The organism is Streptomyces roseofulvus (genome assembly GCF_039534915.1).
Taxonomy (GTDB): Bacteria; Actinomycetota; Actinomycetes; order Streptomycetales; family Streptomycetaceae; genus Streptomyces; species Streptomyces roseofulvus.
Genome location: NZ_BAAAWE010000001.1, coordinates 7,725,295 through 7,838,317, shown reverse-complemented (window position 1 = coordinate 7,838,317; position 113,023 = coordinate 7,725,295). Strand labels below are relative to the sequence as shown.

The following is a 113,023-nucleotide window of genomic DNA, read 5'->3' as shown; positions in this document are numbered from 1 at the left end:
CGGCGGCGAGCGCCGCGGCCAGGGAGACCGCGTCCTCCAGCGCCTGGCAGGCGCCCTGCCCGAGGTGCGGGGTCATCGCGTGGGCCGCGTCGCCCAGCAGCGCGATCCGGCCGACGGCGTACGACGGCAGCGGTGTGCGCAGTTCGTTGACGTCGTGGTGCAGCACGGCGTCGGGGCGGGTCGCGTCCAGCAGGGCGGGGATCGGCTCGTGCCAGCCTCGGAAGCGCCGGCGCAGTTCGGCCAGCGGGTCGGGGAACCGTACCCCGGCGGGGAGATCGAGGACGGCGTGCCACTCGGCCCGCCCGTCCGTGAAGGCGATGTGCCCGAACTCGGCGCCCCGCCCCCAGGTCAGCTCGAAGTCGGTCCGCAGGCCGACCGGCCCCTCGGTGAGGGCGCGCAGCACGGTCGAGCCGCTGTAGACGGGGCCGGGGTGGGCGGGGAAGAGGAGGCCGCGCAGCTTGCTGCCGATGCCGTCGGCGGCCACGACCAGGTCGGCGTCCAGGATCCTGTCCCCACAGTGGACGCGAAGGGGGGCGGGTCCGGGGCCGGGGCCGGGGCCGAGTCCGGGGCGGGGGCCGGGGCCGGGGCCGGGGCCGCCACGGTGGACCGGAGCGGTGTTCGGGTCGGCTGCCGGGGCGATGGTGGGGGCGGCCGTCGGGTTCGGTGTCGGGTCGGATGCCGGGGCGTCTGTCGGGGCGGAGGCCGGAGCGCCTGTCGGGGCGGAAGCCGGAGCGCCTGTCGGGGCGGTGCCCGGGTCGACTGTCGGGACGGAGACCGGGGCGGCCGTCGCGGCGGAGGCGGCGGCGATCTCCGGGCCCGTCACCGACTCGACCTCCGCGCCGATCAGGAGCGCCTCGGCGGGCAGGGCCGCGCGCAGCAGCCGGTGCAGGGTGGACCGGGGGATGCCCATGATCGGCGTACCCACCGCCCGTTCCAGGGCCGCGCCGTCCATACGGGCCAGCCAACTGCCGCGCGGGGTGCGGGTGCCCCCGCTGTACTGCCCCCGCGAGGCTTCCCGCACCGCCGCGCCGACCCCGAGCGCGTCCAGTGCGCGGAGGCCGTTGGCCGCCAACGAGATGCCCGCGCCGGCGTCGTCGAGCACGGGCGCGCGCTCCACGACCGTCACGTCCCACCCGATGCGGCGCAGCCCGATCGCGGCGGCCAGCCCGCCGATGCCCCCGCCGACGACCACTGCCCTGTTCCCCATACCGAACCCTCGACTTTCTACATCTGTAGAAGCAGGAGGCTAACCGAACCTCTACAGGTGTAGAAAGGGGGGTATGGCTTCCGACCGACGCACGCTCCTCGCCGACGCGGCCCTCGACGTACTCGCCGACGAAGGCATCCGCGGCCTCACCCACCGGGCGGTCGACCGGCGGGCGGGCCTGCCGTCCGGCACCACGTCGGCCTACTACCGCACGCGGGCGGCACTGCTCACCGGCCTCGTCACCCGCCTCGTCCAGCGCGACCAGGCCGAACTCCACACCATGGCCGAGGAACTGCCACCGCTGCGCACGGTCGACGAGCTGGTGGACGGCATGGCGCGGCTCGCGCACGCCCGGCTCACGGGCGAGGGGCGCCGCCGCTCACTGGCGCGTTACGCCTGCACCGTCGAGAGCGTGCGCGACCCGGAGCTGCGCGAACTCCTCGTCCCCCGCGAGAACGCCGGCCGCGAGGCCGTCCGGCTGTTTCTCTCCACGCACGGCGCGCCGGACGTGGAGACGCGTACACACACCTTGCTGACCTGCGTCGACGGCCTGGTCTTCGACCGACTTGTCAGCGGCGGCGACGTATCGCGCGAGGCGCTGGAGGGCTTGGTCACGGCGGCGTTGCGCCCGTGACCCGCCGCCGGGACCGAGCGGACGGGATCAGCCGAGACCGCGGTGGGCCGCCCACATCGCCCCGGCGCGACCGGCCGCCTCGGAGACCAGAGCCGCCAGTTCGGGCTTCTCCGGGACCGGGAACGAGACGTACGCGCCCCGGCCGCCGGCCACCGGCCGGCCGTAGGCCTTCACGGCGAGGTGCCCGTCCGGGAGGAGCCGGATGTTGAGGGTGGTGAGGGTGAACTCCTCACCACGCCGGCTGTCCGTCCAACGGAGCACCTCGGGGATCGTGACGTTGATCGCCAGAGCGCTCACTTCGAGGTCGCTGCTCATGCAGGGATGCTCTCACGCGAGCGGGCGGGGACGTGCCCCCGCGGTACCGCTCGTCGCGCGGGGCGCGCGGGCGCGGGGCGCACGGGCGCGCGGGCCCGCGCCGGGCGCGGGGCGCGCGGCTAGGACGGACGCCCGCCGAACTCCCAGTTGTGGACCTCGATGTCGGCGTACCGCCCCGCGGTGAGGACGGCGCGCGCCGCCGCCGGGTCCGGTGCGCGGACCAGCGCCGCCGTGCCCAGCCAGGCGGCACCGTCGTCGGAGAACAGGGAACCGAAGGCGATCAACTCGTCCCGCTCGCGCGGCGGTGTGACGTCGGCCGGCTCTCCAGAGCCCAGGCCGATCACCAGGTACCGGTCGCCGCCGTCCCGGCCGCCCTGGAACTCCCCCATGGTGCGACCGAGCAGGTTGCGCCATCGCCGCAGCAGCACGTCCCGGTAGGCGCCGGCCTGGTAGCCCGGCTCGTCGAACGCGAACGCGCGGGCGGCGGCCGGATCGGGAACCTCGAGGATGTGGACACTGCCGGTCAGCGTCTCGCCGTCGTCGGCGAAGGTCGGACCGCGGGCGATCAGCGCTTCCGCGTACCGGTCCATGTACGTCCAGTGCTCTTCGCGCAGTGCGTAGCGCAGGGGCAGCGATCCCACCCGGTCGCGGTGGTAACAGAAGAACTCCATGACCTCACGATCTCCCGCTCGGGCGCGGTGCGTCGAGCGGCTTTCGCGGGGGGGCGCGTCGTCATGTCCGACGAGAAGCCCCATCCCTCCCGCGACCGGAACCCCAGCCGAATCCACTGCGCCTCTCTCCGGACCGAGGGCCGCCGACAGAGCGTTCACCCTCATTCCATTGCAACGTTCCGACATATGCCGTTGCATCAATCCAGCATCCATTGCAACGATTTTCCCGCCTTCACCTGCAAGTACCCCGGGACAACGCCACACTGACGTTGCCTCAGACCGGAAAGCAACGTAGCTTTTCCCATGTCGGAAACGCCGACCACGACTCCACGGGAGAAGCCACACCATGCAGACCTTCGCCACCACCGCCCCGATCACCACCGTCGTCGACATCCCCGCCGGCCACCTCCGCTTCATCGCCGCCGACCGCGCCGACACCACCGTGGACATCCGCCCCGCGAACGCCGCCAAGAGCCGTGACGTGAAGGCCGCCGAGGACACGACCGCCGCCTTCGCGGACGGCGTCCTGCGGATCACCGCACCCGCAGCCAAGAACCAGCTCTTCGGACAGACCGGTTTCGTCGACGTCACCGTCCAGCTCCCGGCGGGCTCCAGCGTTCAGGCCACGGCCGCGACGGCCGATCTGCGCGGGGCCGGACGCCTCGGGGACGTCACCTTCGAGGCCGCCCAGGGTCCGGCCACCCTGGAGGAGGCCGGAACCGTCCGCGTGTCCCTCCAGGACGGCGACATCACCGTCGGCCGCCTCAACGGCTCCGCCGACCTGACGACCACCCGCGGCGACCTGACCGTCGATCAGGCCGGCACCGGCGTCGTCACCCTCACCACCCAGGCCGGCTCCATCGCCGTCGGCGCGGCCCCCGGCGTCTCCGCCACCCTCGACGCCCACACCACCCTCGGCCGCATCCAGAACTCCCTCCAGAACAGCCAGGGCGCGGACGCCTCCCTCACCATCCGCGCCACGACCGCCCTCGGCGACATCACCGCCCACAGCAAGTGACCCGCACGGCGCCGCCCCTGCCCTGCCCATGCGGGCACGGGAGGGCGGGACGACCAGCGGGTCCGCTATCTTGAACGCGTTCACATTGAACGCGTTCAAGATAGTGGGGGGATGGGGCATGGAGGGTCAACGGGTTCGCAGCGGTCAGACGGCCCTGCTTCTGGGGGCGGCCGTGGCACTGCTGCCGGCGCTGGCCATCGGCCTGCCGAGCGGGTTCGGCGGCCTCTACTTCCTGGCCATACTCCCCGTCGCCCTTCCCTTCTTCCTCCGCCGCACTCCGCACCCCTTCGCCTGGGCGTGTCTCGTCGCCGGAACGACCGTGTCCGTCTGGGCGGTGGTCGGCTTCGTCGTGGGGATGTTCCTGTGCGTTCCGGCCGCCGTGCTGCTGCTGATCGCCGCGTTCCTGGACCCCTCCACGCGGCCGGGCACGTGGGGAGCGCTCGCCGTGCCGGTCGTGCCGGCCGTGTCCGGCCTGCTGCTCTACGGGGTTCCCGGCTTCTGACAGCCGCGGGGCACCGCGACACCGGCGCAAGGGACCCCGCACGGTCTGACGATCGCCGCCGCGACCGAGCGCATTGCGGTGACGTTTCGATCATCCACCCGAATAGACATGAAATGTCCTAGAAGGTGATCGTTTCTGCATGATGCCCTCTCCTTCGTGAACACACGTACCAGACTCGCTCTCGCGAGTGCCGCCATGTCCGCCCTGGCCCTCACCGCACCGACCGCGACGGCGTTCGGCTCCGTCGCGGCCGGGCCGGAGCCCGTGCCCGCGCCGCTCGTCACCGCCGCCAACGCGGTGCCCGGCAAGTACATCGTCACCCTCGACCGCACGGTCGACGCGGCCAAGGCCGCCGAGCGGCTGAACCTCAAGCCGACGTTCGTCTACGAGAAGGCCATCAACGGATTCGCCGTGCCGCTGACGGCCACGCAGCTGGACATCGTCCGCAAGACGCCCGGGGTGACGTCCGTCGAGGAGGACGCGGTGACGGCCGCGCCGCCGCGCCCGACCGCCCCGGCCGGCGCCCGCAGCCCGGCCGCCTCGTGGGGCCTGGACCGGATCAACCAGGAGAACCTGCCGCTCGACGACGACTTCACCGCCGAGGGCAGCGGCGCCGGCGTCACGGCGTACATCCTCGACACCGGCATCGACTACGCCCACGCCGAGTTCGGCGGCCGCGCCACCTTCGGCTTCGACGCGATGGGCGACGGCGGTGCCGGGCAGGACTGCAACGGGCACGGCACCCACGTGGCCGGCACGGTCGCCGGAAGCACGTACGGCGTCGCCCGGAAGGCCAACCTGGTGAGCGTCCGGGTCCTGGGCTGCGACGGCCGGGGCTCGTACTCGGGGATGATCGCCGGTTTCGACTGGGTCGCCCGGAACGCCCGCCAGCCCGCCGTCCTCAACGGCTCCCTCGGCGGCGACAGGTCCACGGCCCTGAACAACGCCGCCACGGCCCTCCGCACGGCCGGCGTGCTCCCCGTCATCGCGGCCGGCAACAGCGCGAAGGACGCCTGCACCGTCTCGCCCGCCTCGGCGGACGGCACGGTCACCGTCGCGGCCTCCAACGCCTGGGACGAGGAGACGTCCTTCTCCAACTGGGGCCGGTGCGTGGAGATCTACGCCCCCGGCCAGGACATCGTGTCGGCGAAGCTGGGCGGCGGCTCCGTCGCCCTGAACGGTACGTCGATGGCCGCGCCGCACGTCGCCGGTGTCGCCGCGCTCTACAAGTCCGCGCACCCGACGGCCTCCCCGGCCGAGGTCGCCGCGTGGCTCGACGAGCAGTCGTCCAAGGACCTCCTGACGAACATCAGCCCGGGCTCCCCCAACAAGCTGCTCTACACCGGCGGCCTGTAGCCCACGGCGTCACCCCAGGGCCCAGGCCGACGGCGGCCTGGGCCCGCACCGTCATGTCCGCGGACGCCGTACGGGGCCTGCGCCCTGCGGAACACGCGCCGGACGAAGGGCGCGGCTACCCGCCCAGCTCCTCGACCAGCGCGTCCGCCTCGTTCCGGGTGAAGTCGCCGGAGATCTGGATCTCGTTTCCGGGGATGTCGGACGGTTTCACGTCCCGGTGGACGAGCCCGGCGGCGTGGATGCCGACGAGCGCCTCGGCCGTGCCGGCGGCGATCCACGGCGGCGCCTCCGCGGGGAGGGGGCCCTGGGAGACGACGAGGTCCCTGAGGGAGGGGGCGGGGATGTACTCGGTCGCGATCCAGGGCACCCGGGCCTCGGCATCGGCCGCCACGATGCCGGCGGTGAAGGGCCCCTGGACCCGCTGGGCGAGCGCCGCCTCGCGGGCGAAGCGGCGCCGGTCCTCGGGGGCGACGATCCCGTCGTCGGAGGTGAGCAGCGTCTTCACCGCGACCGTCCGGCCGCCGCGCGAGCGGGCCAGGCAGACCCGGCCCATGCCCCCGCCGGCCGGCTCGGCGAGCACCGTGTACGGCCCGATCTGCTCCCCCGGCCGCACGCTCCCCGTCCACCCCTCCTGCATGACCACTCCCCTATGACCGACCCGATCACTCCCGCGATCCCCGGGAGCAGGCTAGGTGTCGCGGCGACAACTGGTCCAGGGAGTAACCGAGTTGACGGGGAAGAGCTGGTGCCCTGTGCCGCCCGTGGGCACCGGGCGGTCAGGAGACTCCCGGGCCCGCGCCCGGGTGACGGCGCCCCCAGGGCGCGGCAAATGCGTTGCCGTACCGCCGCGTTGCTCGCATGCTTCCCGCGTGAGCACTCACCACGACACCGCCGAGACCGCCGTCACCCTGCCCGTCCACGTACGCGATCTCCTGCCGGCAGACCTGCCGGCGTGCGCCTGGTCGGGCTCGTCCACCCACGTGCGGCACGTCGGGCACGAGTTGACGCGCGCCGCCGCCGGCGAGGTGGACTACCTCGCCGTCTGCACGCCGGCGGACCTGCCCGTGGCGATCGGCGGCGTCGACTACCGGGCCTCGGAGGGGGCCGGCACACTGTGGCAGCTCGCCGTGATGCCGGCGCTGCAGTCCTGCGGGCTGGGGACCCTGCTCGTGCGCGCCGCCGAGCAGCGGATCCGGGACCGCGGGCTGCGGCGTGCCGAGCTGGCGGTGGAGGAGGACAATCCCAGGGCGCGGGCCTTGTACGAGCGCCTGGGCTACCGCGCCTACGGCCGCGCGCCGGACGCCTGGGACGAGGAGGCGGCCGACGGGTCGATCCGGCGCCACGAGACGATGTGCGTTCTGCTGCGCAAGAGCCTCTGAGCCGCGGTGGCCACGGTTCGCCCCTCCGTCATCATGCGGGCGCACGCCGCTTCACGGCGTCCCGCCCTCGCGTGCGGTCCATCTCGCGCCATTCCGGCCGGAGTCCCGCCAGATTGGTGGCGAGGAAGTACGCGGTGCCGCACGCGAGCAAGATCGGAACGAGTCCCGCGGCGGCCACCGCCGCCCCCGCGACCAGCCCGCCGAGGGGGATGCCGGCCCAGGACAGCGAGTCGCCGAGGGCGTTGACCCGACCCAGCATCCGGCGCGGCACCCGCTCGACGAGGACGGCGCCGAGCACGGGGTTGACGAAGCCGGCGCCGAATCCGCCGACCGCGAAGACGGCCAGTACCGCACCGAGCGGGGCGTCGGCGGCGAGGATCAGGAAGCGGGGCGCTCCCACCAGCAGGAATCCGGCGAGGACGACCAGCCGCCGTCGCAGCCGGTGCGCGACCGCGGCGGCGATGAGGCTCCCGCCGACCGCCGCGGCCCCCATGACGCTGCCCGCCAGGCCGATGGCGGTCGGCCCGTGGCCGGACTCCCTGGCCCAGACGGGCACGAGCACCGAGGCGAACGCGGCGTCGAGGAAGTTGGTGACGCCGAGCATGACGATGACGGTGAGCAACAGCGGATCGCCCCGCAGGAAGGCGAGGCCCTCGCCGAACCGACGCCAGTAGCCGGACCTCTCGGCCGGTGCCGCCGCCGGGTCCTCCGCGGCCCGACCCGTGCCTCGGGGCAGCGCGAGTCCGACGAGCACCGAACCGAGGGCGAAGCAGCCGGCGTTGACGGCGAGCCCGGTGAGGGGGCCGAGCAGCGTCACCAGGGCTCCACCGGCGGCCAGGCCGACGGTGGAGGCGAGCCGCTCGACCACGCCGGAGAGACCGGTGGCCCGCTCCAGCGGCACCCGCCCGTGCTCGGCCGCCTCCGGGACCATCACCTCCTTGGCCAGGTCCCCCGGTCCTCGGGCCGCGCCGATGACGGCGACCAGGACCAGGAGGAGGGGAAAGGTGAGGAGGTCGAGGACGTGCAGGAGCGGGACCGCCGCGGCGGCGGTCGCGCTTGCCAGGTCGGTGGTCCAGGAGACGGCTCGTGGGCCGATCCGGTCCACCAGCGGCCCGGTGAACGCCTTGACCACCACATAGGGCGCCATCTCGCAGAAGGCGACCAGTCCGGTCCGGGTGGCGCTGCCGGTCGTGACGAGGACGAACCAGGGCAGTGCCACGACGGAGATCCGCGTGCCGGTCAGCGAGACTGCCATGGCGGCCAGTACGCCGACCAGCGGCCGTAAGGACCTCTTCGCGAGCGGGTCGCCGGTCACGACGTCGGGGGCACGTCGAGTTCAGGCAGGATGTGGGTCATCACAGCGACCCGTTCGGCTCCCTCGGGGGCGCTCGCCGCCGTTTCCGGTGCGTCGCGCCGGTAGCGGCCGATGACCTCCGCCAACTCCCGGTACAGCGCGCCGGTTTCCTCGGGCGTGAGACGCAGCGCCCAGTCGCTCAGATCGAAGGCGTGACGCCAGGCGCGGGGCATGGTCTGGAGTCCGTTCAGCGCCTGCTGCGTCCGCAGGGTGTAGAGGGCGGCGACGGACTGCTGGTAGGCCAGCGCCGCTTCGGGCTCCTGCTCGGCCGCCTCCGGATCGCTGAACCAGATCGTTCGGTGCACCGAACGCCACCACCGCTCCCGCGCGTTGCCACGCTCGGTGTCCTCCTCGACGAAGCCGGCCGCGCCGAGCTGCCGCAGATGGTAGCTGGCCGTACCGGAGTTCACGCCCAAGCGCTCCGCGAGTCGGGTGGCCGTCGAAGGGCCGTGCTTCCGCAGCAGCCCGACGAGCTGCACGCGTACCGGGTGCGCCAGGGCGCGCAGCCCCTTGGCGTCCAGGACGACCGCGTCCGGGTCGGCCGCGTCCGGGTCGACGACGTTCGGGTCGGCGACGGTCGAGCCGATCGATGTGCTCTCTTCATCTCCCATACAGACCAAGGTAGTTGGCGGAGACTTCTTCGCAAAGACTTCTTCGCGAAGAAGTCTTTGCGGTTGCTTCGGGGCTATCTCCCGACCTCCGCGCGCGTCGCGGCCGTGCCTCGGAAGGTGCGTCGGTACGCGAGGGGTGAGACGCCGATCGCGGCGTGCAGGTGCTCGCGGAGGGAGGTGCCGGTGGCGAAGCCGACCTGGCCGGCGATGTCGTCCACGGGGAGGTCCGTCGTCTCCAGGAGGTGCCGGGCGCGGTAGACGCGTTGCTGGATCAGCCAGCGGCCGGGGCTGGTCCCGACCTCCTCGTTGAACCGGCGGGCGAAGGTGCGCAGGCTCATCCGGGCGTGTCCGGCGAGTTCCGTCAGCGTCAGGGGTTCGTGCAGGTTCTCCAGCGCCCACTGGCGGGTGGCCGAGGTGTCGTGCGCGGCGACCGGGGGCACCGGGTGCTCGATGTACTGGGCCTGGCCGCCGTCCCGCCACGGCGGTACGACGCAGGCCCGGGCCACGTGGTTGGCGACGGCGGCGCCGTGGTCCCGGCGTACGAGGTGGAGGCAGACGTCGACGCCGGAGGCGGCGCCCGCCGAGGTGAGCACGTCCCCGTCGTCCACGAAGAGCACGTCCGGGTCCAGGGCCACCTCCGGGTACCAGGAGCGGAAGACGTCGGCGACGGCCCAGTGGGTGGTGGCGGGCCGGCCGTCGAGGAGTCCGGCGGCCGCCAGGACGAACGCGCCCGTGCATATCGACACGATCCGCGTCCCGGGCCGTACCGCCGCGAGCGCCTCACCCACCTGCGGCGGCAGCTCGCGCGAGAGCCGGGAGATGTCGAAGGGCGGCAGCAGCACCGTGTCCGCCGCCGCGAGCGCCTCGGGCCCGTGACCCACGGTGACCGAGAAGTCCGCGTTCGTCGCGACGGGGCCGCCGTCGACGGAGCAGGTCAGGACTTCGTACCGGTCCTGGAGGGCGCCGAAGACCCGGCTCGGGATGCCGAGTTCGAAGGGGTACACCCCGTCCAGGGCGAGCACGACGACACGATGAGGAGGACGCATGGCACGATCCCGTCGGAAGATGGCATTCATGCCATGGTACGGCCCCCAGGTCCACGGCGAGGCTGGTGCCCATGACGAACACCATGCCGAACACCGCGGCGAGCACCGCACCGGACGCCCCCACCATGCGCGCCATCAGCCAGGACACCCACGGCACTCCCGACGTACTCAAGGAGGTCACCCTCCCCCGCCCCGCGCCGGGCCCGAGCGAGATCCTCGTCGCCGTCCGCGCCGCCGGGGTGAACCCGACCGACTGGAAGCACCGCGCCGGCGGCGTCTTCCTCGACCGGATGCCGCTGGTCCTCGGCTGGGACGTGTCCGGTGTCGTCGAGGCCGTCGGCTTCGGCGTCACCCTGTTCAAGCCGGGCGACGAGGTCTTCGGGATGCTGCCCTACCCGCACGGCGTCGGCTCCCACGCCGAGTACGTGACGGGCCCCGCCCGCTCCTTCGCCCGCAAGCCCGCCGACGTCGACCACGTCCAGGCGGGGGCGCTGCCGCTCGCCGCGCTCACCGCGTACCAGGCGATCGTCGACACGGCGGGGGTCGGCCCCGGCCGGCGCGTGCTGATCCACGCGGCGGCGGGCGGGGTCGGCCACCTCGCCGTGCAGATCGCGAAGGCGCGGGGCGCACACGTCATCGGCACCGCCAGCGCCGCCAAGCACGACTTCGTGCGCTCCCTCGGCGCGGACGAGGTCGTCGACTACCGCACCACCGACTTCCGCGACGTCGTCCGGGACGTCGACATGGTGCTCGATCCCCTGTCGGGCGACACCCGGTCCCGTTCGCTCGACGTCCTGCGGCCGGGCGGGCTCCTCGTGTCGCTCCTGCCGGGCACGGACCCGGAGGAGGCAGCGAAGGCCGCCGCGCGCGGGGTCCGCGTCGAGACGCTTCTGGTGGAGGCGGACCACGCGGGCATGAACGCCGTCGCCGACCTGGTCGCCTCGGGCGCCCTCCGCGCTCACGTGGAGGCCGTCTTCCCGCTGGCGGACGCGGCCAAGGCGCACGCGCTCGGCGAGACGGGCCGGACGACCGGCAAGCTCGTGCTCACCGTTCCGTAGTCGGTCGCCGTGCGGGGGGGGGGCGGCCGATCGTCGCCCCGAGGCCGATCTTCCGTTCCGGTGGCGGGGCCGTGCGTGTCCCGCCACCGTGCGGACCGCCCCTGCCGGCGTTCGGACCCCGCCGCCGGCAGGGATCAGGCCCCGTCGGCGGTGTGCGGGGAGAGCGGCCGTTCGAAGAAGGTCTCCAGGACCACCGTGGCCTGTGTGCCGCTGACCCCCTCGATCGCATAGATCCGGCGCAGCACGTCCTGCAGCTGCTCGGTGGTCGCGGTCCTGACCTTGACCAGCACCGAGGCACTGCCGGCGATGACGTGCGCCTCCACGATCTCGGGGAGCGCGGCGAAGTCCTGCGCCGAATCGCCCATCCAGGACGTCGAGTCGACCATCACGTAGGCCAGGACGGCGCTGCCGACGGCGGCCGGGTCCACCTCGACCGTGGTGCGCCGGATGACGCCGCGCTCGCGCAGCTTCCGCACCCGCTCGTGGGCGGCCCCGGCCGACAGACCGACGGCCTGGCCCAGTGCGGCGTAGGACTGGGTGGCGTCCTGCTGGAGCCGGGCCAGCAGCGCCCGGTCGATGTGATCCACGACTCTCCTTCGGCACCTTCTTGTCGGGACCATATCTCATCCTGCAGTCTGCCTCCCAGGCCGATTTTCCTTCGGCACATGACGGATTCCCAGAGGAGTGGATCCTGTGAGCGGCGAGCGCCCCGGGCTGTACGAGATGCTGGACGACCGGTTCCGGACCGGGCGGTGCATGAACGGCGACGAGGGGCTGGAGGTCCTGTACACCGGCTGCCGCTGGGCCGAGGGGCCGGTCTACGTGCCGGCCTGGCGTCAGGTGGTGTGGAGCGACATCCCCAACGACCGGATGCTGCGGTGGGACGAGGAGACCGGCGCGGTCTCCGTCTTCCGCCGCTCCGCCGGGCACACCAACGGCAACACCCTCGACCGCGAGGGCCGACTGATCACCTGCGAGCAGGGCAACCGCCGGGTGACCCGGACCGAGCACGACGGCACCGTCACCGTGCTGGCCGACCGCTGGGAGGGCAAGCGCCTCAACAGCCCGAACGACGCGACCGTGAGGTCCGACGGCTCCATATGGTTCTCCGACCCGGACTTCGGCATCACCAGCGACTACGAGGGGTACCGCGCGGAGAGCGAGATCGGCTCCAACAACGTGTACCGGATCGATCCGGCCACCGGGGAGGTGCGGCTGGTCGCGGACTGCTTCGAGGCGCCGAACGGGCTGGTCTTCTCGCCCGACGAGCGGCAGTTGTACGTCTCCGACACCCGCGCGGGCCGCATCCGGGTCTTCGACGTACGGGACGACGGCACCCTGTCGGACGGCGAGGTCTTCGCCGAGGCCGGGGCCCGCGAGCAGGCCCGCTTCGACAACCTCCGCTTCGACGAGGACGGCCGGCTCTGGGTCGCCGCGATGCGCGACGGCGTGCACTGCTACGACCCCGACGGCACCCTGATCGGGCGGCTCGACATTCCCGAGGCAGTCGCCAACATCTCCTGGGGCGGCGCCAAGCGCAACCGTCTGTTCATCGCGGCGGAGACGAGCCTGTACTCGGTCGTCATGGCGGTCACGGGCACGCACCCGACGGGACCGGGTCGGCGGCCCTGGCTGTAGGGCCTCGGGATCGGGGAGCTGCGAGCCAGGGCGGAGGGCGAGCCGCGAGCCCGGGTGGGGCCCGGGCGCTCAGCCCGCCAGACGTTCCGCCAGCAGCAGGGCGCCGATGGCGATCATCATGGCTCCGCTGACGCGGGTGACGGCCCGGGCGGCCGAGGGGCGGGAGCTGAGGACCGTGCGCGCCAGGACGGCGACGGCGAGGTAGACGACGGCGCAGGCGGTCAGGTGCACGGTGCTGAGCAGCCCGGTCTGCGCGGCCACCGGCCAGCCGGTCACGGGGTCGATGAACTGCGGGAACAGCGAGAAGTACAGCAGCAGCGCCTTGGGGTTGAGGCCGCTGGTCCCCGCCCCCTTGAGCAGGACGCGCAGCGGCGAGGCGCCCGCCCCCTCCCCGGTCGCCGCGGGCGCCGCGGCCGGCTGCCGCAGGAGGCCCCAGCCGAGCCACAGCAGGTATCCGGCGCCCGCGACGGTCAGGGCGGTGAGGGCGGCCGGGGAGCTTGCCACGATCACGGCGAGGCCGGCGACGGCCACCAGCGCGTACGCCGCGTGGCCGGTGAGGAGACCGGCGACCGCCGGGACGACCGAGCGGTCACGCAGGCCGGCGGAGATCGCGTACGCCCAGTCCGCGCCCGGAGTGACCACCAGGAGCAGGTCCACCGCCAGGAAGGCCGCCAGCGTCGTCGTGTCCATCGTTCGTTTGTTCCCTCTCGCACTTCTTGTTCCCGGAGGGAAGGGTAGGCGCGATTCGCCCGAAGATGTTTGCGTCTTTACCCCTTGATCGCGGCGTTCGAGGGAGAATCTTCTCCATGGACGCCCTTGACCGGAAGATTCTGACCGAACTGCAGCTCGACGGCCGACTGACCATCACCGAACTGGCGGCTCGCGTGCAGCTCAGCGTCTCGCCCTGCCACCGCCGACTGCGCGACCTCGAACGCGAGGGAGCGATCCGCGGCTACCGCGCCGTGGTCGACCCCGCCGCCGTCGGCCTGAACTTCGAGGCCCTGGTCTTCGTCACCCTGCGCTGGGAGACGCCCGACACCGTCACGGCCTTCGAGGAGGCCGTGGCGGCCGTCCCGCACGTCCTGCAGGCGCAGCGCCTCTTCGGCGAACCCGACTACCTGCTCCGGGTCGCCACCACCGACCTGACCGCGTTCCAGCAGCTCTACGACGAGCGCCTCGCGCGCCTGCCCGGCGTCCAGCGCCTGACGTCCACGCTGGTCATGAAGAACGTCATCGCCGACCGCCCGCTGCCCGAGAGCTGACCGCCGCTCGGAGGCCGGGCGAAGGTCACGGCGCGAAGGGTTCCGGAAAAGGATCGAGAAAGACCGGGCGGCGATGTCGAGAATCCGGTTGCTGCTCCGTCCCCGGTGCGAACGCGGCCAGAATGGGCCGCACGAGCACCGAGGAGAACCACGATGGCCAAGTACCTGCTGCTGAAGCACTACCGAGGCGCCCCGGCCCCCGTCAACGACGTGCCGATGGACCAGTGGAGCCCGGAGGAGATCTCGGCCCACATGCAGTACATGCATGACTTCGCCGCCCGGCTGGAGAAGACCGGCGAGTTCGTCGACGGTCAGGCCCTCGCCCCCGAGGGGGCCTGGGTCCGCTACGACGGCGAGGGACGCCCGCCGGTCACCGACGGGCCGTTCGCGGAGACCAAGGACCTCATCGCCGGCTGGATGATCATCGACGTGGACGACTACGAGCGCGCCGTCGAACTGGCCGGGGAGCTGTCGGCCGCCCCGGGCGCGGGCGGCAAGCCGATCCACGAGTGGCTGGAGGTGCGCCCCTTCCTGGCCGCGCCCACCACCATCACGGAGTGACGTCACCCATGGACGAGGCGCTGCTCCGGAGCCTCATCCCGAGCGTCCTCACCGTCCTCGTCCGCCGCGGAGCCGACTTCGCGGCGGCCGAGGACGCCGTGCAGGACGCCCTGGTCGAGGCGCTCAGGGCCGGTGCGGCCGGCTCCTCCCCGAGCCTCCTCGACGGGGCGGGCGAAGCCTCGTCCGCCCCGACCGGAAACCCGGGCGGGGCGGACCCGCTGCGGGACCCGAAGGGCTGGCTGATCACGGTCGCCTGGCGCAAGTTCCTCGACGCGACACGCGCCGACGCCGCCCGCCGGCGTCGTGAGGACCGCGTCGAGGAGGAGCCGGCGCCGGGGTCGGTGCCCGACGTCGACGACACGCTCCAGCTGTACTTCCTGTGCGCCCATCCGTCGCTGACACCGGCGTCGGCGGTGGCGCTCACTCTGCGCGCCGTGGGTGGGCTGACCACTCGCCAGATCGCCCAGGCCTACCTGGTCCCTGAGGCGACGATGGCGCAGCGGATCAGCCGGGCCAAGCGCACCGTCTCCGGGGTGCGCCTGGACCGGCCGGGCGACGTGGCCACCGTGCTGCGCGTCCTCTATCTGGTCTTCAACGAAGGCTACTCGGGGGACATCGACCTCTCCGCGGAGGCCATCCGGCTCACCCGACAGCTCGCGGTCCGCATCGACCACCCCGAGGTGGCCGGCCTGCTCGCCCTCATGCTGCTCCACCACGCCCGGCGCGCCGCCCGCACCGCGCCGGACGGCAGCCTGGTGCCGCTCGCCGCGCAGGACCGCGGCCGCTGGGACACGGCGCTCATCGCCGAGGGCGTCGGGATCCTGCAGGCGGCGCTCGCCCAGGACCGGCTGGGCGAGTTCCAGGCCCAGGCCGCCATCGCGGCGCTGCACGCCGACGCGCCCACGGCCGAGGAGACCGACTGGGTGCAGATCGTCGAGTGGTACGACGAGCTCGCCCTCCTCACGGACAACCCGGTCGTCCGGCTCAACCGCGCGGTCGCCGTGGGCGAGGCCGACGGACCGCGCGCCGGCCTGGCGGCGCTCGCGGCGCTGGACCCGTCACTGCCCCGCCACGCCGCGGTGGCCGCGTACCTCCACGAACGCGACGGCGACCTGACGACGGCGGCGCGCCTGTACGCCGAGGCCGCGCACCGGGCCCCGAACCTCGCGGAACGCGACCACCTGACCCGTCAGGCGGCCCGGCTCAACGCCCGCCGAGAGCCCTGAGGGGGGCGCCGGAGACGTCCGGCGCCCCGAAGGGCCTCCGCGCCAACGCCCTTACAGCCTCGGGCTGTTGATGCGGTCTATACGCGTAGACGGATCGTGCCCCATCATGGTCGCGCTCTGCCCGGCACCACCGCGCACCGGCCGCACATCCGCGGCCGGTGTCTCCGGCATGCCCTGACACCCCGGGGTCTGCCGTCCGACTTCTCTGGAGGATGTCTTGTCCGTCAGAAAGCAGCTCCGCACGGCCCTCTGCGGCCTCGCGCTCACCGGGCTCGTGGTCACCGCCGCGCCCGCCATCGCCGTCGCGACGCCCGCCGCGACCGGTGCGGCGAAGGTGTCCCCCGTAGCCGCCGCCGAGGACGCGGCGGCCCGTGCGCTGGCCCGCTCGTTCGCCGACTCCGCCTGGCGCGCCGAGGCGGGCAGCGCCGTCGCGGGCGGCGCGGAGACGGGCCTCGGGGCGCTGGCCGAAACCTCCCGTACCAGGGCGGCGGCGTCGCTCGCCACCGTCGTCGCCGCCGCGGACCGCGCCGTCGTCGCGGCGAAGGGCCTGCCCGCCGGCACGGGCGGGCTGCTCACCGTGACCCTGGCCGGGGCGCGGGGCTCCGGGCGGGCCCCGCTGGTGGCCGTCGAACCGTCCGACGACGAGATCACCGCGGTCACCGCCTACGACACCCGGGGCCGGGCGCACACGCTGGACGCCTCCCGGATGCCCGACGTCCCGGTGTACGTCGTCGGCGTGGACGGGGAGAAGGCGGTTGAGGCAGGTACGCGGGTCCTGGAGCGGGAGCTGGCCGCCGCCGGCGTCACGACGGCCGCGGCGAACGCGACGGCCGCGACAGCCCCTGCGGCGTCTACGGCCCCGACGGCGCCGACGACCTCGACGGCCTCGACGACCTCGACGACCTCGACGGCGAGCAGCACCGGCTTCTGGACCTCCCGCATCACCTCCGTGCGCCTCGCCGACGACAAGGAGACGTGGATCAAGGGCGATGCCGAGATCTTCAGCATCGTCAGCGGCTTCGGACTCGACGGGAAGGTCCGCGTCGACACGGTGACCCACCCGTACCTCGACGACGCGGGGACCACGTACCACCCGAACCAGATCCTGGTGAACTGGTCGCTCTACAAGTACAACCTGGCCGACGCCGTGATGATGGAGGACGACGGCGACACCGACTACTCGGCACTGGCCAAGGCCATCGCCGCCGCCCTGCTGACGATCGCGGACCTCGGGGCCTACATCCCGCTGGTCGACCCGGTCGTGGACGCGCTCCCGTCCTCCTTCTGGACCGACGACGCCGACTTCGTGGACGCCTGGTACACGCTCGCCCGCGAGATGACGGGCACCCGCGACGGCGCCGGCGCCAACGGCCGGTTCACGTTCGACCGGTACTGGGTCTCCGCCCTCTGACGACCGCCGGGCGCAGGAGGGCACTGGCGACCGGACCGACTGTCAGTCCCTCCTGACACCCTGTACGCATGACCGCGACCGGCGACCCGCTCGCCTCCCGCCCTCGCGCCCGCCTCCTCGACCTCATCGGCGCCATCGAACCCTGGGACGACCTGGAGCGCGCCCACCTGGCGACCGCCACGGAGTGGATCGCCAGGGGGGCGCCGCTCTACCGGGTGCGCCCGCCGGACGTGCCCCCGACGCATCTGGTCTGCTACTTCGTGGTCCACGACGTCGTTCGCGGAGAGCTGCTGCTCACCGCGCACCGCAAGGCGGGCCTGTGGCTGCCCGCCGGCGGGCACGTCGAGCCGGACGAGGACCCGTGGGACACGGTGGTCCGCGAATGCCGGGAGGAACTGTCCCTCCAGGCCACGGCCTCGTCGCTCACCGGCGCGCACCCGCTCTTCCTCACCGTCGCCCCCACCCGGGAGCGTCACCCCCACACGGACGTCTCGCTCTGGTACGTCCTCGACGCGGACGCCGACGCCGTCACCACGTACGACCGGGGCGAGTTCGAGGCGATCAGATGGCTGACGAAGGAGCAGGTGCTCCAGGAACCCATCGACAGGCTCGACCCGCACATGCACCGCTTCGCCCGCAAACTCCAGCACGCCGAGGCCGGATGAACTGGACACGGGAACGTACACGGAACCGAACACGCAGCAGGCAGCCGCCCGAACTTCGCCTCTCAGGCGATCACGACGGCGGGGCCGCCGTGGGCGGGTGGGGTGCGCCGGCGGGGTCGGGGAGGGGCCGGCGCCAGTCGCCTGTCGTTCTGTGGAGGATCCGGCGGGCCAGGGTGCGTACCTCGGTCCACGTCCGGTCGGTGACCAGGGACTCGGCCCAGAGACCGGCGCGGCGGTCGGGGGTGAGGGCGGCCAGGTGGCGGCCGAGTTCCTGGAGGTCGCGGGTGTCCTCGGAGGCGAGGACTGCGCGCTCCGCGAGGCCCGCGGAGATCCGGCAGACCAGTTCCACTTCCTCGACGACGGACGCGGTGTCCAGGTCCCGGTCGCCCAGCCAGGCGCGCTGGTCCTGGGAGTCGGCGGCGAGAAGGGCCATCCAGCGCAGCGTCCACGTGCGCAGGCGTTCGTCGTTGAGGCGGTTCATGCCTGCACGATCTCATCGGGCGGGAACGGGCCCCGTGTCGCCCCTCAGCAACGGATGTCGGTGGCCGGCCGTTCTCCCGTCACCAGGAAGCGGGTGACGGTGCGGTCGCCGCACGCGTTGCCCGCTCCGCCGGCGCTCACCAGGTAGACGCCGTGGCCGCCCCGGTCGACCGAGACCATCCGGGCACGGTCTCCGAGCGCCTTTCGCATCCTCAGGCCGGAGGAGTGCGGGGTGGACGGGTCCCGCAGGTTCTGGATCATGAGGATGTTCGACGGGCCCTCGTCGGTGAGCCGGACCGGCTTCTCCACCGCGCCGCCCTTCCAGAAGGCGCAGGGCGTGATGTTGACGGGCATGCCGCCGGTCAGCGGGTGCCGGACCCGGTCGGCCGCGACCGCGCGGGAGTACGCCGGTACGGAACGGGGCCAGTCGACGTCGTTGCAGATCACGCCGACGGTGACCGCCGCGGCCTCGTCCGGCATCGCGCCGGACAGCTCCGGGGGCAGCACGGGCACGCCCCGCGGGTCCAGGGCCTGGGCGGCGAGCCGCGCGAAGCCGCGGAAGGCGCCGTCGGAGTAGAGCGCGACCTGGAGCGCCTGCCGGAACGCCGCTCCGGTGAGCGGCGCGCCGGGTACGGCGGTGGCGCGGGGCGCCCGGTCGAGCCGCGCCGCGAGATCGAGGACCAGAGCCCGTACGGCCTCCGGGGTGTCGGCGAGCCGCAGGCCCTCCGCCGCGCGGTCCGGGTGGGAGGCCCAGGCGGCGAAGTCCGGGAAGCGGTCCTCGGCGCCCTTCGCCATGTCCGCGAGCCAGCCGTACGCGACCCGGCGCGGGTCCGGGTCGGCGCTGCTGTCCAGGACCCACCGGTCGGTCCGGCCGGAGTGCTCCTGCGCGTACCGGGCGGCGACATAGGTCCCGTACGAGGTGGCCCACGCCGACAGCTTCTCCTCGCCGAGCGCCAGCCGCAGCAGCTCCATGTCCCGCACCTGGTTGGCGGTGGTGAGGCCGCGCAGCATCGGTCCGCCGTCGCGGGCGCAGGCGTCGGCGATCCGTCGCGCCCGCTCGACGTTGGCGCCGATCGACCCATCGTCGCCCGGCCAGGACCGCAGGGTCACCATCCACCGGTCCTGCTCCGCGAGCCCGCACCGCGCCTTCGTCGAACCACCGACCCCGCGCGGGTCGAAGGCGACCAGGTCGTACGCCCCTCCGGTCTCCTTCGCGAGCGCGGCCCCCTTCTGCGCGAGCCGCTGCACCCCGGAGCTCCCGGGCCCGCCCGGAATCACGAGCAGGGTGCCGCGCCGGGCCTCCGGGCGGGTGCTCGCGAGGCGGGAGACGGCGAGTTCGATGCGGGGGCCGTTGGGGTCGGCGTGGTCGAGCGGCACGGAGAGGCCGGCGCACCGCTGCCCCTCGACCGGCTTCACCGCGGCGGGACACTCGCCCCACTGGAGCCGGCCGCCGGTGGCGTTCCCGGTCGCGGCGGCGGGGCCGGCGGAGGCGACGAGGGCGGCGGAGGCGAGGGCGGCGAGGGAGAGGGAGAAGGCGAACACGGAGGGGGTGGCGGAGGGGGCAAGGGGGTTACGGACGCGGCGTGTTGTCATGGCCTCCACCCTGCCGCCCCGTGCCCCCCACGCCCCATCAGGCCACCGGGCCTCTCGGGGTGGGGCCAACCCCCGCTCCGGACCGTCCTGTTGACCCCCCGGCCGCGGGGCCTCCTGACCGCACACCGCCGGACGCGGGGTGTCAGGGAAAGTACAGGGCCGCCTTCTCCAGCACATGGCCCGTGAACATCCCGCCCCAGACGACCCTGCCCCGGTACATCGAGGTCCGGACCGCGTCCGGGCCCGTCTGGACCGTGACGGGGCGGCTGACGACGGTCGTGTCGATGGTCCGCGCGTCCTCCGCGGCCCAGTGGGCCGCAGCGGGGTCGACGGACGCGCTCACGAGCGCCGGCAGCACCAGCGTCACGTTGCGGGCGCCCGGTATGCCGCCGCGCAGGCCCTTCGCCCTGCTCATGGCCCAGACGGTGAACTCCTCCAGGGTGGCGACGTCGACCCGTGGGACGGCCGCGGCGAGGACGAACAGCTCGGACCTGGTCCCGAACCACCGCGCCTTGCGGTCCGCGCGCTGCGCGGCCACCACCGGGCGGCCGTTCCACTCCGGCGACGTCACCGCGCAGCCGTCGGCCGTCAGACGCCCGGCGAGCCCCGCCAGGTACGTACCCGCCGCATCGGCGGTCGCGTCAGATGCATGCTGAGTCATGACAGCAGATCCTCCAACACCCCACGGAGCGCGGGGAAGAGCGGCGCCACACGAACGGCCGCCCCTCGGCAGACGTCATCCGCCGCTCGCCCTCCGTTCAGAGGGCTTCCCCCACCGGTCCGCGTCCGCGAGCCGTCCGGCGCGGGTGGCCGGCCCCGAGAAGCGGAGGTGGCCGTCGGCGATCGCGGCGTGCTGGAGCAGTCTGCGGTCGCCGCGATAGCTCGTCGACGCCACCCATGGCGCGGCCGGCCCCTGCTTGGGCAGCCGGTCGAGGGCCTGCCGCACATAGCCGGCACCGAAGTCGAGCATGGGGCGGGTGGCCAGGCCGGGTTCGCTCACGGGCCGGGCGGTGTCGTGACCGTACCGGTCCATGTGGGCGAGCAGCCGGCAGACGTACTCGCACACCAGCCCGATCTTGAGGGTCCAGGAGGCGTTGGTGTAGCCGATGGCGACGTTGAGGTTCGGGATGCCGGACAGCATGGTGCCCCGGTAGAGGAGCGAGTCGGCGGGTGAGACGTCCGTCCCGTCCACGGTGAGGCGCATGCCGCCGAGGAGCTGGAGGGTGAGTCCGGTGGCGGTGACGATGATGTCCGCGGGGAGTTCCCGGCCGGACCGGAGCAGGATCCCGTCCTCGGTGAAGGTGCTGATCCGGTCGGTCACGACGGAGGCCGTACCGGCGCTGATGGCCTTGAAGAGGTCGCCGTCGGGAACGGCGCACAGGCGCTGGTCCCAGGGGTCGTACGGCGGGTTGAAGTGCTCGTCGACCGGGAAGCCGGCGGGCAGCAGCCGGGCGTTCGCCGCGCGGATCAGCTTCCGGGTGGCGGCCGGGAAGCGCCGTGCGAAGCGCCAGACCAGCTGTTGCCTGGCGAGGTTCTTGCGGCGCGCCACGGCGTGTCCGCGCCGGTCCCCCAGGACGCGGCGGAGGAACCGGGCGGCCTTGTCCTCCTTCGAGACGGGCACGACGTACGTGGGCGTCCGCTGCAGCATCGTGATGTGCGCCGCCGCGCCGGCCATCGCGGGGACGAGGGTGACGGCGGTGGCCCCGCTGCCGATGACGACCACGCGCTTGCCGCGGTGGTCGAGGTCCTCGGGCCAGTGCTGCGGATGGACGATCTGCCCGTGGAAACGGTCGCGCCCCTCGAAGGGCGGGGTATGGCCCTCGTCGTACCGGTAGTAGCCCGTGGCGCAGAAGATCCACCCGGCGGTGAGCTCGATCCGCTCGCTCGCGCCGGTCGCCGGATCGGTGCGCTCGACCCGTACCGTCCAGCGCGCCGCCTCGGAGGACCAGTCGGCGGCGACGACCCGGTGGTGATAGCGGATGTGCGGGTCGAGGCCGTTCTCGGTGGCGGTCTCGCGTACGTAGGACAGGACGCGGCAGGCGGTGGCGATGGACTCCCGGTCACGCCACGGCCTGAACTCGTACCCGAAGGTGTAGAGGTCGGAGTCCGATCGGACGCCGGGGTACCGGAACAGATCCCAGGTCCCGCCGGAGGCACCGCGCCCCTCCAGGATCGCGAACGACCTTCCCGGATGCGAGACCTTCAGATACCGCCCCGCGCCGATCCCGGAGATCCCGGCACCGACGATCAGGACGTCCAGATGCTCCACGTGCGGCGGCGGGTACGAGGTCATAGGGAAGAGGATGCGGCACGCCGGATTCCGCCTCGACGGCGGAGTGCCGCTCACGCGGGCGCGGGGTGCGTCGGGTCCGGGGTTGCCGAGGCACGGGCTACCGCTGGCTACGGCTCCGGCCGACGTCGTTCGTATCTCCGGCCGGCCATTGAGCACTGCTTCGCCCGCCCGAAGACCTGAGAGATCCTGCGCGGCTGCCGGCCGAGGGGGGACGGCGTGCATCAGGCCATGCGCGGCGACGCCCGCCTGCGCGACCTCGCGTGGGGCTATCGGTGAGCATCCCCCCTGCCGGCCTCGGATGCCGAAGGTGGAACGTCGGCGATGGTGACCGGCAGGCCATGCTCCTGCGGCCACCCCGGCCGCCATCTGATGAGCCACTCGGCGAAGTCCTCGCGCACGAAAATGGGGTCCACGGGCTTCAGCCGAATCTGGGGTCGCTCATCAGCCCACCACACCTCGAACTCCGACGTGGTGCCCTCCGTGGGCCAGCGCTCGGCTTCGCTGGGTAGCAGCACCACGTCTACGAAGCCGCCTACGGGCAGCCCGATGTCCACGAAGATGCCGATCGCGCCTGGACGTGGCACCCGGACCACCGTTCCAAGGAAGCGTTGCCCGAAATGCAGTCGGCGACGTGTCGCCTCCCAGTCCTGTGCACTCACCACCCGGTCATCTTGTCAGAGCCGAGCTTCCTGCCGACGCCTCGGCCACCGAGAGCGCGCGTCGACCGGGACGAGCCCGCGGAGAAGCCTGACAGCCGGCTCCACCCATAGCCTGCCGCAGAGACGCCGTCACCGAAACCGGCGCGTGGCAACCCGTGTGGGAAACGATGAAAGAACTCGCAGAACTCCACGGTGACGACAACGTACGTCTCGTCGTGTGGTTCAACGACTGAGCGGACCACTGTCACAGCCAGGCCGCGCCGCTCCTCATGGTGCGGCGTTCGACGCTGTCGCGCTGCTTCTCGGTGCATACCGCGGGTGGCCGCAGTGGCGTTTGCGGTTCGTGACCTGGTCGGAGGGCTGCGAGATCACCGTCCTGATCCCGCGCCGACGAGGACATGACCGTGCGTCGCCGGCGGCCGCGCGTGAGTTCTCAGGTGCCGAACTCGGGCAGGTCCTTCCATGGCGTCCCGGTGCGGTAGCGGCCTATGCCTCGGCTGCCGTGGCCGACCTGGCGGTCCGCTCGAGTTTCGCGCAGTGGGCTGCTCGGGCTTCCGCGTCGACGGGCTTCTCGTGTTCGGGGCGCAGGCCGGTTCGGCCGTCGAGGGTCTCGCGGAGGATGTCGGCGTGGCCGGCGTGCCGGATGGATTCGCCGAGGACGTGGACCAGGACGGCGAACAGGTTCGTGTGCGCGTGGGGTTCCGGCCACCACGGGACGTGGCCGGGGGCGTCGAGGGGGAGTTCGTCGATCGTGGCGTCGGAGTGTTCTCACGTGCGCCGGTAGAAGGCGACGATCTGATCGCGGGTCTCGTCCTCGGCCGCCCACTGGTCGCTGCCGTCGGCGTCCTGCCACGGGGGCAGCGGTTCCGGGGAAGGGCGGCCGAAGACCTCGCCGAAGTACCGGGCCTCGACGGTGGCGACGTGTTTCACCAGGCCGAGGAGGTTGGTCCCGGTCGCCGTCAGGGGTCGGCGGGCGTCGTACTCGGACAGGCCGTCGAGTTTCCAGAGCAGCGCCTCGCGGTCTCGCCGCAGTCTCCCGTGGAGGTTTTCCTTCGCGAATGCTTCGATCATGCGGCATGAGCCTGCCATGCGCCGCTCGTGGTCTCAAGAATCCGCAGGTGCTCGAGAGCGGCTTGCGCGTACCTTGGGCGCGTGAACGAGATCGACGGCGACACCGAGACCCTCGGGTGGGAGCTCATCGGCTGGGAGGGCGACGACATAGCCGCACACGTCACCCCTCTCGACCGGGCCGAGATCCTGCGGATCAGGGACCTCTTCCCCGACCGGGACGACGACTTCCTGGAGACCGCGGCCTACGAGGTGCCGTCTGCGCTGTATCCGGCGATGCGCGGGGCCGTCCCGCGCCTGGAGTTCCGTGAGGGGCTGGAGTACCAGATCGGTGGGTTTCGCCTCTCGGACTGACCTACAACGTCGTGGGACAGGAAGAACCGGGAGTCGGAGGGGGCGCGGGTCGGTGAAGCGGAGGTCGCCGCAGGAGAAGAAGCGGCTGAGTTACCTCAAGGATCGCCGGAACAGCTACGGCGAGAACGACAAGAGTTCGCGCAAGAACATCCGCCGGAACAAGCGGTTTCAGCACACTGCCAACCGACGGCACGCGCAGACCGCGCTGACCACGCTCCTGGGGTCACTCGATGACGCCCGTGCCGATGCTGTCGAAGAGCGTATGAGCGGTCGGCGGCCGAAGCGGTGGCGGAAGTTTCCCGACGCGCCTCTGGGGGCCGTCGTCGACGGTACGCTCCAGCGCCGTGTCGCGGCGGATCCCGAGGGCGGCGTACGTGGCGTCGACCGGCTGCGTCGGGTCCGTCGTCGGCTCGCGCGCAGAGCCGGCTCGTCGCTCGTCGACGACGAGCGGTGATGGCGGCGGCGTAGGGGCGGGGGCGGGCGGGTACGGCCGGGGCGGGGTGCCCGTAGGCCGGCCACTCCCCCGCAGCCGCCGCAGCGCCGAGCCGGTGCGGCCTCGTCGTGCCGCGCTCGATGAACTGCGCCGGTTCCCGTCATGAGAAGTGTGCTCGGCGCCTCGACCCGGTCCGGTGGTGGAGGTGGCGCTCGCCGACGAGGAGGACGGCACAGGCCGTGGTGGTGAGGAGACCGCCCGCGAGGAAGGTCTCTCGGGGGCCGGCGAAGGACAGGACGAGTCCTCCCAGCGCGGCGCCCCCCGCGATGCCGGCGTTGTAGGCGCCGGAGTTCGCCGCCAGGGCGATGTCCGTGCGGGCGGGAGCGCAGTGCAGCATCGCGTTCTGGGTGGTCATGAAGACGGGACCCAGCGCGGCGCCCCTCACGATCAGGAACGCCGGCGCCGCCACCGGATCGGTGCCGGCCGCGTACAGGCCGATCATCCCCGCGGCCTGGGTGGCCACCGCTGTGGTGAGTGCGGCGTGCGGGTGGCGGTCCAGCAGGGTGCCGGTGACGGTCACTCCCGCCAGGCAGGCGATGCCGACGAGCATGAGCAGGGCGCTGACCGTCTGCGGCGCGAAGCCGGTCACCTCGTCGAGGAACTTCACGATGTAGGTGAATCCCGCGAACGCTCCCGCCGCGGAGAGTGCGCCCGCCGCCAGGACGATGCCGAACCTGCGGGTGTCCGGATCGGGGGCGTAGGCGGCGGGTTCCTCTTCCGGGCGTGAGGTCGGCAGCAGGAGGGCGATCGTCACCAGGGAGACCCCGCCCAGCAGCGCGATCAGCGCCACCGGCACCTGCCAGTCGGTATGCCGCCCCAGCCACGTTCCCGCGGGTACGCCGAGGACCAGGGCGAGCGAGCCCGCGACGGAGAGCGCCCCGACCACGCGCCCGCGGACCGCCGGTGCGAACAGTCCCACCGCCACCGGCCCCATCACGGCCCAGAAGAGCGCCTGGGCCAGCGCGGTCAGCAGCCGTGCCGCGAGGAGCACGCCGTAGGAGGGGGCCGTCGCGGCGGCGAGGCTGGCGACCACCAGTGCGGCGAGGAGTGCCGCCAGGACGTGACGCCGCGGCACCGTCCTCACCGCGTGGGCGAGCGGGACGGACGCGACGGCCACGGTCACTCCGTAACCGGTGACCAGGAGGCCGACCGCCGACACGGAGACCCGCAGGCCTTCGGAGATGCCGTCGAGGAGCCCGATGGGCAGGTTCTCCGCGGTGTTGAAGGTGAACGCGGCCAGCATCAGGGCGGCGAGCACCGCCACGGCGCGCCAGGGCTCCGGTCGTCGTACGGCCGGATGCTCGTCTTCCGCTCACGTCTCCCGTGCCGGTCCCGTCGCACCGTCCATGGGGTCAGCTCACCGAGGGCGGGGCCTCGTCGCAACGGCATATCCTCCCGCGCCGAGACGGCGGCCGCCTCGGGGCGGGTGTCGTCACCGCGCCACCCGGTAGCGGACGTACAGCACCTTTCCTTCGTAGGTGCGGGTGTCGACGAGTTCGAGGTTCACCCTGCGCTCGTCTCTCGGGAAGAAGGGGGTGCCGCCGCCCACGAGCAGGGGGTGGACGCGTGCGCGGTACTCGTCGATCAGGCCCAGGGCGGCCGCCTCGGCGGCGAGGGCGGCGCCGCCGATCGCGATGTCGCCGTCCCCCGGCTCGGCCCGTAGGCGTGCGATCTCCTCCGCCAGGCTGCCGGTGGCCAGGCGGGCGTTGCCCTGGACCGCCGACAGCGTGCGGGAGAAGACGACCTTGGGGAGGGGGTTCCAGAGCGCGGCCCATTCGCGCTCGGCGTCGTCGAGGGTCGAGAGGTCGACGGTCTCCCAGTAGAGCATCGTCTCGTAGAGCCGTCGGCCCATGAGGTGGACGTCGACCTCGCGGATCTCGTCGATGAAGGACCGGAAGACCTCGTCGCCGGGGTCCGTCCAGGCGAAGTCGCCGTCGGGTCCCACGATGTAGCCGTCCAGTGAGACGCCCATGGAATAGGTCACGTTACGCATCAGGAGAAGACCACCTCGGGTATCGGCTCGCCGGTGCGCCCCTGGGGCACGTCACTCCACGAAACCACACCTTCGGGAGATCCCGGGCCCCCTCGCCCGCCGTGTTCCTCCGTGGTCAGTACCGGTAGTCGGGCCAGTGGGGGTCGTCCCAGCGGGCCGGGCCGGTGACGCCGAGGAGGCGTACGCGGTGGAGGAGGTCCTCCGGTGCGCCGTGGGCGCGGAGGCGGGCGGGGGCGTGGCGGACCAGCCAGGCGGTCAGTTCGGCGCGCGTCTCCTCCTCGGCCGCCCAGGCGCTCCACGGCAGTTGGTCGGCGAGCAGGTCGTACGCCCAGTGCTCGACCGCCTCGGCCAGGTGCCGGTCCGCCTCGGGAGTGGGCGTCGCCTCCCAGGTGGCCAGCCAGGGGGTCAGGGTGCCCGTGGCCTCCGCCGTCAGGAGCAGGACGTGGTGGGCGGGGACGGCGGGAGTCGGGTCGGCGAGCGTGTGCGCCCACCACGCATGCAGGAACTCCTCGACCGCGGCGGTCTGCTCGGCGGGCCACGCCCGCCAGCCCGACATGGCGAAGGCGCGGCCCGCGCTCTCCAGGTCGGAGGCGGTGTCGACGCTGCCGTCGGCGAGGGCCGTGGCGAACTGGGGCAGGATGCGGCGCAGGACGGAACCTCGGTGCGTCCAGTCGGTGGCGTGCCAGGTACGCCGCAGAAGGTCGGCGTCCAGCCGCACGTCGGGGGTCTTGAGGAGGGCGAGCTCTTGCGCGCTGCCCCAGTGGCAGGCGCAGTTGTGCTCGTCGGGGTGGGCGGCCATGCCGCGGAAGGTGTCGGTCAGGCCGGTCAGGGCTTCGTCCAGCCGACGGGCCGTCGGGGGCGTGGGGCGGTCGGCGGTCGGGCGGGGCTGGTGGGGCATGGCGGTCGCCTTCGGGGACTCCGGGGGCCTTCGCCTGCCGAAGGTCACCAATCTAGCGTCGGGGCACGGCGAAGGGCCGCCCCCTTTTCGGGGCGGCCCTTGTGCGTGCCGGCTACTGGGCGGCGACGGGTGCGTCGAAGCGGACCGAGCGGAGTTCCAGGGTGTCCTTGGCGGGCTTGCCGTGGGCCTTGAGGCGCCACTCGGGGCCCTCGCAGTTCGCGCCCACGTAGACGGTCACGGCGGTGTCGGTGTCGTTGTGCGGGCCGTAGCCGGGGAGTTCGTCGTCCTCGCCGACGGCGTCGAGGTTGATGCACTTGCCGCTGTGCGGGTCGTGCAGGGTGACGGTGTTCTCCTGGCCGAAGCCGTCGACGTACTTGTAGTGGAACTCGCCCTGGGCGGCCTGGGCCGAGCCGGCCGTCGACAGGACGAGGGCGAGGGCGCCGAGTGACGCGCCGAGGGTGCTGCGCAGCTTCATGGCGGGGTGGTCCCTTCCCGAGATGATCGAAGAAGCAGGGGTCACGCTAGGCAGCCGGGGAGGAGGCGAATCGATCCACCGGAGCGGGTGGGGTGGCGTGTTGGCGCAGTGTCACCTGTTCGGCCCCGTCGGGGTGGCGTACGGTGCCGGCCCCGGGTCGGGCGTGGTCGCCGTGTCCTCGGGGCGGCCGTTCCGCGCCCCTCGGCCGTCCATATGAGCGGCGGGGTGGTGTTTTCCGCGTGTCGCCGCGAGCAAGATCCGTTGGCGAAACGTATCTCTCATTCCATGACCCATGACATGGAACACTCGCTGTACGGACACCTGCGCGAACGCTTCGGCGACGAGGCTGGGTGGCCGGAGGCGACCACCCTGATCGTGCCGTATCTGCGGATCGTCGTGGACGCGCTGGGGCCGGAGGACGCCGTGACGTTCCTGACGGCGGTGCGCGGGGCGCTGGACGAGGAGACCGCCCGGGCAGGAACGATTCACCTGGGGTTCGGCGCGCACCTCTGGTCCCGGCTCGACGCCCTCGCCTGGGACGGGTCGCCGGCCAGGGCCTCGGCGTGGGAGGCGGCGCTCGCCATGCACCGGCTGGCGACGCTCATCCCGTCGGCCGGGCTGGCGGAACTCGTCGACGTCGGTCTGCGGTCCTGCCGGGCGTCGTTGCGCGTGCCTGCGGGCCGGTAGTTGGTTCGCCCGCCGTCGGAGGCGCCAGGCCGGTGGTCCGCACGCCCCCGTCGGAGGCGGCAGCCCGCTGGTCCGTACGCCCGCAGCCGGAGGCGGCAGCCCGCTGGTCCGTACGCCCGCAGCCGGAGGATGCAGGCCGGTATTGCGTACGCCGGCTGCCGGGGCGTGGTGCCGATGGCTCCGGCGGCGGGGACGGGCGCGCGGGCTCCGGCGGTCAGCAGGGGACGCGGACGGGCGCGTGGCCGGAGTCCGGTGCGGGGACGGCGGTCGGGTGTTCGGCAGGACGGGGCGGCCGCAGGAGACGACGACGTCGTCATGGCGGCTCCGGTAGCGGGTCCGGTACGCGCGCGTGGAGCGGGCCGGCATGGTGACGACCTCCTCCGCCGGCAGCAACTGATGCGCCCGTCCGCTCGCTCCCATGACGGGGAACGCTGCGCAGGGCGCGGGTTTCTGCCCGTACCGCCCCGCCCTCGCACCGGGCGGGCCGCCCCGCCGCGCGCCGTGACCGGCGGAGCAGCGGGGCGGTGAGGGGCCTCACGCGACCGCCGTGCCCTCCAGTTCGACCAGCTGGCCGGGGATCGCCAGGCGCGTCACGCCGAGCATCGTGGTGGTCGGCGCCACCCGCGCGGCGCCCAGCCGGGCCGCCAGCACGCCGTAGTGCCGGAACAGCAGGTCGACGTCGGTCGTGTAGACGTTGAGGCGGACGAGGTTGGCGAGGGTCATGCCGGCTCCGGCGAGGACGGCCTCGACGTTCTCGACGCTCAGCGCCAACTGGGCCGCCATGTCGCCGTCGTGGAGGGGCTCGCCCTTCTCGCTCGTCGCGGTCTGGCCGGAGAGGTACAGGGTGCGCGTCTGGCCGGAGACCAGCTCGCCCTGGTTGAAGCCCTTCTCGACCGACCACGCCATCGGGTTGACCGCGGTGCGCTCCATCGCCATGTCGGCTCCGTTCTTCTCGTGTCGACGCTTCCGCTGTCGACGTGTCGCTGCGGGTGGGTGCGGGGACGTCCGACGGCTCGGCCTCGCCGGCCTCGACGTCCTGTGTGCGGGAGCCTGCCAACGAATCACGACATCCTTCGTCATGTATTCCGCTACGGTCGCCGCATGCGCGCCGACCGGCTGGTCTCCCTGGTCCTCCTGCTGCGCCGGCACGGCCGGCTGACCGCCGACACCCTGGCGCGCGAGCTGGAGGTGTCCACGCGTACGGTGCTGCGCGACATCGAGGCGCTGTCGGCGGCCGGGGTCCCCGTCTACGCCGAGCGCGGACGGCACGGCGGCTTCTCCCTGGTGCCGGGGTTCCGGACCGAGCTCACCGGCCTGAACCACGACGAGGCCCTGGCCCTGCTGACGGCCGGACCGGGGCGCGGGGAGCAGGCGTTCGGGCTCGGTCCAGCCCTCGCCTCGGCGATGCGGAAGGTGGTCGACGCGCTTCCCGAGACCCATCAGGCCACCGCGAGCGACGCGGTCCGGCGGTTCCTGGTCGAGCCGGAGACCGACCTCCTCGCCCGTCGGCAGATCACCGACGAGGTCCCGGGCACGACGATGGGCGAGGTCAGGCGCGCGGTGCTCGCCGGGCGCAAGCTGCGCATCCACTACGCGGCCACGGGCCAGGCCCCGCGGTGGCGCACGGTGGACCCGATCGGCCTCGTCACCGTGCGCGACCGGGCCTATCTGCTCGCCACGCGCTCCGGTGAGGACCGGACGTACCGGCTGTCGCGGATCCTGGCCGCCGAGGAGTTGCCCGAGGCGGCGGTGCGGCCGGGGCAGGTCGATCTGGACCGGATCTGGCGGGAACGGTCGGCGCGGTTCCTTTCCGGCGGCGACCACGTCACCGTGCTGGTGCGGATGGATCCGGCGCGGCGGGAGGAGCTGCTGGACACCGTGCTCGCGGTCCGCGCGGAGGAGCCTGAGGCGGACGGGTGGCTGCGGCTGGAGGTCGTCTTCCAGGACGCGCGGCACGCCGAGTGGGCGCTGTGGCAGCTCGGCACGGAGGCGGAGGCGCTGTCGCCGCCGTCGCTGCGTGCCGCGCTGCGCGAGCGGGCCGTCAGGGTGGCCGCCGTCTACGCGCCCCCGTGAGCCGTCGTCCTCACGGCGTGGGGAGCCATTCCAGCGACTGACCGTGGGGGCCGGTGCGGGCGAGCGGCCGCTCGTTCAGGGCCAGGGTGAAGAGGAGGCCGTCGGCCTCCGGGAGGGGCGGGAGGCGGCGGTCGACGGCGGGGAGGACGCCCGGGGCCTCGTTCGAGATCCAGGGGCAGGCCAGGTCCCGCATGGTGGCGGCGAAGGACGCGCGCTTCTCCGGCGGGAGGTAGGCGAGGACCGCGCTGTGCAGGACGACCGGTGTGGCGCCCGCGGGGGCAGCCGCCACCAGGTCGCGGATCGTCGCGTCGAGGTCGCCGCGGACGAGCGTGGGGGGTTCGGTGCGGGCGACGCCGACGGCGTTCCGGAGGCGCGCCAGACGTTCGTGCTGCTCGGGCCAGACGAGGCACTCCAGCCAGTGCACGTCCTGCGGTTCGGACACGTCCAGCGGATTCAGGTCGACGCCGGCCCGCCAGACGACCTCCGGCAGCCGCTCGGGCAGCGGCACGGGACCGGTCGTCACGCAGTCCAGGACGACCGGGCTGTCCGCTTCCCCGAACACGGCTCCGCCGTCGTAGCGGTACGCGTAACGGTCCGGGTAGAGGCAGAGGCCGGCCGACGCGCCGACCTCGATGAGCGCCAGCGGCTGCGGCAGCCGAGCCAGGACCGGCAGCAGGACGGCACAGCGGCCCGGCTCGTTGGTCTGGGTCCGCCGCTCCAGCATCGTGTTCCGGACGCGGGTCCAGTGCGTGACGGTCCACGCGCGGAAGGCGGCGTAGTCGTCGCCGACCGGGCCGTTCAGGAAGCGCACGGCGGCCAGCAACAGATTGGGCTGCCGCCGCTCGCCGGGGAGTTGGTCGACGAGGGAGAGGAGGCCGGGATCGTCGGCCACTCCCCCGGCGAGCCGCTCGTACGACGGGGAGTGCCCCCGCGCCTCCGTCGCGGCGAACCGCAGGTACCGTGCCGACGTCTCGCTCGCCATCCGTCTCACCGCGCCCTTCGTCACGCCGCCGTCCGCTGTCGGTCCGACGATCCGGTGATCATGCCAGAGGGCCGGGGATGATGGCGGCACGTGTGGGGCGTGGGGGAGGTCGGTGCGGGGTGGAGGTCAGGGAGGGGCGGGCGGACGAGGCGGAGACGCTGAGCGCGCTGGTGCTGCGGTCCAAGGCGTCCTGGGGGTACGACGCCGCCTTTCTCGCGGCGTGCGCTCCTGAGCTGCGGATTCGGGCCGAGGAGGTCGCGGTCCGGCGGATCGTGGTCGCGCAGGACGCGCGGGGTGGGGTGCTGGGCGTCGCCTCGCTGGAGGGGGAGCCTCCGACGGCGGCGCTGGGGTTGCTGTTCGTGGAGCCGGCGGCCATGGGGCGCGGGGTGGGGCGGCTGTTGTACCGGGAGGTGGTGCGGCGGGCTGCGGAGCTGGGCGTCGGCCGGCTGGTGATCGACGCCGATCCGCACGCGGCCGGGTTCTACCGGGCGATGGGGGCCGCGGTCGGTGATGACGCCTGTGGAGTAAAGGAGTTGGTGCGGTTCGAGGTGGCGCCCGTCCCGCTGCCGGAGTGGGCGCGGGCGTGGACGGGCGGCGCGCCGGCCGTGCACGTGGGCAACGTCGCCGATTTCCACGCGCAGTTCGGGGACGGTGAGGGGGATCGGGAGAGGCGGGCCGCGGCGGATCACTACGCCTGTCTCGCCGCCTTCTCCAGTCCGGAGCCGGCGGCGCTGGTGCTGCCGCGTGTCGTGCCGCGCGGCTGGATCGAGCGGGTGGGCCGCGAGTTGGGCTGGTCGGCGGTGGAGGTGTACGACGGCCTCGTCGGTCCGGGGGGCGGCGGGCTGGTCGACGCGCTGCGGGGGCGGCCCGCTCTCCTGGGGCGGCTGGCGGAGACCGGGCTGCCGTGGGTGGCGTGGGGGTGGACCCGGGCGCTGGGCGAGGTGACCGGGCGGGCCCTCGGGGAGGGAGAGCTGCGGTACGAGTCGAAGTCCGCGGCGCACGAGCTGTTCGCGGGGATCCTCGCGCGCGGCGGGCATCCGCGGATCGTGCTGCCCGGTCAGTGGCGGGCCCGGACCCGTCGGGAGGCGGTCCGGCTGCTGGGTGCCCGGGTGCGCGCCGGGGAGGCCACCGTGGTGAAGACCGAGCATGGCGTGGGCGGTTCCGGGACCTTCATCGTCACGCCCCGGCGGGTGCGTGAGGCGGGCGGGGTGCGGGCCGTGTTGCGCCGGCTGCCGCGGGGGCCGTTGCTGGTGGAGGAGTACGTCCCGGGGCCGGAGCGGGACGCGGCGGGCGGCCCGCGCGATCTGACCTGCGACGGGTTCGTCGACGCCGACGGCCGGGTGTGGGTGGTCGGTGGTGCGGTGATGGAGGTCCGGGACGGCTGTTACGCGGGGGCCACCGTGGGGCCCTCGGTGGTGCCCGCGTGGGCGGAGCGGCCCCTCGTCGCGTTCGGGCGGGCGGTGGGGCGCGAGCTGGCGGACTCGGGGTACCGGGGCTGGTTCGACGTGGACTTCGTGGCCGACGGGTCGGGGCGGCTGGCGCCGACGGAGACGAACCTGCGGCTGACCGGTCCGTCGGTCGCCTTCATGGTGGCGGCCCGGCTCGACGCGCTGCGGGGCGCCGGGCACCTCGTCCGGATCGTCGACCGTGTCGGACTCGGGGCGCGCCTGCCCGAGGCCCCGTTCGACGACCTCTGCCGGGAACTCGCGCGGGAGTGCGCCGGGTTGGGGGCGGTGTTCGTCCCGGCGATCCCGACCGGCGCCTTCGAGCCCTCGCCCTGGCTGGGGTTCCTCGTGGCGGCGCGCGACCCGGAGGTGCTGGACGCGGCCGAGGCGCTGGTCAGGGCCGGGGCCCGGCGCGTCGGGGCGGACTTCGCCGGGCTGGAGGAGGACGGCGCCGGGTCACGCCGGTGACCGCCGTCAGATCGTGGTGTCCTCCTCCGCGCCCTGGGGGTTCTTCGGCTTGCTCAGGGCGTACAGGGCGACGACTCCGGCCGCGAGCATCAGCGGGATGTTGAAGGCGTAGACGAGGGCGGCCTGTCGGGGCCAGTCGTTCTTGGCCGCCAGGCGGTAGAAGTTGTCCTGCGGCCACCAGGCCATCAGGAGGTACGCCACCGCCAGGTGCGCGAGCGTGGTGAGGGGCCGTCCGCGCCCGCGGCGCCGCATCGTCGGACGCCCGAAGAACAGGAACACCGCACCGGCGCCGAACGACAGCCACTCGAAGACGTACAACAGGCCGAACAGTGCCGACCAGGGGGACGGCACCCCGGCGAGGTCGGTGGAGCCGGGCCACAGGACGTCCGTGAGGAGGACGGCGACGAACCCGAACGCCACCGTCCCCCAGACGACGCCGCACGACGCCGGGGCTTCGCCCGGCGCGGCGGCTCCGGCCTTCGCCGTCCTCGCCCCTCCTCCGGGCCGCGCGGGGAGGGGCAGGGCCGAGCGGTCCTCCTGGCCCGCCCGGTTGCGCGGCAGGCTGCGGACGCGGACGACGGCCTGCGGCATGTCCTCCTCGGGCACCTTGCCGGCGAGGTGGGCCCGCAGCTCCGCTACGTCGGGCCGCACGGCGGTCCCCGACGACGGGGCGGGTGGTGTCACGTAGGCGACCAGGCGGCGCGTGCCGCGTGCGCCGCGGCCGTCCGGCGTGCCGTCGACGCCGGTGACGACGACCGCGCCGACGCCCTCGTGGCCGCGGATCGCGGTCTCGACCGCGTACGGGTCGAGGGGGCGGCGGCCCGGCAGGGTGATGCGGTCGCGGATCCGGCCCGCGAACTCCAGCAGACCGTCCTCGCGGACCCGGCCGAGGTCGCCGGTGGGTATCGGTCGGCCACCGCCCGGTGGGGTGAGGTGGATCTCGCCCGCGACCACCTCGGCGGCGCACCCGGGGAAGGGGGTGCCGAGCAGCGTGGGGCCTTCCGGGAGGTCGACGGGGTCGCGCAGGCACGGCAGCTCCAGCCAGGTGCCGGTGCCGGCCGTCTCGGCGAGGCCGTAGACGTTGAGCACGCGGGCCCCGGGGCGGAGCAGAGTGTGCAGGGCGGCCTGTTCGTCGAGGTGGAGGCGGTCCCCCGTCACGGCGAGCAGCCGCAGCGGCCGGAGGGCGGGGTACGGGTCGCGCCGGTCCGTGGGGGCGCGGGCGAGGAGGTCGGCGGCGCCGTCGGGCCCCGCGTACAGGACGGTGACGCCCTCGCTCGCGACGAGGGCCGGGAGGTCGTCGCCGGCCCCCGCTCTGCGGGGTGCGGCGGCGGGCAGGACCAGGGTTCCGCCGGAGCACAGGGCGCGGGTCCAGCCCGCGGCGAACGCGCTGACGTCCGCGCCGGTGGCGATGAGGTGGCGGTCCGCCGGGGTCACCCGCGTCACCTCGGCCCAGGCCTCGTAGGCGGCGAGCAGCACGTCGTGGGTGAGGGGTACGGAGCGCGGCTCGGCGGCGGCGGTGAACAGGCGGGCCGCGAGGGCGCCGGGCGCCGGGGCGAGCTCCTGGGCGGCCTCTACGTCGCCTGCCGCGTCGGTTTCCGCGACGGCTTGCGCGACGGCTTGCGCGTCGGCTTGCGCGTCGGCTTGCGCGTCAGTGTCGGTAACGGTGTCGGGGTCGGTGTCCAGGAGGACGACCGGCGGGCCGTGGCCGGTGTCGAGGGCCGCTCGGTCGGCGGGCCGGGTGAGCAGGGCGAAGGGCTCGACGGCGGCGAGTTGTCGCCGCCCGATGTGCGGGTGCTCCGCGTCGAGGACGGCGTACGCGCCGCCGGCCTTGAGGACGGCGAGGATCGCGACGACCAGCGAGGTCCGGTCGGAGACGCCGACGGCGACGAGGCCGCCGGACGGCAGGCCGGAGGCGCGCAGGTCGCGGGCGAGCAGGGCGGCGCGCGCGTCGAGCCGCGCGTAGGTCAGGCGGCGCGGGCCCGCGGCGACGGCGACGGCCCCGGGGGTGGTCCGGGCCCAGTGTGCGAAGCGATGCAGGACGGTGTCGGCGGTGGTCCCGGTGGGGCGACCGGAGTCGGATCGCTGCGTCATGGATCGATGATGACACCGACGTCCCCACGGCTCACGGTTCTCAACGCCCTTTCTCCATAGGGCCCTTCGCGGTTCGGCAGGCGCTCGGGCGGCGGCCGGTGTGGCGGACGAAGAGGGCGGTGAAGGTTCCGGGGTCGCGGTAGCCGACGTCGGCGGCGATGGCGGCGACGGTCCTGTCCGTGGTCTCCAGGAGGTGGCGGGCGCGGCGGACGCGCGCGGCCTGCAGGTAGGCGAGCGGGGTCCGGCCGGTCTCCGCGCCGAAGCGGCGGAGCAGGGTGCGGGTGCTGACGCCGAACTCCCGCGCCAGGGCCGGGAGGTCGTAGCGGGCGGCGAGGTTCTGGTCGAGCCGGCGCATGACGCCGGCCGCGAACGCGTGGCCCGTGGCGGGGAGGAGGTCCGTGTCGACGTAGGGGGTCTGGGTGGCGCGGGCGTCGTCGAGGAGGGCGACGCGTGCGGTGCCGCGGGCGACCCGGGGGCCGTCGTGGTCGCGGACGAGGCGCAGGGCGAAGTCGTACATGGCGCTGAAGGCGGCGGTGGTCGTCACCCCGCGGTCGGTGACGACCAGGTGCTCCGGGCGGATCCGGACGTCGGGGTAGCGGCGGGCGAACCGGTCGGCGTACAGCCAGCTGGTGGTGGCCTCGCGGCCGTGGAGCAGGCCGGCCTCGGCGAGGAGGTAGGCGCCGACGCAGATCGACACGACGGCGGTGCCCGCCTCCGCCTGGGCCTTGATGGTGGCGGTCTCCGGTGCGAGGTGGGCGAGCGTCGCGTCCAGGTCGAGGGCGGGTGACAGTGCGAAGCCGGGCACGACGAGGACGTCGGCGGGGCGCACGGCCGAGACGTCGACGCGGGAGCCGCCGGAGGCGAGGACGCGCCGGCGCGGCGAGACCACGGTCGTCTCGTACGCCGCCTCCGCCCGCCCCTGGGCGGCGGCGACGTGCCCGGCCATGGTGAGGAGGTCGGGTACGCCGAAGACCTCGGACGCGAAGCAGCCGGGATAGGCGAGCACGCTCACGCGCAGGGGACTCATGCGGGACCTCCGGCGGACGAGGGACGGTGGCGGGGTGGCGGTATCGCCCGGAGACTCGGCGATATCGCCGGTTCTCCGGGGAACCGGCGCCCCCTCATCCTGCCCGTATGGGAAGCGCACACGGGCAGAGCAGCCGGAGCACCCGGAACACCCACGACAAGCACGACAGACAGGACAGACAGGACAGGCAGGGCAGGCAGGGCGACGATCGGCTGGACGACTTCGAGCGCCGGGAGGTCGAGGTGGGGGGCGTCGCCAAGCGGGTGTACGTGTCCGGGGCCGGGCCGGCGGTGGTGATCATGCCGGAGATGCCGGGGATCAGCCCGGACGTCGCCCGGTTCGCGCGGTGGGTCCGGGAGGCGGGGTTCTCGGTGTACCTGCCGTCGCTGTTCGGCGTCGACGGGGCCTATCCGCGGGCCGAGGCGGCGGAGACCGTGGTGCGGCGGGCGTGCGTCGCGGCCGAGTTCCGGGCGTTCGCGGGCGGTGGGACCAGTCCGGTGGTGGGGTGGCTGCGGGGCCTGGCCCGGGCGGCGCACGCCGAGCGGGGCGGGCCGGGGGTCGGGGCCGTCGGGCTCTGCTTCACCGGGAACTTCGCGCTGTCGATGACGCTGGAGCCGGCGGTGGTGGCGCCGGTCGTCAACCATCCGTCGCTGCCGCTCGACGATCCCGCGGGGCTCGAACTGGGCGAGGACGATGCCGCGGCGGTGGCCGAGCGGGTGCGGCGGGACGGGCTGAAGGTCCTCGCGTACCGGTTCGAGAACGACCGCTGGTGCACGGGCCGAAGGTTCGCCGCGTACCGGGCGCTCCTCGGTGACGCGTTCGACGGGCGGGTGCTGCCGGACGAGGCGGCGCACCCCGATCCGCCGCCGTTCTTCCGCGAGGTGGTCGGCTGCCCGCACAGCGTCGTCACGGCTCATCTGGTCGATGCCGCGGGTCACCCCACCGTGCGTGCCCGGGACGAGATCATCGCCTTCCTCGCGGACCGGCTCGCCTTGCCCCCGAGGTCTTCCATTGCAACGTGACGTTGCGTTCGAAGGCGGCCCATTGCACCAATTTCCTTCGCCTACCTGGGCGTTCCTCATATTGAGATTGACGAACCCCTGAACGCAACGTAGCTTTCGGGAATCGTCAACCACGTCATTGCGCGAGAAGAGGAACGGCCATGAGCGAATCCCTCCACACCGTCGCGGCCATGCCGACGGAGCGTCGGCCCGGGTGCCCGTTCGACCCGCCGGCCGAGCTGGTCGAGGCCCGCGGGCACGGGCCCATCGTCCGGCTCACCCACCCGGGCGGCATGCCCGGCTGGCTGATCACCGGTTACGACCTGGTGAGGTCGGTGCTGGCGGACCCGCGCTTCAGCTCGCGCAAGGACCTGCTGAACGTGGTCGACTTCGAGATCCCGCCGGCGCCGCCGGGCGAGTTCCTGCTCATGGACGATCCGGAGCACAGCCGCTACCGGAAGCCGCTGGTCGGCAAGTTCACCGTGCGGCGGATGCGGCTGCTCACCGAGCGGATCGAGCAGGTCACCGCCGAGTGTCTGGACGCCATGGCGGCGGCCGGCTCGTCGGCGGACCTGGTGACCGCGTTCGCGAAACCGATCCCGACCATCGTGATCTGCGAGATCCTCGGGGTGCCCTACGAGGACCGCGCCTCCTTCCAGCAGCAGATCGACGCCTTCATGGGCGGGGAGGTCGGCGACGAGGAGCTGATCGCGGCGTACACCGCCACGCAGGAGTACCTGGCGCGGCTCGTCGCCGCCAAGCGCGCGCACCCGACCGACGACGTGCTCAGCGAGCTCACGGACAGCGATCTGACCGACGAGGAGCTGAAGGGGATCAGCCTGATCCTGCTCGCCGCCGGGTTCGACACCACCGCGAACATGCTGGCGCTCGGTACGTACGCGCTGCTGCGGCACCCGGAGCAGCTGGCGGCCCTGCGCGAGGACCCCTCGCTCATCGACGGGGCGGTGGAGGAGCTGCTGCGGTACCTGAGCGTCGCCAAGACGTTCATGCGGACGGCGCTGGAGGACGTCGAGGTCGGCGGGCAGCTCGTCGAGGCGGGGACGACGGTGGTCCTCTCGTACAACACGGCCAACCGTGATCCGGAGCGGTTCACCGACCCCGACGTGCTGGACGTCCGGCGGCCGTTCGACGGGCACCTGGCGTTCAGTCACGGCATCCACCAGTGTCTCGGCCAGCAGCTGGCGCGGATCGAGATGCGGGTGGCGTTCCGCGCGCTGCTCGACCGCTTCCCCTCGCTGCGGCTCGACGTGCCGGCGGAGGAGGTCCCGCTGCGCCCGGAGACGGCGGACATCTACGGGGTGAAGAGCCTCCCGGTCGCCTGGGACGAGAAGTGACGGGGGCGGCGGGGATGGGGCTGAGCGTGGACCGGGAGCGCTGCATCGGTGCGGGGATGTGCGCGATGACCGCGCCCGCCGTCTTCGACCAGGACCCGGACGACGGGCTCGTGGTCCTGCTGGACGCCGAGCCCGCCGCCGCGGACCGTGCGGCGGCGCGGATGGCGGCCGGCGTGTGCCCGTCCGGCGCGATCGTCCTCCGGGACGCTCCGGGGTCCGGCGGCGCGTAGGCGGAGGGGCGCCCCCGGTCCGCGCGGTGCGGGCCGGGGGCGCCTCGACGACGGGGTCCGGGTCAGGCCAGGACCCGGAGCGCGCCGGGGCGGACCCGGAGGGTGACCGGGAGGGTGGCGTCGACCTCGCCGTCAGCGCCGTACGGCAGCGGGCGGTCGGCCTCGACGCGTATCTCCTTGCCGCGCAGGATCTCGACCTGGGGGCGGTTCAGGTGGGCGCCGGTCTTCAGCTCGTTCATCATGGCGAAGAAGAGCCGCTTGGGGGCCTCGCGGATGACCACGACGTCGAGCAGGCCGTCGTCGAGGCGGGCGCCGGGCGCGATGTTCCTGCCGAAGCCGTAGAAGCCGGAGTTGGCCGCGACCACCGTGTAGCCGGTGCGCTCGTGGCGGACGCCGTCGACGGTGATGCGGTAGTGGGCGGGCTTCCAGGCGAGGACCGCCCGCAGCCCGCCGGCGTAGTACGAGGCCGCGCCCCGCAGGATCCGCGAGGCGTTGGCGTGGCGGTTGGCGACCGCGTCGACGCCCGCGTACACGCTGCCCAGGACGCAGGTCCTGGCGTGGGTCGCGGACTCGACCTCGATGGTGTCGACCGCGCGCGGCTCGCCGCCGAGCAGGACGGCGGCGAGCCCCGGCGCGTCGGTGGGCAGTCCCAGGGCGCGGGCGAAGTCGTTGCCGCGGCCCGCGGGCACGAGGCCGAGCACGGTGTCGGTGCCGCTGAGCGCGCCGCCGATCCCGCCGGCCATGCCGTCGCCGCCGACGGCGAGGACGACGTGGCCCCGCTCCCCGGCCCGCAGGGCGAGTTCGCGGGCGTGCTCCAGGCTGCGGCTGTAGACGGTGTCGAGTCCGGCGCCCGCCTCCCGGAGCAGCCGGGCCAGCGGGAGCAGGCCGGCCGTGCCGCTGGAACCCCCTGCGGTGGGGTTGACGACGGCGGTGAAGTGGCGCATGGATCAGGCCTCCGGGCGGCGGGAGAGGTGGTCAGCGGACGGGGACGAGGACTCCGGGGTTGAGCACGCCGGACGGGTCGATCTCGGCCTTGACTGCCTGCAGCATGCGGATGCCGAGGGGGCCGATCTCCCGGACGTACCAGTCGCGGTGGTCGGTGCCGACGCCATGATGGTGGCTGATGGTGCCGCCGGCCGCCAGGATGGCGTCGTTGGCCGCCCGCTTGGCCGGCTCCCAGTGGGCGACCGGGTCCTCGCCCTGCGCGGAGACGACGGTGAAGTAGAGGGAGGCGCCGTTCTCGTAGGTGTGCGAGATGTGGCACATGACGAGGGGCGGGGTGCCGGCCTCGGTGAGCGTGGTCGTGAGGGCGTCGCGGACGGCCGTGTAGAGGCCGGGGATCGCGGACCAGAAGGCGGCGGTCTCCAGCGTCTCGGCGAAGGCTCCGGCGTCGAGGAGGGAGTCGCGGAGGTAGGGGGCGTTGTAGCGGCCGTGCTCCCAGCGGTCGCCGGGTTCCTCGCCGAGGTACGCGCCGTCGCAGGCGAGCAGCACCTCGCGGGCGGCGGCGCGGCGGACGGCGGTCTCCTCCTCGGTGCCCTCGTAGCCGACGATCGCCATGCAGCCGGGGTTCGGGGGGAGTTCGGCGCTGCCGATGGCGTCCGGCTGCGCGAGGCCGACGAAGGTCTCCGACTCGTCGGAGAGCCGCAGCACCGTGGGGCGGGGGCCGTCCTGGGCGAGGCGGCGCAGCGCCGCCGTGCCCGCCTCGAAGGAGGCGAAGCGCCAGCCCTCGTAGACGCGGCGGGCCGGGAGGGGGCGGATGCGGACGGTGATCGCGGTGATGACGCCGAGGGCACCCTCGGAGCCGAGAACGAGCTGGCGGAGGTCGGGTCCGGCGGCCGAGCGGGGGGCCCGGCCGGTCTCCAGGGTGCCTTCGGGGGTGGCGACGGTGAGGCCGAGGACCATCTCGTCGAAGCGGCCGTAGCCGGCGGAGGCCTGGCCGCTGGAGCGGGCCGCGGCGAAGCCGCCGACGGAGGCCCATTCGAAGGACTGGGGGAAGTGGCCGAGCGTCCAGCCCTGGGCGTTGAGCAGTTCCTCGCAGCGGGGGCCGCGCAGGCCGGGCTGGAGGGTCGCGGTGCGGGAGACCTCGTCGAGCGCGAGCAGCTGGTCCATGCGGCGCAGGTCGAGGGCGACGAAGGGGCGCTCGGTGGTGGGCGCGAGGCCGCCGACGACGGAGGTGCCGCCGCCGAAGGGCACGGCGGCGAGGCCGTGTTCGGCGCAGGCGGCGAGCACGGCGAGGACCTCGTCGTGGCCGGCCGGGAGGACGACGGCGGCGGGTACGTCCTCGACCTCGCCCGAGCGGATGCGGAGGAGGTCCGGCGTGGACTTGCCGCGGGTGTGGCGGATCCGGCTCTCGGCGTCCTCCCGGACGCCGTCCGGGGCGGCGACGGCCTTGCGCAGCGCGGCGCGGGCCTCGTCGGTGAGCGCGGGGGCGGGCGGTTCGATCGCGTCGAGGGCGGCGGGGCCGCCCTCGCGGGGGGTGACGCCGAGCAGGTCGCGCAGAAGGCCGGTGACCGCGTCGGGCAGGGGTGCCGCCTTGGCCGGGTCGCCCCAGCCGCTCCACAACATGTCCACTTCGAGAGGTTCCTCACGGTCTGTTTCACGGACGGCTCTGCCGCTCGGCCCGCACTGGCATTACACTGTGACAGATGACGCCCATTCGTCACAACCATGCAGACGGAGATCCCGTGCTCGACGCCGCACGCGACTGCGTGCTCGCCGTCGGCGTACGACGCACCACCCTCACCGACGTCGCCCGGCGCGCGGGGGTGTCCCGGATGACGCTCTACCGGCGCTGGCCCGACGTGCGCAGCCTGGTCGGCGACCTGATGACCCGTGAGTGGATCGGCGTCGCCGCCGGGGCGATGCCCCCGTCCGACGACGACCGGCCCGAGCGGGAGCGGATCGTCGAGGGGCTCGTCGCGGGCGCCGCCGCCTTCCGGGCGCACCCGCTCTTCCACAAGATCCTCGACGTCGACCCGGAGCTGCTGCTGCCGTACATCCTCGACCGGCGGGGCGCCAGCCAGGAGGCCCTTCTGGGCCTGCTCCACGGCGCGCTGGAGGACGGCCACGAGGACGGGTCCGTGCGACGGGCCCGGGTGGACCTCCAGGCCCGCTCCCTGCTGCTGGTCGTCCAGTCCTTCACGCTCTCGCTGCGCACCATGACCGACGAGAGCGACCCCGAACTGAGCGAAGCCGCCTTCCTCGACGAGCTGCGCACCCTGCTGGAGAGGACCCTCACCCCGTGAACCCCACGAGCGGCACCGCCCTGCCCGGATCCTCGCTGAACGCCGAGCGCCGCCGGCGCGAGCTCGACCAGCTCGCGAACGGCCCCGCCGGCACCGTCGACGTGCTCGTCGTCGGGCTCGGCGCAACCGGGGCCGGAGCCGCGCTCGACGCGGCGACCCGGGGGCTCGGCGTCGTCGCGATCGACGCCCACGACCTCGCGTTCGGCACCTCCCGCTGGAGCTCCAAGCTGATCCACGGCGGGCTGCGCTACCTCGCCTCGGGCCAGCTCGACGTCGCCCACGAGAGCGCCGTCGAGCGCGGCGTCCTCATGGAGCGCACCGCCCCCCACCTGGTCCGCGCCCAGCCCTTCGTGCTGCCCCTCACCCCGCTGGTGGGACGCGCCCAGGCGGCCCTCGCGCAGGCCGGGTTCCTCGCGGGCGACCTGCTGCGGGTCGGGGCCCGCACCTCGCGCGGCACGCTCCCCCGGCCGCGCACCCTCTCCGCCGTCGAGACCCGCCACCTCGCCCCCGCCCTGCGGCCCACCGGACTGCGCGGCGGACTGCTCTCCTGGGACGGCCGGCTCTCCGACGACGCCCGCCTCGTGACCGCGATCGCGCGCACCGCCGCGGCCCACGGCGCCCGGATCCTCACCCGCGTCCGCGCCCTCGAACTGCACGGCGACGGGGCGGTGGTACGCGACGAGACCACCGGCGAGACGCTGCGCATCCGCGCGCGCACCGTCGTCAACGCGACCGGCGTGTGGGCGGGCGGACTCGTCGACGACGTCCGGCTGCGGCCCTCGCGCGGCACCCATCTGGTGCTGCGCGCCGAGGACCTGGGCCGGCTCTCCGCCGGCCTGCACATCCCGATCCCCGGCGAGACCAACCGCTTCGTGCTGGTCCTCCCCCAGGGCGACGGACGGGTGTACGTGGGGCTCACCGACGAGCCGCTCGACGGCGCCGTCCCCGACGTGCCGGAGGTCCCCGAGACCGACATCGGCTTCCTCCTCGACGTACTCGGCTCCGCGCTGGACGTCACCGTCCGGCGGTCCGACGTCGTCGGCGCGTTCGCGGGCCTGCGGCCGCTGCTCGACACCCGGGACGCGTCGGGCCGCACCGCCGACATCTCGCGCCGGCACGCGGTCCTCACCTCCCCCGACGGCGTCGTGACCGTCGTCGGCGGCAAGCTGACCACGTACCGGCGGATGGCGCAGGACGCCGTCGACGCCGCCGTGGCCGCCCGCGCCCTGGAGGCCGGGCCCTGCCGCACCGCGTCCGTCCCGCTGGTCGGCGCCGCCGCCCCGCGGGTCCTCGCCGGGCTCGACGTCCCGGCGCGACTCGTGCACCGGTACGGCTCCGAGGCCCCGGCCGTCCACGCCCTCGGCCTCCGGGACCCGGCGCTCGCCGAACCCGTGGTGCCCGGCCACCCCGTCACCGGCGCCGAACTGGTGTGGGCCGTCCGTCACGAGGGGGCCCTCGACGCGGCCGACGTCCTCGACCGCCGTACCCGCATCGGCCTGGTCCCGCAGGACCGCGCCGTGGCCGAGAAAGCGGCCGGCGCCGCCCTCGCCGACGCGTCCCGGGTGGGCTGAACGGCCCGGGACGGGCGGCGGGGGCGGCGCCGGCCGCGGGGTGTCAGGAGATGCGGTGGAGCCAGCCCTTCGGGTCGGGGGCGGTGCCGTGGTGGAGGTTCACCAGGGCCTCGCGCATCGCGAGCGTGACCGGGCCGGGCTCGCCGTCGCCGATCGTCCAGTCGCCGTCCCGGTCCTTGACGTGGCCGACGGGGGTGACGACGGCGGCGGTGCCGGACGCGAACACCTCGGTGATGCGGCCCTGCGCGCACTCCCGCCGCCACTGCTCCAGCGAGATCCTCTCCTCCCGGGGGACGTAGCCCATGCTCTCGGCGATGGCGAGGAGCGTGTCGCGGGTGACGCCCGGCAGCAGCGAACCGCTGAGGGCGGGGGTGACGATCTCGGCCCCGGGACCCGAGCCGCGCACGAAGAACATGTTCATGCCGCCCATCTCCTCGATCCAGGTGCGCTCCAGCGGGTCCAGCCAGACGACCTGCTGGCAGCCGGCCTCCTGGGCCTGGAGCTGGGCGACGAACGAACCCGAGTAGTTCCCGGCGCACTTGACGTTGCCGGTGCCGCCCGGGATGGCGCGGCTGTGCTCGTGGCTGATCCACACGGACACGGTCTCCATGGCCTTGCCGAAGAAGCCGCCCGCGACGAACGCCATCATCAGGTACTCGTACGTGTGGGAGGGGCGGAGCATCAGGTTGGCGTCCGCGCCGAACATCATCGGCCGCAGGTAGATGCTGTGGCTCGGGTCGTCGGAGAGCAGGCCCTGGTCGGCCCGCAGCACCTGCTCGATGGAGTCGACGAAGACGTCCTCGGGCAGTTCCGGCATGGCCAGCCGGCGGGCGGAGCGCTGGAAGCGGCGGGCGTGGTCCCACGGCCGGAAGACGGCGACGCCGCCGTCGGCCTGGCGGTGGGCCTTCAGCCCCTCGAAGATGACCTGGGCGTAGTGCAGGCCGATCGTCCCCGGGTGCAGGGTGAGCGGCTGGAGCCGGCCCAGCTCGGGCTTGTGCCAGCCGTCGGTGGCGTTCCAGGAGAGCGTGTACATGTGGTCGGTGAAGGCGTCGCCGTGACCGGGGGCGCGGACGGGCCGGGGCGCGGACGCGGCGGCGGAGTCGTGGTCGAAGGTGAGCGTCATGGCGGGTTCCTTACGGGTCGACGGGGGGTGGCGGGGTTCCGGCTCGGGCCGGTCAGACGAGCGGTGCGAAGAAGAAGGTGTCGCGGCGGCCGAAGCGGCCGTCGTCGGCGACCCGGAAGAAGTCGGCGAAGCGCAGTCCGACCGTGGTGCCGTCGTGGAGCTCGCCGTGGAACTCGCCGTGGACGGCGATGTCGGAGCCGTCGGCGACGATCGTGGTGAGGGTGTGGCGGCCGGTGCGGATGACCCGGGTGCCGCCGTAGAAGCGGGTGAGGCCCTCGTGGCCGTCGAACGGCGGGTAGCCGGGGCGGTGGTAGACGGCGTCCGGGGTGAACAGGCCGACGAGGCCGGGGACGTCGCCGGCGTCGACGAGGTCGTAGTAGTGGCGCACCCGGTCCTCGGTGGAGGCGGGGGTGGTCGTCGGGGCGGCGGGCGGGGTGGTGTCGGTCCGCATGGAGGTCTCCTGGGTGGGGAGGAACGGGAGGGACGGGTGGTCGGTGGATCAGTGCGCCGGCGGGGTGAGCCGGTCGGCGAGCGCGCCGGCGATGCGGGCGAGCGGGTCGGGCCGGGTCATGGCGCCGTGGGTGCAGGGCACGTCGTGGACGTCGATCCGGCCGGCGACGTACGGCTGCCAGTCCCGCGGGTCCGGCCGGTGTCCGGTGCGGCCTTCGGTGGCGGCGAAGAACAGCAGGTCGCCGTCGAAGCGTTCGGGGACGAAGTCGTGGCGCAGCCGGACGTTGGTGGAGAACACCTCGGCGAGCGCCGCGAGTTCGTCGCCGGTGAAGTGGACGAGCGGTCCGCCGTCCTGGCGGACGGCCCGCTCGAACCGGGCGAAGGTCAGGGGCTCGTCGGGGACCGGGAGGCCGAGGGAGGCCAGCAGGGCCGCGAGCGTCGTCGGGCAGTCGGCGGGCGGCGGGCCGCCGGCCCGCCAGGACGGCGGCGCGGGCGTGGCGCCGCCGGGTTCGGCGGCCGCCCCGGCGCGGTCGCCGGTCGCGGTGGCGTCGGCGGGGCGGTGCGGGTAGCCGTCCATGACGGCCAGGAGGGCGACCTCCTGGCCCTCGGCGCGCAGCCGGGTCGCCAGCGCGTGGGCGACGAGTCCGCCGAAGGACCAGCCGAGCAGGTGGTACGGGCCTTCGGGCTGCACCGCGCGGAGCTGGGCGAGGTAGTCCTTGACCATCGCGTCGAGCCCGGCCGCCGGCAGGTCCGGCGGGGTGAGGCCGCGGGCCTGGAGGCCGTACACCGGCCGCTCGGGTCCGAGGTGGCGGAGCAGACCGGCGTACACCCAGCTGATCCCGGCCGCGGGGTGGACGCAGAAGAGGGGGGCGGCCCGGGTGCTGGCGCCGCGCGGGCGCAGCGCCAGCGGGGAGGCGAGCGAGGTGCCGGTCCGTGCCGCCGGGGCGGGGCCGGTGCGGTCGAGGCGGGGGGCGAGGCCGGCGACGGTGGGGGCCTCGAAGAGGGCCTGGATGCCGAGGTCGACGCCGAAGGCGCGGCGGATGCCGGTGATGAGGCGGGTGGCGAGCAGGGAGTGGCCGCCGAGGTCGAAGAAGCCGTCGTCGATGCCGACGGTCTCCACGCCGAGCACCTCGGCGAACAGCCCGCACAGCGTCTCCTCGCGGCTGTCCCGCGGCCGTCGTGCGCCGGTGGTGTCGGCGAGGGCGGGCCGGGGCAGCCGGCGGCGGTCGAGCTTGCCGCTGGGGCTGAGGGGCAGCGCGTCGAGCCGGACGAACAGGCTCGGGACCATGTGGGCGGGCAGGGCCCGGGCGAGGTGGTCGCGCAGTGCGCCGGTACCGTCCCCGCCGACCGTCGCGGCCCTCCCGCCGGCGCTGTGCCCGTCCGCCGTCGCCGTCGTCCCGCTGCCGCCGTCCCCGTCGTCCGCCGCCGTCGTGCCGTTCCCGGCGCCGACGACGTACGCGACGAGGCGCCGGTCGCCGGGCCGGTCCTCGCGGACCACGACGGCGGCCTGACGGACGTCGGGGTGGCGGGTCAACGCGGCGGTGATCTCGCCGAGTTCGATGCGGAAGCCGCGGAGCTTCACCTGGTCGTCGGCGCGGCCGAGGAATTCGACGGCGCCGTCGGCGCGCCATCGGGCGAGGTCGCCGGTGCGGTACATCCGGGCGCCGGGCGGTCCGAAGGGGGCGGCGGTGAAGCGTTCGGCGGTGAGGCCGGGGCGGCCGAGGTAGCCGCGGGCGAGCTGGACGCCGGAGAGGTACAGCTCGCCGGTCACGCCGGGCGGCACGGGGCGGAGCGCGGCGTCCAGGACGTGGACGCCGGTGTTCCAGACGGGGCGCCCGATGGGGACGCCGGCGGAGGCGGCCGGTGAGCCGGTGGCCGCGTCGGCGGGGTCGAAGCGGTGGCTGGTGACGTCGACGGCGGCCTCGGTCGGCCCGTAGAGGTTGTGCAGCTCCGCCGTGCTCGCGGCGGCGAACCGTTCGGCGAGGGCGGTGGGCAGGGCCTCGCCGCTGCAGATGACGCGGCGCAGGGAGCGGCAGGCGGTGACGTCGGTGGCGGCGAGGAAGGCCTCCAGCATCGAGGGCACGAAGTGGACGGTGGTGACGGAGTGCCGCCGGATGAGGCCGGCGAGGTGGTCGGGGTCCTTGTGGCCCTCGGGCCGGACGACGACCAGGGTGGCGCCGGTGATCAGCGGCCAGAAGAACTCCCAGACGGAGACGTCGAAGCTGGACGGGGTCTTCTGGAGCACCCGCTCGCCGGGTTCGAGGCCGTAGGCGTGCTGCATCCAGGCCAGCCGGTTCACGATGGCGGCGTGGGTGACGACGACGCCCTTGGGGCGGCCGGTGGAGCCGGAGGTGTAGATGACGTAGGCGGGGTGGTCGGGCCGGGCCTCGGGGAGCGCGTGGACGGCGGCGGGCGCGGGGGCGGCTTCGAGCCGGGCGGTGAGGTCGGGGGTGAGGACGAAGGCGGGGGCCGCGTCGTCGAGCATGTGGGCGACGCGGTCGCGGGGGTAGTCGGGGTCGATGGGCAGATAGGCGGCGCCGGCCTTGTGCACGGCGTACAGGGCGACGAGGAGTTCGACCGAGCGGGGCAGGGCGACGGCGACGACGCGTTCGGGGCCGGCGCCGTGGGCGACGAGGTGCCGGGCGAGGTGGTCGGCGCGGGCGTCGAGTGCGGCGTACGTGATCCGCTCGTCCTCGAAGAGGACGGCGGTGGCGTCGGGGGTGCGGCGGGCCTGGTCGGCGAAGAGCCGGGGCAGGGTGGTGGGGGTGACGGGGGTGGTGGTGGCGTTCCAGTCGTGCCTGATCCGGTCGTGCTCCGCGCCGGTGAGGAGGTCGACGGAGCCGAGGGTCCGGTCGGGGTCTCCCGCGAGGGCGGCGAGGAGGACGGACAGGCGCCGGGCCAGCAGCTCCACGGTGGCGTGGTCGAAGAGGTCGGAGGCGTAGCCGAGCGTCCAGTCGAGCCCGGCGGGCCGGCCCTCGGGGTCGTACCGCTCCTCGATGCCGACGGTCAGGTCGAACTTGGCGACCCAGGTGCCGACGGGGACGACCTCGGTGGTGAGGCCGCGCATGGCCTCGGCCCGGCCGGAGGCGGTGGGGTCCTTCTTCACCAGGAGGACCTGGAAGAGGGGGTGGCGGGCGAGGGACCGGGCCGGGTTCAGCTCCTCCACGAGTCGCTCGAACGGCAGGTCCTGGTGCGCGAACGCCGCCAGGTCCGTGGCGCGGACGCGGCGCACCAGGGCGCGGAAGGTCGGGTCGCCGGAGGTGTCCGTGCGCAGCACGAGCGTGTTGACGAAGAAGCCGACGAGCTCGTCCAGGGCCTCGTCGGTGCGGCCGGCCACGGGGGTGCCCAGCGGGATGTCGGTCCCCGCGCCGAGCCGGGTGAACAGGCCGGCGAGCGCGGCCTGGCACACCATGAACACGGTCGCCCCGCACGACCGGGCCAGCTCGACCACCCGGCCGTGGACCTCGGCGTCCAGCGCCAGCGGCACCGCGTCGCCGCGGTGGCTCGGTACGGCGGGACGGGAGCGGTCGGCGGGCAGGGCCAGCTCCTCGGGGAGGTCCGCGAGGGTGTCCTTCCAGTGCGCGAGCTGGCGGGCGGCGAGGCTGTCCGGGTCGTCGGCGCGGCCGAGGACGTCCTGCTGCCACAGCGTGTAGTCCGCGTACTGCACGGGCAGTTCGGGGCGTACGGCGTCCCGGCCGGCGGCGCGGGCCGTGTACCCGTCGGCGACCTCGCGGGCGAGGGCGCCCATGGACCAGCCGTCGCAGACGATGTGGTGGAGGACGAGCAGGAGGACGTGGTCGTCGTCGCCGAGCGTGAACAGGGCGGCGCGCAGCGGCAGTCCGGTGGTCAGGTCGAAGGGCCGGCGGGCGAAGGCGCTGAGGTCGTCGGTCAGCCGGTCCGCGTCGGTGGGGGCGAACTCCCAGGGCACCTCGGCCGCCTCGTGCGGCAGCACGTCCTGCCAGGGGCCGGAGTCGGACTCGGGGAAGCGGGTGCGGAGCGCTTCGTGGCGGCGCACGGCGTCGGCGAGCGCGTCGTGGAGCGCGCGGCGGTCCAGGGGGCCGCGCAGCCGGAGGGCGAAGGGCACGTTGTAGAGGGGGCTCCGCTCCACCCGGCTGAAGAACCAGAGGCGTTGCTGCGCGAAGGAGAGCGGCGGCGCCTCGGGGCGGGGTGCAGGGCGCAGGGGGCGCCGGGCCAGGGCGGCGGAGTCGAGGCGGACGGCGAGACCGGCGGGGGTCGGCGCCTGGAACAGGTCGCGGACGGTCATCTCGACGCCGAGGGCGGCCCGCACGCGGGTGATCAGCCGGGCGGCGAGGAGGGAGTGGCCGCCGCGGGCGAAGAAGTCGTCGTCGATGCCGGTCTCGGGGAGGCCGAGGAGGTCGGCGAAGAGTCCGCAGAGGATCTCCTCGCGCGGGGTGCGGGGGGCGCGGTGGGCGGCGCCGGCGGTGACGTCGGGGGCGGGCAGGGCGCGTCGGTCCAGCTTGCCGTTGGGGGTGAGGGGCAGGGCGTCCAGGGCGACGAACGCGGACGGCACCAGGTGGTCGGGAACGCGGCCGGCGGTGTGGGCGCGCAGCCCGGCCGGGGTGGTGCCGGGGCGGACGGGGACGACGTACGCGACGAGGCGCCGGTCGCCGGGGCGGTCCTCCCGGACCACGACGGCGGCCTGGCGGACGTCGGGGTGGGCGGTGAGGTGGGTCTCGATCTCGGCGGGCTCGACGCGGAAGCCGCGGATCTTGACCTGGTCGTCGGCGCGGCCGAGGTATTCGAGGACGCCGTCGGAGCGGCGGCGCACGAGGTCGCCGGTGCGGTAGGCGCGCTCGCCCGGGGCGCCGTGAGGGTGGGCGACGAACCGTTCGGCGGTGGCCGAGGGGTGGTGGAGGTAGCCGAGGGCGAGTCCGGTGCCGGAGAGGTACAGCTCCCCCGGCACGCCGGGCGGCACCGGCCGGAGCCGGTCGTCGAGGACGAGGGCGTGCTTGCCGTGGACGGGGGTGCCGATGGGGATGGGCGCGCCCGTCAGGTCGGCGGCGGTGATGGTGTGGGTGGTGGTGAAGCCCATGCTCTCGGCGGGCCCGTACCCGTTGGTGACGCGGACGTGGGGGAAGCGGTCGAGGACCTGGGCGGCGTGGGCGGCGGAGGCGGCCTCGCCGCCGGTCATGGCGGCGTGGAGGCCGGCGAACGCCTCGGGGTGTTCGTCGAGGAGGTGGTTGAAGAGGCTCGCCGACGCCTTGAGGACGGTGACGCCGTGCCGGGCGACGAGGGCGGCCATGGCGTCCGGTTCGGGGCGCTGCCCCGGCTGGAGGACGACGCGGCCGCCGTTGAGGAGGGGGCCGAGGAGTTCGGTGGCGAAGGCGTCCCAGGACATGGGCGCGGCCTGGAGCCAGGTCTCGCCGGCGCCGAAGGGGGCGTACTCCTGGCCGGTGAGGGTGCCGGTGAGCGCCCGGTGCGGGGCCACCACGCCCTTGGGGACGCCGGTGGAGCCGGAGGTGAACATGACGCAGGCGGGTGCCTCGGCGCTGTCGGGGCGGGCGAGGGGGCCGGCGGCGTGCGGGGCGGGCCCGGCGGTGGACGGGGCCTCCGGGTGGATCGGCGGGATCCCGGTGGCGGCGAGCCACTCCGGTACGTCCCCGGCCGTGACGACGGCGGCGGCCCGGGTCCGGGCGAGGACGGCGGTGAGCCGTTCGGCGGGGAAGTCCGGGTCGAGCAGGGTGTAGGCGGCGCCGGCCTTGAGCACGGCGAGCAGGGCGCGGACGAGGTCGGGGCCGCGTTCCAGGTGAACGGCGACGATGTCCCCGGCGCGCACCCCGTGGGCGTGGAGGCGGTGGGCGAGCCGGGTGGCCTGGGCGTCGAGTGCGGCGTACGTGATCCGCTCGTCCTCGAAGAGGACGGCGGTCGCCTCGGGGGTGCGGGCGGCCTGGGCCTCGAAGAGCCGGTCGACGCGTCCGGGTGACGGCGCCGGGCGGCGGTCCTCCGGGGCGGGGAGCAGCCGGCGCCGTTCCTCGTCGGTGAGGAGGTCGACGGAGCCGAGGGTCCGGTCGGGGTCTCCGGCGAGGGCGGTGAGGAGGACGGACAGGCGCCGGGCCAGCAGCTCCACGGTGGCGTGGTCGAAGAGGTCGGAGGCGTAGCCGAGGGTCCAGTCGAGCCCGGCGGGGCGGCCCTCGGGGTCGTACCGCTCCTCGATGCCCACGGTCAGGTCGAACTTGGCCGTTCCTGTGCCGACGGGGAGGGTGTCGACGTCGAGCCCCGGCCAGTGTGCCGGGGAGCCGCCGGGGCCGCTCGCGTCCTTCTGGACGAGCATCACCTGGAAGAGGGGGTGCCGGGCGAGCGACCGGGCCGGGTTCAGCTCCTCCACGAGCCGCTCGAACGGCAGGTCCTGGTGCGCGAACGCCTCCAGGTCCGTGGCGCGGACGCGGCGCACCAGGGCACGGAAGGTCGGGTCGCCGGAGGTGTCCGTGCGCAGCACGAGCGTGTTGAGGAAGAAGCCGACGAGTTCGTCGAGGGCTTCGTCGGTGCGGCCGGCGACGGGGGTGCCCAGCGGGATGTCGGTCCCCGCGCCGAGCCGGGTGAACAGGCCGGCCAGGGCCGCCTGGCACACCATGAACACGGTCGCCCCGCACGACCGGGCCAGCTCGACGACCTGCCGGTGCGCGTCGGCGCCCAGGGCCAGCGGCACCGCGTCGCCGCGGTGGCTGGGGACGGCGGGGCGGGGCCGGTCGGCGGGCAGGAGCAGTTCCTCGGGGAGGTCCGCGAGGGCCTGGCGCCAGTGGCCGAGCTGGCGGGAGGCGACGCTCTCCGGGTCGTCCTCGCGGCCGAGGACGTCCTGCTGCCACAGCGTGTAGTCCGCGTACTGCACCGGGAGTTCGGGCCAGACGGGTTCCCGGCCGGCGGCGCGGGCCGTGTAGGCGGCGGCCAGGTCCCGGACGAGCGGGCCGAGGGACCAGCCGTCGGCGGCGATGTGGTGGCAGACGAGGAGGAGCACGTGGTGGTCGGGGGCGACGGTGAACAGGGTGGCGCGGAGCGGGAGTTCGGTGGTGAGGTCGAAGACGTGCCGGGCGGCGCCGGCCAGCGCGGCGTCGACGCCCTCCGGTCCGGTGGTGACCGACTCCCAGGCGATCGGGGCCTGTTCGGCGGGCAGGATCTCCTGCCGGGGTGTGCCGTCCCCGGACTCGGGGAAGCGGGTGCGCAGCGCCTCGTGCCGGCCGAGCACGTCGTCCAGCGCGCGGCGCAGGGCGCCGGGGTGGAGGGTGCCGCGCAGGCGGAGCGCGAGGGGGATGTTGTAGCTGGGGTTCGGCTGGGTGCGGCTGAGGAACCACAGCCGCTGCTGGGCGTACGACAACGGGATCATGGATTCTCCTCAGGAGCGGGACCGGCGCCGCAGGGCGGGCCTGGCCTTCTCGGCGCCGTCCAGACGCTCGGCCAGGGCGGCCGGCGTGGGCGCTTCGAACACGGTCTTGATGGACAGTTCGGTGTCGCACACCGCGCGGACGCGGCTGATCAGGCGGGTGACGAGGAGCGAGTGGCCGCCGAGGTGGAAGAAGTCGGCGTCCGCGCTCACGTGCTCGGCGCCGAGGACCTCGGCGAAGAGGTCGCAGAGGAGCTTCTCCTGCGCGGTGCGCGGGGCCCGTCCGCCGGCGGGGGCGGTGGTGGCGGGGGCGGGCAGGGCCTGGCGGTCGAGCTTGCCGTTCGGGGTGAGCGGGAGCGCGTCCAGGACGGTGTAGCTGCTGGGCCGGAGGTGCTCGGGGAGCCGGCCGGCCGCGTGGGAGCGGACGTCGTCAGGGTCGAGTACGGTGCCGGGCTCGGCGACCAGGTAGGCGGCGAGGCGCTTGTCGCCGGGCCGGTCCTCGCGGACGACGACGGCGGCCTGGCGGACGGTCCCGTGGGCCATCAACACCGCCTGGACCTCGCCGGGTTCGACCCGGAACCCGCGGATCTTCACCTGCCCGTCGGCACGCCCCAGGAACTCCAGCACACCGTCCGCGCGCCACCGCACCAGGTCGCCGGTCCGGTAGACCCGCTCCCCCGGAGTGCCGTGCGGGTGGGCGACGAACCGTTCCGCCGTCAGGCCCGGCTGGCCCACGTAGCCGCGGGCGAGGCCGACGCCGGCCATGTACAGCTCCCCGGTCACACCGACCGGGACCGGCCGCAGCCGCTCGTCCAGCACGTACACCCGCTTGCCGGCGATCGGCCGGCCCACCGGGATCGACGGAGCCGTCGTGTCCCGGCCCTCCACCGTGTGGCAGCACGTGAAGATCATCGACTCGACCGGCGAATAGCCGTTCACCAGCCGCAGCCCCGGATACTCCGCCCGCGCCTTCGCGACGTGCGCCACGGACAACGGCTCACCACCCGTCATCACCTGCCGCACCCCCGCGAAGCACCCCGGGTACTCGTCGAGCAGGAAGTTCAGCAGGCTCGCCGAGACGTGGACGGTCGTCACGCCGTGGGTCGCGACGAGCCGGGCGATGACCGACGGTTCGGGCTTGAGTCCCGGCTGGAGGACGCAGGTGCCGCCGTGCAGCAGCGGGCCGAAGACCTCCAGGGCGAAGGCGTCCCAGGACACCGGTGCGCACTGCAGCCACACCTCGTCCGGGCCGAAGGCCACGTACTCCTGGCCCGTCAGGGTGCCGGTGAGGGCCCGGTGCGGGGCCACCACGCCCTTCGGCACGCCCGTCGAGCCCGAGGTGAACATCACGCAGGCGGCGTCCTCGGGTCCCGCGATCGGTCCGGGGGCGGTGTCCGGGCGGGCGGCGATCGCCTCGGCTTCGGCGTCGAGCCGGAGCGGTACGAGCCCGCCGCCGAGGTCGTCGGCGAGCGTGCCGGCCGTGACGAGCGTCGTGACGCCGGCCCGGGCCGTCGTCTCCCGCAGGCGTTCCGCCGGGAATCCGGGGTCGAGGAGCGTGTACGCGGCCCCGGCCTTCAGCACCGCGAGCACCGCCGTGACCAGGCCCGGCTCGCGCTCCAGGAGGACGCCGACCGTGTCGCCGCGCCGTACGCCCCGGGCGAGGAGGTGGTGGGCCAGCCGGTTGGCGTCCCGGTCGAGTCGCCCGTACGACACCCGTGCGTCGCCGGAGGCCAGGGCCGTCGCCTCGGGGGTTCGGGCGGCCCGCCGCGCGAACAGCTCGTGCACGGGGGCGTCGGTGTACGGGTGGGGGCGGGCGGTGGCGTTGTGCTTCTCCAGGAGCAGCCGCCGCTCCCCCGCGTCCAGCAGCTCCAGGTCCCCGATGCGGGCGTCCGGGTCGGCCGCGGCCGCCGCCAGGAGCCGGAGCAGCCGCGCCGCCAGGGCCTCGGCGCTGTCCCGGTCGAAGAGGTCGACGGCGTATTCGAGGGCTCCGGTGATGCCGGACGGGGTGCCGTCGTCGGCGTGGTTCTCGGTGAAGGCGGCGGTGAGGTCGAACTTGGCGGTGCCGTTGAGCACGGAGGCGAGCCGGGGGCTGCCGCCGAGGGCTCGGGGCGCGGCCTCGGCGTTGTTCTGGAGGACGAGCATCACCTGGAAGAGCGGGTGCCGGGCGAGCGACCTGGCCGGGTTCAGCTCCTCGACCAGGTGCTCGAAGGGGACGTCCTGGTGGGCGTGGGCGGCGAGGTCGGTCTCCCGCACCCGGGCGATCAGCTCCCGGAACGTCGGGTCGCCGGAGGTGTCGGTGCGCAGCACCAGCGTGTTGACGAAGAAGCCGACCAGGTCGTCCAGGGCCTCGTCCGACCGTCCGGCGACCGGGGTGCCCAGCGGGATGTCGGTGCCGGCGCCGAGCCGGGTCAGGAGGGTCGCCAGGCCCGCCTGGAGGACCATGAAGAGGGTGCCGCCGGAGGTGCGGGCGAGCGTCAGCAGGTGCCGGTGGAGGTCGGCGTCGAGGTGGACGGGGACGGTGTCGCCGCGGTGGGTGGCGGCGGGCGGCCGGGGCCGGTCCGTGGGCAGGGCGAGGGTGTCGGGGAGGCCGGCGAGGGCCGCCTTCCAGTGCGCGGTCTGCCGGGCGAGGAGGCTGCCGGGGTCGGTGGCGTCGCCGAGCAGGTCGCGCTGCCAGAGGGTGTAGTCGGCGTACTGGACGGGCAGCGGCGCCCACTCCGGTGCGCGGCCCTCGGTGCGGGCCGCGTGCGCCTCGGTCAGGTCCCGGACGAGCGGCGCCATCGACCAGCCGTCGCAGGCGATGTGGTGCACGACGAGGAGCAGGACGGACTCCTCCGCCGAGGTCGTGAACAGGTGGGCGCGGAGGGGTGGTTCGGTCGCGAGGTCGAAGGGGCGGGCGGCGTGGGCGGAGAGGACGGCGGGCAGGTCGGCCGGTCGGGTGGGGGTGACGGGGAGGTCGGGGCGTGCCCGGTCGGGGGGCAGGATCCGCTGGTGGACTTCGCCGCGTTCCTCGTGGAAGACGGTGCGGAGGGCCTCGTGCCGCCGGGTGACGTCGGCGAGCGCGGCGGCGAGGGCCGTGGGGTCGGGCGGGCCGTCGAGGTGCAGGGCATGGGCGACGTTGTAGGCGGCGGCGCCGTTCTCGGCCCGGTCGAGGAACCAGAGGCGGCGCTGGGCCGGGGAGAGCGGCAGGGCGGCGGGCCGGGTGGCGGGGAGCAGGGCGGGCCGGGCGGGGGCGGCGGCGTCGAGGCGTTCGGCGAGGGCGGCCACGGTCGGGGCCTCGAAGAGGTCGCGGAGGGTGAGTTCCGCGCCGAGGGCGGCGCGGATGCGGACGGCGAGGCGGGCGGCGAGGAGGGAGTGGCCGCCGCGGGCGAAGAAGTCGTCGTCGATGCCGGTCTCGGGGAGGCCGAGGAGGTCGGCGAAGAGTCCGCAGAGGATCTCCTCGCGCGGGGTGCGGGGGGCGCGGTGGGCGGCGCCGGCGGTGAAGTCGGGGGCGGGCAGGGCGCGTCGGTCGAGCTTGCCGTTGGGGGTGAGGGGCAGGGCGTCCAGGGGGACGATGGCGGACGGCACCATGTGGGGGGGCAGGGTGCGGGCGAGGTGGTCGCGGAGGGCGGCGGGGTCGGCGTCGCCGACGACGTAGGCGACGATGTGCCGGTCGCCGGGGCGGTCCTCGCGGACGACGACGGCGGTGTGGGTGACGCCGGGGTGGCGGCCGGCGACGGCCTCGATCTCGCCCGGTTCGATCCGGAAGCCGCGCACCTTGACCTGGCCGTCGGCGCGGCCGGCGATCTCCAGGGTGCCGTCGGCGCGCCAGCGGGCGAGGTCGCCGGTGCGGTACGCGCGGGCGCCGCGCGGTCCGTGGGGGTGGGCGACGAACCGTTCGGCGGTGAGGGCCGGGCGGTGGCGGTAGCCGTGGGCGAGGCCGTCGCCGGAGACGTACAGCTCGCCGGTGACTCCGGCGGGGACGGGCTGGAGGCGGGCGTCGAGGACGTACACCTGGGTGTGGGCGAGGGGGCGGCCGACGGGGACGGTGGCGCCCGCGGTGTCGGCGGCGGTGACCTGGTGGCAGTTGGTGAAGACCATCGACTCGACGGGGCCGTAGCCGTGGACGATCCGCAGGTGCGGGAAGTCCCGGCGGACGCGCTGGAGATGGGCGAGGGAGGGCGCTTCGCCGCCGGTCATGACCTGGCGCAGGGTGCGGAAGACCTCGGGGCGGGTGTCGGCGATGACGGCGAAGAGGCCGGCGGAGAGCCAGACGGTGGTGATGTCGTGCGCGGCGACGAGGTCGGCGATCACGCCGGGGTCGGGGCTCTGGCCGGGGGCGAGGACGCAGGTGCCGCCGTGCAGGAGGGCGGGCCAGAGCTCCAGGGTGAGGCCGTCCCAGGAGACGGGGGCGCACTGGAGCCACACCTCGTCCGGGCCGAAGGCCGCGTACTCCTGGCCGAAGAAGGTGCGGACGGTGGCGCGGTGCGGGGAGGCGACGCCCTTGGGGCGGCCGGTGGAGCCGGAGGTGAAGAGGACGCAGGCGAGGTCGTCGGCGAGGACCCGCACGGCGGGGGCGGTGGCGGGGCGGGCGTCGATCAGGGCGCGGTCGGCGGGCGCGTCGGCGCGGACCAGGGTGAGGTCCGGCGGCAGCAGGGCGGCGAGCGCGCCGTGGGTGACGGCGGTGCGGACGCCGGCCTCCTCGACGATGGAGCGGAGCCGGTCCTCGGGGTGGTCCGGGTCCAGGGGGACGTACGCGGCGCCGCACTTGAGGGCGGCGAGGATGCCGGTGACGAGGTCGGGGCCGCGGGTGACGAGGACGCCGACGACGTCGCCGTGGCCGACGCCGAGGGCGATGAGGTGGTGGGCGAGGCGGTTGGCGCGGGCGTCGAGTTCGCCGTAGCCGATCCGCTCGTCCCCGGAGATCAGGGCGGTGGCGTGGGGGGCGCGGGCGACCTGGTCGGCGAAGAGTTCGTGCAGGGGGCGGTCGTGCGGGTAGGGGGCGGCGGTGTCGTTCCAGGTGGTGAGGGTGGTGTGGCGTTCGTCGGCGGAGAGGAGGTCGAGGGTGCCGAGGGGGCGGTCGGGGTCGGTGACGGCGGCGTGCAGCAGGCGTTCGAGGCGGGTGAGGAGGGTGCGCGCGGTGGCGGGGTCGAAGAGGTCGGTGGCGTATTCGAGGCCGCCGTCGAGTCCGGCGGGGGCGCCGGCCTCGTCGTGGGTCTCGGCGAGGGCGAGGGAGAGGTCGAACTTGGCGGAGGTGTTGGTGACCGGTTCGGGGCGGGCGGTGGCGTCGCCGAGGCGTACGTCGGTCTCCTCGGTGTTCTGGAGGACGAGCATCACCTGGAAGAGCGGGTGCCGGGTGAGCGAGCGGACCGGGTTCAGCTCCTCGACCAGCCGCTCGAAGGGCACGTCCTGGTGGGCGTAGGCGGCGAGGTCGGTCTCCCGGACGCGGGCGACGAGCTCGCGGAAGGTGGGGTCGCCGGAGGTGTCGGTCCGCAGGACGAGCGTGTTGACGAAGAAGCCGACCAGGTCGTCCAGGGCCTCGTCGGTACGGCCCGCGACGGCCGTACCGAGCGGGATGTCACTGCCGGCGCCGAGCCGGGTCAGCAGGGCGGCGAGGCCGGCCTGCACGACCATGAAGAGGGTGGAGTGGGTCTCCCGGGCGAGGTCGCGCAGCCCCTGGTGGAGCGCGGGCCCGAACCGCACGGGCAGGACGGCGCCGTCGCCTCGGGTGTCGCCGGCGCGGGGCCGGTCGGTGGGCATGGGCAGGGCGTCGGGCAGGCCGGCGAGGGCGCCGCGCCAGTGGTCGAGCTGGCGGGCGAGGAGGCTGTCCGGGTCGGTGTCGTCGCCGAGGAGGTCGCGCTGCCAGAGGGTGTAGTCGGCGTACTGGACCGGCAGCGGCGCCCAGGAGGGTTCGTCCCCGGCGGCGCGGGCGGCGTAGGCGGCGGCCAGGTCGCGCAGGAGCGGGGTCATGGACCAGCCGTCGGCGGCGATGTGGTGCATCACCAGGAGCAGCACGTGGTCGCCGGTGTCGGCGGTGAGGAGGTGGGCCCGGAGCGGGAGTTCGCCGGCCAGGTCGAAGCGGTGGGCGGCGGCGGCCCGGAGGGCGGCGGTCAGCTCGTCGGGGGTGTGCGGGTGGTCGGTGACGGTCAGGTCGGGGCGGGCGTCGGCGGCCGGGACGACGGACTGGTGGGGCAGGCCGTCGACGGCCGGGAAGCGGGTGCGGAGGGGCTCGTGGCGGCCGGCGAGGTCGGCGAGCGCGGCCCGCAGGACGTCGGGGTCGACGGTGCCGTCGAGACGGGCGGCGAAGGTGAGGTTGTAGGCGGTGCCGCCGGTGGCGCCCTGCGCGGTGTCGAGGAACCAGAGGCGCTGCTGGGCGTAGGAGAGCGGCAGTTCCGCGGGGCGGGCGGCGGGGCGCAGGGCCGGCCGGGCGGACGCGGCGCCGTCGAGGCGGCGGGCGAGCGCGGCGACGGTGGGCGCCTGGAAGAGGTCGCGGACGCCGGCCTCGACGCCGAGGGCGGTGCGGATGCGGCCGGTGAGGCGGGCGGCGAGCAGGGAGTGGCCGCCGAGGTGGAAGAAGTCGTCGTCCACGCCGACGTCCGCGACGCCGAGGACCTGGGCGAAGAGGCCGCAGAGGACCTCCTCGCGCGGGGTGCGCGGGGCGCGGCCGCCGGCGGGTGCGGTGGTGTCGGGGGCGGGCAGGGCCTGGCGGTCGAGCTTTCCGTTCGGGGTGAGCGGGAGGGCGTCCAGGACGACGACGGCGGAGGGCACGAGGTGCTCGGGCAGCCGCTCGGCCGCGTGGTCGCGCAGCTCCTCGGGGGTGGCGGCGCCGGGCGCGTCGAGGACGGCGTACGCGACGAGGCGCTTGTCGCCGGGCCGGTCCTCGCGGACGACGACGGCGGCCTGGCGAACGGTCCCGTGGGCCATCAACACCGCCTGGACCTCGCCGGGTTCGACCCGGAACCCGCGGATCTTCACCTGCCCGTCGGCACGCCCCAGGAACTCCAGCACACCGTCCGCGCGCCACCGCACCAGGTCGCCGGTCCGGTAGACCCGCTCCCCCGGAGTGCCGTGCGGGTGGGCGACGAACCGCTCCGCCGTCAGGCCCGGCTGGCCCACGTAGCCGCGGGCGAGGCCGACGCCGGCCATGTACAGCTCCCCCGTCACACCGACCGGGACCGGCCGCAGCCGCTCGTCCAGCACGTACACCCGCTTGCCGGCGATCGGCCGGCCCACCGGGATCGACGGAGCCGTCGTGTCCCGGCCCTCCACCGTGTGGCAGCAGGTGAAGATCATCGACTCGACCGGCGAATAGCCGTTCACCAGCCGCAGCCCCGGATACTCCGCCCGCGCCTTCGCGACGTGCGCCACGGACAACGGCTCACCACCCGTCATCACCTGCCGCACCCCCGCGAAGCACCCCGGGTACTCGTCGAGCAGGAAATTCAGCAGGCTCGCCGAGACGTGGACGGTCGTCACGCCGTGGGTCGCGACGAGCCGGGCGATGACCGACGGTTCGGGCTTGAGTCCCGGCTGGAGGACGCAGGTGCCGCCGTGCAGCAGCGCGCCGAACAGCTCCAGCGCGAACGCGTCCCAGGACACCGGCGCGCACTGCAGCCACACCTCGTCCGGGCCGAAGGCCACGAAGTCCTGGCCCGTCAGCGTCCCCGCCATCGCCCGGTGCGGCGCCACGACCCCCTTCGGCGCCCCGGTGGAGCCCGACGTGAACATCACGCAGGCCACGTCCTCGGGCCCGGCGATCCGTCCCAGGTCGGTGGCGTCCAGGGCGGCGATCGCGTCCGCCTCGGTGTCCAGGCGTACGAAGTCGGCGGCGGCGTGGCGCCAGCCGTCGGCGGGTTCGCCGGCGGTGACGACGATCCGGGCCCCGGCGGTGTCGGCGACGGTCCGCAGCCGCTCGACGGGGAATCCGGCGTCGAGGAGGGTGTATCCGGCGCCCGCCTTGAGGACGGCGAGGACGGCGACGACGAGGTCGAGGTCCCGGTCGAGGAGGACGGCGACGGTGTCGCCGCGGCGCGTGCCCCGGGCGCGGAGGTGGCGGGCGAGCCGGTTCGCGGAGGCGTTGAGCTCCGCGTAGCCGATCGTGCGGTCCGGGAGGACGAGGGCGGTGGCGTCGGGGGTGCGGGCGGCCTGCCGCTCGAAGAGCTCGTGGACGCCCGCGGGCTGCGGGAGGGCGTGGGCGGGGGCGGTGGCGTTCCAGGTGTCGAGGAGCGTGGTGCGCTCGTCGGCGGAGAGGACGTCGAGGTCGCCGATCCGGCGGTCCGGCTCGGCCGCGGCCGCCGTGAGGAGGCGGACCAGGCGGGCGGCGAGCGCCTCGGCCGTCGTCCGGTCGAAGAGGTCGGTGGCGTACTCCAGGAACCCGGTCAGGCCGGCGGGGGCGCCGTCCTCGGTGTGGTGCTGTTCGGCGACGAAGGTGAGGTCGAACTTGGCGCTGTGGCGGTCCGGGTGCGCGACCCGCACCGCGCAGCCCGGCAGGGCCGGGACCGGGGTGGCGTCCTGGAGGGCCAGCATCACCTGGAAGAGCGGGTGCCGGGCGAGCGAGCGGACCGGGTTCAGCTCCTCCACGATCCGGTCGAAGGGCACGTCCTGGTGGGCGTACGCGGCGAGGTCGGACTCCCGGACGCGGGCCAGGAGTTCGCGGAAAGTGGGGTCGCCCGAGGTGTCGGTCCGCAGGACCAGGGTGTTGACGAAGAAGCCGACGAGGTCGTCCAGGGCCTCGTCCGACCGTCCGGCGACCGGAGTGCCCAGCGGGATGTCGTCGCCCGCGCCGAGGCGGGTGAGCAGGGCGGCGAGGCCGGCCTGCACCACCATGAAGAGGGTGGAGTCGCCGCTCCGGGCGAGGTCGAGGAGGCGTCCGTGCAGGCCGGCGTCGAGGCTGAGGGGGACGCTGTCGCCGCGGTGGCTCGCGACGGGCGGCCGGGGCCGGTCGGTGGGGAGGGCCGTCGCGTCGGGGGCGCCGGCGAGGGCCTCGCGCCAGTGGTCGAGCTGGCGGCGGGCGAGGCTGTCCGGATCGGTCTCGTCGCCGAGGAGCGCGCGCTGCCAGAGGGTGTGGTCGGCGTACTGGACGGGCAGCGGCGCCCACTCCGGCGTCCGGCCCGCGCGGCGGGCGGCGTAGGCGGTGGTGAGGTCCCGGGTGAGCGGGGCGAGGGACCAGCCGTCGGCGGCGATGTGGTGCATCACCAGGAGCAGGACGTGGTCGTCGTCGGCGACGGTGAGCAGGGTGGCGCGCAGCGGCGGCTCGGCGGCGAGGTCGAAGCGGTGGGCGGAGCCGTCGCGGAGGGCCTGGGGCAGCTCCTGCTCGGAGCGGGCGGCCGTGTGCCACACGGCGGCGGCGAGGGTGGTGTCGTCGCTGTCGAGGACGTGCTGCCGGGGCTCTCCGTCCGTGGTGGGGAAGACGGTGCGCAGGGCCTCGTGGCGGGCCGTCACGTCCAGGACGGCTTGGCGCAGCGCGTCGGTGTCGAGGGGGCCGCGGATCCGGAGGGCGAGGGGGACGTGGTAGGAGGCGCTGGGTTCCTCGGCCTGGTCGAGGAACCAGAGGCGCTGCTGGGCGGAGGAGAGCGGGACGCGGTCGGGGCGCGGGGCCGGCAGCAGGGGCGGGCGGGCGGCGTGGCCGGCTTCGGTGCCGTGGGCGTCGAGGTGGGCGGCGAGGGCGGCGACGGTGGGGGCGTGGAAGAGTTCGCCGATGCCGACGTGGGCGGCGAGCGTGGTGCGGACGCGGCTGATCAGGCGGGCGGCGAGGAGCGAGTGGCCGCCCAGGTCGAAGAAGCTGTCGTGCACGCCGACGCGTTCGACGCCGAGGACGCCGGCGAAGAGCTCGGCGAGGGCGGCCTCGCGGGGCGTCCGCGGCTCCGCGCCGGCGTCGGCGGAGGCGGTGGGCGCGGGGGCGGGCAGGGCCCGGCGGTCGAGCTTGCCGTTCGGGGTGAGCGGGAGGGCGTCCAGCAGGGTGTAGCTGCCGGGCCTGAGGTGTTCGGGCAGGTGGGCGGTGGTGTGGGCGCGGGCGTCGTCAGGGTCGAGTACGGTGCCGGGCTCGGCGACCAGGTAGGCGGCGAGGCGCTTGTCGCCGGGCCGGTCCTCGCGGACGACGACGGCGGCCTGGCGGACGTGCGGGTGCCGCATCAGGACGGCCTGGATCTCGCCGGGTTCGACGCGGAAGCCGCGGATCTTGACCTGGCCGTCGGCGCGTCCGACGTACTCCAGGACGCCGTCGGCGCGTCGGCGGACGAGGTCGCCGGTGCGGTAGACCCGCTCCCCCGGGGCGCCGTGGGGGTGGGCGACGAAACGTTCCGCCGTCAGGCCGGGCTGGCCCAGGTAACCGTGGGCGAGCCCCGCGCCGGTGAGGTAGAGGTCGCCGACGACGCCGGTCGGGACCGGGCGGAGCCGGTCGTCCAGGACGTACATCCGCTCGTGGGCGATCGGCCGGCCGATCGGGATCGCCGGGTGGCGGGTGTCCTCCGGGGTGACGGTGTGGGTCGACACGAAGATCATCGCCTCGACCGGCCCGTAGCCGTTGACCAGCCGCAGGCCCGGGTACTCCGCGAGCGCCTTGGCCGCGTGGGCGGGCGAGGCGGCCTCGCCGCCGCCGATGACCTGGCGCATCCCGGCGAAGCAGCCCGGGTACTCGTCGAGCAGGAAGTTCAGCAGGCTCGCCGACAGGTAGGCCGAGGTGACGTGGTGGCGGGCGATCAGCTCGGCGATCACGGCGGGTTCCGGCTTGCCGCCGGGCTGGAGGACGCAGGTGCCGCCGTGCAGCAGCGGGCCGAAGACCTCCAGGGCGAAGGCGTCCCAGGACATCGGCGCGGACTGCAGCCACACCTGGTCCGGGCCGAAGGCCACGTACTCCTGGCCCGTCAGGGTGCCGGTGAGGGCCCGGTGCGGGGCCACCACGCCCTTCGGCACGCCCGTCGAGCCCGAGGTGAACATCACGCAGGCCGCGTCCTCGGGTCCCACCGGCCGCCCGGGCGCGGTGCCGGCCTCGGCGGCGATGCGTGCCGCGTCCGGGGCCGCGTCCAGCCGGACCAGGTGGACCTCCGGGCCGAGCACGTCGCCGAGCTCCCCCGCCGTGACCACGCGGGCGAGTCCCGCGCGTCCGACGACGTCCCGCAGCCGCTCGCCGGGGAAGCCGGGGTCGAGCAGGGTGTAGGCGGCGCCCGCCTTCAGCACCGCCAGCAGGGCCACGACGAGCCGCGGTTCGCGCTCCAGGAGCACGCCGACCGTGTCGCCGCGGCGCACGCCGAGCCCGACGAGGTGCCGGGCCAGCCGGTTCGCGGCGCGCTCCAGCTCGCCGTACGTCATCCGCTCGTCGCCGGACACCAGGGCCGTCGCCCCGGACCTGGCCAGAGCCTGCCGCTCGAACAGCTCGTGCGCGGGCACCCCGTACGCCGCCGGGGCCGTCCCCTCCCCGAGGAGCTGCCGCCGCTCCCCGTCCGTGAGCACGTCCAGGTCCCCGATCGGTACGTCGGGCCGGGCGGCGGCCGCCTCCAGGAGGCGTACCAGGCGCGCCACCAGCGCCTCGGCGCTGTCCCGGTCGAACAGGTCGACGGCGTACTGGACCGTGCCTCGGATGCCGGTGGGGCGGCCGACGGCGTCGTAGCCCTCGGTGACGTCGAAGGTGAGGTCGAACTTGGCGACGTCGAGGGTGAGCACGCGCTGCTCGACGAGGTCGACGCCGGGCAGCCGCGGGGTGGCGACGGCGTTGTTCTGGAGGACCAGCATCACCTGGAAGAGCGGGTGCCGGGCGGGCGAGCGGACCGGGTTCAGCTCCTCCACGATCCGGTCGAAGGGCACGTCCTGGTGGGCGTACGCGGCGAGGTCGGACTCCCGTACCCGGGCGAGGAGTTCGCGGAACGTGGGATCGCCGGAGGTGTCGGTCCGCAGCACGAGGGTGTTCGCGAAGAAGCCGACCAGGTCGTCCAGGGCCTCGTCCGACCGTCCGGCGACCGGGGTGCCGAGGGCGATGTCGTCGCCCGCGCCGAGCCGGGTCAGCAGGGCGGCGAGGCCGGCCTGCACCACCATGAAGAGGGTGCAGTCGCCGCCGCGCGCGAGGTCGAGGAGGCGTGCGTGCAGGCCGGCCGGGAGGTCGACGGGGACGACGCCGCCCCGGTGCGAGGGGTGGAGCGGGCGGGGACGGTCGGTGGGGAGGGCGGTCTCGTCGCCGAGTCCGGCGAGGGCCTGCCGCCAGTGCGCGAGCTGCCGGGCGAGGACGCTGTCCGGGTCGGCCGGGTCGCCGAGGAGGTCGCGCTGCCAGAGGGTGTAGTCGGCGTACTGGACGGGCAGCGGCGCCCACTCCGGCGCGCCGCCCGCCGCGCGGGCCGTGTAGGCCGTCGCCAGGTCGGCGACCAGCGGGGCCAGCGACCAGCCGTCGCAGGCGATGTGGTGCACGACGAGGAGCAGGACGTGCTCCCCCGGCACGACGTCGAACAGGTGGGCCCGGAGCGGCGGCTGCGTGGCGAGGTCGAAGCCCTGGCGGGCGGCGGCGGTGAGGGCGTCGGGGAGGCCGGCCGGGCCGGGGGCCGTGTGGGTCCAGGGCACGCGGGCGTCCCCGGCGGCGGGCACCTCCTGGCGGGGCCGGCCGTCGGTCGCGGGGTGGCGGGTGCGCAGGGCCTCGTGGCGCTCCGCCAGGTCGTCGATCGCCGAGCGGAGGGCGTCGGCGTCGAGGGCGCCGCGCAGCCGGAGGGCGAGGGGGACGTTGTACGTGGCGCCGCCGGCCGGCTCCGGGCCGGTCGCGCGGCCCTCGGCCTGGTCGAGGAACCAGATGCGCTGCTGGGCGGCGGACAGCGGGAGTTCGGCGGGCCGGGCGGCCGGGAGCAGCGCGGGCGGGGCCTCCTCGGCGCCGTCGAGGACCTCCGCGAGGGCGGCCGGGGTGGGGGCCCCGAAGAGGTCGCGGATGCCGATCTCGACGCCGAAGGCGCGGCGGACGCGGCTGATCAGGCGGGCGGCGAGGAGGGAGTGGCCGCCGAGGAGCAGGAAGCTCTCGTCCGCGCCGACCTCGTGCAGGCCGAGGACGTCGGCGAAGAGGCCGCACAGGGTGTGCTCGGCGGGCGTCCGGGGGGCGCGGCCGACCGGCGCGGTGCGGGTGGTCGGGGCGGGCAGGGCCTGGCGGTCGAGCTTGCCGTTCGGGGTGAGCGGGAGGGCGTCGAGGACGACGACGGCGGAGGGCACGAGGTGCTCGGGCAGCCGGGCGGCCGCGTGGTCGCGCAGCTCCTCGGGGGTGGCGGCGCCGGGCGCGTCGAGGACGGCGTAGGCGACGAGCCGCTTGCTGCCGGGGTGGTCCTCGCGGACCACGACGGCGGCCTGCCGGACGTGCGGGTGCGTCATCACGACGGCCTGGACCTCGCCCGGTTCGACACGGAACCCGCGGATCTTCACCTGGCCGTCGGCGCGTCCGACGAACTCGACGACGCCGTCGGGCCGCCTGCGGACCAGGTCGCCGGTGCGGTAGAGGCGCGCGCCGGGGGCGCCGTACGGGTGGGCGACGAAGCGTTCGGCGGTGAGGCCCGGCTGGCCCGCGTACCCCCGGGCCAGGCCGACGCCGGCCATGTACAGCTCGCCCTCGGCGCCCGCCGGCAGCGGGCGCAGGCGCTCGTCGAGGACGTGGACCTGCTTGTGGGTGAGGACGGAGCCGACGGGTATCGCGGCGTGCTCGGTGTCCCGCTCGCCGATGGTGTGGCAGCAGGTGAAGATCATGGATTCGACGGGCGAGTACCCGTTGACCAGCCGCAGCCCCGGGTACGCGGCGAGGGCGCGGGCCACGTGCGGCACGGACAGCGGCTCGCCGCCCGTCATCAGCTGCCGGACGCCGTCGAAGCACCCCGGGTACTCGTCCAGGAGGAAGTTCAGCAGGCTCGCCGAGACGTGGACGGTCGTGACGCCGTGGGCGGCGATCAGCCGGGCGATGACGGCCGGCTCGGGGCGCGTGCCGGGCTGCAGGACGCAGGTGCCGCCGTGCAGCAGCGCGCCGAACAGCTCCAGCGCGAACGCGTCCCAGGACACCGGCGCGCACTGCAGCCACACCTCGTCCGGGCCGAAGGCCACGAAGTCCTGGCCGGTCAGCGTCCCCGTCATCGCCCGGTGCGGCGCCACCACGCCCTTCGGCACGCCCGTGGAGCCCGAGGTGAACATCACGCAGGCCACGTCCTCGGGCCCCGCGACCCGCCCCGGGTCGCCGGCGTCCCGGGCGGCGATCGCGTCCGCCTCCGCGTCGACGGGGACGGGCAGCACCGGCGTACCGTCCCAGTGGCCGGCGAACCGGGCCGCGGTGACGACGTGGGCGGTTCCGGCCAGGGAGGCGACGGCGCGGACGCGTTCGGCGGGCAGCCCGGGGTCGAGGAGGGTGTATCCGGCGCCGGCCTTCAGGACGGCCAGAACGGCCACGACCAGCTCGGTGTCCCGCTCCAGGAGCACCCCGACGGTGTCGCCGCGCCGCACTCCCCGCGCGGTCAGATGGCGGGCGAGCCGGTTGGCCCGGGCGTTCAGCTCGCCGTACGCGGTGCCGCGCCCCTCGAAGACCACGGCGGTGGCATCGGGGGTCCGGGCCGCCTGCTCCTCGAAGACCTCGTGGACGCAGTCCAAGGACACCTTCATCATCTCCATCGGTCGGTGCGGGGTCGGGGCGTGGAAAACGCGGGCGTGGACACCACGGGCGCGGAATTGCACGTGCTGTGGAATTCGCGCTGTGGGATGCGCGGGGTGCGGAAATCGCGCGGTACGGCGGCGCGGTGCGGGCGGGCCGGGAGGGGAGCGCCGGGGCGGCCGGCCCGGTCAGCTCGCGGCGATCTCGGCCATCTCGGCGGTCGCGGCGACCTCGGCGGTCTCGGCAACCTCGGCGGTCTCGGCGGTCTCGGCGGTCTCGGCGGTCTCGGCGATCAGGCTCGCCGGGCGCATGTCCGTCCAGTGGGCGTCGACGTAGTCGAGGCAGCTCTGCCGGGAGGCGGCGCCGTGGACGGTGTTCCAGCCCTCGGGGACCTCGATGTCGGCCGGCCACAGGGAGTGCTGGTTCTCGTGGTTGACGAGCACCAGATAGGCGGCGTCGGCGTTCTCGAAAGGATTGGTGGTCATCGGAATTCTCCTGTTCCTGAGTCGATTCCTCGGGGACATCGAAAAGTTAAGGCCGCCGCGCATTCCGGAAAGGCAGCGAGCGGGGCAGCCCATCGGCAGTTACCGACGGCTGCGGGGAGACGGAACGCGCGGCGGAACTGCCGGTGTGCGGGGCCCCTCGCCGTGCCTTTCGGCCAGGAGCGCGGCGGGCAGCAGCTCCTCCAGCGCGGGCGGGCCGAACAGCGAGACGCCGATGGGGAGTTCGCCGCGGAATCCGGCGGGAACGGCGACGACGGGCCGGCCGGCCAGGGCCGGGAGGGTGGAGCTGGTCCGGGTGAACGGGTCGGGGCCGTCGTCGATGCGCCAGGCCGGGCCGCTGGTCGCGGCCATCAGGACGTCCACGCCGTACGCGGCCAGGGCCGTGTCGATGAGGGCGCGGGCCCGTCGCCGGGAGCGGCGGCGGAGGGCCGGGGCGAGCGCCCGGTCCCCGTCCGTGAGTTCGGCGCACCGCTCCAGCAGCTCCTGCCCGAAGAGGGTGAGTTCGACGGGGTCCCGGCGGTTGGCCGCGATGACCTCGTCCAGCGTGGCGGGCGCGCCGGGCCGGCCTCTCAGGTACCGCTCCAGCGAGGGCCGGAACTCGGCGCAGAGCGCGTCGAGTCCGTCGACGAGCATGTCCCGGGGCAGGGTGATCTCGACGGGGACGACGGTGGCGCCCGCGGCGCGGAGCCGGTCGGCGAGGCGTTCGGCGAGCTCCTGGGCGTCGGGGGCCATGCCCTTGACGTGCCACAGGCCCATCCGGACGGTCCTGGGCGGGGCCGGTGCGGCGGGCAGGGGACGGCCGGTGAGGACCGCGAGGCAGAGCGCCGCGTCCGCCAGCCGGGGGGCCAGCGGGCCGAGGGTGTCCTGCACGGTGGAGATGGGCACGACCCCGGCGGTCGGCAGGGTGCCGGGCGCCGGTTTGATCGCGGCCACGCCGCAGACGCCGGCCGGGCAGACGAGCGAGCCGTCCGTCTCGGTGCCGAGGGCGAGCGGGGCCATGCCGGCCGCCACGGCGGCCGCCGAGCCGGCGGAGGAGCCCCAGGGGCTGTGCGCGGGGGCGTACGGGTTGCGGGTCTGGCCGCCGACGGCGGACCAGCCCTCGATGCTGCGGGTGGAGCGGAAGTTGCCCCATTCGGTGAGGTTCGTCTTGCCGAGGACGACGGCCCCGGCCGCGCGCAGCCGGGTGACGACCTCCGCGTCCCGCGCGGGCGGGGTCCCGGCCAGCAGCCGGGACCCCGCGGTGGAGGCGAGTCCCGCCGTGTCGATGTTGTCCTTGAGGAGGACGGGGATGCCGTCGAGGGGGCCGAGGGCGGCGCCCCGGGCGTGGCGGAGGTCGGCGGCGCGGGCCTGCGCGGGGGCGGTGTCGTCGACGGCGAGGACGGCCCGGACCACCGGGTCGGCGGTGGTGATCCGGTCCAGGCAGGCCGTGACCAGGTCCGTGCTGGTGAGGGCGGAGGAGCGCAGGCTCCGGGCCAGTTCGGCGACGGGCCGGTCCTGGAGGCCCGGGGGGTACGGGGCCGGGGGGCCGGGGTCAGTCAAGGCGGGCCTCCCTGAGCAGCGGGACGAGGAGGACCGTGCCGAGGGCGGTGAGGGCGACCAGCGCGTGCAGCAGCAGCGCCCAGGTCATGCCGGCCCAGGCGACGAGCACCCCGATGACGAGGTTGCCGAGGGGCGCGGCGCCGAAGATGAGGAGGGCCTGGATGGAGACGACCCGGCCGCGTACCGCCTCGGGCGCCCAGCGCTGGACGCAGGAGACGAGGACGGTGCCGACGAGCGCCGAGACGAGTCCCAGGCCGGCGTACGGGGCGAGGGCGGCGGCCGTCGTCGGGGCCCAGGCGAGGGCCGCCAGGGAGAGGGTCTGTCCCGCGGTGCCGAGGGCGAGGACGAGCCCCGCGCGGCGCCGGGCGGGCCACACGAGCGACAGCAGGAATCCGGCGGCGGCGCCGACGGTGAAGGCGGTGAGCAGGAGGCCGGCGCCCGCGGCGGCCGAGCCGTTCCGGTTCGCCATGAGGGCCACGCCGATGTTGATCGGCCCCGCCCCGGCGAACTCGGTGAGTCCGATCACGGTGATCACGGCCCTGAGCCGGGGCGCGGCGGCCACGGCCCGCAGCCCCTCCCCGATGCGGGCGGCCAGGGAGGGCTGCGGCGCGGCGGTGCCCGGTTCCTCGTCGGGTACGGGCTCCGCCCGCGCGGCGGCCCGTTCCCGCCGGGTCCGTACGCGGAAGACGGCGAGGGCCGACACCGCGTACGTCACCGCGTTGACGGCGGCGACGAGCGGGATGCCGCCGAGGGCCGTCAGCACGCCGCCGAGGGGTCCGCCGGCGGCCTGGCCGCCGCGGAGGGCGCCCAGGTAGAGGGCGTTGCCGCGGACGAGGTGGCGTTCGGGCAGCAGTCCGGCGCGCAGTGCGCCGGAGGCCGGGATGAAGAACGCGCCGAACAGCGCGAGTCCGGCCGCGGCCGCCACCAGCAGCGGCACCCCGGGGCCGAGGGCGAGCGCTCCGGCGGCGGCGAGCGCCATGACCGCGCAGCGGGCGAGGTCGGCGCCGACCATGACCCGGCGGGGGCCGGCACTGTCGACGAGGGCGCCCGCGCCGAGCAGGGTCACCAGGCGCGGCAGGGAGGCGAGCGCGAGGACCGCGCCCGCCCGTGCCGGGCCGGTGTCGGCGGTGACCGTCCAGGCGAGCGTCACGTACCAGGCGGCGTCGCCGAGCGCGGACAGTCCCATGGCGAGGACGAAGCCCAGGTAGCCGCCGTCGGTGAGCCGGGCGTCCGCCGGCCGGGTGGTGGCGGGCGCCGGGCCGGTGGCCATGCTTCCGCTCACGGCCGGTCGCCCAGCGGTGCGGCGAGCGCGGCGGCGGGGGACGGCAGGGCCGCCCCGGGCGCCCACAGGTCCTCGTGGGCGAGCGCGTCGGCCCGGTACTTGCCCAGCGCGCTGACGAGCAGGCGCAGTTCGAGGGCGAGGGCTTCCACGAGGCGGACGAGGCCCTGCTCGGGGTCCTCCTCGACGGCGAGGAGCGCGGCCCGTCCGAGGCCGACGGCGGTGGCGCCGAGCGCGAGCGCCTTGGCCGCGCGGGTGCCCTCCCACATCCGGCCGGAGGCGAGGAGCGCGCCGGCCGGTGGGCCGACGCGGCGCAGGCACTCGCCGAGCGGCAGGCCGACTCCGTCGAGGAACCCGAGCGGGGCCCATCCGGTGCCGCCCTCGGCGCCGTCGACGGTGACGGCGTCGGCACCGGCCGCCCAGGCGACGGCGGCGGCCTCCCCGATGTCGCGGCCGGGGTGGAGCTTCACCCACACGCGGGCGCGAGGGAAGTTGTTGCGCATCAGGCGGATCTGCTGGCGCAGGATCTCCTCGGTGAAGGTGCCGGGGCTGCTGCACCGCAGGACCCGCCCGTCGCCGCCGAGGACGTCGTCGACAGCGTACTGCTCGGCGACGCGGGCGGCGGCGGCGCGGTCCAGGACGGTCATGCCGCCGAGTCCCGGTTTGGCGCCCTGGCCCACCTTCAGCTCGAAGGCGAGCCGGCCCGTGTCGAGCAGGGGCCGGGCCGAGGGGTCGCTGTAGACGAGGTTCCACACCTCGGCGTCGGCGTCCTCGGTGCTCTGCTGGACGGCGATGCCGCCCGAGCCGTCGGGCAATTCGTCGAGGTAGGCGCGGACGCGGCCGAGCAGGGAGCGTCCGGGGTCGCCGGACGGCGGGGTGCCGAGCCGGCCGTAGCCGTTGACGGGGATGACGTTCTCGCCGATCACCATGGGCAGGCCGAGCCGGCCGGCCTGCCGGCTGGCGGCGGTGCCGAGGTCGGCGCTGGCCACCTGGGTGGAGCCGAAGGCGGAGAGGTACGCGGGCAGCGGGGAGCGGAGGGCGCCGACGGCGGTGGCGAGGTGCACGTCGTGGTGGAGGGGCTCGCGGGCGAGGTCGATCAGCTTCTCCAGGCGGCGCGGCATGAAGACGGGCGGCACCAGGCGGAGTTCGTCCAGGAGGTCGGTCCCGGGCGCGGCGGCGCCCGGTCGGGCGGCACCGAACAGGGTCCGCCCGTACGACTCTCCGGGCGGGAAGAGGGCGGCGGTGCCGCGGCGGGCCCGGTCGCGCACGGCGTCGGCGGGGAAGCCGGCGGCCACGAGGCCGGGGCCGTGCGGGCCCTGCGCGGTCTCCGTGGCGGGTCGGGGGCTCACGGGGCCACCACTCCCGGGACCTTCGGGTAGGCGCTGGCCTGCCACACGGCGTCGAGGCCGGCGAGGTAGCGGGTGAAGCGCTCCAGGCCGATGCCGAATCCGGCGCTGTCCGGGATGCCGTCGCGGACCATCTGGAGGTACCAGCCGTACTTGGCCGGGTTCTCGCCGGTCTCCCGCATGCGGGCGACGATCCGGGCGTACTCGAACTCCCGCTCGCTGCCGCTGCACAGTTCGCCGTAGCCCTCGGGGGCGAGGATGTCGAAGTTGCGGAGGGTGCCGGGCTCGTCCCGGCTCTCGCGGTCGTAGAAGCCGCGGGAGCCCTTGGGGTAGTCGGTGACGAAGAAGGGGCGGCCGGACTTGGCGGAGAGCAGGGCCTCGCCGTGCCAGTCGATCTCGGCGTCGGCGCTCTGCTCGTGGCCGAGGGCGCGCAGTTCGGCGACGGCCTCGGCGTGGGTGCGGTGGCCGAAGGGCTCGCCCAGCAGTTCGGTGAAGGCGCCGGTGTCGCGGCCGAGGGCCTCGAACTCCTCGGCGTGGTGGGCGACGGTCTCGCGGACGATGTGCCGCACCAGGTCCTCGCCGAGCCGGGTGATCTCCTCGCGGGAGGCGCCGGCGACCTCGACGTCGATCTGGTGGAACTCGGCGAGGTGGCGGCTGGTGTTCGCGGTCTCCAGGGGTTCCAGCCGCACGCAGGGCGCGATGCAGAAGATCTTGTCGAAGGCGAGCAGGGACGCCTGCTTGTAGAGGATGGCGCTGGTCATGAGCTTGTAGCGGTGGCCGTAGTAGTCGACGTCGACCTGCTTGGAGCCGCGCACGCCGGGGTCGGTGACCGGGCCGATCATCGGCGGCAGCATCTCGGTGAACCCGTGCGCGCGCAGGAAGCCGCGGGCGGCGGTGAGCATGCCGTTCTGGAGCCGGATGACGGCGCGGGTCGTCGGGTGGGTCAGGTGGTGCACCGGGGTGCCGGGCAGCCGGTCCGTGGTCGCGGGTGCGGCCGTCGGGTCGGTGAGGGGGAGCATGGGCGTCTACCGTCCTTCTTCGGGAAGGGGCTCGCGGGCCGGCGGGCGGTGCCCGTCGTCGAGGGGCCGGTGGGCGGGCGAGGGGTCGAGGGCGGCGGCGTCGGAGCGCCGCTCCACGTGGCGGAGGGCCGTGAGCAGCCCTCCGGAGGTCAGGCGCGGCGCCCGGGCGGGCGCCGCGACGCCGCCGAGCGGCATGCTTCCGACGGCGGACCAGCGCAGCCGTCCGTCGGTGTCGAGGTAGCTGCGGCTGCGCTGGGCGTTGTCGGGGTGGAGGCAGTAGGGGACGTCGAGGTAGCCCCGCGCGAACGCCCGCGGCAGGGCCCGGCCGAGATCCGGGGAGAGCTCCAGGACGGCCTGCACGAGGGCGGACGCCTCGGCGTGGACGCCGGTGTCGGGGACCGGCCCCGGCGCCGGTTCCGCGGCGGGCGGCAGGGCGCGGTCGCGCTCCGCCTCGGCGGCGCGGGCCGCGGCCTCCAGGGCGGCGACGTTCTCCGCCACGGTCGGGATGCGGTGCGCCTCGGCTGCGGTCTTCACGATGAGCCGGGCGGCGCCGGTGCGGACGGCGAGCCGGGCCGAGTCCTCCAGGAGGAGCCGGGCGCCGCCGGGGGTGCGCGGATAGACGCCCATGTACGTGTAGACGACGATGTGCCAGTCGAGGCCGGGCAGCAGCTCCTCCGCCAGCCGGCGCAGGGCGTGCAGCGCCTCCTCGTCCTGCCCGGGGTCGGTCTGCTGGGCGTAGCTGAGGGACACGCTGCGCAGACCGTGCTGGGCGAAGAACAGCGCCTCCAGGACGCTGAGCGCCACGAGCAGGCCGGGCGGGCACAGCTGGCCCATCATGCAGCCGCCGAAGGTCTCCATGTGGGGTTCGGCGCCGTGGTCGCGGGCCCTGGCGAGCAGCTCGCAGCTGCGGGCCCAGTTCTCGACGGAGGCGGTCAGCGGGGTACGCCCGTAGGGCAGGCAGTACGAGACCGGGCCGCCCTCGGTGGCGTCGAGTCCTGCGCGGAGCAGCGCCGCGACGATGTCCTGCGGGGCGGCGGAGCCGTGCCGCACCTGCACGGGGAAGTCGTGGTCCTGGATGCCGTGGAGGACGGACCGGGTGACGGCGGTGTCGTAGGTGACGAGGGGGTAGCCGTTGAGCGGGACGCCGTCGGCGAGCGCGCGGCGCGCCGCGGCCTGGTCGCCGACGCGGGTGTAGCTGTCGAGGGTGACGGTGCCGACGGTGGTGGCGTCGGCGGCCCGGGTGGCGGCGAGGCCGGCCCGCATGGCGCGCGGGTCGCTCATGCCCATGCGGGGCTGGACGACGAGCCGGCCGGCCTGCCGGGCGGCGGCGACGAAGGCGCCGAAGGAGCCGGCGGGCGGCGCCGGGGCGGCCGCCGGGGCGGGGTGGACGGGTGCGGTCATGCGGTCACGCCCGCGGGAAGGCTTCTCAGGAAGGACCCGAACGACGCCAGGCCCGCGCCGTCCTCGAAGACGGCGTCGAAACCCGCGTCCAGCAGGCTCGCGTGCTCGGTGCTCCCGGCGCCGCCGATGCCGAGCTTCCCGCCGATCACGACCGGGATGGCGGCCGTCTCCGGGTGGCCGCGCAGCTCCCTGACGACGCGTCGGCCGTCGTTGGCGCCGTGCCCGTTGACGCTGCTGATCACGATCAGGTCCGGGCGCTGACGCCGGCACTCCCGCACCAGCAGCTCGTCGGGCACGCACGCCCCGAGGTTCGCGACCCGGTGACCCAGCTCTTCGAGGAGCAGTTGCAGGAAGACGAGGTTCCAGGTGTGCGCGTCCGACGCGACGCTGGAGACGATCACCTTGAGGCCGGAGTCCGGCGCCGGCGGCGCGGTCGGGGTCGGTGCCGGGGTGACCGGGACGACCGGGCCGGCCGGGGGGACTTGGACGGCCGGGGTGATCGGGACGGCCCGGGTGATCGGGACGGCCCGGGTGACCGGGGATGCCGGGGTGACCGGGGATGCCGGGGTGCCCACTTCCATAGCCTGCCTTCGTTCGACATGACGGATGAGGTCCTTTCGCCCGCGATTCCCGGTCGTTCTCCGGATCGGCGTGCCGGAGGCGACCGTCAGGCGTGTGCCCGGCGTTTCCCGGTCGGAATTCCCGGGATGCGGCGCGCGCTTCTCGCGCGTCCCTGGGGAAGTTCCTCGGTGTCTCTCCGCCGTGCGGGGCGTGTGTTCAACGTAGGGGGCGCCCCGGGGCGCGGCCGGAAGTCCGGGCGGCAGGTGTCCGGCAGAAAGGCGACGGGAATTCAGGCGACGGCGGTCTCCGGGAGCCGGTCGTGCACCGCCGGCCCGTACCCGCCGCCGGAGCGGCCCGCGAGGGCGGACCGGACCCGGCGCAGGAGGCGGAAGCGGTCCCTGCCGTCCTCGTCGGCGGTGCGGACCAGGCCGTGGACCAGCAGGCCGTGGACGGTGGCGGCGGTGTCGGCGAGGGACGCGCCGGTGAGCAGCGCGGCCTCCTCCAGGGTCCAGCTCTCGGGCAGCGCGGCCAGGACGGACAGGCGTTCCCGCAGCGGCGCTCCCAGCACGGCGAGGCCGCGCCGTACGGCTCCGGTGCCGCCCCCGGGGCCGGAACCCCAGACGGCGGGCGGCGCCGCGAAGCACTCGGGGTCCCGGGCGAGGTGGTGCAGCAGTTCCTCCGGCGCGTGGACGAGCCCCCAGGCGGCCGTGGTCTCCAGCGCGCCGGGGACGCCGTCGAGCGCGCGGCACAGCTCGGCGACGGCGGCCGTCGCGGCGGGGCGGGGGGCGTACGGCCGCAGGCGCCGCAGGTGGGACAGGAAGAGCCGGACGGCGGCGTACTCGGCGAGCGCGTCGGGATCGTGGTCGAGGGCCCGCCCGGGGACGGGCAGCGGGGCGATCGGCATGACCTGCTCGCCGGCGAACCGGGACGGGGCGGCGGCGGTGACGACGATACGCAGGCCGGGCCCGCGTTCGAGGAGGCGGTGGACGCCGGCGCCGTCGGCTCCGTGCCGGAGTCCGTCGAGGACGAGCAGGACGTCGTCTCCGCGGCCACCCCCGTGGCCGTCCCCGCCGGCGGTCGCGTCCGGTGCGAGCCGCCGCAGCTCCCGCAGGCCGGGCGAGAGGCCGGCGGCCGGGACCCAGAGCACCCGCCAGCCGTGCACGTCGCGCAGGACGCCCGCCGCCTCCCGTACGAGCCGGGTCTTGCCGACGCCGCCCAGGCCGACGACGCTCACCAGGCGCTGCCGGTCCACCGTCAGCAGCTCGACGAGCGAGTGCAGTTCGTGCTCGCGGCCCACGGTGGTGCCGAGCAGGACGGGCAGGTCGCCGGCGACGGGGCCGGTGCGGTGGGCGTCCTCCGCCGGAAGGTGGTCGCGCGCCGCGGCGTCGAACGCCTCGCGCGTGGTGCCGGTGAGCCGCAGGACGTCGGCGAGCAGCCGGACGGTCTCCTGCCGGGGGCGGCGGGCGCGCCCGCTCTCCAGGTCGCGTATCGCGCGGACGCTGAGCGTGGCCAGGTCCGCCATCTGCTGCTGCGTCATGCCTCTGCGCCGGCGGTGGGCGCGCAGGAGTCCGCCGAACTGGTCGGTCCCGGTGGTCTCGGTCATGGTTCCCCCTCTGCTGGTCGGTCGTGGCGTCACCCATGGTCGGAAGGGGTGGGCGCCCCCCGCATGGGTCGGCCGCCCCCAGATTTGGCGGAGGCCCGCGACGGGTGCCGGAGAGGACCGGGCGGCGGGCCGCCGCGGGCCGGCGGCGCCCGCCGGCACCCTTCGGTGAGGGAGCGGGACGGGGCCCGGGGCGGTCGGGGCGGTGGCGAGGAGGGCGGGGTGCGGCGGGGGCGCGCGGGTGGACGGCGGCGGGTGGGGGACGCGGAGCAAAACATGGGGGCGTTGCCCCCATGTGGGTACGGTGCTCCCGCTGCCACCGTTGTCCACGTGACCCTCACGACCTCCACACACGACACCGCGACGGGCCTGGCCCCGGGCTGGTGGGCGCCCGCCCTCCATCTGCGGGAGCGGCTCGCGGCACCCGGCGGGCCGACCGCCGACCCGGCCGGCGCCGCGGCGGCGCGGCTGGCGGACCGGGTGACGGCGCTGGGCCAGGACGAGACGTTCCCTGCCCGGCTGGCCGCCCTCGGCACCGACCTGCCGACGGCCGCCGCCCTGGTGGCGGAGCCGGTCGAGCGGCTGGCCGCCCGGGCCGGACACCCCGCGTGGGCGGAGTTCGTGGAGCGCGCCCTGGCGTCGGCGGCGCCGCGATCGGAGGCGTACGAGAGCCCGGAGCCGTACGACGGCACCGGCGGGCGGGCGGCCGGCCCCGTCGCGGACGCGGAGCCCTGGCAGACCGCGTTCGCCGAGGCGCTCGCACCGCTGACGCGGGCGGCGGGCCGTGCCCTGGCGGTGCGGACGGGAGAGCTGCCGGGTCTGTCCGGTTCGGCCGACCCGGAGTCCGTACGGGAGCGGTTCGAGCGGCGGCTCGGACTGCGGCTGGTGCGGACGGCGGCGCGCACCCTGGTCCTCGAACTGCACCGGGCCCGCGCCGAGGGTCGGCTGTCCGGCGCCACGCCCCGGCGGCGGTTCGCCTGCTTCGCGGCGGAACTGGGCACCCGCGACGGCCTGGCCGCGCTCTTCGGCCGGTATCCGGTCCTGGCGCGGCTGCTCGGCACGGAGTGCGTGCACGCCGTCGACGCCGCGGCGGAACTGCTGGGGCGGTTCGCCGCCGACCGGGCCGCGCTCGTGGCGGACCTGCTCGACGGGGTCGACCCCGGTGCGCTCGCCGTGCTCGACCTGGGCCACGGGGACACCCATCAGCGGGGGCGCGCGGTCGCGCTGCTCCGCTTCGCCGACGGCCGCACGGTGGTGTACAAGCCGCGCCCGCTCGACCAGCACGGCTCCTTCGACCGGCTGGTGGCCTGGCTCGGCGCCCGGCTGCCCGGCCTCGGGCCGCGCACGGCGCGGACCGTGCGCCGGGACGGCTACGGCTGGCTGGAGTTCATCGCCGGCCGGCCCTGCCGGTCGGTCGCCGAGCTCGACCGGTTCTACCGGCGGCAGGGCGCGCTCCTGGCGCTGCTGTACGCGGTGGACGGGGTCGACATGCACCACGAGAACCTGGTGGCGTGCGGCGACCAGCCGGTGCCGGTCGACGTGGAGACGCTGCTGCACCCCTCGGTCCCGGTGGCGGCCACGGCGGGTCCCGACCCGGCCGCGGCCGCCCTCGCCTCCTCCGTCCACCGGACGTGCCTGCTCCCGCAGTTGCTGATCGGCGAGCACGGGGCGCTGGACATCTCGGCCGTCGGCGGCGGCCGGGCCGAGCTCTCCCCCACCGACCTGGTCGGCTGGGCGGACGCGGGCACCGACACGATGCGTCTGGTCCGCCGGCGCGCCCCGTACGCGGCGAGCCCCAACCGTCCGTCGCTGGACGGCCGGGAGGTGGACCCGGGCGCGTACGAGGCGGCGCTGCTCTCCGGGTTCCGGGCCGGGTACGACACCCTGGTCGCGCACCGGGCGGAACTCCTGGCCACCGACGGTCCGTTGGCCGCCCTGGGCGCGGCTCCGGCGCGCCTGGTGGGGCGGGCGACGCGACTGTACGCGACGCTCCTCGACGAGGCGGCCCATCCCGAGGTGCTCGGCGACGCCGTCGACCGCGACGTACTGTTCTCCCTGCTGTACGCCGAGTCCGCCGGCGATCCGGTGCGGCGGCGACTGGTGGAGCACGAGATCGAGGACCTGTGGGACGGCGACGTGCCGGTCTTCACGCACCGGCCCGACGGCGCCGACGTCTGGTCGTCGCGCGGGGTACGGCTGCCGGGTCTGCTGGCCGCGCCCGGGCTCGCCGCCGCCGAGCGGAAGGTCTCCGCCCTGGGCGAGGTGGACCGGCACCGGCAGGAGTGGCTGGTCACCGCCACGCTGGCCACCCGCCGGGCACACCGGGTCACCCACCGCGCCGACGCCCCGCCGCTGCCGCCCGCGCCCGCCGCGGTGCCCGAGGCCCGGCGGCTGCTCACGGCGGCCTGCGGCCTCGCCGACGAGATCGTCGGGCACGCGCTCCACGACGGCACCCGCGCCAACTGGATCGGCCTGGAGCTCGTCGACGGAAGCCACTGGGCGGTGTCCCCGATGGGAGCCGGGCTCGCCGACGGCTACACCGGAGTGGCGCTGTTCCTCGCCCAGTTGGGTCGTCTGACCGGCGTCGGCCGGTACACGGAGCTGGCGGCGCGGGCGGTCCGCCCGATGCCGCGGCTGGTGCGCGCGCTCGCCGACGCCCCCGAGCTGAGCCGTGCGGTCGGACCCGGCGGCTTCCACGGCCTGGGCGGCCTCTGTTACGCCCTCGCCCGGCTGTCCACCCTGCTCGGCGACGACCGGCCGGCCGAGTCGCTGCCGCTCGCGCTCCGGGCGCTGGCCGCCTCGGCCCGTACCGACGACCCGGCCGGTCCACCGGCGGACGTCGCCACGGGGCTGGCCGGCGGCCTGGCGGCGCTGCACGCGGTGCACGCGGAGACGGGTCTGCCGCAGGCCGCCGCGCTGGCGGCCGAGTTCGCGGACCGGCTCCTCACGGCCACCACCGCCCTCCCGGAGGGCTTCCTCCGGGGGCGGGCCGGGGTGGGCTGGGCCCTCCTGCGCCACGCGACGGCGACCGGCGGCTCCCCGGAGGGCCCGCACGCCGCCACCGGGCGGGCCCTGCTCGGCCCGGCGCCGGACGCGACCGACCCGCGCGGCGACACCCCCGCGCACGCCTCCGGCACCGACTTCGGCTGGTGCGCGGGGCTCGCCGGGACGCTCCTCGCCGCGCAGGCCGACGTCGACCCGTCGGGGTTTTCCGACGGCCTGTGGCCGCGGCTCCTCGAAGAGCGCCCGTTTCTCGGCGACTTCAGCCTCTGCCACGGCGAACTCGGCACACTGGAGGCGATGATCACGGCCGCCGCCCACGGCGTTCCCGGGGCGGACGGCCGGCTGACCCACCGGGCGGGGCTGCTGCTCGGCGCGCTCGACCGGTACGGGCCGCGCTGCGCCACCCCGGACGGGGTGTCCTCGCCCGGACTGCTCACCGGACTGTCCGGCATCGGCCACACCCTGCTGCGGCTGGGCTTCCCCGACGCCGTCCCGTCCGTCCTCCTGCTCGAACCCTCCCCGGGAGAGCGCTGACCACGCCCTCCCCGTACGACCACCAGCACGACCGGCACGACCGCATGTCACCCACGTCCATCGCACCGCACCGCACCCGCGAAAGGATCTTCATGAACCCGCAGACGCCCTCCCGTGAGTCCCTCGCCGCGCTCGACGCCACGGCCGCCGACGCGCCGGAGGCCGGCGGCACGGCGGAGCCCGCCGGCCGGATCACGCTCTCCGGACGCGACCGGGCCACGGCCCGCGCCCGGGCCCTGGCGGGCCTCGCCCTCGGTACGGGTCTGGTGGCGATCCTCAACGACATCGACACCACGGTGAGTCTGCCGATCCTCCCGCTCTGAACCCCTCCGAACCCCGTTGAACCCCGCTGAACCTCCCGGCACCGCCTGCGGCCGCTCTCCGTCCCCGACGGAGGGCGGCCGCCGCCGCGTACCGGGCCCGTCCCGCGGTGGCGCGTTCCTTTCGGGGGGTGACGAACACCTGACACAGCGTCGCTTGTGTGACCGCATGAACAGGTACATTCGCGGGCATGCATCCCCGAGCTCCTCTCCTCGTCGGACGTGACGCGGAAACAGCCCAGTTGGAGCGCGCCCTCGACGCGGTACGCGAGCGGCGCGGCAGCACGGTCTTCCTGGTCGGCGACGGCGGCATCGGCAAATCGCGGCTGGCGGCCGAGGCGACGGGCAGGGCGTTCTCCGCCGGGATGCGGGTGCTGCGCGGCCGGGGCAGCACGATCGGCCCGATGGTCCCCTTCCGGCCGCTCACCGAGGCGCTGATGTCGCTCTTCCGCGGCGGCGAGCCGTGGGACGAGGGCGAACTCGGCCCGTTCCGGCCGGTGCTGGGGCGCCTGGTCCCCGACTGGGCGGGCGAGGCACAGCACGGCGGTTCGCTCGTGGTCCTCGCGGAGGCGGTGCTGCGGCTGCTGTCGGTGGTCTCCAGGGAGCGCGGCGCGCTGCTCGTCCTGGAGGACCTGCACGACGCCGACACGGAGACGCTGGTGGTCCTGGAGTACCTGGTGGACAACCTGGAGCACCTGCCGGTGGTGCTGCTCGCCACCACCCGTGCCGAGCAGTGCGCCGCCCTGGACCTGGCGCACTCGGTCACCCAGCGGCGCTCCGGCGCCCTGCTCGGTCTGGGGCCGCTGGACCGGTCCGAGGTCGCCCGGATGGTCGCCTCCTGCCTGGACTGCCCGGCGGACCGGGTACCCGGCGAGCTCGTGAGCCGGCTGTGGGACACCAGCGCCGGCAACCCGTTCGTCGTCGAGGAACTGCTCCACGGCATGATCGGGCACGGCACGGTGGTCCACCGGGGCGACGCCTGGGAGGTCGTCGGCCCCCTGCGCACCGAGGTGCCGAGCACGCTGGTCCGGGGCATCGCGCACCGCACCGACCGGCTGGGGCCGCAGGGCAGGACGCTGCTGTCGGCGGCGGCCGTGCTCGGGCGCCGCTTCCCGTTGTCGGTGCTCCAGCGGATGTCCGACACCGACGACCACGGCCTGCTCGGACTGCTGCACGCGGGGGTGGCCGCCCAGCTGGTGGTGCCGGACGAACCGGCGCCCGACTGGTACGCGTTCCGGCATCCGCTCACCGCCGAGGCGCTGCTCGCCCAGCTCACCCCCACCGACCGGGCGAAGCTGTCCGGGCGGGCCGCCGAGGTCGTCGAGGAGCTGCATCCGGGGCTGCCCGGGGAGTGGTGCCCGCTGGTGGCCGCGTTGCGCCGTGACGCGGGCGACGAGGTGGGGGCGGCGCGGCTCTTCTCGGAGGCGGGGCGGCGCGCGCTGGCGGACGGGGCGGTGGGCTCGGGCGTGTCGCTGCTGCTGGGCGCCGACGAACTGCTGGCGCGGCGCCAGGACTGGGTGGCCCGGGCCGAGGTGCTGGAGTCGCTGCTGCCGGCGCTGGCCGAGAGCGGCGAGTTCGACCGCGCCTTCGAGCGCGCGGAGGGCCTGCACGAGCTCGTCGGCGCGGGCGTCGAGGCCGGCCGGCTCGCCGTGCTGCACACCCGGCTCGCCAAGGTGGCCCATCTGGCGGGCCGCTGGGCCGACGGCAACGCGCAGATCGCGGAGGCCAGAGCGCTCCTGGAGACCGTACGGGATCCGGCGCAGACGGCGGCGGTCGACGTGGTGGCCGCGTATCTGGCCCTGGACACGCCGGGGCCGGACCGCACGGAGACGGCGGAGAAGCTGGCCCGGGCCGCGGTGTCGGCGGCCGACGCCGGCGCGCTGCCGGCGGTGGCCTGCCAGGCGTGGGAGCTGCTCGGGGTGCTGGCCCGGGAGCGGGACCTGGACGAGGCGCGGCTGTGCTTCGAACGGGCCCGGCGGATCGCGGAACAGCACCGGATGCCGATCCCTCGGACGTACGCGATGGTGCGCATGGGCGGCAACGAGTGGCTGGCGGACGGGGAGACGCGCACGCTGGAGCAGGCGCGGGACGAGGCGCTGCGGCTGGGCGCGGTGACCATCGCGTACTCGATCGACGCCATCCTGGTCCTGCAGGCGGTGCTGGTCGGCCGGTTCGAGGAGGCCGCGCGCCTGGGCGACGAGTTGCTGACGACCGCGGTCCGGCTGAGGCTGGCGCCGGTGGTGCGGTACGTGCTGATGACCCGGGCGACGCTGGCGGCGCACCAGGGCGACCGGGCGGCGATGGAGGGGGCGCTGCGGGAGTTCACCGGCTGGGACGGGGCGGGTTCCCAGGAGGAGCCGCTCTGCATCGGGCTGGCGCGGGCCTTCTGCGCGCTCCTGGAGGAGAACCGGCCGCTGGCGCTGGCGGAGCTGGACCGGGCGCGGGCCCAGGAGCGGGACAGCCCGACGACGTTCCACCTCAGCGGGGTGCACGGGCTGCGGCTGCTGCTCGACGTGCTGGCGGGCGAGGCGGGCTGGGACGAGTACCGGCGGGCCGCGGCCACCTCGGCGGGCCGGACGCGGTGGAACCGGCAGTTCGTGCTGCTGGCCCACGCGGTCCTGCTGGGCCGCTCGGACGACCGGGCGGCGGCCGCGGCGGCCGTCGCCGAGGCGGAGCTGCTGGCCGCGCCCTACCCGACCACGCTCCACCTGGGGCTGCGGCTGACCGCCGAGGCGGCGCTGGAGGACGGCTGGGGCGATCCGGCGGGCTGGCTCCGCCGCGCCGAGGAGCACTTCCACGCCGCCGCCGTGCCGGACGTGGCGGGGGCGTGCCGGGCACTGCTGCGCCAGTCGGGCGCGCCGGTCCGGCAGCGGCGCAGCGGCGCGGACCGCATACCGGCGCCGCTGCGGACGCTGGGGGTGACGGTCCGGGAGTACGAGGTCTTCCAGCTGCTCGCGGAACGTCTCAGCAACAAGGCGATCGCGGGCCGCCTGTACATCTCGCCCCGCACGGTCGAGAAGCACGTGGCGGCGCTGTTGACGAAGACGGCACGCCCGGACCGCGAGGCCCTGTGCGACCTGTCCGCGTCGGAAGCGGCGCCGGCCCCCCGCTGAACCGCCTCCGACGCGGTCGGTCAGTGGCCTATGCCGTGCGTCCGGGGCGTGGGCACGGGCCGGGCTCCGGACAGCTTCGCCGCCGTGCCGCGGGCCCGTTCGAAGGCCAGGACCGGCTCGCCGTCCTTCCGCCAGGGCTGCGCCCCGCACCACGGTCCGATCCGGCGGAACTGCTCCAGGGCGGGGCCGTACATCAGGGACCGGAGCATGGCGTCCGCGAGGAGGTGGCGCAGGGCCGGCAGGCGCTCGTCGTCGGGCGCGACCCGCTCGAACGAGGCGGCGACCTGCTGCAGCATGATCCTCGCGAGGGGGGTGGCGGGCAGCCTGTCGGCGCCGGACCGGGCCCTCAGTTCGCCCAGGGCGTGCAGGTAGATCCCGGCGAGCGGGCTGCCCGGCGGTGCCTTGCGGACCGCCTGCCGGGCGAACCGCATCATCCGCCGGTCGCTGCCGAACCACTTGGCGCACCAGTACTGGAGGGCCTGCCAGTGCCCCTCGTAGTGGTGGGGCGCGCGGGCGGTGAGTTCGTCCCAGAGCGGCTTGAACTGCGCGGGTCGGTACTGGGCGCCGCGCGCGGCGGTGACCATGACGACCCAGGGACCCGGGTTGGCCGGGTCCAGCAGTGCGGCCTGCCGGGCCTCCTCGATCGCGGCCGGGAGCATGGCCCGGAAGCGGTCCATGTCCGAGCTCAGGACCTCGTGGGCGTAGCCGCTGCCTCGGATCTCCCAGGCGCGGTGGACCATCAGACTGGCGTGGAGCGTGGCCGCGTCGCAGTCACCGGGCTCGGCGGCGCGCCAGGCGTCGAGCCAGGCGTCGTCCTCCTGGGCCACGTGCTGCAGCAGCTCCAGCCGTCCCCAGCGCTCGTCCCAGTCCTCCCCCGCCGCCCGGACGTACCGCGCGGCAGACGTCCAGTCCCCGCCCCAGGCTGCGTCGGCGACGGCCTGCCGCTCCTCCGCCCGGTGCGTCGGCGCGGGCGGGCCGGCCCGCCGGGCGTCGAGGGCCTCACGGGGCGGCAGCCCGTAGTCGGTGGCGACGAAACGCTCCGCCACCCAGGCCTCGGCCCTGCGCGGCTTGAGGAAGAGGCGGTGGAGCACGAACAGGAACGCGCCTAGAACGACGGCGAGGAAGAGGGTCACAGCGGGGGATCATTCCGGAACCTGTCACTCCCTGCAATAGTTCAGGCCAAGGAAAGTGCGAGGTCAGGGCCCGTTCGGGCGCTCGCTCGCCGCGTCCCTCGCCCAGAGAGGTGACGGTCTGCGAGCGCCCGTCGGTGCCGGCCGCGTCAGGAGACCAGCCGGGTGTCCACCTCCCGCAGTTTCACCGTGCACAGGCCGCCGCGTTCGGCCTTCACGTCGGTGACCTCCAGCTGGGTGCCGGGGGCCAGGATGTACTCCTCCTCGCCCGTGAAGGCGGAGAAGCTGCGGATGCCCACCGCGCGGGCGGGCGTCACCTCGAAGAGGGTCCGCTTGCCGCGGCTGCCGAGGAACGAGCGGGCGACGCCCAGCTCGGAGGTGCAGGAGGAGACGCCCCACCAGGTGACCGTCTCGCCGACCGGGTACTGGCCGCGCAGGTCGAGGGCGACGCCGCGCCACAGCGGCTCGGTGCGGGTGGGGAGGGCCTCCACCGCGGCGAAGAGCAGCCGCAGGTAGGGCAGGTAGGGGACGACGCGGGCGCGGTCCGGGGAGCGGAGGACGGCGTTGATGTTCCGGTAGAAGCCGGACTCGCAGGTGTAGAGGAAGAGCGCGGCGATGGCGTCGGCGGAGAGCCCGGCGCCGGCCGCTTCGTCGGCGCGCCGCTTGCCGAACTCGCGGGAGCGGTCGATGTGCCCGCCGAGGCCGCGCAGCACCCGGGTGACGGGGGCGACGGCCTCGTCGAACGGCATCAGCGGGGTGTCGAACACGCCGGTCAGCGGCGGCAGGACGTGGCCCTCGTCGCGGACGCTGGTGAGCCGCTCCAGGTACAGCTGGTGGAGCTCCATCGTCGAGGCGATGAAGGCTCCCATCCGGGCGGCGACGTCGGCGTCCGGCCCGCCGCCGGTGGCGTCCGCCGCCTTCCCCGCGCCGGCCGGGGGCTGGTTCCAGCCCTTGCTGGGCAGCCAGTCGACGGGGTCGGCGCCGAGGGACAGCAGGGCGTCGTTGACGGTGGCGAGGTGGTCGCCGTCGCAGAAGATGTCGCCCTGGGCGGCCGGGTTGGCGTGGTCGAGGTGGCGGACCTCGACGCCCGGGTACTTCTTCTCCAGCCGCTGCACGGTCCGCTTCAGACTGCGGGCGTGCGCGCCCCACCAGGCGAAGACGACGCCCCGGTCCTCCGGGTCCTCGGCGTCCTGCTTGGCGCGGAGGATCTCCTCGACGATCCGCTCGGCGACGGGCCGCCAGAAGCCGGTGTGCTGGTCGGTGGCCATGGCGCCGTCGGCGCTGGCGGTCAGCGAGGCGTTGAGGAGGAGGACGCCCTGGGTGAGCATGGCCTGGAACCACTCGGGCGGCTGGACCGTGTCCCGCTCCTTCAGCAGGGCGCGGACGTCGGCGATGGGCGTCTTCTTGACGATGCCGTACTTCCACATCGCCGCCGCCTTGATCAGGCAGCGGATGCTGACGACCCGTCCGAACTGGCTGTCCTTCCAGTCGTTGAACGTGTTGTCGAACATGGCGATGCCGGTGGCGCTCTCCGGCCGCGGGTAGGGGTTCTGTCCGAAGACGACGACCTTCCACTTGTGCGGCGGGTGGGGCTTGAGCGCCTGGAAGGTGAGCTCGCGGACCGGGACGACCTGCGGGCTGCGGCCCGGTCCGATGAACCGGTCGGCGTCCGGGCGGGCCTCGATGACGGGCTTGAGGAGCGGCAGCCAGGGCTCGCCGCCGCCGGTGAAGAGGTCGGCGAGGGCGAGGGGGTCGTTCGGGTCGGGCTGCGGGGTGGCGGGCGTGGTCGTGTCGCTCATGGCGGCGGAGCTCCCGGTGGTCGTGCCTGCGGGGTCGGAGGGGTGCGTGGGGGCGGCGGCCGGGCCGGCCTGCTCGCCCTGCTGAGCCGGTGCGGCCTGCTCAGCCGCGAAAGCAGTGCCCGTGGACACCTGCTCCTTTGGCAGCTGCTCCTTTGACAGCGGCTCCTTTGGCGGCGGCTCCGTCGCCCGGCGCTCCTTTGGGCGGCGTGATCCGTACCCGCGTGGTGTGCGGCGCCTGGTCGATGCCGGCGAGCTGGGCCGTGATGGTGGCGCGCAGCTCGTCGTCGTCCTCGAACCAGTGGTCGTGGAAGAGCGTGTAGCCGGTCCACATCAGGTTGGCGCAGACCCGGGCCGGCACCCGGCCGGTCCGGGCGCCCATCCCGACGAGCGCGACGGAGCGGATGCTGCCCGGCGCCTTCCGGTTCTGCCGGTGGACGGCCTGGAAGGCCGCCGCGCAGGCCATGGCGACGTTGAGCGTGTCGCTCACGTTCTGCGAGGAGGCGACCATGGTCGGGGTGGAGATCACGAAGCGCGGCACGGTCGCCCCGGACGGGACGCAGACGGCGCTGCCGACCGGCATGCCGCCGGCGAACCGGTCGCGGATCGCCTGCTGCACCCGCAGCTGGATCCCGGCGCCGAGGTGGCGCTTGATCGCCGCGTCGACGCCGCCGTCCATCCGTCCCGCCGCGTTCGTCGGCGTGACCCACGCGTCGACGTCCTCGTCGAGGATCGAGCCCCGCCGGATCTCGATGCCGGGCACGTCGGCGAAGGCGGCGCGCCACGCCGCCACCACCCCCGCGCTGACATCGGTCAGTACCACCCGCAGCGCGGTGCCCGCATAGCCGTGCGTCATCGAAGCCCCCTGTCGGAACGTCCTCTGGATCACCTCCGAAACTAGTGGGCACCACTGACAACGGCCCCGGCCCGCCGGTCGCCTGAGGCTCAGTCGGGCTTCCTGGCCATGACGACGACGCCGGGCCCGGAGAACTGGTCGGCGGGGAGCCGGAGCTCGGCCACGGGAGTCAGCCCGGCCCGCTCGATCAGCCCGACGAACCCCTCGGGCCGCCACTTGTGCGTCGTCCACCGCACGGGCACGCCGCCGTACGCCTCGGTGCGGACCAGGTCCTCGTCGCCGACGTGGGTGGCGGTGAGGAAGGAGCCGCCGGGCTTCAGCGCCCGCGCGAAGTGGGCGAGGACCTGCGGGAGGACGTCACGGGGCAGGTTGAAGAGCGACCACCAGCCGAGGACCCCGCCGAGGGTGGCCTCCCCGAGCGCGAGCTCGGTGGCCGAGGCGACCTCGAAGCGGCAGTCCGGGTACAGCCGGCGCGCGTTCTCGATCATCCGGGGCGAGAGGTCCACCCCGGAGACGTCGAGGCCGCGCTCCGCGAGGTAGCCGGTCACGGTACCGGGCCCGCAGCCGACGTCGAGGACGGGCCCGAGGTCGCCCACGGTGTCGGCGAAGGCGTCGACCGACGCCTTCAGCCAGGGGTGGACGCGGATGTCGCCCATGCCCGTGGTCTGCATCATGTGGGCGTAGGTGTCGGCCACGCGGTCGTAGGAGTCGCGGACGGCGTCGAGGTCGGCCGGCCGGTCGATGGGGTGTGAGCTCATCGGCCCACGATAGGACGGCGGACCGGGCCGGGACCCGGCGGGCCCGATGGGCGCACGGAGTGCCGCGATGGCGCGATGTCCTATGCCCGGGGCATCGTCTTCCGGCGAAAGCACCTCATTCCCCGCCCACTTGGTGTCTAGTGGAGCACGTCCGCGATCACCGTCCGGCCCGGCCGCGGACACGCCCTGCCAGGCCGTCGAGAACCAAGGGAGCAGCGAGAGATGGCGAGTGTGGAGACGTCTCTGAAAGAGGCGATGACCTCGATCGAGGGGAGTGTGGGGGCCGCGCTGGTCGACTACACCAGCGGCATGGCCCTGGGCACGCTGGGCGGGAGCAAGGACCTCGACCTGACGGTCGCGGCGGCCGGCAACACCGACGTGATCCGGGCGAAGATCCGCACGATGGAGATGCTGGGGATCAACGACGGCATCGAGGACGTGCTGATCACCCTCGACACCCAGTACCACCTGATCCGGCTGATCAAGAGCCGCGGCGGCAACGGCCTGTTCCTGTACATAGTCCTGGACAAGAACAGGGCCAACCTGGCCATGGCCCGGCACCAGCTCAAGCGCATCGAGGCGGAGCTGGAACTGTAGTCCGCCTCCCGTCCCCCGGCTCCGCACGCCCTCGACTTGAAGAACTCTTCAACTCGGCACATCCGAAAGTGATCAGTCGGAGGTGGGCGGGGCCGGGAGGCGGGAGAATGACCGCCATCCGTGGATCAAGGATCCGGCACGTCGGACCGGAGTCGTCCGGGCAGCTCGGTCCGGAGGGAGAGTCGTCGCATGCAGGTGCCGCTGTACCAGGCCAAGGCGGAGTTCTTCCGCATGCTCGGGCACCCCGTCCGGATCCGCGTCCTGGAACTGCTCCAGCACGGACCGCTCCCCGTCCGCGAACTGCTGAAGGACATCGACGTGGAGCCGTCCAACCTCTCCCAGCAGCTCGCGGTGCTACGCCGGTCCGGCATCGTGGTCTCCGTCCGCGAGGGCTCGACCGTCAGCTACGCCCTCGCGGGCGGCGACGTGGCGGACCTCCTGAAGGCCGCCCGCCGGATCCTCACCGAACTGCTGGTGGGTCAGAGCGAGCTCCTGGAGGAGCTGCGCCACGCCGACGCCGGCGGCGTTCCGGTGCCGCGCGGGAGATGATGGGGCGGTACGACGGAACGCGAGGTCAGGAGCTTCCATGGCACGGCGGGTGCACCAGGCCCGTGAGGACGCGGAATTCGACTTCATCCTGCGGATGAGCGGAGTCCCCGTCCTCGCCTACTTCATCGGCACGTGGCCGAAGGCGGTCGAGCCGTGCCGGACGATGGACCCCGTCGTGGGCGCCGTCGCCGACGCGTATCCGGGCCGTCTGACGGTCGTCCGCGCCGACATCGCGCGCTGCCCGGAGGCGACCCGGCGGTATCAGGTCGCCGGAGCCCCGTCGTACGTCCTCCTGAAGGAGGGGGAGGCGGTGGCGAGCGGTACGGGGATCCTGTCCGAGGCCGCGATGCGGGAGCTCCTGGCCGGCCGGCTCTGAGCGGACCCGCCGCGGCACCGGAGCCCGTGCGGGCGGAGCGCGTTCCCGCTCGCGCCGACGGTCCCGCCGCCGTCGACCGGCAGCGCCACGCCTCCGGCGACGGTGTACGGGGCTACCGCCGGGGAGCGGTGGGCCGGGGCGCCGGCGGGTAGGGGACGGCCTGCGCCGAGGGGTCGTCGGCCTCCGTGGGCACGCTGACGCCCCGGTAGAAGACGGACTCGTAGTCGATCGCGGGGTCCACCACGAGCGCGTTCTCGTACGCCCCCGAGACGGGGTGCTCGCGTCGTTCGAGGGAGTACCGCGCGACGATGAGCTCCTCGCTCGGCTCGGCGTACTCGACGGTCTTGAAGCCTTCTCGGCCGGACTCGCCGCTGATCTCCCAGAAGCAGCGGAGCCGCAGCACCCCGGGGGACGGGGTGGACCAGCGGAAGCGGGAGACGGACATCTGTCCGCTGACGCTGTCCAGGGTGCTCCAGCCCCAGCCGTTCGGCAGGAAGTCGATGTCGGTCGACTCCATCACGTTGACGACGGCGCCGAACCAGCTGCCGACGAGTCGTCTGTCCAGATACATCACCTCCCCATCGTCCCCGACGCCCCCGCGTGTCCGGCACGCGGGCCCGGTGCCGGGCGGTGACCGCCCGGCGGGGGATTTCGCCGGGTGTACAGCGGGAAGTCACGGGACGGTCGTGGGGCGGTGGCTCGCGGGCGCTCTTCTTGGGGCGCTCCGACGCCGGCCTCCGGCCGCCGTTCCGTTTCCGTCCGTTCGACTCCCGGAGGACTACTCCCCCATGGCCGACCTCGATCGCCGCCGGTTCCTTCAGCTCGCCGGTGGCGCCGTCGCCTTCAGTGCGCTGTCCGAGTCCATCGCCCGCGCCGCCTCCATCCCCGCACAGGGGTCCACCGGCACGCTCCAGGACGTCGAGCACATCGTCGTCCTCATGCAGGAGAACCGTTCCTTCGACCACTACTTCGGGGCGATGAAGGGCGTCCGCGGCTTCGGCGACCCGCGTCCGGTCACGCTGCCGAGCGGGAAGTCCGTGTGGCACCAGGCCGACGGCTCGAAGGTGACGCTGCCCTTCCGGCCGGAGAGCGCGCAGCTCGGCATGGAGTTCCTCCAGGGGCTCAACCACGACTGGGCGGGTGGCCAGAAGGCGTTCAACCAGGGCCGCTACGACCAGTGGATACCCGCCAAGACCAAGGCGACGATGGCGTACCTGACCCGGGACGACATCCCCTTCCACTACGCGCTCGCCGACGCGTTCACGATCTGCGACGCCTACCACTGCTCGTTCATCGGCTCGACCGACCCGAACCGCTACTACCTGTGGTCGGGTCACACCGGCAACGACGGCACGGGCGGCGGCCCGGTCCTCAACAACGCCGAGGCCGGCTACGGCTGGAAGACGTACCCCGAGCGCCTGGAGGCGGCCGGGATCTCCTGGCGGGTCTACCAGGACATCGGCGACGGCCTGAACGCGGCCGGCTCGTGGGGCTGGATCAGCGACGCCTACCGAGGCAACTACGGCGACAACTCGCTGCTCTACTTCAACACCTACCGCAACGCCCAGCCGGGCGACCCCCTCTACGAGAAGGCCCGCACCGGCACGAACGCCAAGGCGGGCGAAGGCTTCTTCGACCGGATCCGCGCCGACGTGCAGGGCGGCCGGCTGCCGCAGGTCTCCTGGATCGCCGCGCCCGAGGCGTTCTCCGAGCACTCCAACTGGCCGTCCAACTACGGCGCCTGGTACATCGCGCAGGTCCTGGACGCGCTGACCTCGAACCCGGACGTGTGGGCCCGTACGGCGCTGTTCATCACCTACGACGAGAACGACGGCTTCTTCGACCACGTCGTCCCGCCGTACGTCCCCGCCTCGGCCGCGCAGGGCCTGTCGACGACCCCGACCGCGCTGGACCACTTCCCCGGGAAGACCGGGTACGTCGCCGGTCCGTACGGCCTCGGGCCCCGTGTCCCGATGATCGTCGTCTCCCCCTGGTCCACCGGCGGCTACACCTGCTCCGAGACCTTCGACCACACCTCGGTGATCCGCTTCATCGAGCGCCGCTTCGGCGTCCAGGAGCCGCAGATCTCGCCCTGGCGGCGGGCCGTCTGCGGCGACCTGACCTCGGCCTTCGACTTCACCCGCGCCCAGCCGCAGCCGGTCGCGCTGCCGCCGACGGCCGGCTACTACCCGCCGGACCGCGACCGCCACCCCGACTTCCCGGCCACCGCGCCGGCCGTCGGCTCGATGCCCCGCCAGGAGCCCGGCTCCAAGCCCACGCGCCCGCTGAAGTACGCCCCGTACGTGGACGGGAGCGCCGACACCACCGCCGGCACCTTCCGGCTCGCCTTCAGCGGCGGGCCGTCCGCCGGCGCCCAGTTCTACGTGACCTCGGCGAACCGCACGGACGCCCCCTGGACGTACACGGCGGCGGCCGGCACGTCGATCGCGGACACCTGGAACACCAAGTACTCCAAGGGCACCACCGACCTCACCGTGCACGGCCCGAACGGCTTCCTGCGCCGCTTCCGCTCCCCCGGCAAGACCGCCGTCCCCGAGGTCACCGCCCGCCACAACGCCGCCACCGGCGGCCTGGACCTCACCTTCACCAACGCCGGCCCGACGACGACGGTGACCCTCACCCACGCCTACGGGGGAGCCCCGCAGACGCTGACGGTGGCCCGGGGCGCGACCGTCACCCTCGCGGTGCCGCTGTCGGCGTCCGGCCGGTGGTACGACCTCACCGTCACGTCCGCCGCGCACGCCGACTACGTGCGCCGCCTGGCCGGACACGTGGAGACGGGCGCGGAGGGAGTGACGGACCCGGGGATCCTGACGTACTGACGCTCGTCCGCACGGGACGCGCCGGCGTCACGGCGCCACGGCGCCGGCGCGTCCCGTGCGGGTGCGGAAGGTGCGGCGGTAGCTGTCCGGCGGGACTCCCAGGGTCCGGTTGAAGTGCCTGCGCAGGGTCGTGGCGGTGCCCATGCCGGTGGCCGTGGCGATGGCGTCGACGCTGTCGTCGGTGCGCTCCAGGAGTTCCTGGGCGCGGCGGATCCGCTGGGCGAGCAGCCACTGCAGCGGGGTGGTGCCGGTGGCCGCGCGGAAGTGACGGGTCAGATGGCGTGAGCTCATCCCGGCCCGCCGGGCCAGGTCCTCCACGGTGAGCGGCCGGTCGAGGCGCTCGACGGCCCAGGGGAACAGGGCGGTGAGCGGGTGGCCGTCCTGCTCCGGCACCGGGGCCGTGACGAACTGGGCCTGCCCGCCGGACCGGTGCGGGGGGACGACGAGCCTGCGGGCGACGGTGTTGGCGATCGACGAGCCGTGGTCGAGGCGTACCAGGTGCAGACAGAGGTCGAGCGCCGCGGCCTTGCCGGCGGAGGTGAGGACGCTGCCGCCGTCCACGTAGAGGACGTCCGGGTCGACCTCCACCGCGGGGTGGCGGGCGGCCAGGACGTCGGTGTGGGCCCAGTGGGTGGTGGCGCGGCGGCCGTCGAGCAGCCCGGCGGCGGCGAGCACGAAGGCCCCGGTGCAGAGGGAGACGACGCGGGCGCCCGCCGCGTGGGCCGCGCGCACGGCGTCGACGAGCGCGGCGGGCGGGGCCGCGTCGACGTCGGCCCAGCCGGGGACGATCACGGTGTCGGCGTCCGGGAGCCGGTCGAGTCCGTGGTCGGGCTCCAGGCGGAACGGGCCGAAGGGGACGGGGCCGGGTCCGCAGACGGAGAGGTCGTACCAGGGGACGGTCACCGCGTCCGGCGCGGAGCCGAACACCTCGTGGGCGATGCCGAGTTCGAAGTGGAGCATCCCGTCGGTGACGGCCAGTGCGACTGAGGTCATGTCCGGAAGTGTACGGGGCACGTCGTTTCCGACACTCACCGTTGCGCGTTCAACTATTCCAGGATGGGTCGCACGGGCCGCAGTCGACCGGACGCGGCACAGGACGGGGAGTGACCTCATGGCGGCAGGACAGACGGTGACGGTGTACGGCGCGTACGGACACACGGGCCGGTTCGTGGTGGCGCACCTTCTGGAGCGCGGCTTCGTCCCGGTCCTGGCGGGGCGGGACGACCGGAAGCTGCGGGCACTGGCGGAGCGCCACCCGGGGCTCGACGTCCGCCCCGCGCCGGTCGGGGATCCGGCGGCGCTCGACCGGGCGCTGGCCGGCGCCGACGCCGTCGTGAACTGCGCCGGGCCGTTCGCCACGACGGCCGGCCCGGTGATCGAGGCGGCGCTGCGGGCCGGGATCCCGTACGTCGACGTGGCGGCCGAGATCGAGGCCAACGCCGACACCTTCGCCCGGTTCGCCGACCGCGCGCGGGCCGCGGGCACGGTGGTCCTGCCGGCGATGGCGTTCTACGGCGGCCTCGGCGACCTGCTGGCGACGGCCGCGATGGGCGACTGGACGGCGGCGGACGAGGCGCACGTCGCATACGGGCTGAGCGGCTGGGAGCCCACGGAGGGGACCCGGCTCGCCGGGAAGGTCTCGGCGGAGCGGCGCGGCGGCCGGCGGGTCCGCTTCACCGGCGGGCGCCTGGAGTACCACACGGACGAACTGCCCACCCTGAACTGGCCGTTCCCCGCCCCGATGGGACCGCGTCCGGTCGTCGGCGAGTTCACGATGGCCGATGTGGTCACCATCCCGAGCCATCTGTCCGTCCCCACCGTGACCACCTACATGTCGACCGAGGCGGCCGGCGGCGTCACGGGCGCGGACACGCCGGCCCCGACGGCGGTCGACGAGCGCGGCCGGTCCGCGCAGACCTTCCTCGTCGACGTCGTCGTGCGCTCCGGCGGCGCCGAACGGCGGGCGGTGGCCACCGGCCGCGACATCTACGCCGTGACGGCGCCGCTCGCCGTCGAGGCCGTGGACCGGATCCTCACCGGCCGGACCCGTACGACCGGCGTCGCCTCGGCCGGCGAGCTGTTCGACGCGGCCGGCTTCCTCCGCTCCCTCGCCGCCTCCGCCCACCTCACCTGGGAGACGAGCGAGACGCACCCGGCCGGCCGGGCGTCCACCGGTCAGGGGGTGTCGCGGAGCCCCCGGAGGTAGGCAGCGGTGAGGGCCACGGCGGGGTCCTCGTCCCCGGTCAGGTCGGTGAGGGCGCGGGACGCGACGGGGCCGGGGATGTCGGCGAGGGCCTGGGTGAGTCGGCCCCTGGCCGGGCGGCCGGTGGCGGCGTCGGCGAGGCGGTCGACGAGCCGGGCCGCGATCGCGTCCGCCGCGCCGTCGTCGGCGGCGAGGGCGCCGAGCGCGTCGGCCGCGTCGATGTCGTTCCTGCCGTCCACGACCATCTCCACCAGCTCCGGGATCGCGGCCGGCTCCCCGCGGCCGCCGAGCGCGAGGGCCGCCTGGCCGCGGACCACCGGGTCGGCGTGGCCGAGGCCGTCGCGGAGCCGGGCGGCGGCCTCCTCGCCGGGGAGCGCGGCGAGGGTCCGCACGGCCCGTTCGCGCACCGCCGCCGACGGGGAGCCGAGGGCCCGGGCCAGCGGGGCGGTCGAGCCGCCGCCGGAGCGGGCCAGCGCCCAGCGCAGAGCGCCCGCGACATTGGGCTCCGACTCGCTGAGCGCCGCCTCGACCAGCGCCTCCACCGGTACGGGGACCTCGTCGCCCGAGGAGAGCGCGGCGCGCTGCCGGGCGTCCTTGCTGCCGGAACCCAGGGCCTGGAGGAGCGCGACGACCCGGAGGGCGTCGTCCCAGCTGGCGGGGCCGGTGGCGGCGATCCGGCGGAGGCGCGTGAGCAGTTCGGTCTCGGCGGCGACGCGGGCCCGGGTCTGTTCGATCAGGTCGCCGACCAGCTGCCCCGGGGTGAAACCGGGATCGTCGAGCGCCCGGCCGATCTCGCGCAGCGACAGACCCAGCGAGCGGAGGCTCTCGATGTGGAAGATCCGCCGGATGTCCTCGTCGCCGTACTCCCGGTAGCCCGAGCCGGTGCGGCCCGCGGGCCGCACCAGGCCCAGCGACTCGTAGTGCCGTAGCATGCGGGCGCTGACGCCGGAGCGGCGCGCCACCTCACCGATCAACACGCCTCGCCGTCCCTCCCGTCGACCCGCCCCAGTCTCCCTCCCCCGGCGCCCCGTCGAGCGCCACGACGCGCTTCGCCTCCTCGATCGCGTACCCGAACCCGGTCTCCGGGTCGCGCAGGATCCGCTCGGTGGCGAGCGCGTGCGCGCGGACGGCCGGGTCGGGGGCCGTCGCGGCGGCACCGAGGAACGGCTGGATCACGTCGCCGAGCTCGACCAGCGCGCGGCTGAGGCTGAGCTGGGTGTCCCGGCCGCCGCGCCCGAGCTGCGAGGCCAGCACCTCGGCCAGGGCGGGCTCCTCGCCGTCCGGCACGAGCAGGACCGCCGTCCGCCACGCGGCGCGCGCCACCTCGTCGTCGGCGTCGGTGAGGTGCCCGCGCGTGATCGCCGGCCAGGCCCGCGGGTCCCCGAGCTTGGAGAGCGTGTGCAGCGCCTGGCTGCGCGCCTGCGCCCGCTCCGAGCCGAGCTCGCGGAGCGTCCTCGGGAGCGTCAGCTCGACGGGGTGCCGGGTCAGCGCCCAGGTCAGCATGTCGCGGACGAAGAACTCGGGCTCGACCGCGCACCGCTCGACCAGCGCGTCCACGAACCGGGGGTCCGGGTTCGTGCCGACCGCCAGCGCGGCCCGCAGCCGCGCCGACGGCCGCGCGTCCTCCAGCCCCCGGAGAGCCCGCCGTACGACGTCGGTGTCCTGCGGTGTCATGGTCATCGGGACCACCTCCTCGCCCCGCAGTCAAAGGCTTGCCACCGTGTCAAGGTCAAGCGGGGCCCTCACGACCCGCCGGCTGCTCCGCGATCCGGGCGGCGGCCTCCTCCCACGGCACCGGCCCGCCGAGCGGGAGGTCGTCCTCGTCGGCGTCCTCCCGGTACCACCCCGTCCCCGCGAGCCAGGTCTCCAGCCAGGCGGCCAGGCTGCCGGCGTCGAGGAACCAGGCCGCGGCGCCGTCGTCGTCCACGGCGTTCGGCTCGTAGAGGAGCACCGCGCCCTCCTCGGTACGGGTGTCGACGGCCGCGTACATGCCGCAACCCCAGTCGAGGACCGGCAGCACCCCCTCGGGCCAGTACGGGATCGCGTCCCGGGCCGAGCTCCGCCGCTCGGACGCGTACGTGCTCAGCACGGTCGGCCCCTCCCCCGTCAGGGGAAGGAATCCGCCCGGCGGCCCGAACCCGCCGTCGGCCACGTCCTGGTACAGCTTCGCCAGCAGCGGCGGCAGCCGGAAGCCGAGCAGCCGCTCCGCCTCGGCGATGTCCTCAGGGCTCATGCCCGGCGGCAACGGCCCCGAGTCGCCCTCCGCCCTGGCCGCCACCCGCGACACGAGGTCCGTCACATCGGTCATGCTCCCGATCCTGCCAGGGCCCTCCGACAACGCCGGTCCGTCCGCCGGCCACCCCCGGCCGACCCGCCGTCAGGCGCCGACGGTGTGGCGGAGGAGGACCGCCCGACCGTCGAAGGTGCGGGTCTCGGCCAGCGCGAGCGGGGTGCGGGAGGCGGCCGGGAGGAAGGCCGGGCGGCCGCCGCCGAGGAGGACGGGGTGGACGACGACCTGGTACTCGTCGATGACGCCGTGCTCGGTGAGGTGGGCGGCGAGTTCGGAGCCGCCGAAGAGGACGAGGTCGTGCCCGGCGTCCTTCAGGGCGGTGAGGTCGGCGGCGACGTTCTCGGACACGATCCGCGTGTGGTGGTCCGCCGTGCGCAGGGTGCGGGAGACGACCACCTTGGGGGCCTTGCGCCAGACCGGGGCGAAGGCCAGGTCGTGCGGGTCCTGCGAGTACCGCTCGGCGTGCGGCCAGAAGCCGGACATCAGGTCCCAGACCTTGCGTCCGTACAGGAAGACCGTGCCTTCCGGGGTGAGTTCCCGCGCGTGGGCCGACAGCTCGGGGCCCATCGCCGGCCAGTCGAACTCCCCGTTCGGGCCCTCGATGAAGCCGTCGAGGGACTGGTGCACGAAGTGGATGAGCTTGCCCATGATGTCGACCGTTCCTTCGGTGTCCGACGGTGCCCCTGTGGCGCCGTCACCCCTGGGTCGGAGCCGCCGGGCGGCTTCTCTACACCGGCTCGGAGATTTTCCTGAGTTTCTTCCCGGGCCGGTCACCGCGGGTGCCGGCGGCGGTCCGGGAAGATCCGTCGGACGGAGGAGGTTGGCCCTTCTGTCGTTGCACGGCGAGACGGAGGAGTGGTCATGGCGGGAGCGCTGGTCATCGGGGCGGGGCCGGGGATCGGGCAGGCGGTGGCCCGGCGGTTCGCGCGGGAGGGGCTGCCGGTCGCGCTGGTCGCGCGGACGAAGGAGACGGTGACGGCGGGCGCCGAGTCCCTCGCCTCCCTGGGGGTACGGGCGCTGCCCCTCACCGCCGACGTCACCGACGAGACGCGGCTCCGTGCCGCCCTCGACACGGCCGTCGCCGAACTCGGCGCGCCGGACGCGGTGGTCTACAACGCCGCCGTGATCCGGCCCGACGCCGTCGGCGAACTCCCGCTCCGCGCCCACCTGGACACCTACGCGGTCAACGTCCTCGGCGCCCTCACCACCGCCGCGCACCTGCTGCCCGGCATGGCGGCGCGCGGTCGCGGAACCTTCGTCGTCACCGGCGGGATGCCCGAGATGAAGCCGCCGTACGTGAGCCTGTCGCTCGGCAAGGCCGGGGTGCGGGCGCTGGTGGAACTGCTCGACACGGAGTACGGACCGTCCGGGGTGCACGTCGCCACGGTCACCGTGGGCGGCGCCGTCGCGCCCGGGACGGCGTACGACCCCGACGACATCGCCGACCACTACTGGCGGCTCCACACCCAGCCCCGCGGAGCGTGGGAGCGCGAGGTGCTCCACTGACCGTGCGAGGATCCTCCCTCAGTGGCGTACGGAAGCACCGCGAGGAGGGTCGGGGCCGGCATCCGTGAGGGCCGGTTCCGGAGGCGTATGACAGAGGGACGGTGGCGGGCCCTGGGCGACGCCGAGGTCGTGCGAGTGGCGGAGGCGCTGCGGGCCCTGGCATGGGTGCCGGCCGGGGACGAGGTGCCGCGGCGGGGGCTGTTCCGGCGCCGGCTGCTGGTGGTGCGGGCCGAGGGCGAGGTCCTCGGGGCCGGGCTCGGGGCGGGCGGCGCCGAACTGCGCGGCCGGTACGGCACGGTCGAGAGCGTGGGACTGCGGGTGGCCGAGACCGGCGACTGGGCGGCGGGCATGGACGTGTTCGCGCGGATGACCGGCGCCCTGTCGGGGCCGCTCGGCACCCCGACCGGGCGCAGGCCCGGCGCGGACGCCGACGTCCGGTGGGAGGAGCGGGACACGGCCCTCGTCCTGAGCCGGGTGTCCGGCGCGGTCCGGCTGACGCTGGCCTCCCGGGCCTGGCTGGCCGCGACGGAGGAGGGCCGATGACCGGCTGGGACGGCTTCCAGGAACGGCTGGCCGAGCAGTTGGCCGCCCTGCCCGCGGGGGCGGTCGTCGTCCTCTCCGAGACCGGCACCGCCCTGCCGCCGAAGACCGCGAAGGGCTCCCGGTACGCCCAGTTCCGCCAGGACCCCGAGGCGCTGTCCGCGGAACTCTCCGGTGACCGTCACCTCGAAGGAGCCGCGCGGGCCGGCGAGGAGGGCGCCCGGCTGCTCGTCGCGGCGGGCTGGCGCGCGCCGGACGCCGCCGACCGTGTCGGCAACTGGTACGCCGCGCTCCCCTGGCCGTCCCCGGCCGCCGACTACCGCCGGCTGGCCTCGATGGTGGTGACCGGCCTGCACACGGTCTTCCGCATCCCCGCACCCTCCTCCCTCGCGTACACCGCCTGGGACGCGGAGGACGGCAACAGGCCTCTGGAGCTGCCCCTGTTGGGCCTGGTCCGCGAGGACTGATCCCCCCGTTCTCCCCGGCTTCCCGGCCGCGTACGGCCGTTGCCGCCCCTGAGTGAGCGGCCGTGCGCCCTTCTGCGCCAGGCGCGCCTCACGGTGGGACGCCGTCGGCGCGCGCTCGCTGTATCCGGTGAACCCCGGGGTGGGCGTGTGGGGTCGGCACGTGCACCGGGCACGTTCCCGTCAGCGGTTCTCGCCGTTGAGAGGGATGGGCATGACGAGCCACGCCACCGAAGCCGTACTGGAAGACCTCCTCCATCGAGCGCTGCACGCCACGGGTACGGGCGGGCGCTGGACGACCGAGTCGGACGACATGTGGTGCCGGGTGGCACCCCGCTCCGGGGAACAGCGCCCGCAGGGGTGGAAGCTGCACGTGTCGGCGACGGCCGGCTCCGCGCCGGCGGTCCTCGCGCGGTGCCTGGAGGTGCTGCTGCGCGACGAGTCGGGGTTCAAGTTCGCCCGCTCCCTGGAGCGGGTGAGCGCGCTCAACTCCCGCGCCACGCCCCGGGGCAGCTCCGGGAAGTTCCTCACCGTCTATCCGCGGTCGGACGCCGACGCGGCCCGGCTCGCCGCCGCGCTGCACCGGGCGACGGCGGGCCTGGCCGGGCCCCGGATCCTGTCCGACCAGCAGTACGCCGCGAACAGCCTCGTGCACTACCGGTACGGCGCCTTCGTCGGCCGGCGCCGGCTCTCCGACGACGGACTGCTCGTCTGGTACGTCGAGGACCCCGACGGGAACCCGGTGGAGGACCGGCGGACCGGCCGGTACACGCCGCCGGAGTGGGCCGTCAGCCCGTTCCCCGCCCCGGCCGCCGCGCCGCGCCCCGCGGAGGCGGAGAGCCGCCCGCTGGTGCTCGGCGGCCGGTTCGCGGTGCGGGAGGCGATCCGGCACACCAACAAGGGCGGTGTCTACCGGGGCAGCGACGTGCGCTCGGGCGCGCCGGTGGTCATCAAGGAGACCCGGCCGCACGTGGAGGCGGACGCCTCCGGATCCGACGTGCGCGACTGGCTGCGCGCCGAGGCCCGGGCGCTGGAGAAGCTCAGGGGCACGGGCCTCGCGCCCGAGCCGCTCGCGCTGTTCGAGCACGGCGGGCACCTGTTCCTGGCCCAGGAGGAGGTGCCGGGCGTCCCGCTGCGCACCTGGGTCGCCGAGCACTTCCGCGACGTCGGCGGCGAGCGGTACCGGGCCGCCGCGGTCGCGCAGGCCGGGCGCCTGATCGAGCTGGTGGCGGCGGCGCACTCCCACGGGTGCGTGCTGCGGGACCTCACGCCGGGCAACGTGATGGTCCGCCCGGACGGCGAACTCCGCCTCATCGATCTGGAGCTCGCCGTCGTGGCGGAGGACGCGCCGCTCCCGACGCGGGTGGGCACGCCCGGTTTCAGCGCCCCCGAACGGCTGATGGACGCGCCGGTCTCCCCGACGGCCGACGCCTACAGCCTCGGCGCCACCGTGTGCTTCGTCCTGACCGGCAAGGTGCCGAACCTGCTGGACGAGGAGCCGGCGGACCGGCCCGCGGAGGAGCGGCTCGCCGCCTGGCTGACCGCCTGCGCCGACACCGCACGACTCCCCGACGGCATGCGGGAGTTGATCCTCGGCCTCATGCGGGACGACCCGGCGGCGCGCTGGGACCCGGCCCGGGCCCGCGCGGCCCTGGCGGCGACCCGCCCGGCACCGCCCGCCACCACGGGGACCGTCACCACGCCGCCCGCACGGCCCGACGACACGGTCGGGGCCGCCGTGGCCGGGATCGTGGCGCACCTCGTCGACACCATGACGCCCGGCGACGACCGGCGGCTCTGGCCCGTCTCCACACGGGCCGGGGAGACCGACCCCTGCACCGTGCAGCAGGGCGCGGCCGGCGTCCTGGCGGTGCTGACGCGGTACTTCGAGCTGACCGGCGATCCGCGGCTGCCGGCGCCGCTGGCCGCCGCCGGGCGCTGGATCGCCGACCGCACCGATCCCGGCTCCGCCCGCCCCGGACTGCACTTCGGCGCCCGGGGCACCGCCTGGGCGCTGTACGAGGCCGGGCGCGTCCTCGGCGACCGGAAACTGACCGACCACGCGCTGGCCCTGGCCCTGGCGCCGCAGCAGCCGACGCCGAGCCACGACATCACGCACGGCACGGCGGGCGGCGGTCTCGCCGCCGCCCACCTGTGGCGGCGCACCGGCGACCCGCGCCTGGCCGCCCTCGTCGCCGACGCGGCCGACCGGCTGGCCGCCGCCGCGGACCGCGCCGGGCCGGGGGCGAGCTGGCCGGTCCCGGCGGAGGCCGTCGCGGAGGAGGCGGGCAAGCGGTACCTCGGCTTCGCGCACGGCACGTCCGGCATCGGCTGCTTCCTCCTCGCCGCCGCGTCCGTCACGGGCCGCCCGGACCACCGCGAGCTGGCCGTGGCGGCCGGCGAGCACCTGGTGGCGCACGCCGTCGACGTGGGAGGCGCGGCCCAGTGGCCGGCGCAGGCCGGGGACGTCCCCACGGCCCCGTACTGGTGCCACGGCTCGGCCGGCATCGGCTCGTTCCTGGTGCGGCTGTGGCGGGCGACCGGCGACGACCGGTTCGGCGACCTCGCCCGCCGGTCGGCGCCCGCCGTCGTGGAGCGGGCCTCCCGCGCCGCGCTCACCCAGTGCCACGGCCTGGCCGGCAACGGCGACCTGCTCCTCGACCTGGCCGAGGCGACCGGCGACCCCGCCCACCGGGCGAGTGCCGAGACCCTGGCCCGCCTCCTCGTCTCCGAAGGGTCCCGCCGCGGAGCCCACGTCGTCTTCCCCAACGAGTACGGGGACGTCTCGACGGGCTGGAGCGACGGGTCCGCCGGAATCCTGGCGTTCCTCATCCGGGTCCGCCACCCCACAGAGCCCCGGCACTGGATGGTCCAGCAGCCGGTCTGAGCGGCAGAAAGCCTGCCGCCGCCTCACAGAGAAGGAGAATGCCATGGAGAACCAGGACCTCGAACTGCTCGCCCGCCTGCACGCCCTTCCGGAGACCGACCCGGTCGGCGTCGACGGAGCGCCCTTCGCGGCGACGTGCGAGTGCGTCGGCCTGCTCACGCTCCTCAACACCGTCTGTATCGGTGTGAGCTGCGCGTAGCCCGTACCGCCCCACTCCGGTCGGCGGCTGTCCCGGGGCAGCCGCCGGCCGGGGTGGGGCCCCGCACCGCCCGCCGGGCGGTGCGGACGGCCGGGTGCGCCGCGGAGGCCGCCGTCACCGTCGGCGCTTCCCGGCGCGTCCGGCCGTCCACCGACGGCGCCCCCCCCTGGACGAGGACCGCACCCATGCAGCTGCACGCCCGTGACCACGAGCCCGCCCGCACCGGCGTCCCCGACACCGTCGCCGACCCGGTCGGGACCGCGCCCGCCGAGACCGTGCCCGCCGCGATCAGCACCCGTGGGCTCGTCAAGAGCTACCGCGGCCCGGACGGCTCCCCCACCCACGCGGTGTGCGGCCTGGACCTGGACGTGCGCCGGGGCGAGACCTTCGCCTTCCTCGGCCCCAACGGCGCCGGCAAGTCCACCACCATCGCCCTGCTGTGCGCCCTCGCCCGCCCCACCTCGGGCCGCGCCGTCGTGGCGGGCGCCGACGTCCTCACCGAGCCCGAGCGGGTACGCCGCCGGGTCGGCCTGCTGTTCCAGCACAGCGCCCTCGACCCGGACCTGACGGCCGAGCAGAACCTCCGCGTCCACGCCCGCCTGTACGGGCTCCGCCGCGCCGACGTCCGGCGGCGTACGGCCGAGGTGCTGGAGCTGGCCGGTCTGACCGACCGGCGGCGCTCCCCCGTCCGCACCCTGTCGGGCGGCATGCGGCGGCGCCTGGAGATCGCCCGGCAGCTGCTGCACGAGCCCGGCGTGCTGTTCCTGGACGAGCCGACGACCGGGCTCGACCCGCATGCCCGCGCCCTGGTCTGGGAGCACCTGCGGGCGCTGCGCGACCGGCACGGCAGCACGCTCTTCGTCACCACCCACTATCTGGACGAGGCGGAGCACTGCGACCGTCTCGCGATCATCGACGGGGGCCGGCTGGTGGCCCGGGGGACGCCGTCGGAGGTGAAGGCGGCGATCGGGGACGACCGGGTGGTGCTGCGCACGAGCGACGACGCGGCGGCCCGCCGGGTCGCCCTGCTGCTGGTCCCGCCGGACCGGACCGTCCACGTGGACGCGGACGGGGTCTGGCTGCGGGTGCCGGACGGGAGCGCCTGGATCCCGCGCCTGTGCGCGGCGCTGGAGGTCCACGGCATCGCCGTGCACGCCGCGTCGGCGACCCCGCCCACCCTCGACGACGTCTTCTTCCACCACACCGGCCGCAGCATGGCCGTCGCGGACGGGGCGGGAGGCACCCGATGACGGCGCTCACCCTGCCGGGCGGCGGCGAGGCCGTCCCGGTCCGTCCGTCGCGGCTCCGGCGCGAACTGCGCGCGGTGCACGCCCTGGTCCACCGCGATCTGCTGCGGCTCGCCCGGCAGCGCGTCCCCACCGCGCTGATGCTGCTCCACCCGGTGCTGTACCTGTTCATCCTGGGCGGGGGGCTCGCCGCGCTGATCCCGGCGGGGACGCTCGGGGTGGGCTACCGGACGTACCTCTTCCCCGGCATGCTGATGATGACCGTGCAGACACCGGCCATCATGGTCGGCATCCGGCTGATCACCGACCGTCAGAGCGGCTATCTCCGCGAGCTCCTGATGGCTCCCGTCGGCCGCACCACCCTGCTGCTCGGCAGCTGCGCCGGCGGCACCCTGGTGGCGACGGTCCAGGGCGCGGTCCTCCTCGGTCTGGCCGGCGCGGTCGGCCTGCCGTACGACCCGGTGCTGCTGGCGCTGCTGCTCGGCGGCATGGTCCTCGCCTCGTTCACCCTCACCGCGCTGTCGCTGGCTCTGGCGGTGGGCCTGCGCAGCCCGGAGACCTTCCACACGCTGCTCGGCCTGGTGATGATGCCGCTGCTCTTCCTCTCCGGCGGCTTCTTCCCCCTCGCGTCCCTGCCCGGCTGGGTGCAGTCCCTGACCGCCGCGAACCCGCTCGCGTACGCCGTGGACCTGCTGCGCCGCTCGATCGCCCTCCGCGTCCCCGGCCAGGCGCCCGGCACCGCCGTCGTCGAGTGGGCCGGCCGACAGCCGCCTCTCCTCCTGGAGGCGGGCCTCCTCCTGACGGCGGGAGCGCTGGCCCTCCTGTGGGCGGCCCGCCGCTTCGGCCGCCCGGAGTAGCCGCGCGCGGGCAGGTCGGTCGCACCGCCTCAGTCGTACCGCTCCGCCTCAGTCGTACCGCTCCGTCTCAGACGCACCACTCCGTCTCAAGCGAACCGCTCGTCTCAGGCGTACCGCTCCGCGAGCGTCCGGACCGTGGCCGCGACGCGGTCGCGCAGTTCCCGGGGGGCGAGGACCTCCACCTCGGCGCCGAGGGCGAGGAGGGTGGCGTGGGCGTGGTCGGGGGTCTCCACGGGGAGGGTGGCGCGGGTCCAGCCGTCGGGTTCGGGGACGCCGGTCTCGGCGACGGCGCGGGCGGCCGCGCCGGTCAGGCGGGCCACTCCCTCCGGGGAGATCCGGACGACGGCCTCGCCCTGGTGGAGGCGGGCGTGGAAGTCCCGCTGGCTCTCCCGCCAGTGCGCGGCCAGGTCGAAGCCGGGCGGGGCGGCCGCCTCCTCGTCGGTGACGGTGAGGGAGATGATCTGGTCGACCCGGTACGTACGCGGGCCGGGCCCGGCGACCAGGTACCAGCGGCCGGCCTTCAGCACCAGGCCGTACGGTGCGAGCCGGCGGTCCACCTCGGTGGGCTCCTTCCAGCGCCGGTAGCGGACGGCGAGCACCCGTCCGGCGCGCACGGCCTCGGCGACCTGGGGCAGGAACGGGGCCTCGGTGGACTCGGCGTACCAGCCGGGCGCGTCGATGTGGAAGCGGGTGCGCAGCCGGTCGACGTGCTCGCGCAGCGGGGCGGGCAGGGCGGCGCGCAGCTTCAGCTGGGCGTCGGCGAAGTGGCCGCCGAGCCCGAGTTCGTCGGCGGCGACGGGCAGTCCGGCGAGGACGAGCGCCTCGGCCTCGCGCGCGTACAGGCCGGTGAGCCGCGAGCGGTGGCCGGCGAGCAGCTGGTAGCCGCCCCGGTGCCCGGCGTCCCCGTACAGCGGCACCCCGGCGGCGTGCAGCGACTCGACGTCCCGGTAGACGGTGCGGACGGAGACCTCCAGCTCCCCGGCGAGTTCGGCGGCGGTCATCCGCCCGCGGGTCTCCAGGAGCAGCAGGATCGACAGAAGACGGCTGGACTTCACTGACACACGGTGTCAGTGAAGGGCTCGTACGGTCCAGTCATGGCTTTCACGGAGAAGTACCTCACCGTGCCGGAGCCCGTCGAGATCGGCGGCCGGCACATCAAGCGCTACCACGTCACGTCCGACCCGGCGGGCATCGAGCCGGAGGTGGAGAAGGCGGCGTACGCCCTCCTCCCCGACCTGCTCCCGGAGCCGGACGGCACGCCGGCCGCGGCCTTCGCCGTCCTGCACCGGGGCTCCGACACGGGCGCGTACCTCAACGTCTACAGCTGGGCGTGGGACAACGTGCTCCACTTCGCGGGCGCCGCGGCCGGCCAGTCCGCGCTCGGCTGCCCGGACTCCGACCCCACCCACTTCGTCCCGGTCACGGGCACCGCCCGCGACCGGTCCTGGATCGGCTGCGTCTGGGAGCTGGCCCCGCTCGGCCACGAACGCGCCGCGTGGATCCGGCACGTGCTCGCCCCGGACACCCCCGACCTGCCGGGCTACCTCGCGGACTCGCTGCGCACCGGCACGACGGCGACGACCGCCGCGGACGGGGGGCAGGCCGCGTGAACAGCCCCGGTTTCGACTTCCTCGTCGGCGAGTGGACCGTCCGCAACCGCGCCCTCACCGACTTCCTCGACCCGTCCTCCGGCTGGGAGGAGTTCGACGGCCACACCTCCGGCCGCCTCTTCTGGGACGGCCGCGCCCACGCCGACGAGATCGTCTTCCCGTCGAAGGGCTTCCGCGGCCTGACCCTGCGTCTGTACGAGCCGGACACCGGCGAGTGGACGCTCAACTGGTCGAGCACCCGCGACGGCCGCCTGCTGCCGCCGGTCCGGGGCCGTTTCGCGGCGGACGGCACGGGCGAGTTCCACGGCGACGACCACTACGGCGACACGCCGGTCCGGGTGCGGTTCCGCTGGTCGGGGATCACGGCGGAGACGGCCCGCTGGGAGCAGGCGTTCGCCCTCGCCGGGACGGAGGAGTGGGTGGTGAACTGGGTGATGGACTTCCGGCGCGCGGGGGCGGCCGTCGCGTGGCGGGCCGGGTCGGAGGCGGCCGACGCGGGCGCGACCGACGCGCCGGTACACGTCGGCTAGCCGGTCCGCGCCGGCCGGCCGGGACGGACGCGGTGCTTCCGCCTCCGTCCGCCGGCCACCCCCCTCGTTCGGTTCCCGGTCAGCGGAAGGCCGGCAGGTTGCGCGCCACCCACGCACCGAAGGGGGCGGCGGGGCGGCCGAGGACCGCCTCCACGTCGGGGCTGACCTTCTGCTCCTCCGGGAGCGGGACGCCCAGCACGTCCAGGGTGCCGGTGACGACGTCCTCCGGCATGAACGTCGAGAGATGGGCGTGGGCCTCGGCCCGGGACAGTTCCACGAACGCGACCTCCTCTCCCAGCGCCTCCGCGAGGACCTCGGTCTGCCGGCGCGGGCTGATCGCCTCGGGACCGGTCAGCTCGTACGTACGGCCCGCGTGCCCGTCCTCGCGCAGCGCGGCCGCCGCGACCGCGGCGATGTCCGCCGGGTCGACGACCGGGAGGGCCACGTCGGCGAACGGCGCGAGGACCGTGCGCCGGGTGCGGACCGTCTCGGCCCAGGCGAACGCGTTGGAGGCGAAGCCGCCGGGGCGCAGGACGGTGACGTCCCGCCCGGTGGCGCGGACGGCGGCCTCGAAGGCACGCAGCCGGGCGTGCGAGGCGGCCTTCGGGCGGGTGGCGCTGACCTGCGACGAGACGAGGACGATCCGTTCGACACCGGAGTCCCTCACGCCGTCGAGGAGGACGGCCGGGTCCTCGCCGTGGCTGTTGAGCTCGCCGCCCACGAGGAGGAAGAGGGCGCGGGCCCCGTCGAGGCCGGACCGCAGTCCGGCCGCCGTGCCCATGTCGGCCTGGACCCACCGGACTCCGGCGGCGGGCTCCCCGGGCCGCGCCTGCCGCGAGACGGCCACGACCTCCTCCCCCGCGTCGGTCAGCAGCTCCACCAGCGTCCTGCCGATGTTGCCGGTCGCACCCGTGACGGTGATCATCTCGTACCCCCGGAAGGTAAGTGAGTTAGTTGACTGACTGACTCGTGTGGAGTGACCGTAGCACGCGCTCACCCCGGGCTGTCTATAGTCAGTCGGGTGACCAACTCAGTGAACCGGCGAGAGCAGGCGTCCCAGAAGCGGCGGCGACTGACGGCCGCGGCGGCGAAGGTCCTGCACGAGCAGGGCGTCGAGCGCACCACCCTCGCCGACATCGCGCGCGAGGCCGAGGTCCCCGTGGGGAACGTCTACTACTACTTCAAGACCAAGGACGAACTCGTCCGGGCCGCGCTCACCGAGCACTCCGCGCACCTGGACGAACTCGCCGCGCAGCTCGACGAGTTGACGGACCCGCGCGAGCGCCTCAAGGCCCTGGTCGAGGGGTGGATCGCGCAGCGCGACACGGCCGCCCGCTACGGCTGCCCGACCGGCACGCTCGCCGTCGAGCTCGACAAGCGCGCCGACGGAACCCTGGACGCCGAGGCCGGCACGGTCATCCGCCGCCTCCTGGAATGGGCAGCGCACCAGTTCCGCGCGCTGGGCCTCCCCGACCCCGACGGCCTGGCCCTCACGCTCGTCTCCGGCTACCAGGGCATGTCCCTCATGGCCAACGCCCTGCGCGACCCGGAGGTCATGACCCGCGAGGGCAACCGCCTGCTGGCCTGGCTCGACTCCCTCCCGACCACGACCGACGCGCGGGCACGACGGCGCCGGCCATGACGGACAGCCAGAAGGGCGACGGCGGCCCGGACGACGTGCTGGCACCCGACGGCACCTTCGCGACCTCCTGGCTCCGCGGCAGGCCCCCGGTGCCGCTGCCGGCGGGCGGACGGATCGACGCGATGCTCGCGCGCAGGATCACAGCGGCCTGCAGAACGGTCGGTGCGACCCACGTCCTGGCGACGCCCCCCAGCGCCCGCCCGCACGGCCCCCTGGAGGGCGCACCCCTCCGTCCGCCCCTCCTCCTGCGCACCCCCGACGCCCAGGGAGCCGTGCTCTTCCCGGCAGCGGGCTACGCGCTGATCGCCGGCTCGGCCGCCTTCATGGCCTCGGCCGTGGCCGAGGGCGCCGACGCGGCACGCGCCGCCTTCGCGCGCTACGCCCGCGCCCTGTCGTCCCGACACCCGCACCTCCGAGACGTGGCCGCCGCACACCCGCCCCGACACCCCTCCTGGTCCCGCCTCGACGCCGTCCCCCCGTCGACCGCCACCGCGCACCATATCGCCCTGCTCGAAGCCTTCGCCGAGGGCACCTGCGCAGCACCGGAGTTCGCCCGCGGCTGGTGGTCGGCCCGCGCCGCGTCCCGCACGGAGGACCAGCGCGTCCACGGCGCCCTCGCCCGGCTCTTCGACGAGGTCTTCATGCTCCTGGAGCAGTACGCGCCCGACCCGGCCCTGGCGGAACCGGAAGACCTCGACGACACGGCCCTCCGCACCGCGGTGACCACCGCGTGGACCTCCTTCCGCACCCCACCGCCCGCGAACGACTGACCCTTTCGGGCTCGCGTGGTTCGCCTGTGCAGTGGCAGGGTGCGGTCATGGATCCAGCGGAGGTACTGCTCATCGGCGGGCGGGCCGGCGTCGGCAAGACGACGGTGGCGTGGGAGGTCTCGGCGCGCCTGCGCGCCGCGGACGTCGCCCATTGCGTCATCGAAGGCGACTTCATGGCGCAGGCCCACCCCGCTCCGGAGGGCGACCCGCGCCGCCGGCAGATCGCCGAGCGCAATCTGACGGCGCTCTGGTCGAACTACGCCGAGCTCGGGTATCGCCGCCTGGTCTACACGCATACGGTGAGCGTCCTGCCGGAGAACGAGGGCATGTTCCGGCGCGCCATGGGCGCGGAGGTCCGGCTCGTACGGGTCGTGCTCACCGCCTCCGACGCCACCGCCCGCGAGCGGCTGACCGGTCGGGAACAAGGCTCGGAGCTGGACCAGGAGCTGGAGAGCAGCGCCCGCAAGGCCCGGATTCTGGAGGAGCAGGCACCCGAGGACACCGTGCGCGTGGCGACCGACGGACGGACCGTCGTCGACCTCGCGCGCGAGGTCGTGGCCGCTACCGGCTGGCTGGCGCCCCCATCCGGCAGGTCCGCCGGTGCGTGACTGTCAGTGGGTCCGAGTAGGTTCTGCCTGTGCGGCCTGACAGGCGGGTCGTTCGAGCCGAGGGATTCGACGCAGTGAGCATCTACCTGCACTTTCGTGCCGTGGCTGAGTCCGAGATCCAGGACGACCACAGTCGGCTCGCTGCGTTCATGTCCGAGGCGTGGGACGACGACGAGGCCGAGTACGCGGCGGGCATCGCCTACGCGATCAACAAGGGCTGGCACAGTGTCCACAACCTCTACGCCGCGGCCGAAGCGCTGTGCCCGGACTCCATGGACTCCCGGGAGCTGCCGATCTACGGCGGCAGCCCCGTACCCCACAGCGCCGACGCCGACCCCTCCGATCCTCCGCTGATGCTGCTGGAACCCCCAGGCGTGGCACAGGCGGCGCGGTTCCTCACGACCGTCTCCTTCGACGAGCTGTGGAACGCGGTCGGTGCCGGGATCGGCGCCTCCGACCGGGCCAGGCAGGAGCACCTCGAACATCACCTGGCCCTCCGGGAGTTCTACGCCCGGGCGGCTTCGGCGGGTCACGCCGTGGTCAAAGCGGTCTGGGCTTGAGGGTCGATGAACAGCCATGAGATCCGGTTCGACTGCCGGCAGCGGGGCGAGGGCGGACCGCTGGTGATCGTCCCGCGCATCGACGGAGCGCCGCTCACCGAGCTGATCGACGTGTTCGAGATCGCGGCCGGGATGCGGCCCGCGGGTGACGCCTACGGTGGCCTGATCCCGGAGTTCTTCCGGTTCGGGCCGCTGCGGGACCACTTCCTCGGACGGTCCACCGGCACGAGGGGGCCGAAGACCCCCGTTCTCGGTTGTGAATGCGGCGAGTGGGGGTGCTGGCCGCTCATGGCGCGCATCACCGCGACGACCGACCTCGTGATCTGGGACCGCTTCGAGCAGCCGCACCGCACGGCCCGCGACTACGCGGCATTCGGGCCGTTCCGGTTCGCACGTCATGCCTACGATCACGCCCTGGGGGACCTCTGCGCGGCTGTCGCCCCCGACGTCGACGACACGCGCGCCTGAGCATCGGGACGGGTTCCCCGACCGCGCGGGAAGCGGCAGGCGCGGTCGGGCCCCGTGATCTACGCTGTCGGGATGATCGGCAGACTGCAGTGTGTGGTGCTGGACTGTCCGGACGCCGGGGAACTCGCCCGGTTCTACGGGGCGCTGCTCGGCGGCGAGGTGAACCGGCCCGACCCCCGCTGGTCGCTCGACGACGACTGGTCGACGCTGCACACCGCCGGCGGTCTGGTGCTGGCCTTCCAGCGGGTGGCCGACCATCGCCCGCCCCGCTGGCCGGACCCGGCCCGGCCCCAGCAGTTCCACCTGGACCTGGGAGTCGAGGAACTGGACACCGCCCAGGAGCAGGCTCTCGCGCTGGGGGCCACGTTGCTCGACGGCGGGGACGGCAAGCGCAGTTGGCGTGTCTTCGCCGACCCGGCGGGCCATCCGTTCTGCCTGGTCCGGGACTGAGGCCGGGGCCGTCCGTTCGGTTTCCGTTCAGGTCACCGGCGTCGCGGCCCGCTCGACCAGGTCGCCCAGCGCGCCGGCGGACTCGGGCGTCAGGCGGTAGAAGCCCTGGAGGCTGATCGACCTCTCCAGGCGTCCGTCGACCACGTACTTCGGCTGCCGGGTCTCGCCCCGGCGGTTGCGCCAGGTCAGCACGGGCAGCAGCTCGCCCGGTATCGGCACGTCGAAGCGGACGGGCGTCGCGTCCACGTGGACCGCCGTCGCCCCGCATCCGCCGGCGCCCAGCATCGCCCAGTCGTCGTGGCCGGGGTGGGAGGGGTCGTCCCAGGCCGTCGGCGCCGCGCCGCAGCATGCACCCCGCTCCCGGTCGAGGACCCGCATCCGGCAGACGACGAACACCTCCCGCCGGCGCACGTGCAGGGCGTACACCTCGTCCCCCGCTCTCGCCCCCGCCCAGGACGGCAGAGACTGGTGCACCCCGGAGAAGGCGACGGGCGGCCGGAGGCCCACGCGTCCGGACCGGCGCAGCGCTCGGCAGGTGTCTTGGGTCCACAGGACGGTGAAGGTGTCGACCATGCACCGATCGTAGGGACCGGCACCGACAGCGGATTCCCGGGCGGGCACAGCACAGTTAAGACGTCGTTTCTTATGGCGTGATCGTTCGTTGATCCGTTCATGACGGATCTGGTTGAGCGGCTGGTACCGGACGAGTTGTGGGTGCTGTTTCAGCGGGTGGTGCCACCGACTGAGGTGATACGTCCGCAGGGCGGTGGCCGGCGTCGGGCGGGTGACCGTGAAGCCCTGGCGGCAATCATCTTCGTGGCGACCTCAGGCTGCACATGGCGGCAGCTGCCGCCGGTGTTCGGTCCCGCCTGGCCCACCGTCTACCGCCGGTTCGCCCAGTGGAGCCGGGAGCGGGTCTGGGCCCGGCTCTACCGCGTGATCCTCGACGAACTCGGAGCGCGGGGCGAACTGGACTGGTCACGGTGCGCGATCGACTCCGTCAGTCTGCGGGCCGCAAAAGGGGGCCACTGACCGGACCGAATCCGACCGACCGCGGCAAACTGGGATCGAAAATCCACCTGATCTGCGATCGCAACGGACTGCCGCTGTCCCTGGGCATCTCGGGTGCGAACATGCATGACAGCCAGGGCCTGGAGCCGCTCGTGCGCGGTATCCCGCCCATCCGGTCCCGGCGCGGGCCCCGG

At 74.8% G+C, this 113,023-nt stretch carries 94 protein-coding genes and 2 pseudogenes (2 of these 96 running past the window's edge); 46 read left to right on the top strand and 50 right to left on the bottom strand.

What is annotated here, in order from left to right:
- A protein-coding gene (locus ABFY03_RS36075; protein ID WP_346171994.1) for an FAD-dependent monooxygenase crosses the window boundary here: on the bottom strand, nt 1-1,207 show its 5' portion. Its footprint begins 221 nt before the window's first position; only the first 1,207 of its 1,428 coding nucleotides appear in the window; the start codon lies at nt 1,205-1,207; its stop codon lies off the left edge, out of view.
- Nucleotides 1,208-1,280: 73 nt separating this feature from the next.
- Between ABFY03_RS36075 and ABFY03_RS36070 the strand changes: the two genes are divergently transcribed.
- Entirely contained in the window at nt 1,281-1,841 is a 561-nt protein-coding gene (locus ABFY03_RS36070; protein WP_319009970.1) for a TetR/AcrR family transcriptional regulator, read from the top strand.
- 27 nt (nt 1,842-1,868) lie between these two features.
- Here the strand turns inward: ABFY03_RS36070 and ABFY03_RS36065 are convergent, their stop codons facing one another.
- Both ABFY03_RS36065 and ABFY03_RS36060 read right to left on the bottom strand, forming a co-directional pair.
- Entirely contained in the window at nt 1,869-2,156 is a 288-nt protein-coding gene (locus ABFY03_RS36065; protein ID WP_346171993.1) for a hypothetical protein, read from the bottom strand.
- Nucleotides 2,157-2,275: 119 nt separating this feature from the next.
- Nucleotides 2,276-2,827 carry a YciI family protein gene (locus ABFY03_RS36060; RefSeq protein ID WP_346171992.1) on the bottom strand — a complete coding sequence of 184 codons (552 nt, stop codon included), beginning with the start codon at nt 2,825-2,827 and terminating at the stop codon, nt 2,276-2,278.
- Between the two features lie 346 nt (nt 2,828-3,173).
- Here ABFY03_RS36060 and ABFY03_RS36055 point away from each other — a divergent pair, with 346 nt between their 5' ends.
- The 3 genes from ABFY03_RS36055 to ABFY03_RS36045 all read left to right on the top strand — a co-directional run bounded on the left by ABFY03_RS36055 (nt 3,174) and on the right by ABFY03_RS36045 (nt 5,703).
- A complete protein-coding gene (locus ABFY03_RS36055; RefSeq protein WP_346171991.1) occupies nt 3,174-3,845 on the top strand; it encodes a DUF4097 family beta strand repeat-containing protein in 672 nt (223 codons plus the stop codon).
- A 172-nt stretch (nt 3,846-4,017) separates the two neighbouring features.
- Nucleotides 4,018-4,347 carry a hypothetical protein gene (locus ABFY03_RS36050; protein ID WP_346171990.1) on the top strand — a complete coding sequence of 110 codons (330 nt, stop codon included), beginning with the start codon at nt 4,018-4,020 and terminating at the stop codon, nt 4,345-4,347.
- A 195-nt stretch (nt 4,348-4,542) separates the two neighbouring features.
- A complete protein-coding gene (locus ABFY03_RS36045) occupies nt 4,543-5,703 on the top strand; it encodes a S8 family peptidase (protein WP_386723516.1) in 1,161 nt (386 codons plus the stop codon).
- 115 nt (nt 5,704-5,818) lie between these two features.
- Here ABFY03_RS36045 and ABFY03_RS36040 read toward each other — a convergent pair whose 3' ends face one another.
- Nucleotides 5,819-6,340 (bottom strand): protein kinase domain-containing protein, encoded by a 522-nt coding sequence (locus ABFY03_RS36040; protein WP_346171989.1) that lies wholly within the window; start codon nt 6,338-6,340, stop codon nt 5,819-5,821.
- Between the two features lie 232 nt (nt 6,341-6,572).
- On the opposite strand from ABFY03_RS36040, the gene ABFY03_RS36035 reads away from it, so the two are divergent.
- On the top strand, nt 6,573-7,082 hold the full coding sequence (locus ABFY03_RS36035) for a GNAT family N-acetyltransferase (RefSeq protein WP_346171988.1): 510 nt from the start codon (nt 6,573-6,575) through the stop codon (nt 7,080-7,082).
- Nucleotides 7,083-7,113: 31 nt separating this feature from the next.
- On the opposite strand, the gene ABFY03_RS36030 is transcribed toward ABFY03_RS36035, so the two are convergent.
- From ABFY03_RS36030 to ABFY03_RS36020, 3 genes are all read right to left on the bottom strand, one after another.
- Complete coding sequence (locus ABFY03_RS36030) at nt 7,114-8,337, bottom strand: MFS transporter (RefSeq protein ID WP_346171987.1); 1,224 nt, start codon at nt 8,335-8,337, stop codon at nt 7,114-7,116.
- Nucleotides 8,338-8,393: 56 nt separating this feature from the next.
- Nucleotides 8,394-9,047 carry an ArsR/SmtB family transcription factor gene (locus ABFY03_RS36025; protein WP_346171986.1) on the bottom strand — a complete coding sequence of 218 codons (654 nt, stop codon included), beginning with the start codon at nt 9,045-9,047 and terminating at the stop codon, nt 8,394-8,396.
- A 74-nt stretch (nt 9,048-9,121) separates the two neighbouring features.
- Nucleotides 9,122-10,093 (bottom strand): GlxA family transcriptional regulator, encoded by a 972-nt coding sequence (locus tag ABFY03_RS36020; protein WP_346171985.1) that lies wholly within the window; start codon nt 10,091-10,093, stop codon nt 9,122-9,124.
- Nucleotides 10,094-10,218: 125 nt separating this feature from the next.
- On the opposite strand from ABFY03_RS36020, the gene ABFY03_RS36015 reads away from it, so the two are divergent.
- Complete coding sequence (locus ABFY03_RS36015; protein WP_346172364.1) at nt 10,219-11,151, top strand: NADP-dependent oxidoreductase; 933 nt, start codon at nt 10,219-10,221, stop codon at nt 11,149-11,151.
- A 134-nt stretch (nt 11,152-11,285) separates the two neighbouring features.
- Here the strand turns inward: ABFY03_RS36015 and ABFY03_RS36010 are convergent, their stop codons facing one another.
- Nucleotides 11,286-11,738 (bottom strand): Lrp/AsnC family transcriptional regulator, encoded by a 453-nt coding sequence (locus ABFY03_RS36010; protein WP_319007397.1) that lies wholly within the window; start codon nt 11,736-11,738, stop codon nt 11,286-11,288.
- A 136-nt stretch (nt 11,739-11,874) separates the two neighbouring features.
- Between ABFY03_RS36010 and ABFY03_RS36005 the strand changes: the two genes are divergently transcribed.
- Nucleotides 11,875-12,789 carry an SMP-30/gluconolactonase/LRE family protein gene (locus tag ABFY03_RS36005; protein ID WP_346172363.1) on the top strand — a complete coding sequence of 305 codons (915 nt, stop codon included), beginning with the start codon at nt 11,875-11,877 and terminating at the stop codon, nt 12,787-12,789.
- A gap of 69 nt (nt 12,790-12,858) precedes the next feature.
- Here ABFY03_RS36005 and ABFY03_RS36000 read toward each other — a convergent pair whose 3' ends face one another.
- Nucleotides 12,859-13,479, bottom strand: a complete 621-nt coding sequence (locus ABFY03_RS36000; protein ID WP_346171984.1) for a LysE family translocator — start codon at nt 13,477-13,479, stop codon at nt 12,859-12,861.
- A gap of 116 nt (nt 13,480-13,595) precedes the next feature.
- On the opposite strand from ABFY03_RS36000, the gene ABFY03_RS35995 reads away from it, so the two are divergent.
- The 5 genes from ABFY03_RS35995 (at nt 13,596) to ABFY03_RS35975 (ending at nt 17,914) form a co-directional block, all read left to right on the top strand.
- On the top strand, nt 13,596-14,051 hold the full coding sequence (locus ABFY03_RS35995) for an Lrp/AsnC family transcriptional regulator (protein WP_346171983.1): 456 nt from the start codon (nt 13,596-13,598) through the stop codon (nt 14,049-14,051).
- 153 nt (nt 14,052-14,204) lie between these two features.
- Nucleotides 14,205-14,612 (top strand): YciI family protein, encoded by a 408-nt coding sequence (locus tag ABFY03_RS35990; RefSeq protein WP_346171982.1) that lies wholly within the window; start codon nt 14,205-14,207, stop codon nt 14,610-14,612.
- Nucleotides 14,613-14,620: 8 nt separating this feature from the next.
- Nucleotides 14,621-15,838 (top strand): RNA polymerase sigma factor, encoded by a 1,218-nt coding sequence (locus tag ABFY03_RS35985; RefSeq protein ID WP_319007429.1) that lies wholly within the window; start codon nt 14,621-14,623, stop codon nt 15,836-15,838.
- Between the two features lie 217 nt (nt 15,839-16,055).
- Nucleotides 16,056-17,249, top strand: a complete 1,194-nt coding sequence (locus tag ABFY03_RS35980) for a DUF3103 family protein (RefSeq protein ID WP_346171981.1) — start codon at nt 16,056-16,058, stop codon at nt 17,247-17,249.
- A gap of 68 nt (nt 17,250-17,317) precedes the next feature.
- Nucleotides 17,318-17,914 carry an NUDIX domain-containing protein gene (locus ABFY03_RS35975; protein WP_346171980.1) on the top strand — a complete coding sequence of 199 codons (597 nt, stop codon included), beginning with the start codon at nt 17,318-17,320 and terminating at the stop codon, nt 17,912-17,914.
- Nucleotides 17,915-17,984: 70 nt separating this feature from the next.
- Here ABFY03_RS35975 and ABFY03_RS35970 read toward each other — a convergent pair whose 3' ends face one another.
- The 6 genes and pseudogenes from ABFY03_RS35970 to ABFY03_RS35940 form a co-directional block, all read right to left on the bottom strand.
- On the bottom strand, nt 17,985-18,395 hold the full coding sequence (locus ABFY03_RS35970) for a hypothetical protein (RefSeq protein WP_346171979.1): 411 nt from the start codon (nt 18,393-18,395) through the stop codon (nt 17,985-17,987).
- A gap of 44 nt (nt 18,396-18,439) precedes the next feature.
- Nucleotides 18,440-19,987: an alpha/beta hydrolase gene (locus ABFY03_RS35965; RefSeq protein ID WP_346171978.1), complete on the bottom strand. Its 1,548-nt coding sequence runs from the start codon at nt 19,985-19,987 to the stop codon at nt 18,440-18,442.
- Between the two features lie 142 nt (nt 19,988-20,129).
- Nucleotides 20,130-20,648: a hypothetical protein gene (locus ABFY03_RS35960; RefSeq protein ID WP_346171977.1), complete on the bottom strand. Its 519-nt coding sequence runs from the start codon at nt 20,646-20,648 to the stop codon at nt 20,130-20,132.
- A 75-nt stretch (nt 20,649-20,723) separates the two neighbouring features.
- Nucleotides 20,724-22,280: a flavin-containing monooxygenase gene (locus ABFY03_RS35955; RefSeq protein WP_346171976.1), complete on the bottom strand. Its 1,557-nt coding sequence runs from the start codon at nt 22,278-22,280 to the stop codon at nt 20,724-20,726.
- A 266-nt stretch (nt 22,281-22,546) separates the two neighbouring features.
- Nucleotides 22,547-22,939, bottom strand: coding sequence for a hypothetical protein (locus tag ABFY03_RS35945; RefSeq protein ID WP_346171975.1), 393 nt, complete (start codon nt 22,937-22,939; stop codon nt 22,547-22,549).
- 486 nt (nt 22,940-23,425) lie between these two features.
- Nucleotides 23,426-24,010 (bottom strand): annotated as a pseudogene (locus tag ABFY03_RS35940) (DinB family protein).
- 81 nt (nt 24,011-24,091) lie between these two features.
- Between ABFY03_RS35940 and ABFY03_RS35935 the strand changes: the two are divergent.
- Both ABFY03_RS35935 and ABFY03_RS35930 read left to right on the top strand, forming a co-directional pair.
- A complete protein-coding gene (locus tag ABFY03_RS35935) occupies nt 24,092-24,361 on the top strand; it encodes a hypothetical protein (RefSeq protein ID WP_346171974.1) in 270 nt (89 codons plus the stop codon).
- 52 nt (nt 24,362-24,413) lie between these two features.
- A complete protein-coding gene (locus ABFY03_RS35930) occupies nt 24,414-24,815 on the top strand; it encodes a hypothetical protein (RefSeq protein WP_346171973.1) in 402 nt (133 codons plus the stop codon).
- Between the two features lie 139 nt (nt 24,816-24,954).
- Here the strand turns inward: ABFY03_RS35930 and ABFY03_RS35925 are convergent, their stop codons facing one another.
- From ABFY03_RS35925 to ABFY03_RS35910, 4 genes are all read right to left on the bottom strand, one after another.
- Nucleotides 24,955-26,097, bottom strand: a complete 1,143-nt coding sequence (locus ABFY03_RS35925) for an MFS transporter (RefSeq protein ID WP_346172362.1) — start codon at nt 26,095-26,097, stop codon at nt 24,955-24,957.
- A gap of 189 nt (nt 26,098-26,286) precedes the next feature.
- Nucleotides 26,287-26,847, bottom strand: coding sequence for a dihydrofolate reductase family protein (locus ABFY03_RS35920; RefSeq protein WP_319007409.1), 561 nt, complete (start codon nt 26,845-26,847; stop codon nt 26,287-26,289).
- A 115-nt stretch (nt 26,848-26,962) separates the two neighbouring features.
- A complete protein-coding gene (locus tag ABFY03_RS35915; RefSeq protein ID WP_346171972.1) occupies nt 26,963-27,745 on the bottom strand; it encodes a hypothetical protein in 783 nt (260 codons plus the stop codon).
- A gap of 112 nt (nt 27,746-27,857) precedes the next feature.
- The gene (locus tag ABFY03_RS35910) at nt 27,858-28,220 is read right to left on the bottom strand and encodes a hypothetical protein (protein WP_346171971.1); all 363 of its coding nucleotides are present in this window, start codon (nt 28,218-28,220) and stop codon (nt 27,858-27,860) included.
- A gap of 285 nt (nt 28,221-28,505) precedes the next feature.
- Between ABFY03_RS35910 and ABFY03_RS35905 the strand changes: the two genes are divergently transcribed.
- A complete protein-coding gene (locus ABFY03_RS35905; protein WP_346171970.1) occupies nt 28,506-28,907 on the top strand; it encodes a hypothetical protein in 402 nt (133 codons plus the stop codon).
- A 534-nt stretch (nt 28,908-29,441) separates the two neighbouring features.
- Here ABFY03_RS35905 and ABFY03_RS35900 read toward each other — a convergent pair.
- Nucleotides 29,442-29,837, bottom strand: a complete 396-nt coding sequence (locus ABFY03_RS35900; protein ID WP_346172361.1) for a RidA family protein — start codon at nt 29,835-29,837, stop codon at nt 29,442-29,444.
- A gap of 171 nt (nt 29,838-30,008) precedes the next feature.
- Here ABFY03_RS35900 and ABFY03_RS35895 point away from each other — a divergent pair, with 171 nt between their 5' ends.
- Nucleotides 30,009-30,980, top strand: a complete 972-nt coding sequence (locus ABFY03_RS35895) for a helix-turn-helix transcriptional regulator (protein WP_346171969.1) — start codon at nt 30,009-30,011, stop codon at nt 30,978-30,980.
- 10 nt (nt 30,981-30,990) lie between these two features.
- Here the strand turns inward: ABFY03_RS35895 and ABFY03_RS35890 are convergent, their stop codons facing one another.
- Nucleotides 30,991-31,962, bottom strand: a complete 972-nt coding sequence (locus tag ABFY03_RS35890) for a DUF2332 domain-containing protein (RefSeq protein ID WP_319007414.1) — start codon at nt 31,960-31,962, stop codon at nt 30,991-30,993.
- Between the two features lie 119 nt (nt 31,963-32,081).
- On the opposite strand from ABFY03_RS35890, the gene ABFY03_RS35885 reads away from it, so the two are divergent.
- Entirely contained in the window at nt 32,082-33,875 is a 1,794-nt protein-coding gene (locus ABFY03_RS35885) for a GNAT family N-acetyltransferase (RefSeq protein WP_346171968.1), read from the top strand.
- A 6-nt stretch (nt 33,876-33,881) separates the two neighbouring features.
- Here ABFY03_RS35885 and ABFY03_RS35880 read toward each other — a convergent pair whose 3' ends face one another.
- Nucleotides 33,882-35,966: an AMP-binding protein gene (locus ABFY03_RS35880; protein WP_346171967.1), complete on the bottom strand. Its 2,085-nt coding sequence runs from the start codon at nt 35,964-35,966 to the stop codon at nt 33,882-33,884.
- A gap of 40 nt (nt 35,967-36,006) precedes the next feature.
- Complete coding sequence (locus ABFY03_RS35875) at nt 36,007-36,993, bottom strand: GlxA family transcriptional regulator (protein ID WP_346171966.1); 987 nt, start codon at nt 36,991-36,993, stop codon at nt 36,007-36,009.
- 107 nt (nt 36,994-37,100) lie between these two features.
- Here ABFY03_RS35875 and ABFY03_RS35870 point away from each other — a divergent pair, with 107 nt between their 5' ends.
- The 3 genes from ABFY03_RS35870 (at nt 37,101) to ABFY03_RS35860 (ending at nt 39,579) form a co-directional block, all read left to right on the top strand.
- On the top strand, nt 37,101-38,015 hold the full coding sequence (locus tag ABFY03_RS35870) for a dienelactone hydrolase family protein (RefSeq protein ID WP_346171965.1): 915 nt from the start codon (nt 37,101-37,103) through the stop codon (nt 38,013-38,015).
- Between the two features lie 140 nt (nt 38,016-38,155).
- The gene (locus ABFY03_RS35865) at nt 38,156-39,349 is read left to right on the top strand and encodes a cytochrome P450 (RefSeq protein ID WP_319007419.1); all 1,194 of its coding nucleotides are present in this window, start codon (nt 38,156-38,158) and stop codon (nt 39,347-39,349) included.
- 14 nt (nt 39,350-39,363) lie between these two features.
- Entirely contained in the window at nt 39,364-39,579 is a 216-nt protein-coding gene (locus ABFY03_RS35860) for a ferredoxin (RefSeq protein WP_319007420.1), read from the top strand.
- Between the two features lie 62 nt (nt 39,580-39,641).
- Here ABFY03_RS35860 and ABFY03_RS35855 read toward each other — a convergent pair whose 3' ends face one another.
- Together ABFY03_RS35855 and ABFY03_RS35850 are read right to left on the bottom strand one after the other, a co-directional pair.
- Nucleotides 39,642-40,523, bottom strand: a complete 882-nt coding sequence (locus ABFY03_RS35855; RefSeq protein WP_319007421.1) for a diacylglycerol kinase family protein — start codon at nt 40,521-40,523, stop codon at nt 39,642-39,644.
- 31 nt (nt 40,524-40,554) lie between these two features.
- Nucleotides 40,555-42,150 carry an FAD-binding oxidoreductase gene (locus ABFY03_RS35850; protein ID WP_346171964.1) on the bottom strand — a complete coding sequence of 532 codons (1,596 nt, stop codon included), beginning with the start codon at nt 42,148-42,150 and terminating at the stop codon, nt 40,555-40,557.
- Nucleotides 42,151-42,224: 74 nt separating this feature from the next.
- On the opposite strand from ABFY03_RS35850, the gene ABFY03_RS35845 reads away from it, so the two are divergent.
- Both ABFY03_RS35845 and ABFY03_RS35840 read left to right on the top strand, forming a co-directional pair.
- On the top strand, nt 42,225-42,824 hold the full coding sequence (locus ABFY03_RS35845; RefSeq protein WP_346171963.1) for a TetR/AcrR family transcriptional regulator: 600 nt from the start codon (nt 42,225-42,227) through the stop codon (nt 42,822-42,824).
- Nucleotides 42,821-44,395, top strand: coding sequence for a glycerol-3-phosphate dehydrogenase/oxidase (locus tag ABFY03_RS35840; RefSeq protein ID WP_346171962.1), 1,575 nt, complete (start codon nt 42,821-42,823; stop codon nt 44,393-44,395). Before ABFY03_RS35845 ends, ABFY03_RS35840 begins: the two co-directional genes overlap by 4 nt.
- Nucleotides 44,396-44,438: 43 nt before the next feature.
- Here the strand turns inward: ABFY03_RS35840 and ABFY03_RS35835 are convergent, their stop codons facing one another.
- The 12 genes and pseudogenes from ABFY03_RS35835 to ABFY03_RS35780 all read right to left on the bottom strand — a co-directional run bounded on the left by ABFY03_RS35835 (nt 44,439) and on the right by ABFY03_RS35780 (nt 77,115).
- Nucleotides 44,439-45,518 carry a branched-chain amino acid aminotransferase gene (locus ABFY03_RS35835; protein ID WP_346171961.1) on the bottom strand — a complete coding sequence of 360 codons (1,080 nt, stop codon included), beginning with the start codon at nt 45,516-45,518 and terminating at the stop codon, nt 44,439-44,441.
- A 52-nt stretch (nt 45,519-45,570) separates the two neighbouring features.
- Entirely contained in the window at nt 45,571-45,969 is a 399-nt protein-coding gene (locus ABFY03_RS35830; protein WP_346171960.1) for a nuclear transport factor 2 family protein, read from the bottom strand.
- A gap of 48 nt (nt 45,970-46,017) precedes the next feature.
- On the bottom strand, nt 46,018-53,307 hold the full coding sequence (locus tag ABFY03_RS35825; protein ID WP_346171959.1) for an amino acid adenylation domain-containing protein: 7,290 nt from the start codon (nt 53,305-53,307) through the stop codon (nt 46,018-46,020).
- A 9-nt stretch (nt 53,308-53,316) separates the two neighbouring features.
- Nucleotides 53,317-67,869 (bottom strand): non-ribosomal peptide synthetase, encoded by a 14,553-nt coding sequence (locus ABFY03_RS35820; RefSeq protein ID WP_346171958.1) that lies wholly within the window; start codon nt 67,867-67,869, stop codon nt 53,317-53,319.
- A 285-nt stretch (nt 67,870-68,154) separates the two neighbouring features.
- A pseudogene (locus tag ABFY03_RS35815) lies at nt 68,155-68,349 on the bottom strand (MbtH family protein); the annotation flags it as partial.
- Between the two features lie 99 nt (nt 68,350-68,448).
- Nucleotides 68,449-69,906 carry an amidase family protein gene (locus tag ABFY03_RS35810; protein WP_346171957.1) on the bottom strand — a complete coding sequence of 486 codons (1,458 nt, stop codon included), beginning with the start codon at nt 69,904-69,906 and terminating at the stop codon, nt 68,449-68,451.
- Entirely contained in the window at nt 69,899-71,188 is a 1,290-nt protein-coding gene (locus ABFY03_RS35805) for an MFS transporter (protein ID WP_346171956.1), read from the bottom strand. Before ABFY03_RS35805 ends, ABFY03_RS35810 begins: the two co-directional genes overlap by 8 nt.
- Nucleotides 71,185-72,534 (bottom strand): glutamate synthase-related protein, encoded by a 1,350-nt coding sequence (locus tag ABFY03_RS35800; RefSeq protein WP_346171955.1) that lies wholly within the window; start codon nt 72,532-72,534, stop codon nt 71,185-71,187. Before ABFY03_RS35800 ends, ABFY03_RS35805 begins: the two co-directional genes overlap by 4 nt.
- Nucleotides 72,531-73,550: an asparagine synthetase A gene (locus tag ABFY03_RS35795; protein ID WP_319007721.1), complete on the bottom strand. Its 1,020-nt coding sequence runs from the start codon at nt 73,548-73,550 to the stop codon at nt 72,531-72,533. The genes ABFY03_RS35800 and ABFY03_RS35795 overlap by 4 nt, the downstream gene beginning before the upstream one ends.
- A 6-nt stretch (nt 73,551-73,556) precedes the next feature.
- Nucleotides 73,557-74,951, bottom strand: coding sequence for a methylaspartate mutase (locus ABFY03_RS35790; protein WP_319007722.1), 1,395 nt, complete (start codon nt 74,949-74,951; stop codon nt 73,557-73,559).
- Nucleotides 74,948-75,526, bottom strand: a complete 579-nt coding sequence (locus tag ABFY03_RS35785; RefSeq protein ID WP_346171954.1) for a cobalamin B12-binding domain-containing protein — start codon at nt 75,524-75,526, stop codon at nt 74,948-74,950. Before ABFY03_RS35785 ends, ABFY03_RS35790 begins: the two co-directional genes overlap by 4 nt.
- A gap of 275 nt (nt 75,527-75,801) precedes the next feature.
- Entirely contained in the window at nt 75,802-77,115 is a 1,314-nt protein-coding gene (locus ABFY03_RS35780; protein WP_319007723.1) for a helix-turn-helix transcriptional regulator, read from the bottom strand.
- Between the two features lie 327 nt (nt 77,116-77,442).
- On the opposite strand from ABFY03_RS35780, the gene ABFY03_RS35775 reads away from it, so the two are divergent.
- The 3 genes from ABFY03_RS35775 (at nt 77,443) to ABFY03_RS35765 (ending at nt 84,082) form a co-directional block, all read left to right on the top strand.
- A complete protein-coding gene (locus ABFY03_RS35775; protein ID WP_346171953.1) occupies nt 77,443-80,649 on the top strand; it encodes a type 2 lanthipeptide synthetase LanM family protein in 3,207 nt (1,068 codons plus the stop codon).
- 92 nt (nt 80,650-80,741) lie between these two features.
- Nucleotides 80,742-80,972, top strand: a complete 231-nt coding sequence (locus tag ABFY03_RS35770; protein WP_346171952.1) for a hypothetical protein — start codon at nt 80,742-80,744, stop codon at nt 80,970-80,972.
- Between the two features lie 188 nt (nt 80,973-81,160).
- Nucleotides 81,161-84,082, top strand: a complete 2,922-nt coding sequence (locus tag ABFY03_RS35765; protein WP_346171951.1) for a helix-turn-helix transcriptional regulator — start codon at nt 81,161-81,163, stop codon at nt 84,080-84,082.
- A 20-nt stretch (nt 84,083-84,102) separates the two neighbouring features.
- Here ABFY03_RS35765 and ABFY03_RS35760 read toward each other — a convergent pair whose 3' ends face one another.
- From ABFY03_RS35760 to ABFY03_RS35745, 4 genes are all read right to left on the bottom strand, one after another.
- A complete protein-coding gene (locus tag ABFY03_RS35760; protein WP_346171950.1) occupies nt 84,103-85,215 on the bottom strand; it encodes a hypothetical protein in 1,113 nt (370 codons plus the stop codon).
- 146 nt (nt 85,216-85,361) lie between these two features.
- Nucleotides 85,362-87,011: an ADP-ribosyltransferase domain-containing protein gene (locus ABFY03_RS35755; RefSeq protein WP_346171949.1), complete on the bottom strand. Its 1,650-nt coding sequence runs from the start codon at nt 87,009-87,011 to the stop codon at nt 85,362-85,364.
- 100 nt (nt 87,012-87,111) lie between these two features.
- Nucleotides 87,112-87,864: a macro domain-containing protein gene (locus ABFY03_RS35750; protein ID WP_346171948.1), complete on the bottom strand. Its 753-nt coding sequence runs from the start codon at nt 87,862-87,864 to the stop codon at nt 87,112-87,114.
- A gap of 89 nt (nt 87,865-87,953) precedes the next feature.
- A complete protein-coding gene (locus ABFY03_RS35745) occupies nt 87,954-88,622 on the bottom strand; it encodes a class I SAM-dependent methyltransferase (RefSeq protein ID WP_319007730.1) in 669 nt (222 codons plus the stop codon).
- A gap of 222 nt (nt 88,623-88,844) precedes the next feature.
- Here ABFY03_RS35745 and ABFY03_RS35740 point away from each other — a divergent pair, with 222 nt between their 5' ends.
- The 3 genes from ABFY03_RS35740 to ABFY03_RS35730 all read left to right on the top strand — a co-directional run bounded on the left by ABFY03_RS35740 (nt 88,845) and on the right by ABFY03_RS35730 (nt 90,144).
- On the top strand, nt 88,845-89,219 hold the full coding sequence (locus ABFY03_RS35740; protein WP_319007731.1) for a roadblock/LC7 domain-containing protein: 375 nt from the start codon (nt 88,845-88,847) through the stop codon (nt 89,217-89,219).
- 189 nt (nt 89,220-89,408) lie between these two features.
- A complete protein-coding gene (locus tag ABFY03_RS35735) occupies nt 89,409-89,768 on the top strand; it encodes an ArsR/SmtB family transcription factor (protein ID WP_319007732.1) in 360 nt (119 codons plus the stop codon).
- Nucleotides 89,769-89,805: 37 nt separating this feature from the next.
- Nucleotides 89,806-90,144, top strand: a complete 339-nt coding sequence (locus ABFY03_RS35730; RefSeq protein ID WP_319007733.1) for a thioredoxin family protein — start codon at nt 89,806-89,808, stop codon at nt 90,142-90,144.
- Nucleotides 90,145-90,256: 112 nt separating this feature from the next.
- On the opposite strand, the gene ABFY03_RS35725 is transcribed toward ABFY03_RS35730, so the two are convergent.
- Nucleotides 90,257-90,715 carry a hypothetical protein gene (locus tag ABFY03_RS35725; protein WP_319007734.1) on the bottom strand — a complete coding sequence of 153 codons (459 nt, stop codon included), beginning with the start codon at nt 90,713-90,715 and terminating at the stop codon, nt 90,257-90,259.
- A 217-nt stretch (nt 90,716-90,932) separates the two neighbouring features.
- Here ABFY03_RS35725 and ABFY03_RS35720 point away from each other — a divergent pair, with 217 nt between their 5' ends.
- Complete coding sequence (locus ABFY03_RS35720) at nt 90,933-92,987, top strand: phosphocholine-specific phospholipase C (protein ID WP_346171947.1); 2,055 nt, start codon at nt 90,933-90,935, stop codon at nt 92,985-92,987.
- A gap of 27 nt (nt 92,988-93,014) precedes the next feature.
- Here ABFY03_RS35720 and ABFY03_RS35715 read toward each other — a convergent pair whose 3' ends face one another.
- A complete protein-coding gene (locus tag ABFY03_RS35715; RefSeq protein ID WP_346171946.1) occupies nt 93,015-93,980 on the bottom strand; it encodes a helix-turn-helix domain-containing protein in 966 nt (321 codons plus the stop codon).
- 118 nt (nt 93,981-94,098) lie between these two features.
- Between ABFY03_RS35715 and ABFY03_RS35710 the strand changes: the two genes are divergently transcribed.
- Nucleotides 94,099-95,193, top strand: a complete 1,095-nt coding sequence (locus ABFY03_RS35710) for a saccharopine dehydrogenase family protein (protein WP_346171945.1) — start codon at nt 94,099-94,101, stop codon at nt 95,191-95,193.
- Here the strand turns inward: ABFY03_RS35710 and ABFY03_RS35705 are convergent.
- The 4 genes from ABFY03_RS35705 to ABFY03_RS35690 form a co-directional block, all read right to left on the bottom strand.
- Complete coding sequence (locus ABFY03_RS35705) at nt 95,163-96,167, bottom strand: HEAT repeat domain-containing protein (RefSeq protein WP_346171944.1); 1,005 nt, start codon at nt 96,165-96,167, stop codon at nt 95,163-95,165. The genes ABFY03_RS35710 and ABFY03_RS35705 overlap by 31 nt on opposite strands.
- Nucleotides 96,154-96,870: a HEAT repeat domain-containing protein gene (locus tag ABFY03_RS35700; protein ID WP_346171943.1), complete on the bottom strand. Its 717-nt coding sequence runs from the start codon at nt 96,868-96,870 to the stop codon at nt 96,154-96,156. The genes ABFY03_RS35705 and ABFY03_RS35700 overlap by 14 nt, the downstream gene beginning before the upstream one ends.
- Before the next feature lie 49 nt (nt 96,871-96,919).
- Nucleotides 96,920-97,498 carry an SMI1/KNR4 family protein gene (locus ABFY03_RS35695; RefSeq protein ID WP_346171942.1) on the bottom strand — a complete coding sequence of 193 codons (579 nt, stop codon included), beginning with the start codon at nt 97,496-97,498 and terminating at the stop codon, nt 96,920-96,922.
- Between the two features lie 69 nt (nt 97,499-97,567).
- Nucleotides 97,568-98,128 carry a dihydrofolate reductase family protein gene (locus ABFY03_RS35690; protein ID WP_346171941.1) on the bottom strand — a complete coding sequence of 187 codons (561 nt, stop codon included), beginning with the start codon at nt 98,126-98,128 and terminating at the stop codon, nt 97,568-97,570.
- 213 nt (nt 98,129-98,341) lie between these two features.
- Here ABFY03_RS35690 and ABFY03_RS35685 point away from each other — a divergent pair, with 213 nt between their 5' ends.
- The 7 genes from ABFY03_RS35685 (at nt 98,342) to ABFY03_RS35655 (ending at nt 105,180) form a co-directional block, all read left to right on the top strand.
- Entirely contained in the window at nt 98,342-98,986 is a 645-nt protein-coding gene (locus ABFY03_RS35685; RefSeq protein ID WP_319007742.1) for an SDR family NAD(P)-dependent oxidoreductase, read from the top strand.
- An 87-nt stretch (nt 98,987-99,073) separates the two neighbouring features.
- Entirely contained in the window at nt 99,074-99,529 is a 456-nt protein-coding gene (locus tag ABFY03_RS35680) for a DUF6301 family protein (protein WP_346171940.1), read from the top strand.
- Nucleotides 99,526-99,993 carry a TY-Chap domain-containing protein gene (locus ABFY03_RS35675; RefSeq protein WP_346171939.1) on the top strand — a complete coding sequence of 156 codons (468 nt, stop codon included), beginning with the start codon at nt 99,526-99,528 and terminating at the stop codon, nt 99,991-99,993. The genes ABFY03_RS35680 and ABFY03_RS35675 overlap by 4 nt, the downstream gene beginning before the upstream one ends.
- Before the next feature lie 211 nt (nt 99,994-100,204).
- Nucleotides 100,205-102,877 carry a class IV lanthionine synthetase LanL gene (gene lanL, locus ABFY03_RS35670; protein WP_346171938.1) on the top strand — a complete coding sequence of 891 codons (2,673 nt, stop codon included), beginning with the start codon at nt 100,205-100,207 and terminating at the stop codon, nt 102,875-102,877.
- Between the two features lie 43 nt (nt 102,878-102,920).
- Complete coding sequence (locus ABFY03_RS35665; RefSeq protein WP_167352188.1) at nt 102,921-103,076, top strand: VenA family class IV lanthipeptide; 156 nt, start codon at nt 102,921-102,923, stop codon at nt 103,074-103,076.
- Between the two features lie 185 nt (nt 103,077-103,261).
- A complete protein-coding gene (locus ABFY03_RS35660) occupies nt 103,262-104,326 on the top strand; it encodes an ABC transporter ATP-binding protein (RefSeq protein ID WP_346171937.1) in 1,065 nt (354 codons plus the stop codon).
- Nucleotides 104,323-105,180 carry an ABC transporter permease gene (locus ABFY03_RS35655; protein ID WP_319007747.1) on the top strand — a complete coding sequence of 286 codons (858 nt, stop codon included), beginning with the start codon at nt 104,323-104,325 and terminating at the stop codon, nt 105,178-105,180. Before ABFY03_RS35660 ends, ABFY03_RS35655 begins: the two co-directional genes overlap by 4 nt.
- A gap of 104 nt (nt 105,181-105,284) precedes the next feature.
- Here the strand turns inward: ABFY03_RS35655 and ABFY03_RS35650 are convergent, their stop codons facing one another.
- Entirely contained in the window at nt 105,285-106,235 is a 951-nt protein-coding gene (locus ABFY03_RS35650; RefSeq protein ID WP_346171936.1) for a helix-turn-helix transcriptional regulator, read from the bottom strand.
- A gap of 39 nt (nt 106,236-106,274) precedes the next feature.
- On the opposite strand from ABFY03_RS35650, the gene ABFY03_RS35645 reads away from it, so the two are divergent.
- Together ABFY03_RS35645 and ABFY03_RS35640 are read left to right on the top strand one after the other, a co-directional pair.
- Nucleotides 106,275-106,790 (top strand): hypothetical protein, encoded by a 516-nt coding sequence (locus ABFY03_RS35645; RefSeq protein ID WP_319007749.1) that lies wholly within the window; start codon nt 106,275-106,277, stop codon nt 106,788-106,790.
- Complete coding sequence (locus ABFY03_RS35640; protein ID WP_346171935.1) at nt 106,787-107,320, top strand: hypothetical protein; 534 nt, start codon at nt 106,787-106,789, stop codon at nt 107,318-107,320. The genes ABFY03_RS35645 and ABFY03_RS35640 overlap by 4 nt, the downstream gene beginning before the upstream one ends.
- 79 nt (nt 107,321-107,399) lie before the next feature.
- Here the strand turns inward: ABFY03_RS35640 and ABFY03_RS35635 are convergent, their stop codons facing one another.
- Nucleotides 107,400-108,245, bottom strand: a complete 846-nt coding sequence (locus ABFY03_RS35635; protein ID WP_346171934.1) for an SDR family oxidoreductase — start codon at nt 108,243-108,245, stop codon at nt 107,400-107,402.
- Nucleotides 108,246-108,341: 96 nt separating this feature from the next.
- Here ABFY03_RS35635 and ABFY03_RS35630 point away from each other — a divergent pair, with 96 nt between their 5' ends.
- From ABFY03_RS35630 to ABFY03_RS35605, 6 genes are all read left to right on the top strand, one after another.
- Complete coding sequence (locus ABFY03_RS35630) at nt 108,342-108,962, top strand: TetR/AcrR family transcriptional regulator (protein WP_346171933.1); 621 nt, start codon at nt 108,342-108,344, stop codon at nt 108,960-108,962.
- Nucleotides 108,959-109,732: a hypothetical protein gene (locus tag ABFY03_RS35625; RefSeq protein ID WP_346171932.1), complete on the top strand. Its 774-nt coding sequence runs from the start codon at nt 108,959-108,961 to the stop codon at nt 109,730-109,732. The genes ABFY03_RS35630 and ABFY03_RS35625 overlap by 4 nt, the downstream gene beginning before the upstream one ends.
- A 47-nt stretch (nt 109,733-109,779) precedes the next feature.
- A complete protein-coding gene (locus ABFY03_RS35620; protein WP_346171931.1) occupies nt 109,780-110,340 on the top strand; it encodes an AAA family ATPase in 561 nt (186 codons plus the stop codon).
- A gap of 101 nt (nt 110,341-110,441) precedes the next feature.
- Nucleotides 110,442-110,900 carry a DUF1877 family protein gene (locus ABFY03_RS35615; protein ID WP_346171930.1) on the top strand — a complete coding sequence of 153 codons (459 nt, stop codon included), beginning with the start codon at nt 110,442-110,444 and terminating at the stop codon, nt 110,898-110,900.
- Between the two features lie 6 nt (nt 110,901-110,906).
- Nucleotides 110,907-111,368: a hypothetical protein gene (locus ABFY03_RS35610; protein WP_319007755.1), complete on the top strand. Its 462-nt coding sequence runs from the start codon at nt 110,907-110,909 to the stop codon at nt 111,366-111,368.
- A gap of 72 nt (nt 111,369-111,440) precedes the next feature.
- On the top strand, nt 111,441-111,818 hold the full coding sequence (locus tag ABFY03_RS35605; protein WP_346171929.1) for a VOC family protein: 378 nt from the start codon (nt 111,441-111,443) through the stop codon (nt 111,816-111,818).
- Between the two features lie 27 nt (nt 111,819-111,845).
- Here the strand turns inward: ABFY03_RS35605 and ABFY03_RS35600 are convergent, their stop codons facing one another.
- Nucleotides 111,846-112,391, bottom strand: coding sequence for a hypothetical protein (locus ABFY03_RS35600; RefSeq protein ID WP_346171928.1), 546 nt, complete (start codon nt 112,389-112,391; stop codon nt 111,846-111,848).
- Nucleotides 112,392-112,490: 99 nt separating this feature from the next.
- Between ABFY03_RS35600 and ABFY03_RS35595 the strand changes: the two genes are divergently transcribed.
- Nucleotides 112,491-113,023 (top strand): IS5 family transposase gene (locus tag ABFY03_RS35595; protein WP_428838199.1). Its coding sequence is split into 2 segments (ribosomal slippage): nt 112,491-112,848 and nt 112,848-113,023, totalling 822 coding nucleotides; it runs 288 nt beyond the window's last position; the frame shifts between segments, so codons are not numbered across the junction.

Bases quoted from the DNA above. Each gene is read 5' to 3' on its own strand.
- ABFY03_RS36065 (WP_346171993.1), bottom strand. From the start codon at position 2,156: ATGAGCAGCGACCTCGAAGTGAGCGCTCTGGCGATCAACGTCACGATC.
- ABFY03_RS35915 (WP_346171972.1), bottom strand. From the start codon at position 27,745: ATGCCCCACCAGCCCCGCCCGACCGCCGACCGCCCCACGCCCCCGACG.
- ABFY03_RS35730 (WP_319007733.1), top strand. From the start codon at position 89,806: ATGGCACGGCGGGTGCACCAGGCCCGTGAGGACGCGGAATTCGACTTC.
- ABFY03_RS35925 (WP_346172362.1), bottom strand. From the start codon at position 26,097: ATGCTGGCCGCGTTCACCTTCAACACCGCGGAGAACCTGCCCATCGGG.
- ABFY03_RS36005 (WP_346172363.1), top strand. From the start codon at position 11,875: ATGCTGGACGACCGGTTCCGGACCGGGCGGTGCATGAACGGCGACGAG.
- ABFY03_RS35790 (WP_319007722.1), bottom strand. From the start codon at position 74,951: ATGACCGCACCCGTCCACCCCGCCCCGGCGGCCGCCCCGGCGCCGCCC.
- ABFY03_RS35990 (WP_346171982.1), top strand. From the start codon at position 14,205: ATGGCCAAGTACCTGCTGCTGAAGCACTACCGAGGCGCCCCGGCCCCC.
- ABFY03_RS36030 (WP_346171987.1), bottom strand. From the start codon at position 8,337: ATGGCAGTCTCGCTGACCGGCACGCGGATCTCCGTCGTGGCACTGCCC.
- ABFY03_RS35845 (WP_346171963.1), top strand. From the start codon at position 42,225: ATGACGCCCATTCGTCACAACCATGCAGACGGAGATCCCGTGCTCGAC.
- ABFY03_RS35735 (WP_319007732.1), top strand. From the start codon at position 89,409: ATGCAGGTGCCGCTGTACCAGGCCAAGGCGGAGTTCTTCCGCATGCTC.
- ABFY03_RS35710 (WP_346171945.1), top strand. From the start codon at position 94,099: ATGGCGGCAGGACAGACGGTGACGGTGTACGGCGCGTACGGACACACG.
- ABFY03_RS35910 (WP_346171971.1), bottom strand. From the start codon at position 28,220: ATGAAGCTGCGCAGCACCCTCGGCGCGTCACTCGGCGCCCTCGCCCTC.
- ABFY03_RS35655 (WP_319007747.1), top strand. From the start codon at position 104,323: ATGACGGCGCTCACCCTGCCGGGCGGCGGCGAGGCCGTCCCGGTCCGT.
- ABFY03_RS35995 (WP_346171983.1), top strand. From the start codon at position 13,596: ATGGACGCCCTTGACCGGAAGATTCTGACCGAACTGCAGCTCGACGGC.
- ABFY03_RS35740 (WP_319007731.1), top strand. From the start codon at position 88,845: ATGGCGAGTGTGGAGACGTCTCTGAAAGAGGCGATGACCTCGATCGAG.
- ABFY03_RS36015 (WP_346172364.1), top strand. From the start codon at position 10,219: ATGCGCGCCATCAGCCAGGACACCCACGGCACTCCCGACGTACTCAAG.
- ABFY03_RS35715 (WP_346171946.1), bottom strand. From the start codon at position 93,980: ATGACCTCAGTCGCACTGGCCGTCACCGACGGGATGCTCCACTTCGAA.
- ABFY03_RS35960 (WP_346171977.1), bottom strand. From the start codon at position 20,648: ATGACTCAGCATGCATCTGACGCGACCGCCGATGCGGCGGGTACGTAC.
- ABFY03_RS35970 (WP_346171979.1), bottom strand. From the start codon at position 18,395: ATGAACCGCCTCAACGACGAACGCCTGCGCACGTGGACGCTGCGCTGG.
- ABFY03_RS35600 (WP_346171928.1), bottom strand. From the start codon at position 112,391: ATGGTCGACACCTTCACCGTCCTGTGGACCCAAGACACCTGCCGAGCG.
- ABFY03_RS35720 (WP_346171947.1), top strand. From the start codon at position 90,933: ATGGCCGACCTCGATCGCCGCCGGTTCCTTCAGCTCGCCGGTGGCGCC.
- ABFY03_RS35700 (WP_346171943.1), bottom strand. From the start codon at position 96,870: ATGACCATGACACCGCAGGACACCGACGTCGTACGGCGGGCTCTCCGG.
- ABFY03_RS36060 (WP_346171992.1), bottom strand. From the start codon at position 2,827: ATGGAGTTCTTCTGTTACCACCGCGACCGGGTGGGATCGCTGCCCCTG.
- ABFY03_RS35675 (WP_346171939.1), top strand. From the start codon at position 99,526: ATGACCGGCTGGGACGGCTTCCAGGAACGGCTGGCCGAGCAGTTGGCC.
- ABFY03_RS35830 (WP_346171960.1), bottom strand. From the start codon at position 45,969: ATGCGGACCGACACCACCCCGCCCGCCGCCCCGACGACCACCCCCGCC.
- ABFY03_RS35870 (WP_346171965.1), top strand. From the start codon at position 37,101: ATGGGAAGCGCACACGGGCAGAGCAGCCGGAGCACCCGGAACACCCAC.
- ABFY03_RS36025 (WP_346171986.1), bottom strand. From the start codon at position 9,047: ATGGGAGATGAAGAGAGCACATCGATCGGCTCGACCGTCGCCGACCCG.
- ABFY03_RS35975 (WP_346171980.1), top strand. From the start codon at position 17,318: ATGACCGCGACCGGCGACCCGCTCGCCTCCCGCCCTCGCGCCCGCCTC.
- ABFY03_RS35875 (WP_346171966.1), bottom strand. From the start codon at position 36,993: ATGAGTCCCCTGCGCGTGAGCGTGCTCGCCTATCCCGGCTGCTTCGCG.
- ABFY03_RS36020 (WP_346171985.1), bottom strand. From the start codon at position 10,093: ATGCGTCCTCCTCATCGTGTCGTCGTGCTCGCCCTGGACGGGGTGTAC.
- ABFY03_RS35865 (WP_319007419.1), top strand. From the start codon at position 38,156: ATGAGCGAATCCCTCCACACCGTCGCGGCCATGCCGACGGAGCGTCGG.
- ABFY03_RS36040 (WP_346171989.1), bottom strand. From the start codon at position 6,340: ATGCAGGAGGGGTGGACGGGGAGCGTGCGGCCGGGGGAGCAGATCGGG.
- ABFY03_RS35750 (WP_346171948.1), bottom strand. From the start codon at position 87,864: ATGACGCACGGCTATGCGGGCACCGCGCTGCGGGTGGTACTGACCGAT.
- ABFY03_RS35620 (WP_346171931.1), top strand. From the start codon at position 109,780: ATGGATCCAGCGGAGGTACTGCTCATCGGCGGGCGGGCCGGCGTCGGC.
- ABFY03_RS35680 (WP_346171940.1), top strand. From the start codon at position 99,074: ATGACAGAGGGACGGTGGCGGGCCCTGGGCGACGCCGAGGTCGTGCGA.
- ABFY03_RS35985 (WP_319007429.1), top strand. From the start codon at position 14,621: ATGGACGAGGCGCTGCTCCGGAGCCTCATCCCGAGCGTCCTCACCGTC.
- ABFY03_RS35835 (WP_346171961.1), bottom strand. From the start codon at position 45,518: ATGACGCTCACCTTCGACCACGACTCCGCCGCCGCGTCCGCGCCCCGG.
- ABFY03_RS35685 (WP_319007742.1), top strand. From the start codon at position 98,342: ATGGCGGGAGCGCTGGTCATCGGGGCGGGGCCGGGGATCGGGCAGGCG.
- ABFY03_RS35825 (WP_346171959.1), bottom strand. From the start codon at position 53,307: ATGATCCCGTTGTCGTACGCCCAGCAGCGGCTGTGGTTCCTCAGCCGC.
- ABFY03_RS35855 (WP_319007421.1), bottom strand. From the start codon at position 40,523: ATGCGCCACTTCACCGCCGTCGTCAACCCCACCGCAGGGGGTTCCAGC.
- ABFY03_RS35780 (WP_319007723.1), bottom strand. From the start codon at position 77,115: ATGACCGAGACCACCGGGACCGACCAGTTCGGCGGACTCCTGCGCGCC.
- ABFY03_RS35880 (WP_346171967.1), bottom strand. From the start codon at position 35,966: ATGACGCAGCGATCCGACTCCGGTCGCCCCACCGGGACCACCGCCGAC.
- ABFY03_RS35695 (WP_346171942.1), bottom strand. From the start codon at position 97,498: ATGACCGATGTGACGGACCTCGTGTCGCGGGTGGCGGCCAGGGCGGAG.
- ABFY03_RS35895 (WP_346171969.1), top strand. From the start codon at position 30,009: ATGCGCGCCGACCGGCTGGTCTCCCTGGTCCTCCTGCTGCGCCGGCAC.
- ABFY03_RS35745 (WP_319007730.1), bottom strand. From the start codon at position 88,622: ATGAGCTCACACCCCATCGACCGGCCGGCCGACCTCGACGCCGTCCGC.
- ABFY03_RS35965 (WP_346171978.1), bottom strand. From the start codon at position 19,987: ATGACAACACGCCGCGTCCGTAACCCCCTTGCCCCCTCCGCCACCCCC.
- ABFY03_RS35645 (WP_319007749.1), top strand. From the start codon at position 106,275: ATGGCTTTCACGGAGAAGTACCTCACCGTGCCGGAGCCCGTCGAGATC.
- ABFY03_RS36070 (WP_319009970.1), top strand. From the start codon at position 1,281: ATGGCTTCCGACCGACGCACGCTCCTCGCCGACGCGGCCCTCGACGTA.
- ABFY03_RS35900 (WP_346172361.1), bottom strand. From the start codon at position 29,837: ATGGAGCGCACCGCGGTCAACCCGATGGCGTGGTCGGTCGAGAAGGGC.
- ABFY03_RS35725 (WP_319007734.1), bottom strand. From the start codon at position 90,715: ATGTATCTGGACAGACGACTCGTCGGCAGCTGGTTCGGCGCCGTCGTC.
- ABFY03_RS35635 (WP_346171934.1), bottom strand. From the start codon at position 108,245: ATGATCACCGTCACGGGTGCGACCGGCAACATCGGCAGGACGCTGGTG.
- ABFY03_RS35860 (WP_319007420.1), top strand. From the start codon at position 39,364: ATGGGGCTGAGCGTGGACCGGGAGCGCTGCATCGGTGCGGGGATGTGC.
- ABFY03_RS36045 (WP_386723516.1), top strand. From the start codon at position 4,543: ATGTCCGCCCTGGCCCTCACCGCACCGACCGCGACGGCGTTCGGCTCC.
- ABFY03_RS35955 (WP_346171976.1), bottom strand. From the start codon at position 22,280: ATGACCTCGTACCCGCCGCCGCACGTGGAGCATCTGGACGTCCTGATC.
- ABFY03_RS35660 (WP_346171937.1), top strand. From the start codon at position 103,262: ATGCAGCTGCACGCCCGTGACCACGAGCCCGCCCGCACCGGCGTCCCC.
- ABFY03_RS35690 (WP_346171941.1), bottom strand. From the start codon at position 98,128: ATGGGCAAGCTCATCCACTTCGTGCACCAGTCCCTCGACGGCTTCATC.
- ABFY03_RS35755 (WP_346171949.1), bottom strand. From the start codon at position 87,011: ATGAGCGACACGACCACGCCCGCCACCCCGCAGCCCGACCCGAACGAC.
- ABFY03_RS36000 (WP_346171984.1), bottom strand. From the start codon at position 13,479: ATGGACACGACGACGCTGGCGGCCTTCCTGGCGGTGGACCTGCTCCTG.
- ABFY03_RS35610 (WP_319007755.1), top strand. From the start codon at position 110,907: ATGAACAGCCATGAGATCCGGTTCGACTGCCGGCAGCGGGGCGAGGGC.
- ABFY03_RS35890 (WP_319007414.1), bottom strand. From the start codon at position 31,962: ATGGCGAGCGAGACGTCGGCACGGTACCTGCGGTTCGCCGCGACGGAG.
- ABFY03_RS36055 (WP_346171991.1), top strand. From the start codon at position 3,174: ATGCAGACCTTCGCCACCACCGCCCCGATCACCACCGTCGTCGACATC.
- ABFY03_RS35625 (WP_346171932.1), top strand. From the start codon at position 108,959: ATGACGGACAGCCAGAAGGGCGACGGCGGCCCGGACGACGTGCTGGCA.
- ABFY03_RS35795 (WP_319007721.1), bottom strand. From the start codon at position 73,550: ATGCTCCCCCTCACCGACCCGACGGCCGCACCCGCGACCACGGACCGG.
- ABFY03_RS35920 (WP_319007409.1), bottom strand. From the start codon at position 26,847: ATGCGTAACGTGACCTATTCCATGGGCGTCTCACTGGACGGCTACATC.
- ABFY03_RS35905 (WP_346171970.1), top strand. From the start codon at position 28,506: ATGACCCATGACATGGAACACTCGCTGTACGGACACCTGCGCGAACGC.
- ABFY03_RS35605 (WP_346171929.1), top strand. From the start codon at position 111,441: ATGATCGGCAGACTGCAGTGTGTGGTGCTGGACTGTCCGGACGCCGGG.
- ABFY03_RS35770 (WP_346171952.1), top strand. From the start codon at position 80,742: ATGAACCCGCAGACGCCCTCCCGTGAGTCCCTCGCCGCGCTCGACGCC.
- ABFY03_RS35665 (WP_167352188.1), top strand. From the start codon at position 102,921: ATGGAGAACCAGGACCTCGAACTGCTCGCCCGCCTGCACGCCCTTCCG.
- lanL (WP_346171938.1), top strand. From the start codon at position 100,205: ATGACGAGCCACGCCACCGAAGCCGTACTGGAAGACCTCCTCCATCGA.
- ABFY03_RS35765 (WP_346171951.1), top strand. From the start codon at position 81,161: ATGCATCCCCGAGCTCCTCTCCTCGTCGGACGTGACGCGGAAACAGCC.